General features: G+C 72.9%; 85 protein-coding genes and 2 pseudogenes (2 of these 87 running past the window's edge). 48 read left to right on the top strand and 39 right to left on the bottom strand.

Annotation, left to right across the window (positions count from 1 at the left end; genetic code table 11):
* The 3 genes from WMF33_RS47345 to WMF33_RS47335 form a co-directional block, all read right to left on the bottom strand.
* Positions 1–58: the 5' end (the start) of an HdeD family acid-resistance protein gene (locus WMF33_RS47345; protein ID WP_437334726.1), read on the bottom strand. The gene continues 488 nt to the left of window position 1, outside the view; only the first 58 of its 546 coding nucleotides appear in the window; it begins with the start codon at positions 56–58; its stop codon lies beyond the left edge, outside the window.
* Between the two features lie 272 nt (positions 59–330).
* A complete protein-coding gene (locus WMF33_RS47340) occupies positions 331–1,677 on the bottom strand; it encodes a DUF1552 domain-containing protein (RefSeq protein WP_437334725.1) in 1,347 nt (448 codons plus the stop codon).
* A gap of 46 nt (positions 1,678–1,723) precedes the next feature.
* Positions 1,724–3,415, bottom strand: coding sequence for a DUF1592 domain-containing protein (locus WMF33_RS47335; protein ID WP_437334724.1), 1,692 nt, complete (start codon positions 3,413–3,415; stop codon positions 1,724–1,726).
* 341 nt (positions 3,416–3,756) lie between these two features.
* Here WMF33_RS47335 and WMF33_RS47330 point away from each other — a divergent pair, with 341 nt between their 5' ends.
* Positions 3,757–4,524 carry a class I SAM-dependent methyltransferase gene (locus tag WMF33_RS47330; RefSeq protein WP_437334723.1) on the top strand — a complete coding sequence of 256 codons (768 nt, stop codon included), beginning with the start codon at positions 3,757–3,759 and terminating at the stop codon, positions 4,522–4,524.
* Positions 4,525–4,576: 52 nt separating this feature from the next.
* Here the strand turns inward: WMF33_RS47330 and WMF33_RS47325 are convergent, their stop codons facing one another.
* A complete protein-coding gene (locus tag WMF33_RS47325) occupies positions 4,577–5,275 on the bottom strand; it encodes a class I SAM-dependent methyltransferase (protein ID WP_437334722.1) in 699 nt (232 codons plus the stop codon).
* A 192-nt stretch (positions 5,276–5,467) separates the two neighbouring features.
* Positions 5,468–5,977: a hypothetical protein gene (locus WMF33_RS47320; RefSeq protein ID WP_437334721.1), complete on the bottom strand. Its 510-nt coding sequence runs from the start codon at positions 5,975–5,977 to the stop codon at positions 5,468–5,470.
* Positions 5,978–6,199: 222 nt separating this feature from the next.
* Here WMF33_RS47320 and WMF33_RS47315 point away from each other — a divergent pair, with 222 nt between their 5' ends.
* The 5 genes from WMF33_RS47315 to WMF33_RS47295 all read left to right on the top strand — a co-directional run bounded on the left by WMF33_RS47315 (position 6,200) and on the right by WMF33_RS47295 (position 11,294).
* Positions 6,200–6,889 (top strand): DNRLRE domain-containing protein, encoded by a 690-nt coding sequence (locus WMF33_RS47315; RefSeq protein WP_437334720.1) that lies wholly within the window; start codon positions 6,200–6,202, stop codon positions 6,887–6,889.
* Positions 6,886–8,247 (top strand): oligopeptide/dipeptide ABC transporter ATP-binding protein, encoded by a 1,362-nt coding sequence (locus tag WMF33_RS47310; protein ID WP_437334719.1) that lies wholly within the window; start codon positions 6,886–6,888, stop codon positions 8,245–8,247. The genes WMF33_RS47315 and WMF33_RS47310 overlap by 4 nt, the downstream gene beginning before the upstream one ends.
* Positions 8,244–9,374, top strand: coding sequence for an ABC transporter ATP-binding protein (locus tag WMF33_RS47305; RefSeq protein WP_437334718.1), 1,131 nt, complete (start codon positions 8,244–8,246; stop codon positions 9,372–9,374). Before WMF33_RS47310 ends, WMF33_RS47305 begins: the two co-directional genes overlap by 4 nt.
* 201 nt (positions 9,375–9,575) lie before the next feature.
* Positions 9,576–10,208, top strand: coding sequence for a hypothetical protein (locus WMF33_RS47300; protein ID WP_437334717.1), 633 nt, complete (start codon positions 9,576–9,578; stop codon positions 10,206–10,208).
* Between the two features lie 108 nt (positions 10,209–10,316).
* Positions 10,317–11,294, top strand: coding sequence for an NADPH:quinone oxidoreductase family protein (locus WMF33_RS47295; RefSeq protein ID WP_437334716.1), 978 nt, complete (start codon positions 10,317–10,319; stop codon positions 11,292–11,294).
* Positions 11,295–11,343: 49 nt separating this feature from the next.
* On the opposite strand, the gene WMF33_RS47290 is transcribed toward WMF33_RS47295, so the two are convergent.
* Positions 11,344–13,548 (bottom strand): glycoside hydrolase family 3 protein, encoded by a 2,205-nt coding sequence (locus tag WMF33_RS47290; RefSeq protein WP_437334715.1) that lies wholly within the window; start codon positions 13,546–13,548, stop codon positions 11,344–11,346.
* Between the two features lie 404 nt (positions 13,549–13,952).
* On the opposite strand from WMF33_RS47290, the gene WMF33_RS47285 reads away from it, so the two are divergent.
* Both WMF33_RS47285 and WMF33_RS47280 read left to right on the top strand, forming a co-directional pair.
* Positions 13,953–14,699: an OBAP family protein gene (locus WMF33_RS47285; RefSeq protein WP_437334714.1), complete on the top strand. Its 747-nt coding sequence runs from the start codon at positions 13,953–13,955 to the stop codon at positions 14,697–14,699.
* A 331-nt stretch (positions 14,700–15,030) separates the two neighbouring features.
* On the top strand, positions 15,031–16,524 hold the full coding sequence (locus WMF33_RS47280; RefSeq protein ID WP_437334713.1) for a hypothetical protein: 1,494 nt from the start codon (positions 15,031–15,033) through the stop codon (positions 16,522–16,524).
* 36 nt (positions 16,525–16,560) lie between these two features.
* On the opposite strand, the gene WMF33_RS47275 is transcribed toward WMF33_RS47280, so the two are convergent.
* On the bottom strand, positions 16,561–18,486 hold the full coding sequence (locus WMF33_RS47275) for a fructose-bisphosphatase class III (RefSeq protein ID WP_437334712.1): 1,926 nt from the start codon (positions 18,484–18,486) through the stop codon (positions 16,561–16,563).
* A 231-nt stretch (positions 18,487–18,717) separates the two neighbouring features.
* Between WMF33_RS47275 and WMF33_RS47270 the strand changes: the two genes are divergently transcribed.
* Complete coding sequence (locus WMF33_RS47270; protein ID WP_061629081.1) at positions 18,718–20,019, top strand: sensor histidine kinase; 1,302 nt, start codon at positions 18,718–18,720, stop codon at positions 20,017–20,019.
* On the top strand, positions 19,991–20,344 hold the full coding sequence (locus WMF33_RS47265; protein ID WP_437334711.1) for a response regulator: 354 nt from the start codon (positions 19,991–19,993) through the stop codon (positions 20,342–20,344). The genes WMF33_RS47270 and WMF33_RS47265 overlap by 29 nt, the downstream gene beginning before the upstream one ends.
* Positions 20,345–20,410: 66 nt before the next feature.
* On the opposite strand, the gene WMF33_RS47260 is transcribed toward WMF33_RS47265, so the two are convergent.
* Positions 20,411–22,876: an acylase gene (locus tag WMF33_RS47260; protein WP_437334710.1), complete on the bottom strand. Its 2,466-nt coding sequence runs from the start codon at positions 22,874–22,876 to the stop codon at positions 20,411–20,413.
* Positions 22,877–23,091: 215 nt separating this feature from the next.
* On the opposite strand from WMF33_RS47260, the gene WMF33_RS47255 reads away from it, so the two are divergent.
* Positions 23,092–23,793, top strand: coding sequence for a hypothetical protein (locus tag WMF33_RS47255; protein ID WP_437334709.1), 702 nt, complete (start codon positions 23,092–23,094; stop codon positions 23,791–23,793).
* A gap of 310 nt (positions 23,794–24,103) precedes the next feature.
* Positions 24,104–24,999: pseudogene (locus WMF33_RS47250) on the top strand (DEAD/DEAH box helicase family protein); the annotation flags it as partial.
* A gap of 203 nt (positions 25,000–25,202) precedes the next feature.
* Here WMF33_RS47250 and WMF33_RS47245 read toward each other — a convergent pair.
* On the bottom strand, positions 25,203–25,496 hold the full coding sequence (locus tag WMF33_RS47245; RefSeq protein WP_437334708.1) for a DUF6968 family protein: 294 nt from the start codon (positions 25,494–25,496) through the stop codon (positions 25,203–25,205).
* Between the two features lie 580 nt (positions 25,497–26,076).
* Here WMF33_RS47245 and WMF33_RS47240 point away from each other — a divergent pair.
* A complete protein-coding gene (locus WMF33_RS47240; RefSeq protein WP_437334707.1) occupies positions 26,077–26,442 on the top strand; it encodes a VOC family protein in 366 nt (121 codons plus the stop codon).
* A gap of 253 nt (positions 26,443–26,695) precedes the next feature.
* On the opposite strand, the gene WMF33_RS47235 is transcribed toward WMF33_RS47240, so the two are convergent.
* Complete coding sequence (locus tag WMF33_RS47235) at positions 26,696–27,487, bottom strand: hypothetical protein (RefSeq protein WP_437334706.1); 792 nt, start codon at positions 27,485–27,487, stop codon at positions 26,696–26,698.
* Positions 27,488–27,866: 379 nt separating this feature from the next.
* Between WMF33_RS47235 and WMF33_RS47230 the strand changes: the two genes are divergently transcribed.
* The 4 genes from WMF33_RS47230 to WMF33_RS47215 all read left to right on the top strand — a co-directional run bounded on the left by WMF33_RS47230 (position 27,867) and on the right by WMF33_RS47215 (position 31,270).
* Complete coding sequence (locus WMF33_RS47230; RefSeq protein WP_437339586.1) at positions 27,867–28,721, top strand: hypothetical protein; 855 nt, start codon at positions 27,867–27,869, stop codon at positions 28,719–28,721.
* 118 nt (positions 28,722–28,839) lie between these two features.
* Positions 28,840–29,103 carry a hypothetical protein gene (locus tag WMF33_RS47225; protein ID WP_437334705.1) on the top strand — a complete coding sequence of 88 codons (264 nt, stop codon included), beginning with the start codon at positions 28,840–28,842 and terminating at the stop codon, positions 29,101–29,103.
* Positions 29,104–29,240: 137 nt separating this feature from the next.
* Positions 29,241–30,020: a helix-hairpin-helix domain-containing protein gene (locus WMF33_RS47220; RefSeq protein WP_437334704.1), complete on the top strand. Its 780-nt coding sequence runs from the start codon at positions 29,241–29,243 to the stop codon at positions 30,018–30,020.
* Positions 30,021–30,061: 41 nt separating this feature from the next.
* Positions 30,062–31,270, top strand: a complete 1,209-nt coding sequence (locus WMF33_RS47215; protein WP_437334703.1) for a hypothetical protein — start codon at positions 30,062–30,064, stop codon at positions 31,268–31,270.
* 419 nt (positions 31,271–31,689) lie between these two features.
* Here WMF33_RS47215 and WMF33_RS47210 read toward each other — a convergent pair whose 3' ends face one another.
* Positions 31,690–34,299, bottom strand: a complete 2,610-nt coding sequence (locus tag WMF33_RS47210; RefSeq protein WP_437334702.1) for a protein kinase domain-containing protein — start codon at positions 34,297–34,299, stop codon at positions 31,690–31,692.
* A gap of 472 nt (positions 34,300–34,771) precedes the next feature.
* On the opposite strand from WMF33_RS47210, the gene ggt reads away from it, so the two are divergent.
* The 3 genes from ggt to WMF33_RS47195 all read left to right on the top strand — a co-directional run bounded on the left by ggt (position 34,772) and on the right by WMF33_RS47195 (position 42,800).
* The gene (gene ggt, locus WMF33_RS47205) at positions 34,772–36,607 is read left to right on the top strand and encodes a gamma-glutamyltransferase (RefSeq protein ID WP_437334701.1); all 1,836 of its coding nucleotides are present in this window, start codon (positions 34,772–34,774) and stop codon (positions 36,605–36,607) included.
* A 6-nt stretch (positions 36,608–36,613) separates the two neighbouring features.
* A complete protein-coding gene (locus WMF33_RS47200) occupies positions 36,614–37,114 on the top strand; it encodes an SRPBCC family protein (protein ID WP_437334700.1) in 501 nt (166 codons plus the stop codon).
* Between the two features lie 724 nt (positions 37,115–37,838).
* Positions 37,839–42,800, top strand: a complete 4,962-nt coding sequence (locus tag WMF33_RS47195) for an AAA family ATPase (RefSeq protein ID WP_437334699.1) — start codon at positions 37,839–37,841, stop codon at positions 42,798–42,800.
* A gap of 45 nt (positions 42,801–42,845) precedes the next feature.
* Here the strand turns inward: WMF33_RS47195 and WMF33_RS47190 are convergent, their stop codons facing one another.
* The 3 genes from WMF33_RS47190 to WMF33_RS47180 all read right to left on the bottom strand — a co-directional run bounded on the left by WMF33_RS47190 (position 42,846) and on the right by WMF33_RS47180 (position 47,676).
* Positions 42,846–43,835 carry a terpene synthase family protein gene (locus WMF33_RS47190; protein WP_437334698.1) on the bottom strand — a complete coding sequence of 330 codons (990 nt, stop codon included), beginning with the start codon at positions 43,833–43,835 and terminating at the stop codon, positions 42,846–42,848.
* 74 nt (positions 43,836–43,909) lie between these two features.
* Positions 43,910–45,073: a cytochrome P450 gene (locus WMF33_RS47185; RefSeq protein WP_437334697.1), complete on the bottom strand. Its 1,164-nt coding sequence runs from the start codon at positions 45,071–45,073 to the stop codon at positions 43,910–43,912.
* Positions 45,074–46,482: 1,409 nt separating this feature from the next.
* Positions 46,483–47,676 (bottom strand): serine hydrolase domain-containing protein, encoded by a 1,194-nt coding sequence (locus tag WMF33_RS47180; protein WP_437334696.1) that lies wholly within the window; start codon positions 47,674–47,676, stop codon positions 46,483–46,485.
* A 189-nt stretch (positions 47,677–47,865) separates the two neighbouring features.
* Between WMF33_RS47180 and WMF33_RS47175 the strand changes: the two genes are divergently transcribed.
* From WMF33_RS47175 to WMF33_RS47160, 4 genes are all read left to right on the top strand, one after another.
* On the top strand, positions 47,866–48,534 hold the full coding sequence (locus tag WMF33_RS47175) for a TetR/AcrR family transcriptional regulator (protein WP_061629046.1): 669 nt from the start codon (positions 47,866–47,868) through the stop codon (positions 48,532–48,534).
* Between the two features lie 54 nt (positions 48,535–48,588).
* Positions 48,589–49,353 carry an SDR family NAD(P)-dependent oxidoreductase gene (locus WMF33_RS47170; protein ID WP_437334695.1) on the top strand — a complete coding sequence of 255 codons (765 nt, stop codon included), beginning with the start codon at positions 48,589–48,591 and terminating at the stop codon, positions 49,351–49,353.
* Positions 49,354–49,387: 34 nt separating this feature from the next.
* A complete protein-coding gene (locus WMF33_RS47165; protein ID WP_437334694.1) occupies positions 49,388–50,089 on the top strand; it encodes a DJ-1/PfpI family protein in 702 nt (233 codons plus the stop codon).
* 265 nt (positions 50,090–50,354) lie between these two features.
* On the top strand, positions 50,355–51,875 hold the full coding sequence (locus WMF33_RS47160; RefSeq protein ID WP_437334693.1) for an ATP-binding cassette domain-containing protein: 1,521 nt from the start codon (positions 50,355–50,357) through the stop codon (positions 51,873–51,875).
* A 45-nt stretch (positions 51,876–51,920) separates the two neighbouring features.
* Here the strand turns inward: WMF33_RS47160 and WMF33_RS47155 are convergent, their stop codons facing one another.
* The 4 genes from WMF33_RS47155 to WMF33_RS47140 form a co-directional block, all read right to left on the bottom strand.
* Positions 51,921–54,182 carry a S46 family peptidase gene (locus WMF33_RS47155; RefSeq protein WP_437334692.1) on the bottom strand — a complete coding sequence of 754 codons (2,262 nt, stop codon included), beginning with the start codon at positions 54,180–54,182 and terminating at the stop codon, positions 51,921–51,923.
* Between the two features lie 273 nt (positions 54,183–54,455).
* Complete coding sequence (locus WMF33_RS47150; protein ID WP_437334691.1) at positions 54,456–55,991, bottom strand: Eco57I restriction-modification methylase domain-containing protein; 1,536 nt, start codon at positions 55,989–55,991, stop codon at positions 54,456–54,458.
* A 55-nt stretch (positions 55,992–56,046) separates the two neighbouring features.
* Positions 56,047–56,307, bottom strand: coding sequence for a hypothetical protein (locus WMF33_RS47145; protein ID WP_020741734.1), 261 nt, complete (start codon positions 56,305–56,307; stop codon positions 56,047–56,049).
* Positions 56,308–56,370: 63 nt separating this feature from the next.
* Entirely contained in the window at positions 56,371–58,362 is a 1,992-nt protein-coding gene (locus WMF33_RS47140; RefSeq protein WP_437334690.1) for an ABC-F family ATP-binding cassette domain-containing protein, read from the bottom strand.
* Positions 58,363–58,843: 481 nt separating this feature from the next.
* On the opposite strand from WMF33_RS47140, the gene WMF33_RS47135 reads away from it, so the two are divergent.
* Together WMF33_RS47135 and WMF33_RS47130 are read left to right on the top strand one after the other, a co-directional pair.
* On the top strand, positions 58,844–59,977 hold the full coding sequence (locus WMF33_RS47135) for a substrate-binding domain-containing protein (protein ID WP_437334689.1): 1,134 nt from the start codon (positions 58,844–58,846) through the stop codon (positions 59,975–59,977).
* Between the two features lie 309 nt (positions 59,978–60,286).
* Positions 60,287–61,228: a BON domain-containing protein gene (locus WMF33_RS47130; protein ID WP_437334688.1), complete on the top strand. Its 942-nt coding sequence runs from the start codon at positions 60,287–60,289 to the stop codon at positions 61,226–61,228.
* A 67-nt stretch (positions 61,229–61,295) separates the two neighbouring features.
* Here WMF33_RS47130 and WMF33_RS47125 read toward each other — a convergent pair whose 3' ends face one another.
* The 4 genes from WMF33_RS47125 to WMF33_RS47110 form a co-directional block, all read right to left on the bottom strand.
* Entirely contained in the window at positions 61,296–62,420 is a 1,125-nt protein-coding gene (locus WMF33_RS47125) for a carbohydrate-binding family 9-like protein (RefSeq protein WP_437334687.1), read from the bottom strand.
* 11 nt (positions 62,421–62,431) lie between these two features.
* On the bottom strand, positions 62,432–64,072 hold the full coding sequence (gene ffh, locus WMF33_RS47120; protein ID WP_437334686.1) for a signal recognition particle protein: 1,641 nt from the start codon (positions 64,070–64,072) through the stop codon (positions 62,432–62,434).
* 190 nt (positions 64,073–64,262) lie between these two features.
* A complete protein-coding gene (locus WMF33_RS47115; protein WP_437334685.1) occupies positions 64,263–64,760 on the bottom strand; it encodes a hypothetical protein in 498 nt (165 codons plus the stop codon).
* An 11-nt stretch (positions 64,761–64,771) separates the two neighbouring features.
* A complete protein-coding gene (locus tag WMF33_RS47110; RefSeq protein ID WP_020741727.1) occupies positions 64,772–65,317 on the bottom strand; it encodes a hypothetical protein in 546 nt (181 codons plus the stop codon).
* A gap of 272 nt (positions 65,318–65,589) precedes the next feature.
* Here WMF33_RS47110 and WMF33_RS47105 point away from each other — a divergent pair, with 272 nt between their 5' ends.
* Complete coding sequence (locus WMF33_RS47105) at positions 65,590–66,255, top strand: hypothetical protein (RefSeq protein ID WP_437334684.1); 666 nt, start codon at positions 65,590–65,592, stop codon at positions 66,253–66,255.
* Between the two features lie 112 nt (positions 66,256–66,367).
* Positions 66,368–67,459 (top strand): hypothetical protein, encoded by a 1,092-nt coding sequence (locus tag WMF33_RS47100; protein ID WP_437334683.1) that lies wholly within the window; start codon positions 66,368–66,370, stop codon positions 67,457–67,459.
* A 101-nt stretch (positions 67,460–67,560) separates the two neighbouring features.
* On the opposite strand, the gene WMF33_RS47095 is transcribed toward WMF33_RS47100, so the two are convergent.
* Together WMF33_RS47095 and WMF33_RS47090 are read right to left on the bottom strand one after the other, a co-directional pair.
* Complete coding sequence (locus WMF33_RS47095) at positions 67,561–67,944, bottom strand: type II toxin-antitoxin system VapC family toxin (protein ID WP_437334682.1); 384 nt, start codon at positions 67,942–67,944, stop codon at positions 67,561–67,563.
* Entirely contained in the window at positions 67,932–68,204 is a 273-nt protein-coding gene (locus tag WMF33_RS47090; RefSeq protein ID WP_437334681.1) for a hypothetical protein, read from the bottom strand. The genes WMF33_RS47095 and WMF33_RS47090 overlap by 13 nt, the downstream gene beginning before the upstream one ends.
* Positions 68,205–68,664: 460 nt before the next feature.
* Between WMF33_RS47090 and thiO the strand changes: the two genes are divergently transcribed.
* A complete protein-coding gene (gene thiO / locus WMF33_RS47085; RefSeq protein WP_437334680.1) occupies positions 68,665–69,774 on the top strand; it encodes a glycine oxidase ThiO in 1,110 nt (369 codons plus the stop codon).
* 156 nt (positions 69,775–69,930) lie between these two features.
* Complete coding sequence (locus WMF33_RS47080) at positions 69,931–70,416, top strand: hypothetical protein (protein WP_437334679.1); 486 nt, start codon at positions 69,931–69,933, stop codon at positions 70,414–70,416.
* 54 nt (positions 70,417–70,470) lie between these two features.
* Here WMF33_RS47080 and WMF33_RS47075 read toward each other — a convergent pair whose 3' ends face one another.
* On the bottom strand, positions 70,471–73,926 hold the full coding sequence (locus WMF33_RS47075; RefSeq protein ID WP_437334678.1) for a Kelch repeat-containing protein: 3,456 nt from the start codon (positions 73,924–73,926) through the stop codon (positions 70,471–70,473).
* Between the two features lie 188 nt (positions 73,927–74,114).
* On the opposite strand from WMF33_RS47075, the gene WMF33_RS47070 reads away from it, so the two are divergent.
* The 4 genes from WMF33_RS47070 (at position 74,115) to WMF33_RS47055 (ending at position 77,173) form a co-directional block, all read left to right on the top strand.
* A complete protein-coding gene (locus WMF33_RS47070) occupies positions 74,115–74,699 on the top strand; it encodes an RNA polymerase sigma factor (protein WP_061621315.1) in 585 nt (194 codons plus the stop codon).
* On the top strand, positions 74,639–75,382 hold the full coding sequence (locus WMF33_RS47065; protein ID WP_437334677.1) for a zf-HC2 domain-containing protein: 744 nt from the start codon (positions 74,639–74,641) through the stop codon (positions 75,380–75,382). Before WMF33_RS47070 ends, WMF33_RS47065 begins: the two co-directional genes overlap by 61 nt.
* 21 nt (positions 75,383–75,403) lie before the next feature.
* Positions 75,404–76,507 carry a cytochrome c biogenesis protein/redoxin gene (locus WMF33_RS47060; RefSeq protein ID WP_437334676.1) on the top strand — a complete coding sequence of 368 codons (1,104 nt, stop codon included), beginning with the start codon at positions 75,404–75,406 and terminating at the stop codon, positions 76,505–76,507.
* A gap of 183 nt (positions 76,508–76,690) precedes the next feature.
* On the top strand, positions 76,691–77,173 hold the full coding sequence (locus WMF33_RS47055) for a DoxX family protein (RefSeq protein ID WP_437334675.1): 483 nt from the start codon (positions 76,691–76,693) through the stop codon (positions 77,171–77,173).
* A 90-nt stretch (positions 77,174–77,263) separates the two neighbouring features.
* On the opposite strand, the gene WMF33_RS47050 is transcribed toward WMF33_RS47055, so the two are convergent.
* Positions 77,264–78,580, bottom strand: coding sequence for an IS4 family transposase (locus tag WMF33_RS47050; RefSeq protein WP_437332111.1), 1,317 nt, complete (start codon positions 78,578–78,580; stop codon positions 77,264–77,266).
* A 244-nt stretch (positions 78,581–78,824) separates the two neighbouring features.
* On the bottom strand, positions 78,825–79,253 hold the full coding sequence (gene mutT / locus WMF33_RS47045) for an 8-oxo-dGTP diphosphatase MutT (protein WP_437334674.1): 429 nt from the start codon (positions 79,251–79,253) through the stop codon (positions 78,825–78,827).
* A gap of 488 nt (positions 79,254–79,741) precedes the next feature.
* On the opposite strand from mutT, the gene purM reads away from it, so the two are divergent.
* A complete protein-coding gene (purM, locus tag WMF33_RS47040; protein WP_437334673.1) occupies positions 79,742–80,788 on the top strand; it encodes a phosphoribosylformylglycinamidine cyclo-ligase in 1,047 nt (348 codons plus the stop codon).
* 66 nt (positions 80,789–80,854) lie between these two features.
* Here the strand turns inward: purM and WMF33_RS47035 are convergent, their stop codons facing one another.
* Entirely contained in the window at positions 80,855–84,487 is a 3,633-nt protein-coding gene (locus WMF33_RS47035; protein ID WP_437334672.1) for a protein kinase domain-containing protein, read from the bottom strand.
* 89 nt (positions 84,488–84,576) lie between these two features.
* The gene (locus WMF33_RS47030; RefSeq protein ID WP_437334671.1) at positions 84,577–85,122 is read right to left on the bottom strand and encodes a Uma2 family endonuclease; all 546 of its coding nucleotides are present in this window, start codon (positions 85,120–85,122) and stop codon (positions 84,577–84,579) included.
* Positions 85,123–85,399: 277 nt separating this feature from the next.
* Here WMF33_RS47030 and purN point away from each other — a divergent pair, with 277 nt between their 5' ends.
* Both purN and WMF33_RS47020 read left to right on the top strand, forming a co-directional pair.
* The gene (purN, locus tag WMF33_RS47025; RefSeq protein WP_437334670.1) at positions 85,400–86,095 is read left to right on the top strand and encodes a phosphoribosylglycinamide formyltransferase; all 696 of its coding nucleotides are present in this window, start codon (positions 85,400–85,402) and stop codon (positions 86,093–86,095) included.
* The gene (locus WMF33_RS47020) at positions 86,092–87,720 is read left to right on the top strand and encodes an NAD(P)-binding protein (protein ID WP_061624474.1); all 1,629 of its coding nucleotides are present in this window, start codon (positions 86,092–86,094) and stop codon (positions 87,718–87,720) included. Before purN ends, WMF33_RS47020 begins: the two co-directional genes overlap by 4 nt.
* A 249-nt stretch (positions 87,721–87,969) precedes the next feature.
* Here WMF33_RS47020 and WMF33_RS47015 read toward each other — a convergent pair whose 3' ends face one another.
* The gene (locus WMF33_RS47015) at positions 87,970–88,764 is read right to left on the bottom strand and encodes an ABC transporter ATP-binding protein (protein WP_437334669.1); all 795 of its coding nucleotides are present in this window, start codon (positions 88,762–88,764) and stop codon (positions 87,970–87,972) included.
* 708 nt (positions 88,765–89,472) lie between these two features.
* Between WMF33_RS47015 and WMF33_RS47010 the strand changes: the two genes are divergently transcribed.
* Both WMF33_RS47010 and WMF33_RS47005 read left to right on the top strand, forming a co-directional pair.
* Entirely contained in the window at positions 89,473–90,921 is a 1,449-nt protein-coding gene (locus WMF33_RS47010; protein ID WP_437334668.1) for a hypothetical protein, read from the top strand.
* A 260-nt stretch (positions 90,922–91,181) separates the two neighbouring features.
* Positions 91,182–92,546: a hypothetical protein gene (locus tag WMF33_RS47005; protein ID WP_437334667.1), complete on the top strand. Its 1,365-nt coding sequence runs from the start codon at positions 91,182–91,184 to the stop codon at positions 92,544–92,546.
* 204 nt (positions 92,547–92,750) lie between these two features.
* On the opposite strand, the pseudogene WMF33_RS47000 reads toward WMF33_RS47005, so the two are convergent.
* The 3 genes and pseudogenes from WMF33_RS47000 to WMF33_RS46990 all read right to left on the bottom strand — a co-directional run.
* Positions 92,751–92,843 (bottom strand): annotated as a pseudogene (locus tag WMF33_RS47000) (hypothetical protein); the annotation flags it as partial.
* A 23-nt stretch (positions 92,844–92,866) separates the two neighbouring features.
* Positions 92,867–93,892, bottom strand: coding sequence for an aminoglycoside phosphotransferase family protein (locus WMF33_RS46995; protein WP_437334666.1), 1,026 nt, complete (start codon positions 93,890–93,892; stop codon positions 92,867–92,869).
* Between the two features lie 107 nt (positions 93,893–93,999).
* On the bottom strand, positions 94,000–94,338 hold the full coding sequence (locus tag WMF33_RS46990) for a hypothetical protein (protein ID WP_061627189.1): 339 nt from the start codon (positions 94,336–94,338) through the stop codon (positions 94,000–94,002).
* A 287-nt stretch (positions 94,339–94,625) separates the two neighbouring features.
* On the opposite strand from WMF33_RS46990, the gene WMF33_RS46985 reads away from it, so the two are divergent.
* Together WMF33_RS46985 and WMF33_RS46980 are read left to right on the top strand one after the other, a co-directional pair.
* Positions 94,626–96,431: a DUF2169 family type VI secretion system accessory protein gene (locus WMF33_RS46985; protein ID WP_437334665.1), complete on the top strand. Its 1,806-nt coding sequence runs from the start codon at positions 94,626–94,628 to the stop codon at positions 96,429–96,431.
* 99 nt (positions 96,432–96,530) lie between these two features.
* Entirely contained in the window at positions 96,531–97,985 is a 1,455-nt protein-coding gene (locus tag WMF33_RS46980) for a type VI secretion system Vgr family protein (protein ID WP_437334664.1), read from the top strand.
* Between the two features lie 115 nt (positions 97,986–98,100).
* Here the strand turns inward: WMF33_RS46980 and WMF33_RS46975 are convergent, their stop codons facing one another.
* From WMF33_RS46975 to WMF33_RS46955, 5 genes are all read right to left on the bottom strand, one after another.
* Positions 98,101–99,303 (bottom strand): PAS domain-containing protein, encoded by a 1,203-nt coding sequence (locus WMF33_RS46975; protein ID WP_437334663.1) that lies wholly within the window; start codon positions 99,301–99,303, stop codon positions 98,101–98,103.
* Positions 99,304–99,710: 407 nt separating this feature from the next.
* Positions 99,711–100,130 (bottom strand): PIN domain-containing protein, encoded by a 420-nt coding sequence (locus tag WMF33_RS46970; protein ID WP_437334662.1) that lies wholly within the window; start codon positions 100,128–100,130, stop codon positions 99,711–99,713.
* Entirely contained in the window at positions 100,127–101,077 is a 951-nt protein-coding gene (locus tag WMF33_RS46965) for a hypothetical protein (protein WP_437334661.1), read from the bottom strand. Before WMF33_RS46965 ends, WMF33_RS46970 begins: the two co-directional genes overlap by 4 nt.
* Positions 101,078–101,165: 88 nt before the next feature.
* Positions 101,166–101,570 carry a hypothetical protein gene (locus tag WMF33_RS46960; protein ID WP_437334660.1) on the bottom strand — a complete coding sequence of 135 codons (405 nt, stop codon included), beginning with the start codon at positions 101,568–101,570 and terminating at the stop codon, positions 101,166–101,168.
* Between the two features lie 14 nt (positions 101,571–101,584).
* Entirely contained in the window at positions 101,585–102,331 is a 747-nt protein-coding gene (locus tag WMF33_RS46955) for a hypothetical protein (RefSeq protein ID WP_437334659.1), read from the bottom strand.
* A 597-nt stretch (positions 102,332–102,928) separates the two neighbouring features.
* Here WMF33_RS46955 and WMF33_RS46950 point away from each other — a divergent pair.
* From WMF33_RS46950 to WMF33_RS46925, 6 genes are all read left to right on the top strand, one after another.
* The gene (locus WMF33_RS46950; RefSeq protein WP_437334658.1) at positions 102,929–104,674 is read left to right on the top strand and encodes an ATP-binding protein; all 1,746 of its coding nucleotides are present in this window, start codon (positions 102,929–102,931) and stop codon (positions 104,672–104,674) included.
* Complete coding sequence (locus WMF33_RS46945; RefSeq protein WP_437334657.1) at positions 104,671–110,139, top strand: hypothetical protein; 5,469 nt, start codon at positions 104,671–104,673, stop codon at positions 110,137–110,139. The genes WMF33_RS46950 and WMF33_RS46945 overlap by 4 nt, the downstream gene beginning before the upstream one ends.
* Positions 110,140–110,251: 112 nt before the next feature.
* On the top strand, positions 110,252–110,863 hold the full coding sequence (locus tag WMF33_RS46940; protein ID WP_437334656.1) for a DUF488 domain-containing protein: 612 nt from the start codon (positions 110,252–110,254) through the stop codon (positions 110,861–110,863).
* 61 nt (positions 110,864–110,924) lie between these two features.
* Positions 110,925–111,602 carry a 16S rRNA (guanine(527)-N(7))-methyltransferase RsmG gene (locus tag WMF33_RS46935; RefSeq protein ID WP_437334655.1) on the top strand — a complete coding sequence of 226 codons (678 nt, stop codon included), beginning with the start codon at positions 110,925–110,927 and terminating at the stop codon, positions 111,600–111,602.
* Positions 111,603–111,818: 216 nt separating this feature from the next.
* The gene (locus tag WMF33_RS46930; RefSeq protein WP_437334654.1) at positions 111,819–113,072 is read left to right on the top strand and encodes a hypothetical protein; all 1,254 of its coding nucleotides are present in this window, start codon (positions 111,819–111,821) and stop codon (positions 113,070–113,072) included.
* A gap of 553 nt (positions 113,073–113,625) precedes the next feature.
* Positions 113,626–114,093 carry a hypothetical protein gene (locus tag WMF33_RS46925; RefSeq protein WP_437334653.1) on the top strand — a complete coding sequence of 156 codons (468 nt, stop codon included), beginning with the start codon at positions 113,626–113,628 and terminating at the stop codon, positions 114,091–114,093.
* A gap of 51 nt (positions 114,094–114,144) precedes the next feature.
* On the opposite strand, the gene WMF33_RS46920 is transcribed toward WMF33_RS46925, so the two are convergent.
* Positions 114,145–115,074: a ketopantoate reductase family protein gene (locus WMF33_RS46920; RefSeq protein ID WP_437334652.1), complete on the bottom strand. Its 930-nt coding sequence runs from the start codon at positions 115,072–115,074 to the stop codon at positions 114,145–114,147.
* Between the two features lie 92 nt (positions 115,075–115,166).
* Between WMF33_RS46920 and WMF33_RS46915 the strand changes: the two genes are divergently transcribed.
* Positions 115,167–115,343, top strand: partial view of an ATP-binding protein gene (locus WMF33_RS46915; protein WP_437334651.1) — the 5' end (the start) only. 2,559 nt of this gene lie beyond the right edge of the window; 177 of the gene's 2,736 nt are visible here — the first part of the coding sequence; the start codon lies at positions 115,167–115,169; the stop codon falls past the right edge of the window.

The raw sequence follows: 115,343 nt of genomic DNA, 5'->3' as shown, positions 1-115,343 counted from the left end.
GGATCCCGACGACGCCCCTCACGGCGATCACCCACCAATACCGCCCCAGCAGCTCCATGCTTCCCCCCTCCTCTGGCGCCCACGGCGCTCGCTCTCAGCAGACGCGCGCCGCCTGGTCACGCCGCGCGCTGCCGCTCCCGCGCGGTGCGCTGTACCGCTCTTGCCCGCACGGATTCACGCTGCCCGGACCGAATGCACGTCCCCTGCCCGCCGGCAGCGGACGAGCTGCTCAACGGAGCGCTTCGGCGCCCAGGCGGTCGAGGCCGTCCGCGCGGCGGCCGACCTCGACGCGCCGAGCCAGCTCCGCCGTCGCCCGCGACGCCGGGAGGTTTACAGGCCGGCGATCGGCCCGCCCGCAGGGTCGCCGTACTTCGACAGCTCGACGCCGAAGTAGTTGATGATCGAGCAATGGAGCGCGCCGGTGGGCGCGTTGTTCGCGTGCACGGCGCGGCCCGTCTCGAAGCCGCCCACGTGCCCGGCGAGCATGATGGGCATGTTCTTCCGACCGTGGGAGTCGCCGTCGCCGTTCTCGGACGTGTAGAGCACGAGCGACTCGTCGAGCAGGTTGCCCGTCGCGGTGGTCGCGGCCTTCATGGCGTTGAGCAGGTACGCGAAGCGGCGCACCTTGAACCGCGAGGTCTGCACGACGCGGGCGTTGGCGATGCGCATCGCCTCCGCCTGCGGCAGGCTGTCGAGGTCGGTCGCGCGATCGCGGTCGCCGAGCTTGTGCGAGATGAAGTGGTCGCTCCAGGTCCCCACGCCGTCGGGCAGGTCGTAGCCGGAGAAGTCGAGACCCCAGCTGTTCGAGTACTGCAAGACGAGCACCCGCGTCAGATCGCAGGTGAGCGCGAGCAGCCCGAGATCGATCATCTGCTTGAACTTGCCGTGCAGGTCGAGGCCCCGCGCGGGCTTGCCGGGGACGGTGCAGCTCGACTGGGTCGTGGACTGGATCTGCCTCTCCAGCTCGAACACCGACTCGAGGTGCTGCTCCACGCGCGCCCGGTCCGCCGCGCCGAGGCGCTGGTTCAGCCGCCTCGCGTCCTCCCTCACCCAGTCGAGGACGCTGGCGCGGCGCCGCCGGATGTTGTCCATCTCCTCGTTCGGGCTGCCCAGGTTGCTGAAGAGCGTGTCGAACAGGGTGGCCGGCTCGCGGAACGCGTCCTCGACCTGACCGCCGTCCCGGAACGAGATGAAGCCCTGCGTGACCGCCGTGTCGCCCGTCGGAGACAGGTTGAGGCTGCGGTACGGGGTCTCGGCCGCGATGTGATCGGCCAGGTACTGGTCGAGCGTCGCCTTCTTCGGGACCGCCTGCCCGCCGCCGTCGGTGTGGGCGCAGAGCGCCATCGCCGGGCTGTGGATGTCGGAGCAGATCACCTGGTGATCGACGCCGGACACCATCGTGACATCGCGCCAGATCGCATCCCCCGCCGGCCACTCGCGCTCGGCGTCGAAGCCCTTCATGTCCACGAGGCACGGCGTCAGGCCCTCGGCCGAGAGCGGACCGGCCGTGCGCGGGTGCCACGCGCCGGGATCGGTGCCGTTGGGGACGAAGAAGGCCACGAAGCGCTTCGGGTCCGCCGGCGCGGCGCTGGCGCGCTGCGGCCGCATCGCGTCGAGGAACGGGAGGGCGACCGCGACGCCGGCGCCGCGGAGCAGAGCTCTTCTCGAGATCTTCACTGGCGACACTCCTCTTCCATCATCGGTCGGACGGTTTGCGAGCACATCACTCTGGCGCCCTCCGCAGCCGGAACGCCGGAGACCGCACGATGGCGGTCAGGAAGGAACGGAACCGGTTGCCGTCCTGCGCGAAGCTCTCCGCGGCGGCGTCGAGGGCGCAGCGATCCTCGACCGCGGGCTCGCGCCCCTGGGTGTACGTGAACAGCTTCTCCGCGACGCAGGCGGCGAGATCGGGGCTGCGCCGGAGCTCCGCCGCCAGGGCGGCGAGCGAGTCGAACGACTCGTTGGCTGCGCCCTGGAAGCGCGGCTCCAGCCCGAACTCGTCGATACCGATGCTCCCGTCGTACCGCCCCTCCTTGTCGTACTGGGCGAAGCCGACGCCGATAGGATCGATGAGCGCGTGGCAGCCGGCGCACCCCGCCTGGGTGTTGCGCTTCTCGAGGACCTCGAGGTAGCTCAGGCCGGACAGCTCGCTCTCCAGCTCCTCGAGCAGCCCGGCGGGGATGGTGATCTTCTGGCAGAGGAAGGCCGCCCGGAGCCACTGGCCGCGCACGGCGATGAGGTCGCCGTCGTTCTTGGCGCTGATCAGGCTGGCGTGCGTGAGCAGCCCGGTGTTCGCCCGGTGGTGCCCGGCCGGGAGCTCCACGCGCGTCACGCCGTCGCCCGTCGCCTCGAGGCCGTAGAACTTCGCGAGCGCCGGGGTGACGTACGTGTGGTTCGCGGTGAGCGCGTCGAAGAAGTCGACGCCTGGGGTGAAGGCGTGCTCGTCGAGGACGAGCTCGCTCTCGGTGATCATGTCCGCGAGCAGGGCGGGCGTCGCCGCGTCCGGGTTGGCCGGCGGGCGGAGCTGCTCGAAGGTGAGCCACTGCTTGAAGAAGGCGTTGAAGAAGAGCGGCGTCCGCTCGTCCTCGACCATCTCCTCGGCGACCGCGAGGAGCCCATCGGGCGTGTCGAGCTCGCCGGCCTCCGCGCGCGACAGCAGCGCTGCGCTCGGCGACCGGCCCCAGAGCGTGAACGACAGCCGCGAGGCGAGCTCCAGCGACGACAGGGGCGACGTCTCGGCGCCGTTCGCGCCGACCTCGATCCGGAACAGGAAGCTGGGCGAGGTGAGCAGCGCCTCGATGACGAAGCGAAACGCGTCCGCCCTGTCCTGCGCGACCTCGGTCGCTCGCCCGACCAGGTCGCTGACCTCCTCGGCCGACAGCGGCCTTCGATACGCCAGCTTGCCGAAGCGCTGCACGAAGCGCTCGAGGCAATCGGCGGCCTCCGGCTCGCAGCCGAGCACCGAAGCCCGGCGCGCCTCGTCCGCCATGAGCTCCTGCCCGAGCGACTCCGCCGTCGCCAGATAGGCGCGGAGATGCTGATCCGAGACGTTCTGGAGGGCGGCGATCGTCCGGAATCCGCCCTGGCCGGTATCTTCCGGTATGGTGTCCACGACGGGCGGCTCGGCGAGCTGGAACAGATCCTGGAGCGTCAGCTGGTACTCGAGCCGGGACAGGCGGCGCAGGACGCTCGGGCTCGTTCGAGCGACGCTGCAGTCTTGCGCCGTCGGCTGCCCGGTGATGGGATCGATGGGGTCGCTGATGTCGCCACCAGGGCTGCCGTCGCTGTTGCCGAGCTGCCCGGTACAGGCAACCCCCGTCAGGCAGAAGAGCGCCACGGCGGACATGCCCGCCGCGAGGGAACGCCGGAGGAACGGTACCGATCGATCGGTGTCGGGCGGCATTGTCTTGCTCATGGAGTGACCAGCCATTCCGGTGGAGCGCACCTGGCGCACGCCGAGACATTTCGGCGATGCGCGGCGTCGTGGTCTGAGGCGCACTTTTGAAGCAAGGCGGTACGTGCGCGCCCCGGCGTCTGCTCGGGGCAGGGATCATATTCCCATAGCATGCTCCTCTGATCGCCGCATGCCGCGGATCGCTGTCTGCCGCGCGCCTGACTCGGCGCTAGCCGAAGTTACAGGAGGCCAAATCTGGTATATTGCAGGCTCACTGCCGAGCGCCGGCGCGACGGCGGCCCGGCTGCGACAGGCGAGCTTGGCGACGGCGAGGCCGGGCGCGAGGCCCGAGGAGACACGGCATGACACGCACCGACTACGAACAGATCGCGGGGGTCTTCGATCGGCGTTATCAGGGGGGCAGGTACGCCGGGGCCGAGCAGGTGGTGCTCGACGTGCTCGGGCCTTCACGAGGGCGGCGCGCGCTCGAGGTGGGGTGCGGGACGGGGCACTGGCTGGAGCTCTTGCACAAGAACGGGTTCGAGGTGGCCGGGCTCGACGCGTCGCCCGGCATGCTCGAGCAAGCGCGCGCTCGCCTGCCGTCGGCGACGCTGGTCCACGGCTCGGCGGAGCAGCTCCCCTTTCCCGACGCCGGGTTCGATTGCGTGCTCTGCATCAACGCGCTGCACCACTTCGGTGAGCCGCGCGGGTTCATGGCCGAGGCGCACCGGGTGCTCGGCCCCGGAGGGATCCTCATCAACATCGGCCTCGATCCGCACCAGGGGATCGACCGCTGGTTCGTTTACGACTACTTCGACTCGACCCGGGAGCTCGACCTGAAGCGGTACGCATCGGTGGACACCGTGCGGCGCTGGCTCGACGAGAGCGGGTTCCGCGTCGACGGGACGAGGCTCGCCGCGCACATCGAGCGGCAGGTCCCCGCTTCGGAGGCCCTCGCGAAGGGCATCGATCCGCGCGACACGAGCCAGCTCGCCTTGCTGACGCCGGAGGCCTTCGCGGCGGGGGTCGACCGGATCCGGCAGGAAGAGGCGAGGGCGCGGCAGCGCGGCGGCGAGCTCGCGCTGGTCGTCGACCTGCGCATGTGGGCCACCGTCGCCCGGAAGCCCTGAGCCGAGCGGGCGCGCCCGCGCTGCCGTCGAGCCGGGCCCTCCCGGGCATCGATCATCGCGCGAGGACGAGCAGCGAATACCCGCCCAGCACGCGGGCGGTGAAGTCTTGATCCAGCGCGAACAAGAGCCGCCTCGGATACCTCAGTAGCTTCGCCTTGAAGGACTTGCTCGAGAGCTCCACGGATCCGGCGGTGTAGAAACAGTCGACGATCTCGTAGCCGGCCTCCTGCAAGCTCGCCAGCGCCGTCTGCTTCACGAAATAGTGGATGTGCCCCACGTTCCTGCGCACGTCGAGGATGGGCTTCATCCGCAGGACCGCCTGGACCGAGAGGTCCAGGGGCACGTGCAGGATCTTGTACTCTGCCTTGCCCTTCAGCTTCCGCAGGAAGGTGTAGTAGTCCTCCACGTGCTCGATGACGTCGATGATCATCAGGACGTCGCACTGGAAATCCTTCTCCAGGAGGTCTTCCTGATGAAACGTCAGCCGATCTTTCTCTCTCGCCTTCGCCAGCTGGAACGCCTGGGGAGAGATGTCGTAGCCGTGGAACTCCACCGACGCCGGCAGCTGCTGATGCAGCTGATTCAGGACCTCTCCGGCGCCGCACCCCACCTCGTACACGACCTTCGGCTGGATGTGGTTCTTCTCCAGGATCCGGATGATCTGCTTGGCTTTCCACGGGGAGTCCTCCGCGTGCCAAGTCTTGTTGTTCTCCAGGTACCCGCCCTCGGTGTAAAGTCCCGCGCTCGTCATGCGACCTCCCCTCTGGCACTCACGTCGTGCCGTATGATGCGCCGGCAGCGGGGGCATCCATCGTGGATGAGCTCCCGCACGGCGCGCGGATCCGCGCGCCGAATGGGCCGCCGGCCGGCCCGTCACCGCGTTGCTTCGCGGCGGAGGGCCGCCGTCTCGCCGCGCGCGAAGACCCGCTGAACGAACGGCCGCTCAGCAGCCCTCGCGGCGCCATCCCCGGTCCTGCCGGCGAGCTGCACGCGCCCCGGCCCCCTCGTTCCGCCATTCGGCGAGCGAGCTGCTCGCCGCCGGAGTCGCCCGCCTCGACCCCGGACCCGGGCGCGCGCCGCCCTTGATGCGGGCCTCGGTCACGACCTCGTCCCACTGCGCGTCGTAGCCCTCGAAGTGGACCCGGTAGGAGCCAGGGGCGACGACGCCGGTGATGATCGCCGGCTTGTACGCCCCCTTCCACTCGACCTCGACGCGATCGCCGACCTTCCTCGCGCTGGCGCCGCCCGAGGCGCGCTGCTCCTCGTCGCGGAGGCGCCGGGCGCTCCCCTCGTGCAAGCACTGCTCCCGGTGGCACGCGAGCCCGGAAGCGCAGTCGTCGTCGGCGCGGCACGGCGACCCGAGCGGCGCCTTCTTCCCGCAGGCAGCGAGCGCCACAGGCAAGGTGGCCAGGATCACGAGCGCTCTCAGGGCGGCGATGGCTCGAACGCGCACGACGCGGGATCCCAGCAGAGCGGCCGCTGCCCGACAACAGGAATCGCGAGGCCGGCGGCCTCGCATCGCCTCCGCTTCTTCACCGCCTCCCCTTCGTTCCCCTCCCCCTTCGTTCCCCTCCCCTTCGCCCTCCCCGCGGCGCCCCGGACACGCGATGTCCCCGCGCCCCCAGCGAACCGCGCCCTGCCAGCGGGGCCGCCCTCTGCTATGGTCGCCCCCGCCGTGCGTCTGCTCGCCGCCCTCGCGCCCGTGGCCTTGCTCGTCGCGGCGCCGCCGCTCCTGGGCTGCGGCGGCGCCCCCGCGACGGACGCGGGCGTGTGCGCGGGCGCGGGCGTCTGCGGGGCCCGCTACTGCGTCGCAGGGCGCTGCCGGCCGCCGAGCGACCTCCCCTCGCCCATCGACGCGCGCCGCGTGCTGCTCCCGCCGGCGGACCTCGCCGTCCTCGCGGAGGACGGCGGCGCCGCGGCCGCGCCCGGCGTGCCCGACGCGGTCGCGCTCGGCCACGCCGGGGCGGGCGACGTCGTCCTGCTGCTCCGGTTCACGCCGACCTTCGGCGTCGACGCCGACATCGCGAGCGCGTTCGTCCTGCTGGAGCCCGCCCCGCTGGCGCCGCCCGCCGAGCGCGCGCTCACCCTGGAGGTCGCGCGCATCCTCGAGCCGTGGCGCTCGGAGACGGCGACGTGGGGCCGGCAGCCGCGCCTGTCGATCCCGGAGGCCGCCGCCATCGTGCGGCGCCGCCCAGCGACGCCGCTGCGGATCGACGTCACCTCGCTCGTGCGCGACTGGGCCAAGCGGCGCAAGGACGACCACGGCATCGCCATCCTCGCGCCGGGCAGCGACGCCGTCGGGGCCGCGACGTCGATGGGCATCTCCCAGGGCGCCGGCCCTCTCCTCGAGGTGTACGTACGGTGAGCACCGGGCACGACGACGAGGACGACGACGCCGGCGCGCGGCACTCGCTCCCCCTGCCGCTCATCCGGCACGACCGCGGCGGGAGGCCCGCCACGCCCAGCGTCCCGCCCGCGTCCGGCGCGCCGCTCACGCCGAGCGCCCCGCCGCTCACGCCCGGCGCCCCGCCCCTCACGCCCGGCGCCCCGCCCCTCACGCCCAGCGCCCCGCCCCTCGCCCGCGGCCTGCTCGACGACGACGAGCCCGCCGTCACCCAGCGCTCGGCGACGAGCGTGCGCCCCTTCCCGCTGCTCCGCCCGGCGCCGCCACCGGTGGCCGAGGAGGCCCCGCCGCCCGCGCTGCTCCGGGTGAGCGACCTCCGCGTCTCGTTCACCGCCGACGGCCGCGTCACCCGCGCCCTCGACGGCGTGTCGTTCACCGTGCCGCGCGGGCGCACCGTCGCGCTCGTCGGCGAGTCGGGGTGCGGCAAGACGGTGACCGCGCTCAGCATCCTGCGGCTCCTGCCCGCGCCCTACGCGGCCATCGACGGCGGCTCGATCGAGCTCGACGGCCAGGACCTAATCGCGCTCGGCGAGCGCGAGATGCGCGCCGTGCGCGGCGGGAAGATCGGCATGATCTTCCAGGAGCCGATGACCTCGCTGAACCCCGTCTACACGGTCAGCGCGCAGATCGCCGAGGCCGTCCGGCTGCACCTGCCCATGTCCCGCGGCGACGCCCGGCTCTACGCGGTGAGCCTGCTGCGCAAGGTCGGCTTCCCCGAGCCCGAGGTGCGCGCGAACAGCTACCCGCACGAGCTGTCCGGCGGGATGCGCCAGCGCGTCATGATCGCGATGGCCCTCGCGCCAGGGCCCTCGCTGCTCATCGCCGACGAGCCGACCACCGCGCTCGACATGACCACGCAGGCGCAGATCCTGGACCTCCTCGAGCGCATCAAGGCCGAGACGTCGATGAGCCTCCTGCTCATCGCCCACGACCTCGCCGTGGTCGGCGAGCTCGCGGACGAGATCGTCGTCCTCTACGCGGGGGTCGTCGTGGAGCAGGGGCCCGCGCGCAACGTGCTCGCGGCGCCGTCGCACCCGTACACGCGCGCCCTCCTCCGGAGCATCCCGGCGCGCGGGTTCCGCCCGCCCCGCGTGCGCGGCCAGCGCTCGCTGCGCCTGCCGACCATCCCGGGCGGGCTGCCCGATCTGCGCGATCCGCCGCGCGGCTGCCGCTTCAGCGACCGCTGCGACGCCGTGTTCGATCGCTGCCGCGTCGAGCCGCCGGACATGTACGCGGTCCCGCCCGGCGCGGGGCGCCACGCGGCGCGCTGCTTTCTCCTCACGGGCCCGGGGCGCGCGGGCGGCGAGGGCGCCGCGTGACGCGCGACCGCGGCCTCCCGCCGCCCGGTCCGAGCGACGGCGCCGGCGCGGCGCGCCCCGAGAGCATGCCGCCCGAGAGCATGCCCCCCGGGAGCTCGCGCCCCGAGAGCATGCCCCCCGGGAGCCTGCGCTTCGACAGCGCGCGGGGCGAGCGGCCGCTCGTCCAGGCGGAGCGGCTCTCGAAGCTGTACCCGGTCCAGCGCGGCCCCTTCGCGAAGCCGGCGTTCGTGCAGGCCGTCGACGGGGTGAGCTTCCACATCGACCGCGGCGAGGCGCTCGGCCTCGTCGGCGAGTCGGGCTCCGGCAAGAGCACCCTCGGGCGCCTCGCCATCCGGCTCATCGAGCCCACGGTCGGCCGCGTCCTCTTCGACGGCGTGGATCTCACGACCCTCTCGGCCCGCGCGCTCCGGGCCATGCGCCGGCGGATGCAGATCGTCTTCCAGGACCCGTACGGCTCGCTCAACCCGCGCATGACGCTGCGCGAGATCGTCGGCGAGGGCATCGTGATCCACCGCCTCGCGCGGAGCCGCGACGAGGAGACCGCGATGGTCGAGGGCGTGCTCCAGCGGGTCGGGCTGCGGCCGGACATGATGGAGCGCTTCCCCCACGAGCTCTCCGGCGGGCAGCGGCAGCGGGTCGCGATCGCCAGGGCGCTCGCGGTGCGCCCGGACTTCATCGTCTGCGACGAGCCCGTGAGCGCGCTCGATCTCTCGGTCCAGGCCCAGATCGTCAACCTGCTGGAGGAGCTCCAGGACGAGCTCTCGCTCAGCCTCCTGTTCATCTCGCACGACCTCCGCGTGGTCGAGCACGTGAGCCACCGCGTCGCCGTGATGTACCTCGGCCGGATCGTCGAGATCGGCCCGGCGCAGCGCGTGACCGAGCGGCGGCACCACCCGTACACGCGCGCGCTCTTCGAGGCGACGCCCTCGATCGAGCGCGGGGGCAAGGCGCGGCGCCTGCTCCCGGGCGCGCCCGGGAGTGCGATCAACCCGCCCGAGGGCTGCGTGTTCCACCCGCGCTGCCGGAAGGCGGAAGAGGGCAAGTGCGATGTCGAGATCCCGCCGCTCGAGGAGCTCGTCCCCGGGAGCGGCCACCGCGTGGCGTGCTGGTACCCCGAGGCCGAGTGACGCCAGCGCGGCGGCGCGCTCCCGGCGCGCGGCGGCCCAGGGTGGCACAACCGCTGCCCGGGGCGGCCAGGGCCCTGCCCTGCTCCGGCCGATCTCGCGCGCCCTCGCCGGAGGTATCTTCTTTGCCGCGCTGATGCCCGTGCGCCACAGCCGACGAGCAAGGTGGCGCGAAGGATGAGAGGTGAGCGAATGGCGAATGACATGCTTCGAGCTCTGGCGGTGGCCGTGCTGTCCGGCGTGTGCCTGACGGGCTGCGGCGGCGGCGGCAACGGGGGCGGGGGCGGCGCGGGCGGCGCCGGCAGCGGCGGGACCGACGCCGGCGGCGGCGGGGCGCCGCCGGGGGCCGAGCCGTGCGCGGTGCGCGACGTGGAGGGCACGATCCCGGGCGTGAAGATATCGATCTCGTCGAGCCGGTGCATTTACCGGGTGGGAGAGCCGGCGGAGTTCACGTACGAGGTCACGACCGACTCCAGCGTTCCTCCGATCGCGATCGCGGCCTCCGACGGGTGCGGGCGCTGCGTCGAGCCGAGCGCGGATCCGCTCTCGTTCGTCGCGTACCGGATCAGCGGGGAGTCGGAGGCGGGCGATCCGCAGAGCTACTGCCTGTGCGACGTGGGGTGTTGCGCGCCGGACGAGGCGGCGACCGTGCAGGTCGACGCGACGACGGCGACCCAGACGTTCCGCTGGTCGGGGCGGCAGTGGAACGGGCCCTCCGACACGAACAACCCGGAAGACGACTTCTTCCCGCCGGGGACCTACGATGTCGAGGTGACGTTCGACGGCGAAGAGCAGGGCTCCGTGACGGCGAAGCTGCCGATCGAGATCGTCCGCTAGCCAGCGGCCGGAGCGCCCGGCGCGACGCTCCGCTGTCGGTCGGTGAGCAACGCCGGGGCAGGGAGCAGCGCCGGGGTCGCCCGGCGTTTCTGCTAAGGTCCGCGCACGATGCACGCCTGGCGCGGACACTCCTTCGGCTCCCCCGAGATCCTGGTCTGGGAAGAGGTGGACGACCCCCCGCTCGCCGAAGGGGAGGTCCGGATCGAGATCGCCGCGTCGGCGATCAACTTCCCCGACGTGCTCTTCACGGCAGGCGCCCATCAGGTCAAGCCGACTCCGCCGTTCATCCCCGGCTTCGAGGTCGCCGGCGTGGTGGTCGAGAGCCGCGCGCCGTCGCTGCCGCCGGGCACCCGCGTGGCCGCGACGCTGCCCGGCTCCGGGGGATACGCGACGCACGCGATCGCCGGCCCGCGCACGACCTACGCGCTCCCGAGCGGCATGCCGTTCGAGGACGCGGCGGCGCTGACCATCACGTACCAGACAGGCTACCTCGCGCTGCACCGGCGCGCCCGCGTGAGGCCCGGCGACACGGTCCTCGTGCACGCGGGCGCGGGCGGCGTCGGCAGCGCGGCGATCCAGCTCGCCAGGGCGGCCGGCGCGACCGTCATCGCGACCGCCGGCGGCGAGCAGAAGGCGGCGGTCTGCCGCGCGCTCGGCGCCGACGTCGCGATCGACTACCGGCGCGAGGACTTCGTCGCCATCGTCAAGGAGCGGACCGCGGGCCGAGGCGCCGATATCATCTTCGACCCCGTCGGCGGAGACGTCTTCGACCAGTCCACCAAATGCGTCGCCTTCGAGGGCCGCATCGTGGTGATCGGCTTCGCGTCGGGCCGCTTCCCCGCCGCGCGCGCGAACCACATGCTCGTGAAGAACTACGACGTCCTCGGCTTTTACTGGGGCACCTACAGCCGCGCAGAGCCTGCCGTGACGCGAGCCGCGCAGGACGCGCTCTACGCGATGGTTGGCCAGGGCGCGATCAAGCCGCTCATCTCGGCCGCGCTGCCGATGGCCGAGGCGAAGGCCGCCATGACGGCGGTCGCGTCCCGCGCGACCACCGGCAAGGTGGTGCTCCTCGCGAAGCCATGAGGGGCGCCGCCGTCGCTCCGGCGAGCGGCGGCGGCGCGGGGGGAGGGGGTCAGTTGCAGGCGTTCCCGGTCGACGTCTCTTCGAGCGTGCCGAGCGTGTCCTGGTCCGTCGTCTTCAGGCCGAAGCCGTAGGGGAACAGCGCCATCTGACCGTCGTTGCGGTTCACGCGCTGGCACTCGCTCCCGGGCCACGAGAACGAGAGCTTGCCCTGGAACTCCTCCACGCCGAAGAGCACGTCGGCCACGCCGCCGCCCTCCGAGCCGGGGAGCCACGCCGCCACGAAGGCGTTGGAGGCGTTCAGCTCCTTGTTCACGTACAGCGGGCGGCCCGACAGGAAGACCGTCACGATCGGCAGCTCCGGCTTGGCCTGGCGGATGGCCTTGAGCACCTGGAGGTCCTCGGGGTGGAAGCGCGCGTGCTCCAGCGTCTTCGCGTGTTCGATGTTGTCGTCAGCGTCCTTCCCGGGCTGGATATCCCCCTTCATCTCCGCGTAGGGCGTCTCGCCGATCACCACGATCGCCGCGTCGAAGTTGCCCGACGAGGCGGCGGCGCCGTCGGCGCTCAGCGTCGCCTGACCGCCGCCCGCCGACACGAGCTCCTGGATTCCCTTGTAGATGGACGTGGCGCCCGGGAAATCCGCGTTCGTGTTCTCCGTGCCCTGCCACGTCCGCGACCACCCGCCGGCCTGGTTCGAGATGTTGTCCGCGGACTTGCCCGCCACGAGCACGCTCGACGACGGCTCGAGGGGGAGCACCGAGCCCGCGTTCTTGAGGAGCACGAGCGACTTCCGGACCGCCTCGCGCGCGAGGTCCCGGTGCTCCCTGGCGCCGAGCACCGACTGCTCGCCCGCGAACATGCGCTCCGACGGGGCGCCCTTCGTCTTCTTCGGGCCGAGGAGCCCGGCCCGCATCTTGACGCGCAGGATCCTCGTCACGGCGTCGTTGACCCGATCCATCTTGATCGTGCCGGAGTTCACCTGCGAGAGGGTGTTCATGTAGAACGCCTTCCAGTCGGTCGGGACCATGATCATGTCCACGCCGGCGTTGATCGCGGCCGCGCACGAGCTGTTGGTGCAGCCGTCCACCTGCCCGTGGCCGTTCCAGTCGCCGACGACGAAGCCGTCGAAATGGAACTTGTCCTTGAGCACGCCGGTGAGCAGATCGCCCTTGCCGTGCATCTTGTCGCCGCGCACGCGGTTGTATGACGCCATGACCGTCTGCGCGCCCGCCGGGATGGCCGACAGGTAGCCCTGGGCGTGGATCTCGCACAGCTCGGTGTCGCTCGACAGGTTGTTCCCCTGATCATCGCCCTTGTCGGTGCCGCCGTCGCCGATGAAGTGCTTGGCCGTCGCGATGACGCGCGCAGCGCCGAAGAGGTCGGGGCTGTTCGCCGCGCCCTGGATGCCTTTCACGACGCGGCCCGCGTAGGCGTTCACGATCTCGGGATCCTCGGAGTAGCCCTCGTACGTGCGGCCCCACCGGTCGTCACGGACGGTCGCCAGCGTCGGGGCGAAGGTCCAGTCGAGGCCCGTGGCGACGACCTCCTTGGCCGTCGCGGCGCCGATGCGCTCGAGCAGGCCGGGCTCGTTCGCCGCGCCGAGGCCGATGTTGTGCGGGAAGAGCGTGGCGCCGCGGACATTGTTGTTCCCGTGCACGGCGTCGATGCCCCAGATGATCGGGATGCCCGTGCGGCCGCCCGACGTGTCCACCGAGGCCCGGTAGAAGTCGTCGGCGAGCGCGACCCAGTCCGCCGCCGTCGCGCCCTTGTTGCGGCCCGGCCAGGAGCCGCCGCCGTTCAGCACCGAGCCGATGTTGTACTGCTTGACCTCGTCCGGCGTGATCGAGCCGATCTCGGCCTGCACCATCTGGCCGACCTTCTGCTCGACGCTCAGCTTGCCGACGAGCTCGGCCACGGCCGCCTCGATCTCCGGATCCTTTGCGATCGCGCTCTCCACCTCGGGCCAGCCGGCGTCGCAGGGGAGGAGGTTCGCGCTGTCGCCCGCGCCGCTGCCGCCGCCGCCGGTGCTGTCGCCCGCGCCGGTGCCGTTGCCGCCGCCGCCGGTGCTGTCGCCCGCGCCGGTGCCGTTGCCGCCCGTGCCGCTGCCGCTGCCGCTGCCGCTGGCGCTCGTGCCGCTGCCGGCGCCCGCTCCGGTCGAGGAGCTGCTCGGATTGTCGGACGTGTCGTCACCGCAGGCGGCCGGCGCGATGACAACCGCCGCCGCCATGATCCATGTCGCATACCGTGTGAGGCGCATAGGTGCTCCCCTTTTTGTCAATGAGATGAAGGATGGGCTCCGAGGTGAACCGTGACAGTCAAGCAAAGCGTCGATTGGGATGAGCCCCGCGCGCCCTTGCGATGCGCCCGAGCGAGGGTGGCGCGCTGGATGACACGGTGCGTCCTGGAACGCTCACCGGTTAACCATGGCCGGAGTCGCGCGGCAATACGGAAACACGATGGCGCAGCGCGGTAATCCACCCGTGGCAGAACGCCACAACCTGCGCAAGAGGGCCACGGCCTGCCCCCGCGATCCGGGGGCGCGCGCGTTTTTTCGGAGGTGGCCGCAGATTTGCACGCTGCTTTGGCCGATTGGCCGATCGCGCACGCCGCATTTCCGGGGAGATCCTGACGATGGCGAGACGTCCTCATCTTGCGATTGCCATGTTCGTACTTGCCTCTGGGCCCTCCGCCGGCTGCGGCCAGGCGGACGCGCCGCCCTCGAATCGAGGCGCGCCGCCGGGACAGGAGAAGAAGATCGACACGAAGATCCTCGAGAAGGGCGCGGAGGCGCTCCAGGACCTGAGCCCCGTGCGAGCGATCGACCACTACCTGGACGGGTTCCACGTGATGAAGGAGAACCCGGACCATCACATGGAGGCCCATCATTATTGCAAAGGGATCAATGAAGAGTTCACGCAGTGTGTGATCTTCGACGGGAACACGAAGGACGCGAACATCATCGGGGTCGAGTACATCATCTCCGAGGCGATGTTCGAGGGCCTGCCCGAGGACGAGAAGCAGCGCTGGCACCCGCACAACTACGAGATCCTCTCAGGCCAGCTGACGCTGCCCGGCGTGCCGTCGGTGGCCGAGAAGGCGGCGCTCAAGAAGAAGATGAACAGCTACGGGAAGACGTGGCACATCTGGGACACCGGACACCTGGGACACCCCGCCGCGCACGACCTCCCGGTCGGCCAGCCGCTCCTCGCGTGGTCGTACAACCGCGATGGGGAGATGCCGGCCGCCCTCGTGGAGGCGCGCGACAAGCGCGCCGGGATCGACACCGCCGAGAAACGGAAGGAGCGCGCCGATCTCGCGGCGATCGCGAACCCACAGCGGGGCGTGGACGATCTCAAGTCCAGGTTCCCGAACGCGACGGGGGCTCCGGAGGGCGTGCGCGCGAAGTGACCCCGGCCGGGCGCGGCGCCCGTGCGCGCGGGGGCGGGCGGGCGAAGGCGTGCGGAACGATTCGTACGTCTAACTATCTATGTCATTCGACGTCGCGCGACCCCTCCCCGGGCCATGAGGGCGCCGCCGCGCGGCCCGGGGCCGCGGTGGCGGACCGGCGCTCGCGGGCAGGAACCGCCGCCGCCCACGCTGCGCGGTCCTCGGGAGATGACCCGCGAGGACGCAGCCGGGCGTCACGCCACCGATACGGCCGCTCGAGGCCAGCCGGGCCGAACGGCGTCCGTCATCGCAGGGCGAGCCGCCGGCCGAGCACGGGCGCCAGGTGATGCGGATGGAGCGCGGATGCAGCGAAAGCGTAATCCGCCGAGATGGCAATGCTGAAATCCTGCGTTCGCTGTCAGCGGCATTTACCCGCGACGCAACGCACGCCTATTCTCCGCGCATGGTTTTTATTCCACGTACTTCCATCCGTCTGTTCATGACCACGGGCATGCTGCTCGTCGCGCTCGCTGGGTGCGGTGACGACGATTCAGACACGACCACCGGCTCAAGTAGCACCAGCAGCAGCACCACCGGAACCGGAACTGGCACGGGGACCGGCGGGAAGGGCGGCGAAGGCGGTGAGGGCGGCGGCACCGGCGGCGAGGGCGGTGAGGGCGGCGCGACCGGCACCGGCGGTGAGGGCGGCGCGACCGGCACCGGCGGCGAGGGCGGCGCGACCGGCACCGGCGGTGAGGGCGGCGCGACCGGCACCGGCGGTGAGGGCGGCGCGACCGGCACCGGCGGCGAGGGCGGCGCGACCGGCACCGGCGGTGAGGGCGGCGCGACCGGCACCGGCGGTGATCCCACGACGGGTGTCGGTGGCGCGGGCGGCGATTCCACGACCACCACGAGCGCCGCCGTCGGCGGCTCGGGCGGCGATCCCACGACCACCACGAGCGCCGCCGTCGGCGGCTCGGGCGGCGATCCCACGACCACCACCACGAGCGCCGGCGTCGGCGGCTCGGGCGGCGAGTCCTCGACGGTCGCGGTCGGCGCGGGCGGCGCCGGTGGCGAGTCCACCACCGTCGGCGCTGGCGGCGCGGGCGGCGAGTCCACCACCGTCGCGGTCGGCGCGGGCGGCGCCGGCGGCGAGTCCACCACCGTCGGCGCTGGCGGCGCCGGTGGCGAGTCCACCACCGTCGCGGTCGGCGCGGGCGGTGCCGGCGGCGAGTCCACCACCGTCGGCGCTGGCGGCGAGGGCGGCGTGTCCACCGCCGTCTCGGTCGGCGCTGGCGGCGCGGGCGGCGAGTCCACCACCGTCGCGGTCGGCGCTGGCGGCGCCGGTGGCGATAGCGGTGCCTCCGCGGTCGGCGCTGGCGGCGCTGGTGGCGACGGCGGTGCATCGGCGGTCGGCGCGGGCGGCGCGGGTGGCGACACCGGCGCGGGCGGCGCGGGCGGCGACATCGGCGTCGGCGGCGCCGGCGGTGGCGAGGGCGGCGCGGGCGGCGAGGGCGGCGAGGGCTCCGGGCTCACGGGCTGGGCGGAGGACGTTCAGCCGATCCTCGAAGCGCGCTGCGGGGCCTGCCACACCACCCGCGAGCCTCCGCGCAACGGGTTCAGGGTCACCGACTTCAACACGGCGATCCTCGATGCCACCATCGACGTCTGCCTCGATCCGACGCTCACGAAGGGCGAGTGCGCCCTCCTGCTCATCGACAGCGGAATCATGCCGCCCGGCCGCGGCTGCACCGGTGACGAGAACGACGACAGCAACCCCCAGTGCCTGACCGAGGACCAGGAGAAGGTGATCGAGAAGTGGATCGCGGACGGCATGCTCCCGTGACCCGTCGAGGCGCGGCGATCACCGCCGCGCCTCACCTCACCTCGGCTGCTCCAGCAGCGCTCCGTCTCGATAGGCGGCGATGAGCCGCTCCAGGATCTCGATCTCCCGCACCAGCTCCTCCCCCTTCTCGGTGTCGCCCACCCGGCGCTCGGCCTCGTAGACCTCCACGTCCGAGACCACGGGGATGATGTCCTCCCCCGCCTCGACCGCCTGCTCGACCGACGTGAAATGGTGGTGCTGCGCGAGCCGCGCCCCGCTCGCCTCGAGCACGAGCGTGTACCCCTTGTCGCCGTAGGCCTCCGAGAACGCCCCGTCGATCGTCACCGCGCGGTGCGACGCCTTGATCGGCGACTCCCCCTGCTCGACCCGCACCGGCACGTGCCCGTTCACGATGAGCCCGCGCTCCTCGTCCAGCCCGAACTCGCGGCACACCCGGCCGCAGAAGCCGGCGTCGTGGATCAGGTGGAAATACGGGTTCTTCGTCTCCTTGTGCGTCCTCGCGTCGGCGACGAAATAGGACTCGAACGTCGTCATCCGGTCCTTGCCGAACATGGGCGAGAGCGGGCCGGTCCAGAGGTACCAGAGCATGTCGAGGTCCTCCGGCGCGCCCGTCCGGAAGGCCCGGCGCACCACGCGCTCGAGCGCGTCGAACAGCGCCCTGCCGCGGCGAGGCTCGCCGTCGACCTCGAACGGCAAGAACGCGCCCTCGCCGTCCACCGGGACGCAGCCGTGGAAGATGAGCGCCCGATCGCGCCGCAGCCACGTCGTCCCCTGCTGCACCATCCAGCGCATCTGGCGCGACAGCACCGGGCTCTTCGAGAACGACTCCTTGAGCAGCGCGACGCACGCCGCCTCCTCCGGCGTGAGCGCGTACGGATCGCCGAAATCCACCGTCGGGAAGCGCGCGTCGAGCAGCGGGTACACCTCGCCGTCGATCGCCACCGTGCCCGCGCGCGGGTCGACGCGGTGGAGCAAGCACCGGTGCCCGAGGGCGTATTCCGGGCGCCGCCGGCAGAGCTGCCCCTCCAGCTTGAACTGCAGGACCGCCATCGCCTTCTGCATCCGCGCCATGAGCAGCGCGTCGCGCAGCCCCTCGCCCCGCACCGCGAAGCGCTCCGCCGGGTCGTCCGCGTAGGCGGTGCGCGCGAGGCGATCGACCGGCGCGACCGGGATGCCGAAGCCCTCCTCGAGCTGCGAGAGGCGCCCGTACCGGAGCGAGAGGCGCACCACGGTGGCGATGAGCGCCTCCTGGCCGAGGCTGGCGCCCATCCAGCTCACGTCGTGGTTGCCCCACACCACGCGCGCCCGCGGCTGCCGCATCAGGTACTCGATCACCTTGTCCAGCCGGGGGCCGCGGTCGCCCAGATCGCCCGCGACCACGAGCTCGAAGACGGTCAGGTTCCGGATGACGCGCGCGGTGGCGCGCAAGATCTCGATCTCGCGGCAATGCTGCACGAACGGGTCGATGAGCGCGTCGAGGTAGGAGCCCTCGCCCAGGGCGGCGCGCGCCGAGACGAGCTCGCGGAGCAGGCCGCGCATGTCGTCCGGGAACGCCTGCTCGACCTGGCGCAGCGTGTAGCGCAGCGACAGCTCGCGGATGATCTCGACCTCGCGCGCGAGCGTCCAGAGCAAGAAGGCCCGCCGCTCCGCCTCGCCGCGGGCGGCGACCTTCGCGTAGCTCTCGCGAGGATAGTAGATGATCGAGAGCAGCGCGCGCTCCTCGTCCGCCGTGAGCCGGTCGCCGAAGACCCGCTCGACCAGCGGCCGCAGGCTCCCCGAGGCGTTGTTGATGATGTGCTTCAGCTTCCTGTGCTCGCCGTGGACGTCGCTGATTACGTGCACCGTCCCCTTCGGGAGCGACAGGATCGCCCGCAGGTGGCCGATCTCGGAGAGCGCGGCCTCGGTCGTCGGATACCGGCCCGCGAGGGCGCGGAGGAGGGGCAGCTCCCGCGTGTCGAGCATGGCGCCGCAGCATAAAGCAAAGACGCCGGCCGCCACACCAGACGAGCGCGTCGATTGCGGCGTCGGCGCGCCGCGCGGGGCGGGCCGACGCGCGGGAGCGGGCCGCGCGCTCGCCGTCGTCCGTCGTCCGTCGTAAGGCAAAATCGGCGCCTGCGCAGCAGCGTTTCCCCTTGCGACAGCGCGACGCCCGACTACGCAATGGAACCGGGGCGCATGCAAGCGTTGAGACCCATGGATCCCTGCCTGGCGGTGGGGCTCGACGAGGGCGATCCTGCCCGGGCCGACGGTCCGGCGCGGGGCGCCGGGCCCCTGCTTCGCGGGCAGAACCGGATTCTCCGGATGGTCGCGGCCGGAGAGCCGCTCTCCCTGGTGCTCGACGCGCTGATCCGGTTCATGGAAGCCCAGTCGGGCAAAGCGCTCTGCTCGGTCCTCCTCGTCGACGCGTCGAAGACGCACCTCCGCTGGGCGTCGGCGCCCAGCCTGCCTGAGGCATACAACCAGGACGTGGACGGCTTGCGCATCGGCGCCGTCAGCGGCTCGTGCGGCACCGCCGTCCACCGCAAGCAGCCCGTCATCGTGTCGGACATCGAGCACGATCCGCTCTGGGCGCGGGCGCGCGAGCTCGCGCTCTCCCACGACCTCAGGGCATGCACCTCCGCGCCCATCCTCGACGGCCAAGGCGAGCCGCTCGGCACGTTCGCCTTCTATTACCGCGAGCCGCGCGCGCCGAGCTCACGCGATCTCGCCCTGCTCGAGATCTCCTGCGATCTGGCGGGCATCGCGATCGAGCGCAGCCAGAGCACCGCGCGCATCGAGGAGGTGCTCCGCGCTCGGGACAACTTCCTCACCGTGGCCTCGCACGAGCTGAAGACGCCCATCGCCACCCTCCTCCTGCAGATCACCTCGCTGGAGCGGCTCCAGCGGGCGGCGGGGTCGATGCCCCTCCGGGAGATCGCGCCCAAGCTGGGCAACCTGGAGCGGCAAGGGAAGAAGCTCCTCAAGCTTGTCGAGCAGCTGCTCGACGCCACGCAGCTCCTGTCCGGCCGGCTCGAGGTCGAGCGCGCGCCGGTCGACCTCACCCAGACCGTGCGCGACGTCGTGGGCCGGCTCCTGGAGGGGGTCGCGGAGGTCGCGCCGGAGGTCGAGATCCACGCGGAAGGCCCGGTCGTCTGCGAGGGGGACGGCTTCCGGATCGAGCAGGTGATCGTGAACCTCCTGTCGAACGCGTGGAAGTTCGGCCGCGGGGCGCCCGTCGAGATCTCCGTCGAGCGGAGCGACAGCGCCGCTCGGCTGGTCGTCCGGGACCACGGCATCGGCATCGCCCCGGCGGACCACGCGCGCATCTTCCAGCAATTCGAGCGCGCCGTCTCGGTGCGCAACTACGGCGGCCTCGGGCTCGGCCTGTGGGTGACACGCCAGCTCGTGGAGAGGATGCAGGGCCGCATCTCCGTGCAGAGCGAGCTCGACGCCGGCTCCACCTTCACCGTCGAACTCCCCCTCCCCCATGAGCAAGTCAGTCCTGATCATCGATGACGACGTGGATCTGGCGACCACCCTGGCCGAGGCGCTCTGCGACCTCGGGTACGAGGCCACGCCCTTCTTCAGCGGGCGGGAGGCGCTCGAGCGCCTCCACGACGGCGCGCGGCCGGGCGTGATCCTGCTCGATCTGATGATGCCGAAGATGAACGGATGGAGGGTGTGCGACGAGCTCAGCGCCGTCCCCGGGCTGGAGGACATCCCCGTCGTCATCATGACCGCGGCGTCGAACATCAAGCAGCCGATGCCGCCGCACGCGCGCGAGGTGATCAGCAAGCCGTTCGAGCTCGACGCGCTGCTCCGGACGATCGACGCCGCGTGAGGCCGGCGCGCCGCGCCTCGGCGTCGCCCGCGCGAGCGGAGCGGCCCGCGCGAGCGGCGCCGCGGGTCAGCGCCGCCCGGAGACCTCCTTCACGGCGAGCTCCGGATCGGCGGCGATCTCCTCCTCTGCGAACAGCGCGGGCCGCCACTCCTTGCGCGAGAACAGCTCGGTCTGATCCGCGAAATGGGGCGACGCGGGGTCGGTCGACTGCGAGTAGCTGAGCAGCGCCTCGGCGCGGGGGCCGCCGCTCGTGTGCTCGACGGCCATGACGAAGCTCGTGCCGAAGTTGATCGGATAGCCCGAGGTGGTGAGGCCGGTCGTCGCGGAGACGATCTCGCCCGTGTTGAGCCTGGGCAGGCGGGTGCTGTTGAGGCTCGCCGTGGAGAAGAGCACGACGTTGGCCACCCCTTCCCGGTTGATGCCGCCGTGGATGGGGATGGCGCCGTCCTTCATGGTGAACTGGGCCTCGCCGAGCGGCGTCGTCGGGTCGAGCCCCGCCTGCGCGAGCGCGAGCGTGGCCTCGGCCAGCGCGACGAGGATCGGATCCGCGCCCTCGGCCGGGGGCTCGACGAGATCGCGCGGGGTCTCGAGCGGATCCTCGGGGTCGAACGGCTGAGCGTAGAGCTTGCCCGCGTCCGTCATGTCCGGGGCCGAGAACCGCCCGAGCAGCTCGCGCCAGACGACGGCGCCCACGCTCTCGAGGTCCACCCGGCCGTCCCACGCCGCGAGCGCGGCGCACGCGCCCTCGATGTCGACCGGCTCGCCCTCGACGTCGACCGGCGCCGCGCCGTCGCAGCGCTCGACCACCTGGGCGCGGAGGCGCTCGGCCGTCATCCCGCGGTTGCTGAGGATGGCGTCCTTGAGCTCGTCGCGCGAGAAGAGGCCGTCCTCGCCGGAGGCGCCGTCCTCGCCCTGCTCGGTGAGCAGGACGAGGTTCATGCGCGTGCGCGCCGAGATCGGGGTGCCCGGCGCGCCAAACAGCCTCGGATACCCGGTGATCGGCGCGGCGGGGTTCGCGAGCCACGCCGTGTCGTTGGCGTTCATGACGAAGTCGGTCCGCGAGAGAGAGGGGATGTCGCCCCACGGCACGAGCGCGCCGGCGCCCTGCGTCTCCACCCACTCGTCGCGCTCCTCGCTCCCGTCGAGCAGCACGATGCCGGAGCTCGCGAGCACGCCGGTCAGCCCGTCCCGCCCGAGCGCCCTCTCGTAGGCGCTGACCGCCTCGGCGCTCAGGTGGGGCACGCGCGAGCCGTCCATGATCAGGGCCTGCCCCTCCGCGTCCACGGCGGTCGTGAACACGAACGGGATCCCGCGCAGCTCCTCGTGCGCCCGCCGGAGCTCGTCGAGGCTCCTCGCGCGGTCCATCGCGAGCCACTGGTCGAGGGCGAGCCCGTTGTCCTCGTTGGCGTCGCGCAGGGCGAAGGCCTGCTTGGTGGACCAGCCGAGGACCGACGCCCCGAGCATCGGGCCGTGGTGGCTCCGGTACATCACCCGCGACACCTGCGCGATCGAGCCGTCGTCCTCGAGGACATCGATGGTGTGCTCGCGGCGCTCCATCGCCCGGGTCTCGCCCTCGTAGACGTAGGCGGTCGGGTCGTCCGGATCGAGGGAGAGCCGGTAGACCGTGAAGTGGTTGGCCGGAGAGACCGTGTGCGTCCACGCGATATGCTCGTTGAATCCGATGTTGATGATCGGCATTCCGGTCAAGGCAGCTCCGTAGACGTCGAGCTGCCCGGGGATGGTGAGGTGGGCCTCGTGGAACCGGAGCTCTCCCTCCCAGGGGAAGTGCGGGTTGGCGACGAGCATCCCCCGGCCGCCCTCGGCGCGATCGCGGCCGATCGCCCAGGCGTTGCTGCCGAGGTGGAGCCGGGTGAAGTCGGGGAGCTCGAGATCGCGCGAGCGGGCCCGGTCGCCGGGGGCCTTCGCGCCCTCGCCGGACGACCCCGCGTCCTCGCCGGAGGCCTCCGGCGGCGCGGCGCGGCTGAGGTAATCGAGCAGCTGCAGGCTCCCGGAGAACATGTTGATGTGGAGGTAATACGCGGCGAGATCGACGGCGCTGACCGGCTTGACCCACCCCGCGCCGGCGCAGGGCTCGGGCAGGCCCTGAGCGCCGGTGTCGGCGAGGTACTTGTTGTAGCCCGCGACATACCCGTCGAGCAGCGCCCTGCCGTCGGGGGACAGCCGCCCGAGCATGGCCTCGGCGCGGTCGACGACGCCGAGCGCGAGGTAGGTGAAATCGCTGTCGACGTTCGCGTCGTCCTCGCCGGGGCCGAACGTCTTCGCGCGCTCACTCCGCACCTTCACGACCTGATCGGCGAGCGTACAGACGAAGTCGCGCGCCCCGGCGTAGGCGAGACCGAATCCGACGCTGCCGATGTCCTCGGCGAGGATGTGCGGGACGCCGTGGCTCGTCCAGCGGATGGTGGCCTGATAGTCCCCCTGGCCGACCGGCCCCGGCCCCACGTCGGGATCGTCGCCGCACGCGGCCAGGAGACCGAGGCAGCTGACCCCAGCGATGATTCTTTCGTACATGGATTCTCCCTAGTTTCGCGATCTGCGCCGGGAGAGATAGCCCACGGGCAGGCGGGGCGACGTGAAGAATTTCTCCTGTCCCTTCCTTTCGGCCTCCTGTTCGGCGCCGCGCGCTCGGTCAGGCGCAGGCGCAGGCGAGGGCAGGGAGCGAGGGGCCGGGGCGACGCGCGTTGCGCAGGGCGCGGCGGGCACGGTTGATGAAGGCCATCGCGGCTGTGCAAGGCTCGCTCTCCAGTGGACCGGACGCGCCCGCGGCGCCGCGCGCGGGCGAGCCGGCGCGCTCCGGTCGAGCCGTCGCCGCGGCGCTCCTCGCCGCGCTCCTGCTCGCGCTCGCGCCGGGGTGCGTCCGCGAGGCGGCGAAGCAAGCGACCCGCGGCACGCTCGAGGCGCTCGATCGCGGCGCGGAGGGCCGGTCCGCGCCCGCCGGCGGATCGGCCGAGGGGACGCCGGCCGAGGGCGCGCGCGAGCGGCCGCTCGTGGGGGCGCTCGTCCACGACGCGGTCCGGGCCGGCGCGGCGGAGATGGGGCTGCAGGCGGAGCGCCTGTCGCCGGTCATCGCACAGACCAGCGAGGCGGTGAGCAGCGCCGTGGTCCAGGGCGCCCTCCAGCACGATCGGGCGCTCGTCACCCTCGTCGAGCAGGGCTCGGGCGCGGCGGCGAGGGCGGTGGCGCGCGAGGGGACGGCGGAGCTCGTGGAGCAGCTCGCCGGCTGCCCCGCCGGCGATCCGGGCTGCTCGAGCGCCGCGATCGAGCGCGCGAGCCGCGCCGCCGCCGCGGGCTTCGCGGACGGCCTGGGCAGGGCGATGCAGCCCTGGATCATCGTCCTCGCCTTCGGCGGGGGCTTCCTGCTCGCCGCGCTGATCGCCATCGCCGTCGCGGCCGTCACGCGGCGGCACGAGCGCGCCGCCGCGCCCTGAGCTCACGCGGCTGCGGGACGAGCTGGCCAAGAGCAAGGTCGACATCGAGGCCGTGCGCGCCGCGGCCGAGGAGGAGGCCAGGAAGCGGCTCACGGCGGAGCAGCGCGCCCGGAAAGAGGCCGAGGACCGGGCGCTCTGGGAGGCGCTCGCCACGGAGGTCGAGCAGAAGCGGGCGAAGGACGTCGCGGCGGTCGAGCGCCAGAAGGCGCAGCTCGCGGCCGAGCTCGCCGCCCTGCAGGCCCAGGCCGCGGCCGCGCCGCCCGAGGTCCTCCAGGCGACGGTCGACCGCGCCGCGGAGGCGGCGCAGGCGGTTCACCTCGACGAGGCCGCCACGCGGCGGCTCATCGACGCGCAGCTCCGGGACGCGGGGTGGGAGGTCGACTCGGAGCGGCTCAGCCACGAGCGCGGGGCCAGGCCGCAGAAGGGGAAGAACCTGGCGATCGCCGAGTGGCCGACCGCGAACGGCCCGGCGGACTACGTGCTCTTCCTCGGGCTCGAGGCGGCGGCCGTGGTCGAGGCGAAGCGCAAGCGCAAGGACGTGGCCGGCGCCATCGAGCAGGCCAAGCGCTACAGCCGCGGCTTCGGCGCGGCGGACGGCGCGGCGCCGGCCGGCGGCCCCTGGGGCAAGGACCGGTACAAGGTCCCGTTCCTCTTCGCCACGAGACGTTCGCGCAGATCTTCGACCTCAAGGAGCTCAAGGATCAGAAGCCCGATCCCGACACGAAGCTCCACATCGCGACCGTGCAGGGCATGGTCAAGCGCATCCTCTACCCGTCGGAGGCCGGCGAGACGCCGCCGGTGGATCAGTACGACTGCCTCGTGGTCGACGAGTGCCACCGCGGCTACGGGCTCGACCGGGAGATGAGCGACGCGGAGCTCGGCTTCCGCGATCTCGACGACTACATCTCGAAGTACCGGCGCATCCTCGACCACTTCGACGCGGTGAAGATCGGGCTCACCGCGACGCCGGCCCTGCACACGACGGAGATCTTCGGCGAGCCGACGTTCCGCTACTCGTACCGCGAGGCGGTGATCGACGGCTGCCTCGTCGACCACGAGCTGCCGGTCCGCATCGTCACCGAGCTCGCCGAGCGCGAGATCCGCTGGGCGAAGGGCGAGCAGGTGAGCGTCTTCGACCCGGGCACGCAGCAGCTCGACCTGATCCACCTCGAGGACGAGGTGAAGATCGACATCGATGGCTTCAACCTCCAACGGCGCCAACCGACGCCGTAAGGCTGCAACGCCAGAGCTCAGGGAGGCTGTTGCCAAAGCGACAAACTTTGCCCCAAGTCCACGGAACCTGGCCCCGAGATCTGCTCGGAGATAACAACGGGACGATATCACGACCGCGGCTAATCCTCGCTTCCTGGCGGATGCGAGCGGGCCGGCCACACGTCGCAGCTTGATCGCTAGTCTCCGAACCCCGTCCCGTCAGCCCCCTCCCATATCAGTCTCCCTCGATCCCGCCACTTATTGAGCAGATCTGGAATCGCAGCCAACGCCGTCTGGAGCGCCTGCATCGAGTCGTCCCCACTGGCGTGCGTCCGCAGTGGCTCCTCCGTCCCGTGCTGAATCTCCACATCCACCCGCCAGACCTTCCCGGGCTCTGTATAGGGGCGGCCGAGCCAGATGAACAGGAAGAAGCGCTCGTCCGAACCATGCGGGATGAAGGTCAGCTTCCGTTCCGCCCAGACGTTTTCCATGACTGGATGCTAACGTTGTTCAGCATGGCGTCAAGCGTGCGAGGCCAGTCGTACGCACCGGCGCTCGGCTCACCAGCAGAACGGCCCCTGCATACGTGCTTGCATGTGGCATTGCACGAGATCGATGCGACCCAGCACCGTTCGCGGAGAGCTCTGTCTGGAATCAAGCGGCAGAACGCCTCGACTCTCTCGGTTCCGGCGTCGCACGCATCCTCGCATCTTCCGCGGGTTGCCGGCTGCGCAAAGACTGGCACAGAAACGAGGTTCAGCATCGCAGCGGCAGCGATGGCCCGAGGGATCATCACGCACCTCCCACCTCCGGTGATTGCCATCTCTGGGCCGAGCGCTCGCGCGCAGCTTCTGCTCTTGAAGGGTCGACGAGCAACGGCTTCCAGCGGCAGTCGCGAGGCGGATCGGCCACGCCTCTCCGTTCTCACCGGACCGCGGTGGCGGGTGGGGTGGCCGAGAGACGTCGCAGCGCGCCTCGATCGCAACATTCTCCAAGAACGCCCCGCGCTCCGTCGTTAGGGTCCCCCACGTGGAGGCGCCCCATGATGGGCCCTCCTCCACCGGAGGTACCATGTACGATCACATCGGCGTGAAGGTGAAGGACATCGACGCGAGCGTGCGCTTCTACACCGCCGCGCTCGCGCCGCTCGGCCACGTGCTCTGCTCCCGCGACGAAGCTTCCGCGAGCTTCGGCCCCGAGGGCGCGCCGGCCCTCTATCTGCAAGCGGACGACAGCCCCCGGGGCCCCGGCGCGCACATCGCCCTGCGCGCCGCGGATCGTGCCGCGGTCGATCGGTTTTACCGAGAGGGCCTCTCGGCCGGCGGCCGAGACAACGGCAAGCCCGGCGTGCGCGCGGATTACAGCCCGACCTACTACGCCGCTTTCCTGCACGACCCCGACGGCAACAACCTGGAAGCGGTTTGCCTGAAGCCGTAGTCGTTCTGCGCGCGCGCGGGGTGGCCCAAATGCCCGCGGCGCCGCTCAGGGGAACGGCTCGTCGGAGCGGTCGTGCAGCTCGCGCGCGGCGCGGGGTCGCCGCGGTTCCTTGGGAAACCGCACGTCCGGCGGAGGCGACGGCGGTCCCCGGGACGCACCTCGAGGAGCAAGGACTCGCGAGGTAGAGCCTTGCGCTACGAGGGTTGCTGACGCACGCAGGGGCGGCGCAGCCGCCGCGCCCCGGTCGCAGAGCTCATCGAGCGGTCCCCGGAGGTCCCTCCTGCGCTTTTGCTCCGATCAAGACGCGCAGATTGTCCGCGTAGCGCGGATCGTCGCCCCCGCAGCGGGGCAAGCTCCCCATCATGTCGTCCACGCTTTCGCCCACGACCGCACGATACGTCCCACTCGCGTCGATGTCCCCCTCGTGACCGTCGAGGATCGACGCTCCCTGGACGTCGTCGACCCAGAAGCCCATCCGCGCTCTGCGGCGGGTCAAGCATTCGTCCTCGACCTCCACGGGGCATCCTTCCTCCGTGCCGATCACCGTCCAGATCGGCGAAAAATAGCCGTCGCCGGGCTCTGGCGTCTCGTATCCACCTCGGACGCCTCCCGCGAGCAGCGCGCCCGTGACCTCGGAGCCGGCGCGCACCACGAACCATTGATTCTCGCCGAACTCCGGGTCGGTCCGCGCCGCCCGCAGGAACACGGGACCGCTCGCGGGAATGGCGTCGGCAATGCGGGAATCGGCGATGGTCAGCGTCAGGCTGTGCTCGCCGTCTCCGTCCGTGCAGAGAAGGTCGCGCGACGTCGGGGTGGCCGCCTCCACCTGGCAGGGCGCGGTGACGTTGTACAGAAAGTAACCGTTCGTGTCGCCCGGCCAGCCCTCGATCGTGAGCTCGAAATCCGCCGAGAGCCCGGCCTGCCGGGGCTCGCACGCGGACGTCGGCTCCGGGCTCGTCGGGTCGTCGCTGTCGTCCGGGATGCCGGGTTGCGACGTCTCGACGGGACCACACGCGATCGCCGTGCAGAGGGGGACGAGCGACATGAATGCGAGAGCAGAAGAGGTGCGCCTCATGCGGCGGCATGCTCGCAACCCGTGTGCCACTGCGGACACGACAAGATCACGGCCTCTGGCGCCGATCACCCCCCGCGGCATGGCCCAAGCTGTGATGGGGTGAGACGGAATGTGCCATTTCCTCGCGGGCCGACGACGGCATGGCTTGCCTCGGCCGAGCCGAGGATGCCCCGCGAGCTACGCCGGAGCGCGGCGGGCAGCGCACAAAGGCAAATCGGTCGCTCCTCGTGCCCGTAAATATCACATAGGAGCCAGCTGCTTCTCCCCGGCGCCGCCCCCGCGGGATGGCACGCGCTCGTGAAGCGCTCTCTCTGCTGGCCCGGCCGAGAGGACCCCCGTCATGCCATCGATGATCCATGAGGCGCTGCTGCACCTCTTCCGCAACCGGCCGACGCTGGCGGCCGAGGTGCTGCGCGACTCCCTCGGCGCGCCGGTGCCGCGGTTCACCGAGGCGCGCATCGAGCCGGCCGACCTGACCGAGATCGTCCCTGTGGAGCACCGCGCCGATCTCGTCGTGCTCCTGCTCGACGGCCGCCCCGTGCTCGCGATCGTCGTCGAAGCGCAGCTCGGTCGGGATCCTGACAAGGAATACGCCTGGCCCTCCTATCTCGTGGCGGTCCGCGCGCGCTACCGGTGCCGGGCCTGCTTGCTCGTCGCGACCACCGACGAGGCGATCGCCGCCTGGAGCGCCCAGCCGATCGACCTCGGCCCGCCCGACTGGGTGCTCAGGCCTTACGTGCTCGGCCCCAGCGCCGTCCCGGTCGTGACCGAGCCGGCCGACGCCCGAGCGAGGCCCGAGGTCGCGGTGCTGTCGGTCATGGCGCACGGGCAGAGCGCGGCCGGCCTGGCGATCGCGATGGCTGCCCTGGCGGCCGCCGCCGGGCTGGATCAGGAGCGGCAGGCCCTCTACCTCGATGTGGTGCTATCCTCTCTGAACGAAGCAGCGAGGCGAAGCCTGGAGGCGAAAATGAAGAGCGGTTACGAGTTCCAGAGCGATTTCGCGCGCAATTACGTGGCCAAGGGGCAGCGGGAAGAGGCCGCGAACGCCGTGCTGACGGTGCTCGAAGCGCGCGGCCTGGACATCCCCCCGGAGGTCCGCGAGCGCGTCCTCGCGAGCACCGACATGACCGAGCTCGATCGCTGGCTCCGCCGCGCCGTTCTCATCACCGACGCAAAAGTGCTCTTCGATTCCACCAGCTCCTGACGTCAAGAACGCCCCCTGCCGCCCCTCACGGGCCGCGCTCCGCGCTTGCGCAAGCCCGGCACCCCCGATCGCCGCCGGGGGTTCCACATCGAGAGCGTCTCCCGTAAATAGACCCCGCTTGCGGACGCTGCGGCCCAGCCAGGTCATCGCCGGGGCCGTCGCCGCCGGGCTCTCGCTCCTCGCGGCGCCGTCGGCCGCCGGCGAGGTGCTGCCGGGCGGGGCGCGGCTGTCCTACGCGCGCGATCCCGGCGCCGCGGCGTGCCCCGACGAGGAGGGCTTCCGCAACGCCGTGGCCACGCGGCTCGGCGGCGTCGACCCGTTCTCGCCGGACGGCGCGTGGCGGGTGACCGCCGTCGCCCTCGCGGGTGACGCTCCGCTCTAGCGCTGACGCAACCCCGCAGCGCAGACCAATCTCCTCCCACAGCGCGCCGGCCGCTCGAGCTCCGCGCCGGATTGACAGCCATGCCAGCTTTCGGCGGGCTTCCGTCGGCCCTACAAACGGCCGGGGGAGGCTCGACCATGACCAAGAAGTCATCGCGCGAACCGCGCATCGATCTGAACACGGCAACGGAAGAAGAGCTCACCGCGATCGAGGGTGTCGACGGCGAGCGGGCTCGCCTCATCATCGAGCACCGGAGCGAGCGCGGCCCCTTCCGCAGCTGGGAGGATCTGCACCAGGTGCCCGGCATCGACGGCGTGATGCTCGGCAAGCTCCAGCGCAGCGGCTCGCTGGGCGGCGCGACCGAGGCCTCGGGGAAGGGCGCCGGCGCCGGAGGGGCGGCCGAGGCGGAGCCGGGCTCGGCGACGAAGCGGCGCTCGTCGGGCGGCGGCGAGATCGGCGATGCGGCGGCCCTGGAGCAGATCATGGGGCTCATCCTGCTCGACAGGGCGGCTGCCGAGGCGTACCGCGTGGCGATCGGCGTGTGCAAGACGCCGGAGATCAAGAAGCAGCTCGAGGGGTTCCGGGCGGATCACGAGCGGCACGAGCGCGAGCTCCTGGACGCGCTCGGCGCCTCGCCGCCGGACCAGCCCGATGAGCGCGGCCAGTGCATTCGCCGCTACACCGAGCTGTCGGCGCGCGAGGAGCGGACGGCGCTCGTCGCCATGCGCGGCAACGAGGAGCTCACGAACGACGCCTATGCCTCGGCGCTGGCGAGCGATCTGCCGGACGAGGTCCGGCGGATGGTGGAGGCGAACTGGCAGGACGAGCGGCGCCACATCCGCTGGATCAACGAGGAGATCCGGACGCGCGGCTGGGAGCTCCCGGAGGTGCCGTCGACGCTGGCCGAGGCCGCCTGAGCGGAGTAAGCTCGCGGGAGCTCGGCTGAGCTTGCGCGGGAATGGCCTCTCGAACCAAGGGAACGCGCGGCGGTGCTCCTCCTCCGGGTGGCGTCGTCGACGAGGAGGAGGAGGTCGACGCCCTTTACAAGAAGCCGCTCGCCGACTTCACGCGCGCCCGGGACGAGCTCGCGAAGCGGCTGCGGCAAGCCGGGGACAAGGGCGCGTCGGATCGCGTGAAGGCGCTGCGGCGGCCGACCGCGGCGGCCTGGACCTTGAACCAGCTCGCGCGCCGCTATCCGCAGCGGATGGAGGGCCTGCTCGACGCGGGCGAGCGGCTGCGCGAGGCCCAGCGGGGGGCGCTCGGGCCGGGCGGCGCGCAGGGGCTGAAGGACGCGAGCCAGGAGCACCGCGCGATCGTGAACGAGCTCCTGCGGGCGGCGCCGGCGCTCTTCGCGGAGGGGGGCTATCGGGAGAAGGGCAATCCGATGGACCGCTTGCGGGATTCGCTGCTGGCGACCCCCACCGCGAGCCCGTCGGATCTGGAGCTGCTCGCGCGAGGGCGGCTGTCGGGAGAGCTCGAGCCGGGGGATCTCTCGGACATGCTCGGGCTGCTGCGAGGGCGGCCCTCCGAGAGGCCCGCCGAAGCCGGGGCGGGCCGCGGGAGCAAGGGGGCGAAGGCAGAGGCGCCGGCGCGACGCCGGGGGCGCGCGGAGAAGGAGGCGCCGGAGCGGCAGAAGAGGGCGGGAGAGGAGCGCGAGAAGCAGCGCGCCGCGAGAGAGCGTGAGAGCGCCGCAGAAGAGCGCGCCCGCGAGAAGCAGCGCGCCGCGAAGGCGCGAGAGCGCGAGGAGCAGCGCGCCGCGAAGGCGCGCGAGCAAAAGGCGAAGCTCGCCGCCGAGGAGCGCGAGAAAAAGGCGCGGAGCGCGGCCGACGAGCGAGAGCAAAAGGCGAAGCTCGCCGCCGAGAGGCGAGAGCGGAAGGAGCGGCTCGCGGCAGAGCAGCGCCAGCAGAAGGCGCAGCTCGCGGCGGCAGAGAGAGAACGGGATCAGGCGAGCCGCGAGGCGTCGCGGGCCGCCAAGGACGCAGATCGCCTCACGAAAGAGGCGGCCAGGATGAGCCGCGCCGCGGAGAAGGCCGAGGAGGCCGCGCGGGCCGCGAGGAAGCGCGCCGACGAAGCGGAGCGAAGAGCGGCGGAGGCGCAGCAGAAGGCGGCCGAGGGCGCGAGCCGCCTCGAAGCGGCCGAGGACAGGCTCGATCGGCTCGGGCGCTGACACACCATCAGGACTCTGATGAGGACACGCTGCCCTGAGATCCGGATTCGGCACCAACGGACCGAGAAGGCCATCCGCACGAACAGCGCATATTCTGAAGAGCAGCAGAATTTAACGCAAAGGCGCAAAGGCGCAAAGGCGCAAAACGACGGAGAGGGGGATGAACGAGAATGAGATAGCCAAGATCGTCGTCGATGCGGCGATCGAGGTGCATCGCGGCCTTGGAGGTCCGGGGCTTGCCTTTTTGCGCCTTTGCGCCTTTGCGTTAAATTCCCGCTCGCCGCTGCGACCGACGGGCTCCGCCGCCGTTCAACGACCAAGGTGCTGGTGTAGACGACCCAACCAGCGGATGCACCCGACGCCTTGGTGCCTTGACGGTTCGGCCCCTCCTCGTCCCAGCACCGCTCCCGGGCGCCGCGCTACCGCTTCTTTCGCGGCTTCGGCGGGGCGGTCGGCTTGATATCGATGGCCGTGGCCCCCTGACACGGCACCTGCGCCGTCACGCCCGCGCTGAGCCACTCGGGGAACTTCGTCTTGCCGGGCTTCCCGACGCGCACGAAGAAACGACCGCAGCGGATGACGAGCGGCTCGTTGACGTCCCCCGCGTACTTGCCGGTCACGTAGACGCCCCCCGGATCGGGGAACCCCACCGTGAGCACGCCCTGCCCCTTGGGCAGGGTGGCGGGGTTGACCCCCCGCCCTTGGCCGGCGGCCTCCTTCGCCGCAGCCTCCTTCGCCGCGGCCTCCTTCGCCGCCGCCTCCTTCGCCGCCGCCTCCTTCGCGGCAGCCTCCTTCGCGGCAGCCTCCTTCGCGGCAGCCTCCTTCGCGGCAGCCTCCTTCGCGGCAGCCTCCTTCGCGGCGGCCTCCTTCGCCTCCTTCTCCTTCGCGGCGGCCTCCTTCGCGGCCGCCTCCTTCGCCGCCGCGGCCTCCTTCGCCGCCGCCTGCTTCGCCGCCGCGGCCTCCCTCGCCGCCTCCTTCGCCGCCGCGGCCTCTTGCGCCGCCAGCTCCTTCGCGGAAGGCGCCTTCGCGCCCGGCGCCCGCTTCGCCGAGGTCGCAGCGCTCGGCGGCGGCGCCGGCGCCGCCGTGGCCGTGACGACGGGCTCGGCGGCCGTCGCCGCCTGCTCGACCGGCGCCGCGGCGTCCGGCACGGGCCGCTCCCGGCGCGCGACGTAGATCCACATCGCCGCCACCACCGTCGCCGTGATCGCCGAGACCGCGATCGTCCCGACCGGCGACAGCGAGCGCGGCGCCTGCCAGCCCAGCGTGGGCGAACGCTGGCGCCGCGGCCCGCCCGGCGGCGGCGACGACTCCGCCGAAGGGCCGCGCAGGCCCGCCGCGCTCGGGTACGGCACCCCCCCGCCCGCCGTGCGGTCCACGGGCACCGTCACCCCGGGCGGCGTCAGGCCCGTCGTGCCCATGGGCACCGTCACCCCCGACGGCGTCACCGGCGAGTTGGACGGCGGCTTCGGCGGCGGCGCGAAGAACGCCGGCGTGAGATCCGCCGGGAGCGCCGGCGGCGGACCGAAGCGGATCGCCTCCGGGATCGCCGAGATCGACGTCCCGAAGCGGACCGACGGCGCGCCCGTGCCCGGGATCGTCGCGTCGTCCTCCTCGAACACCGGCTCCAGCTCGGGCAGCGTCGCCGGCCCGCCCCCCGCCAGCACCTCCTCGGCCGCCGCCGCGTCGCGCTCCGCCGCGCGCTTCGACGCCTCGTACAGCCGGCCGAACGTCTCGCGATCCGGCAGCGCCGGCTTCCGCCCGTCGGCGCCCTTCACCCCGACCGCGGCCGGCAGCGCCGCCGCGACCGGCGTCGGCGGCGCTTGAGTTGCCGGCGCCGCCGGCACCGGGATCGTGATCGGCTCGGGCCCAGGCGCGCGCGCCGGCAGCTTGCCGTCCGGGCGCGCCGCCGCCGCCAGCGCCTCGGACGGCGCCGGCGCGGGCGGCGTCGTCCCCGCCCGCGCGCCGCCGGGCCGGAGCCGCGCGGCGCCGCCCTCCCTCGCGGCCTGATCCTTCGCGAAGAGATCCTTCGCGAGCCGCTTCGCCGCGTCCGCCGCGGGCCGCGCCGTCTGCCCGCCCTTGCCCTTGACCGGGATCGTCGGCCGCCGGTCCTCCTCGGGATCCGCGTCCTCGATCTCGATCGTCGCGTGCGCCGACTGCACGCGCGTCACGAGCTCCGCCTTCCCCTTCTCCGGGCGGGCGACCTTCGCGAGCGTCTGCTCGATCTCCTGGGTGGTGGTCTTCCGATCGTCCGGCGACAGCGCCAGGGCCGTGTCGAGCAGCGCCACGACCGGGCGCGGGATCTCGGGGCGGATCGACGCGATCCCAGGCGGCTTGGTGCCGTCGGCGGGCGGCCGCCGCCCCGAGAGCAGCGACCAGAGCAGGAGCCCCAGGCCGTAGATATCGGCCTTGACCGTGACCCGCTCGGCGCGCACCTGCTCGGGCGCCATGTAGCCCGGCGCCCCCTTCACCACGCCCGCGATGGTGTCCGGCGTGCGCCCGAGGATCTTGCCGATGCCGAAGCCGGTCAGGCGCACCTGCCCGTCCCACCCGATCACGATGTTCTCCGGGTGGAGGTTCCGGTGAATCACCGGCGCGGGGCTGCCGTGCTCGTCGGTCAGCCCGTGCGCGTGCGCGAGCGCGCCGGCGATGCAGTGGACCAGGTAGTAGACCGCCGCGTCGGCGAGCTTCTGCTGCCGCGCCGCGAGGTGCTGGAGCAGCCGATTGAGGTTCACGCCCTCGACGTGCTCGAGCACGAGCACGAGCCGGCCCGCGTGCTCGAAGAAGTCGAACATCCGCACGATGGCCGGGTGGTTCATCGACGCGCAGATCGACGCCTCGCGGGCGAGCTCGTCGGCGAAGCGCGGATCGCCCTCGGCCGTATTCGGGACGAGCTTCAGCACGCAGACGCGGCGAAACCCGAGCGGGCCGTCCAGCCGCCCGAGATAGACGCTGGTGGGCCCAGAACCGGCCAGGCGCCGGAGGATCTTGTAGGCCCCAATCGTCTCGGGAGCGGGCTCCGTCGGAAACATCCGGGGCCGATCATACCCAAGCGCGGCGAAGCCCCCAAGCCAACGACCAACACGGATCGATTCACGGCGCCTAGAGGCGTCTCCGGGCGCCTCGGTAAGACGCCCTGCTCCACGCGCCCTGTACGGCGCGTCGCTCTCCCGCTCGCGGGAGAGCGGTACAGCTGATCAGCAGAAACCCGAACAGCTGTGACGGATTACGGCGCACGCTCCGCCGCGCGCGCCGGCGCGGCGCGGAGACCCGCGGGACGCGCGCACCCCGGGCGCCGCGCGTCCCCGCGCGCGGCGCGGATGGAGACGCCGCGCGATCCACCCGCGCCGCGCCCGCACGCGAGGTGTGGAGAACCCGCGCCCGCGCGCGGGCGGCGCGCGGCGTGTGGAGAACCGGCGCCCGCGCGGGCGGCGCGCGGTCGCGCTCGCGCGGCTGCGCCTCCGGCCTTCGAGCGGCGCTGGGCCTGGGTTATAAGCCGCCGCGATGAAGCTCCGCGCCTCTCACCGGCTGCTCGCCGTCGTCCTCCTCGCCCTCGCCGGCTGCGAGGCCGCCGTCCCGCCGGCGCCGCCTGCGCCGCCCCCGCCCCCGTCGCCCAGCGCCGCCGCCTCGGCGCCCGCGCCGGCCGCGCCGGCCCCCCCGCCCGCGCCGGTGTCGCGGTTCCCCGCCGGGTGGCCTTACCCCGAGGGCGCGCCGCCGGTGCGGGGGCCCTCGATGGTCTCCAGCGACGCCGCGCTCGCCACGAAGGTGGGCGCCGACGTCCTCTCCTCGGGCGGCAACGCCGTCGACGCGGCGGTCGCGACGGCGTTCGCGCTCGCCGTGGTGCACCCGACGGCGGGCAACCTCGGCGGCGGCGGGTTCCTCGTCGCGCGCGTCGGCGACAAGGAGCACGCGCTCGACTTCCGCGAGACCGCGCCGGCCAGGGCGACCCACGACATGTACAAGGGCAAGGACGGCAAGCCCACCGAGAGCTCCCGCGTCGGCCACCTCGCGGCCGGCGTGCCCGGCAGCGTCGCCGGGCTCTGGGAGGCGTACGACAAGCTCGGCTCCAAGAAGAAGACCTGGGCCGAGCTCATCGCGCCGGCGATCCGGCTCGCGAAGGAGGGCTTCCCGGTCGACGAGAACTTCGCGACCACGGTCAAGTCGGCCTCGAGCAAGCTCGCGCGCTTCCCGGCCTCGGCCGCGCTGTTCCTGCCGGGCGGCGCGCCCATCCAGGTCGGCGCGACCTGGAAGTCGCCCGAGCTCGCGGCGACGCTCGAGCGCATCGCCGAGAAGGGGCCCGCGGGCTTCTACGAGGGCAAGACCGCCGAGCTCGTCGTCGCCGAGATGCGGCGCGGCAAGGGCATCATGTCGGCCGCGGACCTCAAGGGCTACAAGGCGAAGTGGCGCGACCCGATCGTGTTCGAGTACCGCGGGCGCCGCGTCGCCTCCATGCCGCTCCCCTCGTCGGGCGGCCTCGCCCTGGCGATGATCGCGCACCAGCTCGATGGGCTCGACGTCGCCAAGCTCGGCTGGCACTCGCCGTCGCACGTGCACGTGGTCGCCGAGGCGATGCGCCGCGTCTTCCTCGCGCGCAACGAGATCCTCGGGGATCCCGACTTCGTGAAGAACCCGGTGGAGGAGCTGCTCTCGGTCGCGTGGGCCGAGAAGCAGCGCGCCACGATCGCGCCGGACCGCGCGACCCCGACCGACGAGCTGACCCGCGGCGCGGGCGTCAAGGACTCGGGCGGCCGCGGCCCGCACACGACGCACTTCTCGGTGGTCGACGCGCAGGGCAACGCCGTCGCGCTGACCACGACGCTGAACGGCTGGTACGGCTCGGGGGTGACGGTGACCGGCGCGGGCTTCGTGCTGAACAACGAGATGGACGACTTCGCCACCGTGCCCGGCACCGCGAACCAGTTCGGCCTCGTGCAGGGGGAGGCCAACGCCGTCGCGCCCGGCAAGCGCATGCTCTCGTCGATGTCGCCGACGATCGTGACGGGGAAGGACGGGCGCGTGGAGCTCGTGCTCGGCGCCGCCGGCGGCCCCACGATCCTCACGGCGGTCTTCCAGATCCTCTCGAACGTGGTCGATTTCGGCTTCGACGTGACCACCGCGGTCAACGCGCCGCGCTTCCACCAGCAGGACTACCCCGACAAGCTGTTCATCGAGAAGGGCGGCTTCCCCGACGAGCTGCGGAGCGCGCTCGGCGCGATGGGCCACGCCTTCGACGAGCGCGGGCACATCGCCGACGCGCCCGCGATCGGCCGCGAGGGCGCGGCGTTCGCGGGCGCGCGGGAGCCGCGGCGGCCGGGCTCCGAGGCGGCGGCGGGGAAGTAGCCGGCGATGTCGGCCGACGTCGTCCCGCCGATCCGGCGCTCGCTGATCGTGCCGCTCTCGCAGGCGGACGCCTTCGACCTGTTCGTCCGGCGGATCGCCGACTGGTGGCCGCTCGCCACGCACTCGGTGGGGCGCGGCGCGGCGGCGTCGTGCCACATCGAGCCGTCGGTCGGCGGCCGCGTCTTCGAGCGGGCTCGGGACGGCACCGAGGCGCTCTGGGGGACGGTCGTCGCCTGGGACGCGCCGTGGCGGCTCGCGTTCACGTGGCACCCGGGCCGCGCGCCCGCCGCGTCGCAGGAGGTCGAGGTGCAGTTCGTCGAGCTCGTGGCGGCGCAGACGCGGGTCGAGGTCGTGCACCGCGGCTGGGACCGGGCCGGCGAGCGCGCGGCGCCGATGCGCGCCCGCCACGACGAGGGCTGGCAGGTCATCCTGGCGCGCTTCGAGGCGCTCTCCCGCGGCGAGATCGCGCTGCCGGAGCCACGCGGGCCCGGCGGGTGCAACGCCTGACCGGGCCCTCGGTCGTCCTGCTCTCCCCACATGAGCTCACGCGACACCCACCTTTCCCACCACGAGCTCAGCCCCCTTCCCTGCCCCTGGCCCGCGCCCGCGACGTCGCCGCCGTGACCGCGCGTGGATCACGCCGCGCCTCGCCCGATTGCGAACGAGCCGATTGCGCTCCAACGCAATGACCTGTCGACATGCGGACTCGCCGCGAATATCAGGAGCTCCCCTAAGGGGTTCCGTCCATCCTGGTGTTCCATGGCGTTTCCTGCGCGCGGGGCCAAAGCATCGTGGCTCTCGCGGGGCGAAGCCGTCATCACGTGATGTACACGCCGTCGAGCGCGCCTGCGCCGCGGGGGCCGTGAGCGCTCGCACGGCGACGAGAGGCCGGCGTCGCATTCGCTCCGGCGCTCCAACGGGCTCGCGCGCCGAAGCCGTGACGCGCGGCGTCTCGACCGCGGAGCCCCGCGTGAGAGCGCACGATCCGTGCGGTGGAGAAGCGGCGGTTCGACCTTGACACAAGCCGCTCGTTTCGATTGCTTACGGTGATGCGCCCCGCCGAGCACGTCCGTTTTTCCGACGGTTCGCACGGTTCGCGCGGTTCGCGCGCGCTTCCAGCGACGCAGCCGATCTCCGCGCCCCTGAGGACTGCCGTCTTCCCGGGGCCTCCTCGACACAGACCGAACACCGCGCCGGATCGATAGCCTTATCATTCCAGGGGGTAGCAGTCATGGTGGAACTACTGAATCACGAGCTGCTCGACACGCTGCACGACGGAGCTCGCAGCAGCGTCTACCTCGGCCGGAAGAAGAGCACGGGCAAGATGTGCGTCATCAAGGTGGCGCGCAAGGGCGTCAATGGCACCCGCAACGTCGCGATCCTGAAGCGCCAGTACGAGATCACGCGGAACCTCGACCTCGATGGCGTCGTCAAGGTCTACGACCTCGAGGTCCGCCTCGATTACGCCGCGCTCATCATGGAGTACTTCGCGGGCCGCTCGCTTCGCGCGATCATCGACGAGGGCATCGGCGAGAGGGGCAATGGCCGGGGCATCGGGCTCGTGCAGTCGGTCCGGATAGCGCTGCAGCTCGCGGACACGCTCGGCGCCATCCACGAGCGGAACATCATCCACAAGGACATCAAGCCCAGCAACATCATCGTCGACAGCGACGTGAGCACGTCGAAGCTCACGGATTTCTCCATCGCCTCGCTCCTCCCGGGGGAGCGCGCGGCGGTGTACGACCCCTGGTCGGCCGGCGAAGGCACGCTCCAGTACATCTCGCCCGAGCAGACGGGCCGGATGAACCGCTCGATCGACTTCCGCTCGGACTATTACTCGCTCGGCGTCACGCTCTACGAGCTCACGACGCGGCGGCTCCCCTTCGAGACGACGGATCCGCTGGAGCTCGTGCACCATCACATCGCGAAGACGCCCGTCGCGCCGCACCTCCTCCGGCCGGAGATCCCGGAGGCGCTCTCCAGGGTCATCATGAAGCTCTTGTCGAAGACGGCGGAGGAGCGGTATCAGAGCATCTTCGGCCTCAAGGCGGATCTCAAGGCCTGCCTCGACATGCTGGAGCACGGCGCGCCAGCGCTGGACTTCGTGCCGGGGAGGAAGGACAAGCCCACGAGGCTCCAGATATCGCAGCGGCTGTACGGCCGGCAGGAGGAGGTGGGCGCGCTCCTCTCGGCGTTCAGGAGCATCAGCGGCGCGGGGGGCCCGTCGGAGCTCGTCCTCGTCGCCGGCTACTCCGGCGTCGGCAAGTCGGCGGTGGTGAGCGAGATCCACAAGCCGATCGCGAAGCAGGGGGGTTATTTCGCCGCCGGCAAGTTCGACCAGTTCACGCGCAACGTCCCGTACGCCGCCGTCATCGCCGCGCTGCGGGAGATCGTCCGGCAGATCCTCACCGAGAGCAAGGAGGAGCTCGCCGACTGGAAGGCGCGGATCCTCGCGGCGGTGGCCCCGAACGGCCGCGTCATCGCCGAGGTGATCCCGGAGATCGAGCTCATCCTCGGCGAGCAGCCGCCCGTCCCGGCCCTCGGCGCGATGGAGACGCGGAACCGGTTCAACCTCACGTTCCGGAGCTTCATCGGCGCGATCGCGCTGAAGACGCGGGCGCTCGTGCTGTTCCTCGACGATCTCCAGTGGGCCGACACGGGCTCGCTCAACCTCATCAGCGTCCTCCTGGAGGACGCCGACATCCGCCACCTGCTCCTGCTCGGGTCGTACCGGGACAACGACGTGGACGACGCGCACCCGCTCCGGGTGACGCTGAGCGCGCTGCTGCGCAGCGGGGCGCGCGTGCGCACGATCACGCTGAAGCCGCTCGCGCCCGAGCACGTGAATCAGCTCGTGTCCGACACGCTCGACGCGCCTCCCGAGGAGTGCCGTCCGCTCTCGGACATCATCTTCGCGAAGACGCACGGCAACCCCTTCTTCACCATCCAGTGCCTCGAGAGCGTCTGTCGCGACGGTCACCTGCGCTTCAGCTCGGAGACGGGCGCCTGGACGTGGAACATCGCCGACATCGAGCGGATGGACGTCGCGGCCAACGTCGTCGATCTCATGGTCCGGCGGATCCAGGGGCTCCGCGCGTCGACGCAGCGGGTCCTGAAGCTCGCCGCGTGCATCGGCAACCAGTTCGATCTGAGGATCCTCGCCCTCCTCCACCACAAGGACGTGCGCGCCACCGACGAGGATCTCTGGGACGCGCTGGACGCGGGGCTCGTCGTGCCCGTCGACGGCGACTACAAGATCGCGCGCTTCCTCGACGAGGACGAGGAGGGCCCGGTCACGTTCAAGTTCCTGCACGACCGCGTGCAGCAGGCGGCCTACAAGCTGCTCACGCAGATCGAGCAGGAGAGGACGCACCTGGAGCTCGGCCGGCTCCTCATCAGCGAGACCCCGATCGAGTCGATCGAGGAGCGGATCTACGACATCGTGATGCACCTCAACGTGGGGGCGGAGCTGATCGTGGACCGGCGAGAGCGCTACGAGGCGGCGCTGCTCAACCTGAGGGCCGGACAGAAGGCGAGGCGCTCCACCGCGTACGGCCCCGGGGTGCAGTGCCTCCGCGCGGCGGCGGACTTCCTGCCGGAGGACGCGTGGGAGGCGAACCACGATCTGGCGCTCGCCGTCTACACGGATCTGGTCGAGCTGGAGTACCTGGCGATGGACTTCGAGCGCGCGGAGGCGTGCGCGAAGGTCGCCGTGGACCGCGCCAGGGACGTGCTGGAGAAGATCCGGATCTACGAGCTGCGCATCCAGTTCTGTCTATTGCAGAACCGGATGAACGAGGCCATCGAGCTGGCGCTGAGCGTGCTCGCCCTGCTCGAGGTCCCGCTGCGCAGCGCGCCGCCGCCGGACGTCGACACGGCCGGCCTGGCGAAGCTCCCCTCGATGACGAACGAGCGCATGCGGGCGGCGATCCGCATCATGTGCACGGCGACCCCCGCCGTGTACCTCGCGCAGCCGGCCCTGGTCCCGCAGTTCGCGTTCACGATGGTGGACATCTGCATACGGCACGGCAACTCGCCGCTCGCCGCGTTCGCTTATCTGATCTACGGCGTCGTCCAGTGCTTCATGAACGAGACCGACCGGGCCTTCGCCCTCGGCGGTCTGGCCATCGATCTCACCCGTCGGTTCGGCGCGGTCGACCTGGAATCCAAGATCCACGCCACCGTGCACGTGCTCATCTACCACTGGAAACGGCACCTCCGGGAGACGATCGATCCGCTGCAGCACGCCGTGCAGGTCGGCCTGGACACGGGCGACATCGAGTACGCGCTGCACGGCTCGATTCACCACTCGCTGCACTCGTTCCTCGTGGGCGACGAGCTCGCCGAGGCCGAGCGGCGGCTGAAGCACTCCGTCGATCTCTCCCTGAAGCTGAACAACCAGTACTCGCTTTATTACGCCAGCATCTGGCGACAGCTCGTGAAGGGCCTGCAGGATCCGTCCGCGGAGAAGCTGCGGCTCGTCGGGGAGAGCTTCGACGAGACCACGATGATGCCGCGCCTCGGGCAGAGCAGGACCTCGATCTTCTCGTTTCACGTGGCGAAGGCGATGCAGCTGTACACCTTCGGCCACGCGGCGCAGGCGTACGACTGCCTCCGCGCCGCCGAGGAGTACCAGGACGCGGTCGGCGGCATGGCCATCGTCGTCGAGCACAACTTCTACTACTCGCTCTCGATCCTCGCCGCGCTGGGCCGCGCGGCGGAGGGCGAGCAGGGCGCCGCGCTCGCCAGGGTCGAGGAGAACCAGCGGCGGCTCGAGGCCTGGGCGAGCGCCGCCCCGGCGAACAACCGCCACAGGCACGACCTCGTGAGCGCGGAGCTCGCGCGCGTGAAGCAGGAGGTGGTGGAGGCCATGGCCCTGTACGACCGCGCGATCGAGGGCGCCCGGAAGCATGGATACATCCAGCACGAGGCGCTCTCGTGCGAGCTGGCGTCGGCGTTCTACCGATCCATCGGCCGGCACGAGATCGCTCACCACTACATGACGCTGGCTTACCGAGGGTACGCGCTCTGGGGGGCGAACGCGAAGTGCCATAGCCTCGTGTCCGCGTTTCCGCACCTCATGCTCGAGGGCACGCCCGAGCCGCCCTCCTCGGTGGCGGTGACCAGCCACGACGGCGCGACCCTGGACCTGCTCAGCGTCGTCAGGGCGTCGCAGGCCGTCGCCAGCGAGATCGTCCTGGAGAAGCTGCTGGAGAGCCTCATGACGATCGTGCTCGAGAACGTCGGCGCGCAGTCCGGCGCGCTGGCCCTCGCGCGCGGCGAGGGCCTCTTCGTCGAGGTGGAGGGGACCACCCAGCCGAAGCAAGCGCACGTGCTGAGGAGCGTCCCCGTCGACTCGTTCGGCAGAGCCCCGCGCTCGCTCATCAGCTACGTGCAGCGCACGCAGACGAGCGTCCTCCTGGACAACGCGGCCGAGGAGACCCGGTTCTCGACCGATCCTTACATCCAGGAGAAGCGCCCGAAGTCGCTGCTCTGCTCTCCCGTCATGCGTCAAGGTCGGCTGATCGGCGTGCTCTACCTCGAGAACAACCTCTCGACCGGCGTCTTCACGAAGGATCGCCTCGAGCTCCTGGGCATCCTCTCGTCGCAGATCGCGATCTCCATCGAGAACGCGAAGATGTACGAGGGGCTCGAGAGGGAGGTCTCCGCGCGCACCGAGGAGCTCCGGAGGTCCAACGAGCAGCTCCGCGCCGTCAACGACAGGCTGCAGGTGGAGCTCGCCGAGCGCGTCCGCCTGCAGGAGGAGCGCGTCCAGATGCAGGAGGAGATCATCCGGAGCCAGCGAGATCGGCTGCTCGAGCTGTCGACCCCGTTCATCCCGATCACCGACGACATCATGGTGATGCCGATCATCGGGACCATCGACGACAAGCGGGCTGCGCAGATGATCGAGACCGCGATGCAGGGCGTCGCGGCCAGCGCTGCGAAGGTCGTGATCGTCGACGTCACCGGCGTCAAGAGCGTGGACACGAGCGTGGCGAGCAGGCTGATGAGCCTGGCCCACGCCGTGGGCCTGCTCGGGAGCCGGGCCATCCTGACGGGGCTCCGTCCCGCCGTGGCGCAGAGCCTCGTCGCGCTGGGCGTGGATCTCGGCTCGATAGAGACGCGGGCCAACCTCAAGGCGGGCATCGCGTACGCCATGAGGCGCACGGCCGCGAGGTTGCACGCGTAAATGCACGCATAACTGCACGCGTAGCCGCACGCATACCGCGAGCGCTCAGCCGGCGTGCGCGGCGACCCCGGGCACCTCGGCGTAGCGGAGCGCGGCGATCGCCCAGCGCTGATGGCCCGCGATCATCGCGTCGGTCGCGTCCAGGTACTGGCGGATCCCGTCCGTCGGCCACAGCGAGAGCACCCTGTCCTTCACGTCCTGGTAGTCCGAGACCCGCTGGTCGTGCATGCGCCTGAGGCGCGCGGTGGCCTCCTCCAGCGTGACGCCGTCGCTGTCTCGCAGCACGACGATCAGGTTGTGCACCTCGCCCGACCGCAGCTCCTTCTCGAGCGAGAAGTAGTCGTTCGTCCAGCACAGGATATCGTTGCAGATCTCGCGGACGCTCCGGAGCAGCGGGTGCTGGACGACCTCGAGGGGCAGCGGCTGATCGAGCTGCAGCTCCATCAGATCACAGTAGGGGTAGACCGCCCCGCTGTAGCGCCTCATCATGACGTACTCCTCGAGGCGTGGGACCCTCCCGCGCATGCGGTTGTTCGCCTCCCACAGGTTGGCCTCGTAGTAGTACTGGAAATGCGAGAGCCATCGGTTCAGGAAGAAGTGGGGGTTACCTTCCCTGATCCTGTCGCGGATATCGAGCAACCCGCGCGTCAGCGGGTCGTCCATGTCCGGCTGCACATAGCCGAAGAGCTCGCCCAGGTATTTCTCGTTCAGCCTCGCGACGCCTTGAGGGTCCGCGCTGAGCGAGCCCTCGTCGTAAGCGTCGTCCAGCAGGAACAGCACGGCCGTGAAATCGGACGCGACCTGCAAGACCTGCACGTTCGCGGAGGGGAACACCCACCCCGCCAGGTGAGCGACGCTCGCCGCCTTGATGCGCCAGAGCGCCCGCTCGTCGGGCGCCAGCCGCAGCCGGCGCACCCACTGCAGCGTGCGGCGCTCGGCGGCGTCGACCATGGGGTGACACGACGCAGAGAACGGATACTCGAAGTGGTCCGCTTCGTTCTTGCTGACCACGACGCTTGTTCGACCGGACGACATCCTACACTCCAACGCAAACCGTGAATCTTCTTCTGCTTTCATGGGTGGTGAGCCGCGCGCGAGCGGCGATGTCGTCAGGCGGGGATCACCTCGACGGGGAGCGCGAGCGGACAACGGGTGTTGAGGGAGACGTTCCAGTCGAGGCGCTCGGCGCGGAGCTCGACGCGCCGGTAGCGGCGCAGGAGCTCATCGAGCACGACCCGGGCCTGCGCCCGGGCCAGCATGGCCCCGATACAGGCATGAGCGCCGTGGCCGAACGCCAGGCTCGCCGGCGCGCGGCGCGCCGGATCGAAGAGATCGGGGTCCTGGAACTTCGCCTCGTCGCGCAGCGCCGAGCCCACGAGCAGCGCCACCACGGCGTGCGCGGGGACCCGGACGCCCGAGAGCTCCGTCTCGGCGAGGGTGAGCCGCATCGTCGCGTGCACGGGAGGCTCGAACCGCAGCACCTCCTCGATGAAGTGCGCGCTGAGCCCGGGCTCCGCCCGCAAGCGATCCATCCAGACCGGGCGACGGGCGAGGATCAACGCCGTGTGGGTCATCAGCGTGACGGCCGTCTCCAGCCCTGCGACGAAGAGCAGGAAGAGAAAGCCCATCAGGTCCTCGTCGGTCAGCGCGCAGTCGTTCACCCGCGACCGGAGCAGGCCGCTCACCAGATCGCTCCCCGGCTGGCGACGGCGGCTCTCCAGCAGCTCTCTCATGCACGTCTCCATCTCGTCGATGGTCCTGCGCACCTCGAAGAGCCGCCGCTCGTCGTCCGGCGCGATCGCCGCGACGCCGAGGATGTCCGTCGTCCAGCGCTGGAAGCTCCCCTGTCGCGCCGGGTCCAGGCCGAGCAGCTGGACGAGGACGTTCGCCTGCGCCGGATGTGCGAAATCAGACACGAAGTCGACCACGCGGCGCCGCGACATCTCGTCGGCGAGCCGCGCCGCCGTCGAGCGCATGTCGGCTTCCAGCGAGCCGACCGTGGCGGCGGTGAACGCGCGGCCGATGAGGTTGCGCAGCTGGCTGTGCCGCGGCGGGTCTGCGAGGATCAGCGAGTCGGACAGGGGGTTGTGGCGCTGCAGGTGAGGCGGCTCGGAGGCGACGCGCAGCCCCGCCGACGAGAACACCTGCGTATCTTTCAGCGCCGCGACGACGTCGTCGTACCGCGTGACGACCCACATCCCGTTCGGCTCGACCTGGCACACCGGCGACCCTCGCCGCAGCGCCGCATAGAAGGGGTATGGGTTCTCTCGCACATCGGGGGCAAACAAGTTCAGTCGAGTCATTGGGCTCTCCTGTGACGTGGGGAGGACACGGCCGCAACGCCATGACGGCGCACGTCCACCAACGTGCAGTGGGGTGGTGCCTCAGATGTTGTTCTGGGCGGCGCTATGGCGTTGGTCGGCGCTGCTCCGAGAACAGCTTGCCTAGCGCTGGAGAGAGCACCCGTCGGACGACTCGGGACGCAACCCCGCAATACTCTGGTGCGTGGCCACCTGGGCGCATCGCTCGCCTGCAAGGCGCTTCGCGGCCGCCGCGCGGCGCGAGCCATGGGCTCGGCTCCCGCGCGGCGTGGCCGCGTTCCTCGGTCGTCGTCGCGCTCGCGATGATGCGAGCGCGCGACTCACGATCGCCTGGACTGCAGCGAGGGCATCTCCCGGTGCATCATGAGACCAGAGCCAACGAGAGAACCGTTAAGCTCTCTTCATTGCTGCGGACGTCCGATGAGTCGTCGGTGCTCCTCCATCTGATGACAGCGTGGTATATACGATGCGGACAAATGCGCAACTGTATTCTTTGTAGGAGAATTCCTCACGACGACGTTGGCGCGTTGGCTCGCGCGTTCGCGCGTTCGGGCGTGGGTTCAGTCACGCGTTCGAAGCGTCGGGCATACCGAGTCTGCAGGCGCGGTGGCCGACGGCGACAGCAAGGCAGCGTAAATAAAAATACATTTCTGCGCGCCCGACGCGCGCTTGTCCTCATGGAGGCGGCGCCGGCGAGACCTACTGCACCTGGACGACACTGCAGTGGCCATCCGGTGGACAAGCATTGCGATCCCTGGCCAGCGGCGACCGGATGATCCGCATGAGCTCTCGGGAGCGACTGTGCAGCAATGAAAGCCTCGCTCACCGCGCATTTCATCTCTGAATGCATGACGCGCGGCCCGGGCACACCGCCTCGGCGCGCGCTCCATGGAGCGCGCCTCATCGACGACAGAGCCCGAGGCGTGCGTTGGATCGAACGCCCGTGGCCCCTTCCAGAGATGCTGGCGGCGAAGTAATTCACTTTCGATGTGACGCGGATTGCAGCGAGACAGCACTGCACGACGTCGAGCTCGCCCGCTATGCAAGATGAACGCCTCGCTCCGTCCCGGAGCGCGATCACCGTTCCCGGAGGTGGTCGCGGCGGCCGTGACGCGGCGCGATCGATCCCACGCGCGGCTGGCCGCACCCGCCGCAGCCGTCGCGCGCCGCCGCGTCGGCCGGGGCGGCGGGCCGTCGACGTGCCGCGACGTCGCGCGCCGCCGCCGAAGGACGAGAGCCCCCCGGCGGCGGTGAGATTTCAACAGGATCGCGGGAGAGCGGGAGGAGGGCGGGAACAGGAGATCATGGATCTCCGTCACTCCATGGTAACGCGCACGCCGGCAATGCGGCACCACCGGCCCTCAGGCGGAGGTCTTCAGGCACGCGTAGAGCGCCGACGCGAGCGTCTCGGCCCGCGCGTCGGTCGTGAGCGCGAGGACCATGCGGTTCGGGAGGAAGGCGAAGCCGACCCGGGAGACGGGATCCGCGAAGCCGATCGCGCCGCCGAACCCGGGGTGGCCGAACGCCTCGTCGTGCGGGCCCATGCCCACGCTCGCCGAGGGCCGCATGTAGCCGAGGCCGACCCGGAGCGGGTTGCCCCAGATGAAGTCGTTGCCGTCGTACTGCACCTCGATATGGCGAGCCGTGGAGTCGGCCGAGACCACCCGGACGCCGTCGAGCTCTCCGCCCGAGGCGAGCATGGCGTACAGCCGGGCGACGCCGCGGGCGGTCCCCACCCCATTGCGGGACGCGAGCTCCGCCCGCCAGAACGTCGGGTGGTTCATCCCATCCCGGATCATGTCCCCGAAGCGCCGGTGGGGGCTCATGAACATCGCCTTGCCGGGCGGCGTGTCGGCGTTGAGGAACTTGTAGAACTGGTCGGTATCCGTGATCGGATCGGGGCTCATCCACGCGACCCGGTGGTGCTCGGCCTCGGGCAGCCCGATCCAGTACTCGGCCCCGAGCGGCCCCGCGATCTCGTCGCGCAGGTAGGTCCCCAGGCTCTTGCCCGTGACGCGGCGGACGATCTCGCCGACGAGCCAGCCGTAGGTGGCCGTGTGGTAACCACACTGCGTCCCCGGCTCCCAGACCGGCGGCGCCGCCTCGATGAGCCGGAGGATCGCCTCGCTGTCGAGCAGCGTCTCGGGGCGGTCGAGGCGCACGCGCAGCTCGGGGTCGGGGAACCAGGGCAGCCCGGCGCTGTGGCCGAGGACCATGCGCACCGTGATCGCGCCCTTGCCTTCCGCCGCGAACTCCGGCCAGTACGCGGCGACCGGCGCGTCGACGTCGAGCTTGCCCTGGTCCGCGAGCCGCTGCGCCACGAGGGCGGCGACGCCGATGCCCACGGCGGCCCCGCACGCGAGGGTGTCCGCGGTCCACGGGACGCCGGGGCGGGCCTCGCCTCCCCAGAGGTGGGCGACCTCGACGCCGTCCACGTAGGCGCAGAACGACGCGCCGGCTTCGCCCTGTCGCGTGAGGTTCTCGACGAACGCGTCGCGAACGCGCTCGAAGCCAGGGGCCACGCTTCCTTGGATCATCGGCTGGGTGCTGGTCACGGATCGGTCCTTGGTAGAAAGGGGGTGCGCGGGGCGGGTGCCGCCCTCACGCCTCCATCATCGCCCAACTCGCCCGCCATCGCCCATCTGGCGGCGCGGCGGGCGACCGCGCCGCGTCCGCGATCCCGCCCACAGCCCGGCGCGCCTCCTTGACCATGCGACCGATCGGTCATATGACTGATCGGTCGCATGCCGAAGAGCACGTTCTTTGGGCTGCCCGAGGAGCGGCGGGACCGCCTCGTGCGCGAGGCGATCGCCGAGTTCGCGGATCGGACCTACGCCGAGGCGTCGCTGTCGCAGATCGCGCGCCGCGCCCGCATCCCGAAGGGCAGCTTCTATCAGTACTTCGAGGACAAGCTCGATCTGTACCGGTGGCTGCTCACCGAGGAGGCGCCGCGGCGCAAGCGCGAGTTCGTCGGCGCCGCGGCCCTGGAGGGCGACCTCTGGGCGCGGCTCGAGGCCCAGATCGAGCGCGGCATGGCGTTCCTCGTCGAGCACCCGCGCCTCGCCCGCCTGTCGGCCGCGGCCGCGGACCCGACGGCGGACGCCGAGGTCCGCGGCCTGCACCGGGCCATCTGCGAGGCCGGCGTCGCCGAGCTCCGGGCCCTGCTCGAGCAGGGCGTCGCGAGCGGCGCCCTCCGCGCGACCGACACGAGCCTCGAGGTCGCGACGCGCCTCGTCTCCGCCGTCGTCGGCCCCGGGCTGACCGAGGTCGTGCTCCAGGAGCTCGGGGCCGAGCTCCACGAGGTGCTGGCCTCGGACGCGCTGCGCAAGCAGCTCGGTCCGAAGCGCCGCCGCCGCCTCGCGCAGCAGGCGGTGCGGTTCATCCGGAGCGGCCTCGGCGCGGACGCCGCGTAGTTCCACGCGGCCTCGGCGCGGACGCCGCGCGGTTTCACAAGGAAGGGAGCTGTCATGATCACGTACGACTTCTCCGGGCGGGTCGCCCTCGTCACCGGGGGCACCTCCGGCATCGGCCTCGCGACGGCGCGGGCGTTCGCGCGCGGCGGGGCGCGGGTCGCGGTGGCCGCGCGCGGCGAGGACGCCGGGCGGCGGGCCTGCGCGGCGATCGAGCGGGAGGGCGCGCCGCCGCTGTTCGTCCCGACCGACGTGCGGGACGAGGCCTCGGTGCGGCGCGCCGTGGAGCAGACGGTGCAGCGCTTCGGCCGGCTCGACGTCGCGGCGAACTGCGCGGGCGTGGGCGGCGACATGGCGCGCCTCGAGGACGCCGACCAGGCGGTGTGGGACGACGTCATGGCGGTGAACGCCCGCGGGGTCTGGCTGGCCATGCGGCACGAGATCCCGGCCATGCTCGGGTCGGGCGGGGGCGCCATCGTCAACATGAGCTCGATCTACGGCGTCGCCGGGAAGGCCGCGCACCACGCGTACGTCGCGTCCAAGCACGCGGTCGTCGGGATGACGCGGTCGGTGGCGCTCGAGGTCGCGCCGCGGGGGATCCGCGTGAACGCGCTCTGCGCCGGCGTCACCCGCACGCCCGCGATGGAGCAGGCCGAGGCGTTCGCGCCCGAGCTGGTGCGGGCGCTCGTCGCGCAGCACCCGCTGGGGCGCATGGCGACCGAGGACGAGATCGCGGGCGCCGCGCTGTGGCTTTGCTCGGAGGGCGCGGGCTACGTGACCGGCGCCGCGCTCCCGGTCGACGGCGGCTTCCTGGCCGCGTAAGGATCTCGGCTCGCCAACCCACCACGGAGGGCCCATGCAAACTAGGCAGATCGCGTTCCTCGTGTATCCGGACATGACGCTGCTCGACCTCGTCGGGCCGCTCCAGGTCATCAAGAACCTCGAGCGCTTCGGCGCGTTCGACGTCGTCACCGTCGGAGAGCGGCTCGAGCCCGTGCCCACCGACGTGGGCCTCGGCGCGCAGCCGGAGCGGACGTTCGAGCAGGTTCCGGCGCCGTTCGGGCTCGTGGTCCCGGGCGGCCTCGCCGGCCCGATCAAGGCCATCGCGAACGACGGGCTCATGGCGTACGTCCGCGCCGCGGGGAGGAGCGCCGAGGTGCTCGGCTCGGTGTGCACCGGGTCGATCATCCTCGCGGCGGCGGGGCTGCTCGAGGGGCGCAGCGCGACCACGCACTGGACCTTCCTCGAGCACCTCGGCCGCCTCGGGGCGGTCCCGGTGCGCAAGCGGTGGGTCGAGGACGGCAACGTCATCACGGCCGCGGGCGTGTCGGCGGGCATCGACATGGCGCTCGCCCTCGTCGCGCGGCTCGCGGGCAACGAGGTGGCGCGCACGATCCAGAGCCTCATCGAGTACGACCCCGAGCCGCCCCTCGGCCCCATCGACTGGCGCTGGGTCGAGGAGGCGAAGCTCGGGCCCGCGCTGCTCGAGAGCGTGACCCCGAGCCTGCGGGAGCTCCTGGCCGGAAAGCCCGAGCTCGCGGCAAAGCTGTTTCCCTGAGGCCCAGTCCGCCGGGGGAACGTGCCTGACGCGCGCCCTTGCGGCGCCGCGACACCGCGCCGCCTGCGGGGCGGAGGTTGCGTGAGCCAGGTCCGTCTGTTACAGAGTGCGGCTGACGCAAGAGGAGAGTGCTCCGGTGAAGATCAGCTCCTGAATCGGTCTCCGTCGCGGGTCGCGAGCGCGCCAGGTCGCATGAGCCCTGGCGCGCGGCGCAGCCCGCCCGTCCCGTGACCGGGCCGCGTGGCCCTCGGATTCAGGAGCTTGTATGTCGTCGTTGCGCGCGCACCGCCTCTCCTTTGCTTATTCCGACGCGTCCCCGATCCTCACCGACGTCGATCTCTGCCTCACGCCCGGCTGGTACGGGATCGTCGGGCCGAACGGCGCCGGCAAGACCACGCTGCTCCGGCTCTTCTCCGGCGACCTCGAGCCCGACGCCGGGGGCCTGCGCGTCGAGCCGCGGGGCGCGACGATCGCGGTCTGCCCGCAGGCCGTGGAGCACGCGGACGCGGCGATCCGCGCGCTCGCCGAGGCCGAGGACGGCCTCGCGCGCCGGCTGCGCGGCGAGCTCCTCCTCGACCCGGCGGAGCTCGAGCGCTGGGCCACGCTGTCGCCGGGCGAGCGCAAGCGGTGGCAGATCGGCGCGGCGCTCGCCGCCGAGCCGGACGTGCTCCTGCTCGACGAGCCGACGAACCACATCGACGCGGACGCGCGGGCGCTGCTCGCCGGCGCGCTCGGCGGATTCCAGGGGATCGGCGCGTGCGTCTCGCACGATCGCGAGCTCCTCGACGCGCTGACGGTCGGCACGATCCGGGTCGACAGGGCCGCGGCGCGGCTCTACCCCGGCGGGTACAGCGCGGCCAAGGAGCTCTGGGAGTCGGAGGCGCGCGGCCGCGAGGAGGCGCACCAGCGGCTGCGCGCCGAGGAGCGGCAGCTCCGCCGCCGGCTCGGCGAGGAGCGGCGGACGCAGGCCGCGGCCGACGCGGAGCGGAGCACGAAGAACCGGGTCAAGGGCCCGCGCGATCACGACGCCCGCGGCATGCTCGCGGGCATCCGGGTGGCCGCGGCCGAGGCGCGGCTGTCGCGCACCGTGGGCGTGACGCGGCGCAAGCTCGAGAAGGTGTCGGCCGAGGCGGGGGAGTTCGAGTTCGAGAAGGCCGTGGGCCGCAGCGTGTTCGTCGATTACGAGCGGTCGCCCGCGCCGTGGCTGTTCGTGCTCGACGCGCCCGAGATCCGCGCCGGCGGCGAGGGGCGGGCGCTGCTCCGGGACGTGCGGCTCAGCGTCGGCCGCGAGGACCGCATCCGGGTCGCGGGCCCGAACGGCAGCGGCAAGACCACGCTGGTGAAGGCGCTGCTCGAGGGCGCGCGGGTGCCGTCCGAGAAGGTGCTCTATGTGCCGCAGGAGCTCGGCGAGGCGGAGGAGCAGGCGCTGCTCGCGCGGGCGCGGCGCCTGCCCCCGGAGGAGCGCGGGCGGGTGATGTCGCTGGTGGCGGCGCTCGGGGTGGAGCCGGGCCGGCTGCTCGCGTCGGCGCGGCCGTCGCCGGGCGAGGCGCGCAAGCTGATGATCGCGCTCGGGCTCGGGCAGCACGCGTGGGCGCTGGTGCTGGACGAGCCGACCAACCACCTCGATCTGCCCTCGATCGAGCGGCTGGAGCGCGCGCTCGCCGACTACCCGGGCGCGCTGCTCCTCGTCACCCACGACCGGGCGTTCGGCAGGAGCTGCACGTCGATCCTGTGGACGGTGGCCGAGGGCGAGGTGCGGGTCTCGTCCGACGACGCCGGCGCGTGACGATGCGGTCGCATCGGATCGCGCGCCGGCGCCGCCCGGGCTGAGTTACGGGAGGACGGGCGAGCCGCCCATCTCCTTGAGCACGGCGTCGGCGCCGGACACGGCGTCCATCACCCATTGCATGTAGCGGTGATCGACGTGGATGGTCCGGGTGATCGACGGCATGAAGAGCCAGTCGGAGGCCATCGCCTCGTAGTTGCCGTCGAAGGCGAGGCCGACGAGCTCGCCGCGCGCGTTCAGCGTGGCGGAGCCGGAGTTGCCGTTGGTGATGTCGAGATCGCTGAGGAAGCAGACCGGGATCTCGCCGAGATCGTCGTCCACGTACGGGCCGAAGCGCCGCTCGCGGGCGGCCTCGAGCAGGGGCTCCGGGGTGTCGAACGGCGGCTTGCCGGTGGTCTTCTTCACGACCTCGCTGAGGACGGTGAACGGCCGATAGACCGGCTTGTCGAGCTCCGGGCGGTAGCCCCGCACCGTGCCGTAGGTGATGCGGAGGGTGCCGTTCGCGTCGGGCGCGAGCATGCCGCCCCGGTACGCGCGGAGCGCCTCGACGAAGCGCGGCTTCACGAGGGCCATCGCCCCGGCGTAGGCCTTGTCGCGGGCCTCGATGGCCTTGTCGACGGGCGCGAGCGCGAGGGCCAGGCGGATCATCGGATCCCCGCTCGCCTTGAGCTCCTCGGTCGTCGCCGTCTTGAGCAGCTTGACCCGGGTCGCCGCGTCCTCGAGCGCCGTCTTCTCATAGAGGGCGTCGACCGCCGCGCCGAGGGCGGCCTCGGTCGGCGGCACCCCGCCCGCGAGGCTCCCGACGAGCGCCGGCCTGTCCTTCGGATCGAGCCGCAGCGCGCGCTTCAGGGCCAGCTTGAAGGTGCTCCGGTCGATCGCGCGGTCGTAGGACTTCTGCAGCGACACCTGCGCCTGCTCGAGCCGCTCCCAGTTGCGCTGCTGGTACTCGGCCTCGCGCTCGGCGTCCGGCTTGGACCGCTCCTCCGCCATGCGCACGAGGGTCACCGCCGCGTCGAGGAGCCTCGCGGACGAGAGGATCTCCCCCACGGCCGCGTCGTGGTCGCGCGTCGTCCGCTGGTCGTCGTGCAGCGCGGCGATCTTCTCGATCACGCCGCCGTAGGCCGCCTTGCGCTCCGGGTCGGCGTCGATCCAGGCCTTGAGCTCGCCCTCCAGCTTGGCCTTCTCCTTGGCCAGGCCGCCCTGGACCAGCCCCTCGAGGAGGCCGCGCGTCTTGAGCAGGTAATTGCTGTAGCCCTGGATGGTGGAATGCGCCTTGATGCGCACCGCCGGGTCGTTCTTGCCGAGACCCTCCAGGAGGGCGATCGACTCCTCGTAGAACGAGACCCGCTTCGGGTACTGCCACGACACGGCGGACTCCACCTCCGCCGCGGTCCGGAGCCGGTTCGTCGTGCCGGGGTAGCCGGCGACCATCACCAGGTCGCCCTGGTGGAGCGGCGCGGAGGCGAGCTTCAGGTGGTGCGCCGGGCGGTAAGGCACGTTGTCGTCCGCGTGGCTCGCGGGGCGGTTGTCCTTGCCGACATAGGCCCTGAAGAAGGTGAAATCTCCGGTGTGGCGCGGCCAGCGCCAGTTGTCGACGTCGCCGCCGAAGTTGCCGATGGCCTCGTGCGGGGCGTAGACGAGGCGGACGTCCTTGATCTCCAGCTGCTCGATCAAGGAGACCTGGCCGCCGCCGAAATACTCGGCGATGGAGCACCGGATCTCCGGGCGCCCCTCCTCGCACGCGGCCACGAGCCGCTTCTTGCGCCGCTCGATCTCCTCATACCGCTCGAGATCGCCCGAGATCGCCTCGAGGCCGCGCCGCACCTCGCCGGTGACGTCGCGGAAGGCGCGGGTCACGAAGACGCGCGCGGTGGGGCCGGCCCACCGCTCCTCGGCGCGGGTCCTCGCGAGGTAGCCGTTCGTCAGGAGATCCTGCTCCGGGGTGGAGTTGTACTGGAGCGCCCGCGTGGCGCAGTGATGGTTGGTCGCGATGAGCCCGTCGGGCGAGACGAACGACGCCGAGCAGCCGCCGAGGCTCACCACCGCGCCGAGCGGGGACGCCGTGGGATCGGTGAGCGACGCCGGATCGATCTCGAGGCCGAGCGCCTCGAGCTGATCCTTGTGTTGCGCCATCTGCTCGGGCATCCACATTCCGCCGGGGTTCTCGAACGGCGCCCCCTGGCCGGGCCCCGAGGCCGGCGGCTTCGTATCGCCCGCTTGCGGCCGCTCCGATCCGCAGCCCGGCGCGAGCGCGGAGAGGGCGAAGAGCGCGAGGAGCGCGTGACCACGCAGAGAGGAATGAAACATGCGGTGTTGTTACCATCGCCGGTCGATAAAGCAACCACACCGCATCTTTCGCACAGCAGAAGATGCGGTGAAGCGAGCCACGCGCGCGCACGAGACTCGCCATTTTCCTCGGAGAGAGCATTCCCCTCGTGGCGATGGACACCGGCTCTCGTCGATGTCCCCGAAGGCGAGGTTCGCCGGCTTCGGCGCGCCCGCCGAAACGCCATGTTCTCTGCGTCCGGCGCCGGACTGGCATTCACGGCATGCCGGCGGGCCGCCGCCGGGGAGGGCGCCTCACGGGCCCGCGCCGAGCGCCTCCTCGACGGCGCGATCGATCTCGCGCTGGCCGAGGGCGCGATCGCCGGTGCGGGCGCCGAGCCGCTCGAGCGACGCCGCGGCGGGGTACGTGAGCCGCCGGAGGTCGGCGGCGTTGACCTGCGTGTGGCCGCTCCACTGCCGGAAATACGTGTCGACGAGCGTGGAGCTCAGGAACGCGCGCAGGCCGCGGGCGAGGAGCGGCGGCAGCCCGGCGCCGCCCCGGTGATAGACGTTGAGGTGGTTCTCGAAGCCCACGCGCGCGCAGGGCACCCCCTCCGGATCGAACACGGCCGCCGTGATGCGCCGGCGCTCCTCCTTCGAGGAGCAGCGCTTGACCACGACATAGGTCCCGCTCGGCATCCAGAGGTGGGCTGTCGCGGCGCAATCGACCAGGGCGTTCGGCTTCTTTCCGGGCCTCGGCCAGCGGACCACGCCGGCGTCGAGGTGCGCGGGGTAGATGAGCGGCGCGGTGTCCGCCGCGGGGTCCGTGCGGAGGAGCGCCCGAGCGCGGAAGTCGACGACCTTGCCCGTGGAGATCGAGAGGCCGAGATCGGCGAGGCGCGCGGGCAGCCGCGCGAACGCGTCCGCCACGTCCTTCCCGGCCTGATCCGGGACGACGTGGATGAAGCGCTCCGGGTCGCCCGGCCGCACCACCTCGGCGAGGGGGACCACCCGCGCCGCGATCGGCCCGTCGTCCGGGCCGTTGCTCGACGAGACGAGCACGGCGCCCGGCGGCGCGCCCTTCACGCCGCAGACGACGACGTTCTCCTGCAGGATGTCGTCCTCCGCGAACGCCGCCGTCCGCGACTCGAAGACGTGCACCCGGAAGAGCGACATCTCGCGCAGGAACAGCTCGCGGAAGGCGCGAAAATAAGGGCCGTTGCAGAAGCTCCTCGGCGTGATGGCGACGAGCTCGCCGCCGGGATCGAGGACGCGCACCGCGAGCGCCAGGAACGCGGCGTAGAGGTTGCTCGCCTCGATCCCGGCGCGGCGCAGCGCGCGCCGGGCCGCCGAGCGGGCGCCGAGCTTCTTGTAGGGCGGGTTCAGGATCGCGTGGGTGAAGCCCGCGCGCGGCCCGGGCAGGGAGAGCTCCTCGACGGCCGCGGCGATGAAGTCGGCGCGGACGGCGCGCCCGTGGAACGCGATGCCCGCCGCGCGGCAGGCGTCGCGGCACGCGCGCATGCCTTGGGAAAGATGCTTTACCAGCGCGGCGTCGAGCTCGTAGCCGACGGCGACGATGTCCGTCGGCGGGTCGGGCCGGGAGCACGCCTCGGCGACGAGCGCCGCGGTGAGGGAGCCGACGCCCGCGCCGGCGTCGAGGACGCGGACCGACCCGCCGAGGCGCTGGAAGAGCGACGCCATGAACGAGGCGAGGCGGGGGGGCGTCAGGAACTGGCCGAGCTCGGAGCGCCGGGCGGGGTCGAGGCGCAGGGACGCCTGCGCTCGGTGGCGATCGACCGTCTGGAGCAGGGACGCCGGCGGCGAGCGCCGGAGCTCTCGGGCTGCGCTCATCGGCTGGCCGCCATGGGTGCCGGGGGGCCGGTCGCGCGGGTCGCGCCGGGGCGGCTCAGTCGACCTGGTGGGCCCGGAACGAGACGACCGCCCCGCTGGTCTCCAGGCAGCGGTGGATCCAGGGGGCGTCGCTCGCGCGCACGGCGATGAGCCGGACGTCGCCGGCGCCGTCCAGCGCCTTGAGGCCCTGGAAGCCGACCGCCTCCGCTTCCTGGAGGGTCATGATCTGCGCGCCGGTCTCGCGCAGCACCTCGGCGCTGAGCAGGTCGGCGCTGCCTGTCCCCGGGGCGAGGACCACCTCGAACACGGTCATCATGGGGCCATGGTCGCCGGGCGGCGGAGCGCCGACAAGGGCCGTCGCATGGGCCCGCGCGGCCGGTCACCCCTTGCCGGCGGCCTCGCGCTTCGTCTCGAGCTCCTCCCACCGGCTGACGAGGCGCGCGGCCTCCTGCTTTTCGCGATCGAGCTCGGCGAGCAGCCCCGCGACGTCCGCGCCGCGGCTCGCGTAGAGCGTCGGATCGGCGAGCTTGGCCTCGAGCTCGGCGACCTTCTGCTCGGCCGCGTCGATCCGCCCGACGATGCCCTCGAGCTCGGTCCGCTCGGCGAACGTGAGCTTCGGCTTGTCGCCGGCCCGCGCCGCGGGCTTCGCCGCCGCCTGCGCGGGCCGGGGCTCCGCGGCCTGCGCCTTCGCGGCCCGCGCCGCCGCCTCCGCTTCCGCCTCGGCCGCGGCGTGGGCGCGCTGCTCGCGGTAGGCGTCGTAGTTGCCCGCGTACCGCACCACCCGGCCGCCGCCCTCGAACGCGAGGATCGAGGTCGCCACCCGGTTCAGGAACCAGCGGTCGTGGGTCACGACCAGCGCCGAGCCGTCGAGCTCGATGAGCATCTCCTCGAGCGCGGCCAGGGTCATCACGTCGAGGTCGTTCGTGGGCTCGTCGAGGATGATCACGTTGACGCTCTGGGTGAGCATCTTCGCCAGGGCGACCCGCGCCCGCTCGCCGCCGGACAGCGAGCCCACCGGCTGCCGCGCCTTGTTCGGATCGAAGAGGAACCGCTCCAGGTAGCTGCGCACGTCCATGGATCGGCCGCCGACCTCGACGCGCGTGTGCGAGCCCGCGATGTTCTCGAAGATCGATTTGTCGAGGTCGAGCCCGCTGCGGTGCTGGTCGAAGTAGGCGACGCTCGTGTTCTTCCCGAGCACGACCTCGCCTTCCATGGTGGGCCCGCGCGGGTCGGCGGGCGCCGCGCCGTCGGCTCCGGCCTCGAGCTGGCCGAGGATCGCCCGGAGCATCGTTGTCTTGCCCGTCCCGTTGCGGCCGACGATGCCGACGCGCTCGCCCTTGGTCAGGGAGAAGTCGAGGCCGCGCACGAGCCATTTGCCGTCGACCGCGAGGCCGAGCTTCTTCAGCTCGAGGATGGTCTTGCCGGTGCGCACCGACTCGACCGAGAGCTGCGCGGTGCGCTCGGCCTTCGGCGGCGGGGCGGCCTTGGTCGTCTCGGCGCGCTGGATGCGCGCCTTCTGCTTGCCGGTGCGCGCCTTCGGCTGGCGCCGCAGCCACTCGAGCTCGGTGCGCAGGAAGTTCTGCCGGTTCGACTCGGTGCGCGCCTCGAGCGCGAGGCGCTCGGCCTTCTGCTCGAGGTACTCCTCGTAGCCGCCGTCGTAGCTGTAGACCTTGCCCTTGTCGATCTCGAGCGTCCGCTCGACGACCCGGTCGAGCAGGTAGCGATCGTGGGTGATGAGGAGCAGGGCGCCGGGGTGCTCCTCGACGAGGTAGCGCTCGAGCCACTCGACGGTCTCGACGTCGAGGTGGTTGCTGGGCTCGTCGAGCACGGCGAGGGCGGGTCGCGAGACGAGCAGGCGGGCGAGGGCGACGCGCCGGCGGTCGCCGCCGCTGAGCACGCTCATGGGCGCGTCGGGCCGGGTGACGCCGACGTGGCCGATGATGGCGTCGACCCGGTGCATCATGTCCCACCCGCCGAGCCGCTCGACGTCGGCCGCGGCCTCGGTCTGCTCGGCGAGCAGCGCCTCGGCGTCGCCGGAGCCGGCGGCCAGCGCGCGGCTCACCTCGTCGTGGCGGGCCTTGGCGGCGTGCCACGCGGAGAGCCCGGCGAGCACGACGTCGCGCGCGGTGTCGGACGGCTCGAAGACCGGGTCCTGGGAGAGGACGCCGATCTCGGCGCCGCGGCGGCGGGAGATGGTGCCGCCGTCCGGCTGCTCGACGCCCGCGAGGATGCGGGCGAGCGTGCTCTTGCCGGAGCCGTTCAGCCCGACGAGGCCGACGCGCTCGCCCGTGCGGATGGTGACGGAGACGCCGTCGAGGATGGTCTGCGGGCCGAAGGCTTTGTGGAGATCGTGAGCGGTGAGGACGGGCACAGGGCGCGGAGCTTAGCGCAGCGGCCGCCGCATGGGCCCGCTTTGCTGCGAGGGCGCTGTCACCGCCCCGCGGGCCGCGAGCGCGGGCGGCGCGGCACCTCGCCGGCGCGCCGCTGCGCAGGCTGCTCGCCTCGCTCGGCCGCGCGCTCGCCGGCTGGGGGCCCGGGGCGCGCGCCGCTGCGACTCAGCCGCTCATGGCGGTGTCCACGAGCGGCGCCGTGACGCTGGCAGAGGGGCCGCCAACCACGTACACGTACCGCGGTCTCCCAGGATGGATCCTGGCCACACGGGTTTCCACAGCAGCTTTACGTGATCCCCAATCCAGATCTGAAGTTTCTTCCCTGGGCGCCACTTGACAGGCCGCTCCTCGCTGTGATGCCGTGTCTCTGAGGTCGTTGCAGGTCTGATCTGCGCGCGAGGGCAGCGCGCGCGACCGTACGAGCCACGTACGAACGAGCGACGACGCATCAGGAGGGGACTCATGACGATGACTGGGCGAGATTGGGCAGCCGCCATCGGGCTCGCGCTGATGACGGCGGCCTGCGGCGCGAGCGATACGGACGCGGCGCAGACAGCCGCACCCATCAAGCGAATACCGCTCCCTCCGAACGAGTTCATCCCGGAGAGGATCGAGGCGACGATCGACGAGCTCGTCGCCGAGATCAACAAGAGCTCGATCCAGCCGATGCAGATCGCGGTGTTGCTGAAGTCCCTCCACGACTTCTTTGCGCCGATCGCCACGGGCGCGAACCGCGCCATGGGGGAGCTCGGGGTCTCCGGGAGGGCCACGGGGAACGTGCTCGGGTCCACCGATGCTTCGACAGATCAAGAGCAATTGACGAAGTTCCAGACGGAGCAGATACAACGTGCGCTGGCGGAGGGCGCCGAGGGGATAGCCATCACGCCGTTCGGCGAAGGCAACGCGACCGCGCTCGACAAGGCCACCGCGAAGGGGATCCCCGTGGTGACGCTCGACACCGATCTGGCGGGCTCGAACCGCTCGATCTACGTCGGGATACGCAGCTATTCTGCCGGGGAAGCGGCGGGGAACACCCTGCTCCGGATGCTGCCCAAGGGGCCGGGCACGGTGCTCATCCACGGCTGGGCCGACCCGATCTGGCTCGACGGTGTCCATCGAACCGACGGCGCCAGGGACGTGTTCGAGAAAGCCGGTTACGACGTTATCGTACATCAATCGATCTATGATGACGAAGCCAAGGACGTCGAGGCGATGAGGGGCCAGATCGAGGACGCGGACCCGCCCGTCGTGGGCCTGATCGGGATGTTCAGCGACTCGTATCGATGCGTGCTGGCCGCGGACGCCGCGCGCGCGACGGGCCTCCCCATCGTCGCCTTCGACTTCGCGCCGCAGACCGCCGAGTACATGCGCCAGGGTCGCATCAGGGCCACGCACGTCCAGCGGCAGTACTACGAGGGGTACCTCGGTCCCTACATCGTCTACGGCATCAAGAGCATCGGCCTCGACGCGGTCAAGAAGATCCTCGCGCCGCAGCTCGTCGAAGGCAGCCTGTTCGACCTCGGCGTCGGCGTGGTCCTGTCGAAGCAGGTCGGCGCCTACAACGACTTCCTCGGCGAGATCGGCGCAGAGCAGTAGCGACGTCGCCATTCGAGGAGGACCCCGCGCGGCACCGAGCGCGTGCTCGGGCGCGGATCCCGGGGTCCAGCCGGCGGCGCCGGGCATCTCCATCCCTCAAAGCAGCCTCTTCTGTGCTGATCCGGTGACTTGCCGTCCTCGGGATCACCCCGGCGCGAGACGAAGGGTTCTCCCCGGTAGCAATGGGCGCCGACGCGACCCATGTTCGTGCTCCACGCTACCAGGGTGGCGAGATCTGCCGCGCAGCGCAGTCGCGCGTCGGAGGCGTGTTTGACGCCCACGGCTCGCAAGGAGGAAAGGAGGCACAGGATGCGAGATCGATTCGATAGGGACACGGACTACGGACGGAATGAGCGCCGCTGGGAGCAGCGCTACGGGGACGACCGGAGCTATTCCACCGAGCGCGGCTGGGCTCGCGACGAGCGCCGCCGCGCGCTCCCGATCTACGATCGCGGGGACGCCCCGCGCGACCACCGCGACTGGGGTCGTGAGCACGGTCGCACGTACAGGCCCACGACGCAGCGCGACGACCTGGGCCGCTCTCTCGATGACGGTCGCTTCGCCGGCGAAGGCCGTGGCCTCGACGACCAGGACCGCGGCTTTCCGCATGACGATCGCGGCGGCGACTACGTCGGCGGCCGCGATGCGAGCTGGAGCTTCGGCGGCAATCCCCTTCCCCCCGCGGCCAGCGCGTACAGCTTCAACCTCGGCGGCGCGTATCACCTCGGCATGACCCGCGTCGTGAGCCCCGATGCCCACGTCGATGAGGCGTGGCGCGACGGCCCGTACCACGGGGAGAGCCACGATCTCGCGCGCACGGCACGCGAGTCCGGCCACTCGGCGCTGGAGGGCGTCAGCCACGCGCTCCACAAGGTCGGAGATCGCGTGCGCAGCGCGCTCGGCCGTGGACCGAAGGGCTACAAGCGCTCGGACGCGCGCATCCAGGAGGACATCTGCGAGATGCTCTCGGACCGCGGCGACATCGACGTGAGCGATGTCACGGTCCGGGTGGAGAACAACGAGGTGACGCTCGAGGGCACGGTGCCCGAGCGCCACCACAAGCGCATCATCGAGCACGTCGCCGAGGGCGTGCGGGGCGTCGAGGACGTGCACAACCGGATCCGGGTCCAGCGGGCGACCGAGCCGACGACCCGCTCGACCGCCACGGCGGGCACGATGGGCGACGCCGCGCTGGCGGGCACGCCGCAGGGCGCGTCTCGCCCGACGGCGAGCCACGCCGCCCGGATCTGAGCCCGCGCCCCGGGCGTGCGCCGCGGCCGGTGGCGCGAAGCGCTGAGCGCCTGCCGGGCACCGCAGCTCAGCGGTCCGGCGGATCGGCCCGGTAGCCCGGCTTCGGACCGGCCGGCGCGGAGGGCGCCGCGACGCCTGGCCTCTCGCCCGCGGCGCCCTCCGCGCCGGGCGGCGCCGCCGAGGGCGCCGGGCCCGCGTCGCGCGCGGGCGCCGTCACGGGCGCGGCGCCCGCGTCGCGCGCGGGCGCCCCCGCGCCGCTCGCCTCGCCCCCGGCCCCGGCGAACCGGACCCGCCCGAACCGCCGCGCCCGGTGGAAGTTCCCCTCGCCCAGGATCGGCGACCACGCGGCGCCGCCGTTGTTCTGCATGGCATAGAAGTTCATCCGCCACGCGTCCCCCGGCGACGGCGGCGCCGCCTTCGCCTTCGCGAACGCGCTCCACGGGATCTTCGCCTCGACCACGTACCCCTGGTCCTGGTCCGAGCCGTCGTCGATCGTCCCTCTCAGCGTCACCGCGCTCGTCAGCCCCGCGCTCCACTCCTGATGACCAAAAGGCCCGCTCGGGCCGCCCCTCGGAGCGTTGTAGTCGTCGAACTGAGCGTCGAAGACGAGGTTCTGGGGGCTGATCTGGATCTCGTAATAGTCCTTGTTGTCCCCGTCACCGTCCGGGTCGATCATCACCTCGACCGTGTCCCGCTCCCACAGGTGCGGATCCCGCGCGTCCTGCGGGAATCCCCCGGTGATCGTCGCGTCGCTGACGTCGAACCCGACGTAGAGGAACGCATCGTCCCAGAGCAGCCGCGCCTCGCCTTGCGTGGGCAGCGACGGATCCTCGCGGCCGGTGCCCACGTTGACGAACGGGCCGGTCCTCGCCGCCGCCTGCCACGCCGGCTCGTCCAGCCGGCCGTCGATGGCGACCGCCGCGCCGGGCGAGAGCTTGCGCACCTCGAGCTCCTTCACGGCCGCGGACGCCCTCCGCTGGCCCTGGCCGGCGCCCGCGCCGCTGCTCGCCGGCGCCCGGCCTGCCGACCCGGCGGCCGCCGCGTCCTGCTCGCCCCCGCCGCCGCGGGAGCACGAGGCGCACGAGGCGGCGAGCACCGCGGCCACCAGGCCGAGGGCCCGCCGGCGCGCGCCCGCGTCGTGCGCCTCGCGCGCCTCGTCGACCGCGCGCCGCTGGCTGCGGGGGCGGCGCATCGCGGCCGCCGCTACTTCCGCCCCTTCTTGCGGGCGTCGCGCTCGCGCTTGCGCTGCGCCTTCTTGGCGTTGCGCTCGCTGGCGCTGAGCGTCTTCATCTTCGTCAGGGTCGGGCCCCCGGCGCCGGCGCCCGGGAAGCCGCCCATGCCCGGCATCCCCATGCCCGGGAAGCCCATGCCCGGGAAGCCCATGCCCGGGAGGCCCATGCCCGGCATCCCCATCCCGGGCATGCCGCCGCCGGCCATCATCTGCTTCTGCATCTCGCGCATGTTCTTGGCCATGGCCATCTGCTTCATGCCCGGGATCTTGCCCATGAGGCCCATGTTCTGGCCCAGGCCGCTCATCATCTGGCGCATGAACAGGAACTTCTGGACGAGCTCGCTCACGGCCTCGGGCTTCGAGCCCGAGCCCTTGGCGATGCGCTCCACCCGCTTCGGCTCGCGGACGAGCGCGTAGGGGTCGCCCTTCTCGAAGGGCGTCATCGACTGGATGATCGCCTGGATGCGGACGAGCTCCCGGTCGTCCAGGTTGACGTCCTGCGGCAGGCCGCCCGGGAACATGCCGCCGAGGGGCAGCTTGTCGACGAGGTCCTTCAGCGACCCCATCTTCTGGATCATCCGCACCTGGTCGAGGAAGTCGTCGAGCGTGAAGTCGCCCTGGAGCATCCGCGCGGCGTCCTTCTCGGCCTTCTTCTGGTCGACGACCTCCTCGAAGTCCTGCATCAGGCCGACGACGTCGCCCATGCCGAGGATGCGGCTCGCCATGCCGTCCGCGCGGAACGGCTCGAACTTGTCCGCCGTCTCGCCGATGCCGCTGAAGAGGACCGGCGCGCCCGTGACCTCCTTGATGCTGACCGCCGCGCCGCCGCGGGCGTCGCCGTCGAGCTTCGTCAGGACGACGCCGCTGATCGACAGCCGCTCGTTGAAGCCGCGCGCCGTCTTCACCGCGTCCTGGCCGATCATCGCGTCGACCACGAGGAAGATGTTCTCCGGCGACGTCGCCTCCTTGATCTGGGCGAGCTCCTGCATGAGCGGCTCGTCGATCGCGAGGCGGCCGGCGGTGTCGTAGATGATGACGTCGCGGCCGAGCCGCTTCGCCTCTCCCCGGGCCGCGGAACAGATCGCGACCGGCGACTCGCCGGGGAGGTTGAACACGGGGATCTTGAGCTGCTCGCCGAGCACCTTGAGCTGCTCGACGGCGGCGGGGCGCTGCATGTCGGCGGCGACGAGCAGCGGCTTGCGCCCCTGCTTCTCGAGGTAGCGCGAGAGCTTCGCGCAGCTCGTCGTCTTTCCGGAGCCCTGGAGGCCGACCATCATGATGCCCGTGGGCCCGCCGTCGGCCCAGGCGATCTCGTCGCCCTCGTGGGTCATCATCGCCTCGAGCTCGTCGTGGCAGATCTTGATGAAGTGGTCGCTCGCCGAGACCTGGTGGACCTCGCCGGCGTGCTTCACGCGCGTCTCCAGGGTGCGGCCGAGCGCGGCCTGCTTGACCCGGGCGAGGAACGCCTTGACCACCCCGATCTCGACGTCCGCCTCGAGCAGGCTCAGCCTCACCTCGCGGAGCGCGGCGTCGATGTTGCTCTCGGTGAGCTCCGTGAGCCCGGCGAGGCGGTTTCTGGCCTGACGAAAGCCCCGTGTCAGCGTGTCGAACATGGCAGGGCGGTCTTAGCACAGGGGACCGCGAGCGCGGATCCCTTGCCCGGTCCGGAAGCGATCTCTCTCGGCGGCGCGGCCCCCCCCACGCACCGCGCGGGCCCCCCACGACGCACCGCGCGCCGCGGCGCGGGCCGTCACATCCCGCGCCGGGCGCGGCGGAGGCCCGCGAGCGCCTCGGCGCGGGCCGTCACATCCCGCGCCGGGCGCGGCGGAGCCCCGCGAGCGCCTCGGCGCACCTCGGCATGACCTCGGCGCTCTCCTTGACCTTGGCGTCGGCCGCGGCGAGGTCGGTCAGATCGGACAGCGCCGCGGGCCCCTCGGGCGCCTCGAGCAGGGCGCGCACGCGCGCCTCGGCGGCCGTCGCCTCGAGCAGCAGGCGGTAGGCCCGCGCGCACGTGTCCCTGGCGCTCGCGGCCGGAGGGGTCGACGCGGGCTGCCGCTCGAGCTCGGCGAGCAGCGCCTCGCGCCCCGCGCGCGGCTCGCTGGGGGCGTTGCGTAGGGTGTCGATGGCGTGCAGGAGCGCGTCCGCCTCCTGCTCCTCGGCCGACCGGCCGCACCCGGCGGCGGCCGCCAGGGCGGCGACCGCGGCGAGCGCCGCCGCGACCCGCCGCGCTGCCGCCGCCGCCCGCTGCGCTGCCGTCCCTGCTGCGCCTGCGCTCCTGGTCGCGCCGGGCCTCGCCGTCACGCCGGGCGCCCTCAGTCGGCCGGCTTCGGGGGGGGCGGGCCCATCTGGATGCGCTCGCCGAGGTAGGAGCCGATCAGCGTGAACAGCACGCCGATGAGCGCCATGATCACGTACATGAAGAGCGGCATCGTCCGGACGGTCTGGCTCTGCAGGAGGTAGAAGACGGTCGGGATCGCGACGAGGAACGAGGCGACGACCGGCTCGAGGAAGGTCTTGCCGGGCGAGATCATGCCGAGGAGGACGCCGCCGATGAACCAGACGGGGATGGCGACGATCATCCCGTTGGACCCCTCGAAGTCGAGCTGCTGCACGATCATGGGGAGGCCGCCGACGAGGGCCGCGGTGAGCACGCTCTGGAGGACGAGGGCGATGAGGCACCAGAGGATCGAGAAGCCCTCCTGCTGGTAGCGGCGGTGGCGGTCGAGGTCGGCGTCGCGGAGCGGCTGCAGCGAGCCCATCCGGGCGCCGCACGCGACGCAGCGCCCGCTCGCCGTCACCGAGGCGTTGTTCGCGCCGCACGACGGGCAGACGATGGAGCTGTCGTTCTTCGAGGCCATCGCGGCTAGGCTAGGCAAGCCGCCGCGGGCGGGCAAGCGCGCGTCGACCGGAACCGCGCCGGGCGCGGGTTGTCTCGGACGGGGTGCTGCGAGGCCCGCGCCCTCATCCCATCCCGCGTCGCGCGAGATGGGGACGGGCCGCGCGCGACGCGGGATGGAATGCGGGATGGATGAGGAGGGAGCGCGCGGCGCGGCTCCCTGCACCGCGGCCGGCGCTCCGGCTGTATACTCGGCGAAGCGTGCCCACCGACCCGACCTCGACCCTTGAATCCATGACGCACGGCCCGCGCGGTCCGGGCGGCGCTGGTCTCGACGTGACGGGGCCGGATCCGGAGCTGCTCGCGCTGCCGTCGCCGCCGCGGCAGGAGCGCACGGTCACGGTGGTGCTGATGGCGGTGACCGCGGTGGCCGCGCTGTGGATGGCGGTCGCCCTGTTCGGGGAGGCGCGCTACGCGCTGTCGCCCGGCCGTCCCGTGGACGTGGGGGAGCTCGCGCCGCTGCGCCCCACGGCGGAGCTCGCGAACCGGTACGTGCGGGCGGTGGGCCTGCTCGGGACGCGCGGGGCGATCCGGTACGGCCGCGCCGCGGAGGGCGACTCGTTCCGGCTGGCGCCGGTGGCTGGCAACCCGGGGCTGTGGGTGGAGATCCGGGTGCCGGAGGGGTTCGAGGGTCCGCGGTTCGTGCCGCCGAGCTCGTTCGCCGGGCGGCTCGTGCCGTTCAAGGCCGCGGGCATCCGGCACGCGCGGCTGGCCGCCGAGGTCGAGGAGCAGACGGGGACGGCCGTCACGGACGACGCCTGGCTGCTGATCGACGGCAGCTCGCCGCGCGCGTCGCGCTGGGCGGTCGCGCTGTTCGCGCTGTTCCTCGGGTTCGCGGGGTGGAATCTGTTCGGGATCGCGCGGGTGCTCCATCGCGTGCGGGACGCGAAGGGCGCGTGAGGGACGCGAAAGGCGCGTGAGGAACGCGATGGACGCGTGAGGGTGGCGAGGGACGCGAGCGGCGGTTCTTGACGCGCTCGCCGCGGGGGAGCAGGACGCTGCCCGTCGAGCGATGCCCAAGGTCACCTTCGTCAACGAGCACAGGACGGTCGAGACCGAGCCGGGTCGGCTCCTCAGCGAGATCGCGGCCGAGCTCGGGATCGCGGTCTGCCGCGAGACGTTCCGGGGCACGGGCATCGGCGACTACACGTGCTGGGTGAAGGGGGAGCCCGGCGCGACGTCGCCGCCGACCTTCCTGGAGCGGCTGCTCGGCGCGAAGGGCCAGCGGCGGATGGCGAACCGGACGCGCGTGCTCGGCGACGTGCAGGTCTGGACGCAGGCCGGCCCGGGCAACCGGCTGCGCGCGCCGCGGCCGATCGCGCCACCGCCGAGCCCGGCGACCGACCCGGAGGCGCCGCGCAAGCCGATCGACGCGAGCGGCAGCGCGGCGTTCCCGTACGGCGATCCGCGCGCGGTCGGCCACGGCAAGCGGGAGCCGATCGCGGCGGGCGCGCTCGAGGCGAAGGCGGCGAAGGAGAAGAAGGCGAAGGCGGCGGGGGCGCCGGCCAAGGCCGCGGAGGCGGCGGGGGCGCCGGCCAAGGCCGCGGAGGCGACGCCGGCGAAGGCGGCAGAGGCGCCAGAGAAGGCCGCGGAGGCGACGGCGGGCGCCGAGGCGGCGACCGCGGCGCCGGAGCCAGCGGCGAAGGCGCCGAAGGCTGCTGCAGCGAAGGCGCCCAGGACCGCGGCAGCGGCGACGAGCGCGGAGGGGGCCGCGACGGCGGCCGAGACGGCGCCGGCGGCCGAGGGGGGCGCAACGGCGGGGGCCCTCCCCGCCCCGGCTCCGGAAACCGCCTCGACGGCCGGGGCCCCCCCCACCCCGGCTCCGGAAACCGCCTCAGCGGCTCAAGAAACCGCCACCGAGGCTCCGAAAACCGCCTCAGCGGCTCAAGAAACCGCCACCGAGGCTCCGAAAACCGCCTCAGCGGCTCAAGAAACCGCCACCGAGGCTCCGAAAACCGCCTCAACGGCTCAAGAAACCGCCACCGAGGCTCCGAAAACCGCCTCAGCGGCCACGGAAATCGCGACAGAACCCTCCGACGCCGAGGCGAGTGCGAGTGGCCCCACAGCGACAATCAAGGAGCGCGAAGGAGGGGCGTCGGAGTAACGTCACCGCGCGCGCTCTCCCTCCATGACGCGCGGGCGAACTCGGAGACGTCTCTTCGTGCGAGCCGATGGCCTTGCACCAGGGCTTGACGGGTCGTGTCCTCAAGGCTGGGAGGAGGGCTCGTCAAAAGGGGTAACGAGGGTCAAATCGTGCACGATGGCCGTGGCCGCGAGGAGGCCATCGACGCTCGGCAACTTGTCGGGCACGCACAGGCGACCCCAGGTCTCTGCTATCTCCTGAGTCACTGGCAATATCCGCCCACTGAAGGCAACGAGGACGCGAGCCAGCCACGTTTCCAGGATCTGTGCTTGTGCCGGGTCCTTGCGGCGCAAGCTTTCGATGCCGCGTCGAATCTCCCCGACCACAAGCACGGAGAGAAACATGGCGCTCTGTTCCACGCGCCTCGACCAGGCGATGAAACAGGGGTGCGCCGCCCCCGCCTTGCGCAGCTCGGAGGCGACGTTCGTATCGATCAGGTATCCCACTCGGGCAACTCCCGCCCGTGCTCAACGGGTCGCTCGAAGTCGGCATCGTCACCCACGTTGGGCCCCTGCATGAGCAGTTCGTACAGCGTGCCTTCCTTCTCGGGCACGGACGGCCCGGCAATGTCGTTCACCGCTTCCGGCGCGACGTCCCCTCGAGCGACCCAGAAAACTGCCGCTGCCTGCCGCATCTCGTCCGCGACCTGCTGCGGGGTCTTGGGCGTACGAAACGCGTCTTCCGGGATTTCCATGACGATCCGCATACGACCCTCCTGCTGCTTCAGTACCCTAGCCCCTTCTCACGCGCCGGCACATCGTCCACCCGCCCTTCCGCCCTTCCCGAACCCTGCCGGGGGTCCGCAGGGCTTCCCCTCACCCCTGCCGGCGCCCGGCAGCGACTCTCTCCAGCAGCTCAGCTGGGCGGAGCAGTGGCAGCGAGCCCAGGTCTGGGAGCGGATGAAGGCCGGAGACCACGACGAGGCCGCGCGTCAGGAGATCGACTCCATCTTCGATGAGGCGCTCCGCGACGCCCCTCGTCGCCGCGCCCGCTAGGCCAGGACGCCCACGCGCGGCAGCAGCGGCCGCTGGCCGAGGCCGGTTCCCCTCCACGGAAGCCGCGGAAGAGGTGATCGCGCAACGCATCGGGTCGCTCCTTCCGGCGCCAGCCGCCCGCAGCGCTCCCGCACGCCTCCCCGCGGCGCCCGGCGTGCTATGCACGCGCCGATGAGCGACGTGGTGGTGATCGGCGGCGGCGTGGCCGGGTGCGCGTCGGCGCTCGCCCTCGCGCGGCGCGGGCTGTCCGTCCGCGTCCTCGAGCGCAACCCGGGCGAGGGCGCCTCCTGGGCGGCGGCGGGCATCATCGGCCCCCAGCTCGAGGCCGCGGGCGACGGCCCCCTCGCGCGGCTCTGCCTCGCGAGCCGGAGCCTCTACCCGGAGCTCGCCGCCTCCCTCGCCGAGGCGACGGGCATCGACGTGGGCTACCGGCAATGCGGCGCGCTGCGCGTGGCGTTCACGCCGTCCGGGCGCGACGAGATCGCGCGCGAGGTCGCCTGGCAGCGCGAAGCCGGCCTCGCCGTGGAGATCTGCGACGGCGACGCGGCGCGGGCGCGCGCGCCGGCGCTCTGCCAGGAGGTCGCCGGCGGCGTGTGGTTCGCCGACGAGGCGCGGATCGATCCGCCGTCGCTCATGCGCGCGCTGCGGATCGCGGCCGAGCGCGCCGGCGTGCAGTTCCGCACCGGGGCGACCGTCCGGCGCGTCCTCGTCGACCGCGAGCAGGCGCGCGGGGCGCAGCTCGAGGACGGGACCAAGGTGGAGGCGCGCTGGACGGTGCTCGCCGCGGGGAGCTGGTCGTCGCTGCTCGAGGCCTCGGGGCTCGCGCCCGCCGCGGTGCGCCCGGCGCGCGGGCAGATCGTCGAGCTCACGCCGGCGTCGCCGGTGCTGACGCAGGTGATCTACGGGCCCGGGTGCTACCTGTCGCCGCGCGACGACGGGCGCGTGCTGGTCGGCGCGACCATGGAGTTCGCCGGCTACGTCCCCGCCGTGACCTCGCGCGCGGTGCGCGATCTGCTGACCGCGGCGCTGCAGCTCGCGCCCGCGCTCGGCGACGCGCCGATCGGCCGGACCTGGGCCGGGCTCCGGCCGCACACGAAGGACGATCTGCCGATCCTCGGCGAGGGGGAGCTCCAGCGCCTCGTCTTCGCGACAGGGCATTTCCGCAACGGCGTCCTCCTCGCCCCGGTGACCGCGAAGATCGTGGCGGCGCTGGTCGCGGGAGAGCAGCCGCCGCTGGATCTGTCGCCCTTCTCGCCCGGGCGGCCCGGCATCGCCGGCTGAGCGCGGCGGCTGCCGCCGACGGCTGAGCGCGGCGGCCCCCGGCCCATCGCCGCCGCCTCGCGGGCGCCCGCGCGGCTGCGCGCCGCGCCCCCGGCGGCCAGGATGGGGCAGGTTCGCGTGCGCTCGCCGCGCGGAGCGCCTACGCTGAGCGCCGCGATGCCGCCCACCTGCGAGCTCATCCCGATCCGGTTCTACTTCCACTGCGGCTGGGCCATCCAGGTGGATCCCTCGTTCGAGTCCGAGCTCCTGTACGGCGGGGAGACGCTGCGGATGTTCGATCCGGGCGAGCGCCGCGAGGTCTCGCTCTCGTCGATGATCTATCGGCGGCACGACGGCGCGCCCTTCACGGCCAAGGAGGTGCTGGACACCTTCCCGCCGCACGAGATGTCCGGGCTGCGCTACGAGCACGAGGAGGGGCAGGTCGCGGGCGCCGCGCTGTGGATGCACGGCGAGAGCGATGACGAGCCGGAGCCGTGCTGGGTGCTGATGGCCATCATGGTGTGCCCCGAGGCCGGCCGGCTCGCGCGCTGCACCATCGTCTGCAAGGAGGAGTCGGACCGGGACTGGGCCGTCGACACCTGGCGGAGCATCACGCGGACCCCGCCGCCCGTGCAGCTCGGCCGCGGCGCGGCCACCAGCTAGCCGCGAGGGCTTCGTCGCCCGAGGGAGAGCTGGCGGCCGGGGCGCGGCGACGAGCTAGCTTCGAGGGCTTCGTCGCCCGAGGTCGCGCTGACGGCCGCGAACCGTCGTGCGCCGGCGCAGCCGCGTGCTGGCGAGCGCGCCGAGCGCGAGCAGCCAGGCCGGTCCCTCCTGATGGCCTGGCGTCGTGCGGCAGCCGCCGCCTCCCCCTGCGCCCGGCGGCGGGAGATCTCCGCCACCGCTGCTCTGCGTGCCGGTCGCGCCGGCGCTGGAGCTCGCGGTCGCGTCGCTCCCGGCGCCGGTCGCGCTGGTCGTGGCGGATGTGGCAGAGCCCTCGCCGCCGGCATCGCCGCCGTGACCCCCTGCAGCAGCGCCGCCCGTACCGCCCGCGCCGCCGGCGCCGCCAGCGCTTGCGTTGCCGCCGCCGCTCGCGTCTCCGCCATGGCCGCCCGTGGCTGCGCCGCCAGCGCCGCCGCCACCGCTCGCATCGCCGCCGCCGCCCGTTCCGGCGCCACCGCTGCCGCCGCTCGCGCCGCCGCCGCCGCTCGCATCCCCACCGCCGCCGCTCGCGCCGCCGCCACCGCCGCCGCTCGCGTCAGCGCCACCGCCGCCGCCGCTCGCGCCGCCGCCGCCGCCGCCGCTCGCGCCGACGCCACCGCCGCCGCTCGCGCCGACGCCACCGCTGCCGCTCGCGCCAGCGCCGCCGCTCGCGCCCGCGCCGCCTTCTCCGCTCCCGCCGCCCCCGTCTCCGCCGCTTCCGTCGCCCCCCGGCACGCAGGCGCCCGTCTGACACGTCCCGCGCGACGCGGGCTGCGCCGGTACATACAGCCACGCATTGGCGATCGGCTGATACCCGTAGCCGAGCCTCGCATTGCCGGCGTGGCCGCCCGCGATCAGGACACGGCCGTCGCGGAGCCGCGCCGTCGCGTGACGGCCGAGCATCACGTCCAGCGCCGGCGCGAGCGCCCACGTGCCGCTCGCAGGGTCATAGATCTCGGCGGCCAGCGCACCGTCGTTGGAGGCGATCGATTCGCCCGTCACCATCACCCTGCCGTCGGCGAGGAGCGCCGCGCCAGGGGACATCCGTGCCGTGGCCATCTCGCCCGCCGAGGTCCACGTGCCGCTCGCAGGATCGAAGATCTCCGCCTCCGTGACGCTCTCGTCGGCCACGCCCCCGACGACGAGCACCCGGCCGTCCACGAGCTGCGTCATCGTGTGCTCCGCGCGCCCCCAGCCCATCGAGCCGACCGACGTCCATGTGTTGGTCGCCGGATCGTACACCTCCGCGCTCGAGTGGCGCGCGCGGTTATGGGAGCCGCCCGCCACGAGGACGCGGCCGTCCTGCAGCAAGGCCGCCGTGTGATCCCGTCGTAAAGCGATCATCGGCGCTGCCGCGGTCCACGTGTCCGCGACCGGATCGTAGATCTCCACCCCGTTCCCGCCAGCGTAGAGGGCGTGTCCATCGCCGCCCACGGCCAGAACCCGGCCGTCCGCCAGCAGCGTGGCCGTGTGCCTGGACCGCGCCGCGAGGGGGGGCGCGGCCGGCGTCCACGCGCCCGTCGCCGGGTCGAACCGCCTCACCGTCGAGCCAGAGCCCGTCACCCCCATCACCAGGACCGTTCCATCCGGAAGCAACGTGGATGTCGCTGGGGCGTCGACGCCGCCGATCTCCTGGTCGGGCTGCCACGCGCCCGTGCTCGGATCGTAGAGGGTCCAGAACCCCACGTATCCCGGCGAGGCGGTGCGGTCCCGCCGGCCGATCGCGAGGACCGTCCCGTCCGGGAGCACCGTGGTGATCGGGTCGTCGTCCCCGAGACCCGCGTTTGTCCGCCCCGTCTCGTGCCATCCGTCTTCCGTGCCCTCGACGTCGCAAGGCGTGCCGTCAGGCTTTGCCGGCCCAGGCGCCGCGCAGCCCGTGTCGGGGTCGCACGCCGGCGCCTCGTGGCAAACGTCGGCGGGCAAGCACACCGCGATGCTCGAGCCCACGCAGGCGCCCGCCTCGCAGACGCTCGCCGTCGAGCACACGTCGCCGTCGCTGCACGGCGTCCCGTCCGGCGCCGCCTCGCCGCCGACGCACGCGCCCGCCTCGCAGACGCCCCCGGCCATGCACGCGTCCGCGTCGTCGCACGCGACGCCCGTGACCGGCGTGCAGACACCGTCCTGCGACGCTCCGGCGGCGGCCGCGCAGGCGTCGCACGGGCCGGCGCAGGCCGCGTCGCAGCAGACCGCATCCGCACAGAAGCCGCTGTTGCAGTCGCTGTCCGTCTCGCAGTCCGCGCCGAGCTGCGAGCGCTCGCGGAAGAGCAGGGCGGACGCCGTCGCCCCGCCAACATCGACATATCCGCCGGCGATCAGCACGCTGCCGTCCCGGAGCGGCGTGGCGGAATGATGGGCGCGCGCCATGGTGACCGGCGGCTCCAGCTCGAGGGGCGACCAGGCGAGGGTCGCCTCGTCGAAGATCGACCTCGTCGCGTGGAAGGGGATAATGATGCCCTCCGAGTTCCGCGCCCAGCAGGGCTCCACGCCTCCGGTCAACAGCACCCTGCCGCTCGGGAGCAGCGATGTGCGCATCCCCATGATGCTCGCGCTGCCCGTCGGCCGACACGGCGTCGTGGCCGGAGCATACGGCCCGGACGTCGGCTCCCAGCGCCGGTGTTCCGGGAGATAGACCTGCGCGAAGGCGTGAACCTCCGGGTCCGGACCGTTCGTGGTCCCTCCCACGACCAGCACACCGCCGCCTGGGAGCGTCACCGCTCCAGGGTAGGTGTACTCGATCGTCGACAGCACCGCCCCGGTCTCCCAGGTCCAGAGTCGGCTCTCCGGATCATAGACGCTGCAGCCGCTTCCGACCGCCATCACGCGGCCGTCGTGGAGCAGCGTCGCGCCCACGGGGTAGACCCTGCTCGCGCCGTCGCAGAACGGCAATTCCGTCCAGTTGCGCGTCTCCGGGTCGAAGACGGCCGTGTGGAACATGTCGAGTATCGCGCGCGAGTTCCAGGCCAGGCCGACCAGCACCGGCTTGCCGTTCAAAAGCATCATCGACGGGTCGGGGTGGGGCAACGGCAAATTCCCCGCAGCCGTCCAGGTATTGCTCGCCGGATCGTAGGTCTCCGCCGACGACAGCTCTGTCCCCTCGGTCTGCTCGCTCGCCTGCCTGCCGCCTGCCACGAGCACATGGCCGTTCGGCAGGAGGATGGCCGCGTGTCCGGCGCGGCCTCGGCCAAGCGGCGCCGCGGGCGACCAGGTCTTGGTCGCCGGGTCGTAGATCTCGACCTGCCGGAGGCTCCAAGCCTCGCTGTTCGTGTAATAGAAGGCGTCCAGCTCCGGGTACCCGCCCACGACGAGCACGCGGCCGTCCTGGAGCACCGTGGCCGTGTGCTCGCCGCGCGGCGTGATCATCGGCGGCAAGCTCTCCCACGACGGCGCGCTGGCCGCCCAGACGACGCCCGCGCGCAGCAGGATGAGCCCGAAGGCGGCGGTCCAGAGCCTCGACAGCGTCGACATCGATCGCATGATCCATTCTCCTCCCGCGGCCTTTGTTGCCCGCGCTACGGACGGCATTCACCGAGATGTGAGGATCGCTACAGCACGAAGGCGCGAGCACGGCCCGCGGGGTCGGGAACTTTTCGCGCCCCTCGCCGTGTCCTGGGAGTGTCAGGGAAACGAGGCCGGCGAAAGCCCTCCCGCTCCCCCTCCAGCCCATGCCCACGTTTCCCCACGCCTCGTTCCTCGATCGGCTCCTCGCCGAGCTCCCGTGCCTCCTGCGCGCGGCGCGCCGCCTGACGCGCTCGGAGCAGGACGCCGAGGATCTGGCGCAGGCGACGGTGGTGCGCGCGATCGAGCGGCACGCGGACCTGCGCGACGAGGGCCGCATGCGGGCGTGGCTGCTCCGCATCGAGCGATCGGTGCTGCTCAACGCGACGCGCGGCGCCCGGCAGCGCCTCGAGGTCATCGAGGGCGGCCGCGGCGCCGAGTCGGTGCCGGAGCCGCAGGGGGATCTGGAGGCGGAGCTCCTCGGACGCGGCTTCGCGGACGAGGTCGAGCGCGCGCTCGCGCGCGTGCCGCCGGAGTGGCGCGAGGCGCTGCTCCTGCGGGAGGTCGAGGACCTTTCCTACGAGGAGATCGCGGATCTCCAGGGGTGCCCCGTGGGCACGGTGCGATCACGGCTCTCGAGGGCGCGGCTCGCGCTCGTCGAGGGCCTCTCCGAACGGCACGAGGAGACGTCATGGCAGGGTGCAACCGCGAGTGGTTCGAGAACATTTCGGCGTGGCACGACGACGAGGTGACGCCCGAGGACGCCGCGCGCATCGAGGCGCACGTCGCCGGCTGCGGGCCCTGCCGGCGCGCCGCGGAGGTCCTCGGCGGCGTGCGGCGCGCGCTCGTCGCGAAGGCGGACGGGGAGGTCCCGAAGCGCCTGCGCGATCGGGCGGAGGCCGCCGCGAGGAGCGCGCGCGCGCCGCGCCGCCGCCCCTTCGCGATCACGGGAGCCCTCGCCGCCGCCGCGGCGGCCGCCGCGCTGCTCGTCGGCAGCCCGAGCCGAGGCGTGGGCGCGGCGATGGCCGACGAGCTCGTGAGCCACCACGTGCGCGGCTTCGCGCGCGAGCGCCCGTGCGACTTCGAGTCCTCCGATCCGGGCGCCGTCGCCGGGTGGCTCGAGGGAAAGCTCGGTTACGCGGTGACCGTCCCGGCGGTGTCCGGCGCCCGGCTGCTCGGGGCGCGCCTCTGCCAGATCGGAGAGACGCGCACGGCGGCGCTCATGTACGAGAGCGGGGACAAGCCGCTCACGGTGTTCGTGCCGCCCCCCGGGTCCGACGCCGCGACGGCGGCGCGCGCGCTCGCGGGGCGCGGCGTGGGGTGCACCCGGGGGCCGCTCGGCAACGCGATCTGCGCGAGGAGCGTGGAGCAGCCGGTGCTCGCTGTCGCTGAAGTGGACGTGGCGGCGCTCGCGCCGGCGCTTGGCAGGCCCTGATCCAGTGCACCACGAGGACCCATGACGCTCGGTTCATTGCTGACGCTCTTCGGCGCGGGGCTGCTGACGTTCGCGTCGCCCTGCGTCCTCCCGATGCTCCCGGTCTACCTGTCGGCCCTCGGCGGCGCCGGGGCGCTCGGCGGTCCCGACCGCGCGGCGGCGAGCCGCAGCGTGCGCCTCGCCGGCGTCGGCTTCGCGATCGGCCTCGCGCTCGTGCTCGTCGCGCTCGGCGCCGGCGCGTCGGCGATCGCCGCGGCCCTCGCGCCCCACCGGCGCGCGCTCGCCCTCGCGTCCGGCGCGATCCTGGCGCTCTTCGGCGCGAAGCTCCTCGGCGTGCTGCGCCTCCCGTGGCTGGAGCGCGAGGCGCGCCCGCTCCTCGCCCGCCTGCCGGCCGCGGGCGGCTTCTGGGGGGGCATGCTCTTCGGGATCGCCTTCGCGGCAGGGTGGACGCCGTGCGTCGGCCCGGTGCTCGGCGCCGCGCTGACCTACGCGGCCAGCGCGGGGGCCAGCCCGCTCGCCGGCGCGGTCCAGCTCGGCGCCTACGCCGCGGGACTCGCCGCGCCGCTCGTCGTCGCGGCCTTCGTCGGGCCCGCGGCCGTCGCGCTCGCGCGCCGCCTGATGCCGGCCACGCCGGCCCTCCAGCGCGTGACGGGGGCGCTGCTCGTGGTCCTCGGGATCGCGTTCGCGACCGGCCGTCTGGGCGCCCTCTCGCCGGCGCCCGCGGCGGCCGTGGCCGCAGGCGCGCCCTGCGACAGCGGCCCCGCGTCGGCGTGCGCGGCCCCGGAGGGCGCCGTCGAGCCCGGCGACGCCGCGCTTCCCCAGGGGATGCCTCGGCTGGTCGAGTTTGAGAGCGCGCACTGCGCGGTGTGCGAGCGCATGGCGCCGCTCGTGAAGGAGCTCGAAGCGCGGTGCGCCAAGGAGGCCGGCACGGTCCTGCGCGTCCGGGTCGACGACCCTCGCGGGCAGGCCCTCGCGGCCCACTACGGCGTGCGCTTCGTGCCGACGTTCCTCACCGTCGACGCCGCCGGTCAGGAGGTGGAGCGCGCCGTCGGCGAGCTCCCCCGACAGCGGCTCGCGAGCCTGCTCGGCGACGTCCGCGGCGAGGCTTGCCCCCCTGCCATGTGAGCTCCCCACGGCGAGCCCCCACGGCGGGGCTCGCTCCCTCATCCGCCCCGCCAGCCAACCGCGGGGCTCGCTCCCTCATCCGCCCCGCCAGCCAACCGCGGGGCTCGCTCCCTCATCCGCCCCGCCAGCCAACCGAGCTTCGCGGGGCATCGTGTACCCGCTCGGGCAGGAGACATCGTTAGTATGGCTAACAAACCATCGATCCCCGAAGCGCGAGCCGGCCAATGGACCCCCCTGCTCCTGCGCCTGGTCATGGGCTATGGGTTCATCGTGCATGGCTGGGTGAAGCTCGGCCGAGGGCCCGCCAGATTCGAGGCGTTGCTCACCCAGCTCGGCGTCCCCTTCTCGAAACTCATGTCCTGGGCGGTGCCGTTCGTGGAGCTCCTTGGCGGCGTCGCCGTCCTCGCGGGCGCGTTCACCGCGATCGTCGCCGTTCCCCTCATCGCCACGATGCTGACGGCGATGTTCTCCGTTCACCTCAAGCATGGGTTCAGCGCCGTCAACACCATCGGATTGACGGCGGATGGGCCGGTGTTCGGCCCGCCCGGGTACGAGCTCAACCTGCTGTATATCGCGGGGCTGGTCGCCCTAGCGCTCGGCGGCGCAGGCGCGTTCTCCGTCGACGCGCTGAGGGGCCACCGACGACGGCTGCGAGCACGCGCCTGACGTGAAGCGACGAGCGCGGCGGCTCGCGCCGATCCGCGCTCGGGCGACGCGGGGCTAGGCCCAATGCCGGTCAGTTAAGCTCCATCCCCTTCAGATCGGCCGCTTCCGCGGGTAGTTGCTCATCTTGACCTTCACCGCGCGAGGGTACGTTCGTTCAGCGCGGCGTGGGGGTAGGATGAAGCGCTTCAGATCCCGGCGGAGGTTGTGCAGATGACCGGGGATGGCTCCGGGACGGGAGTCGCTCGACCAGAGCCACTCATCACGGATGAGACGTAGCGCCATGATGAAGCTGATGCGCGTCGGAGGGACGCGCGCCTCGGCAGCCACGCGCTCCATCTCCAGCCTGACGAGATTGTAGGCCAACAGCAGGCCCCAAATCTCCTGACGCACCATCATCGGCGTCTTGCTGCGGATGCTCTCACGTCGATCGAGCATTTCCGTCTTCAGCTCGTCGTAGGCGAGTTCCAGCTCCCAGCGCTCGTGGTAGAGCGCCGCCAGTTCCTTCGCCGCGTAGGCCACTGGATCGAGCAACGAGGTCAGCAGCGTCTTGGGCTCATGTCCGGGTCGCCGATAGCGGACGGCGCGCACGTGCCATGTGTTTGGCAGAGATGGGTCCTTGCGGCGGGCCTCGGAGCTGACGGCCATCTCTACCAGCGCATCGTCAGGGCCGTACTGCTTGATCACGCGCCACTTGGTGGTGGAGCGGGCGCGGGTCATCCAATGTCGTTCGCTGCCCGATCTCGTCAGCCCGATGAGAAAGGAGGCACCGAAAAATCCGCGATCCACGATCGTCAGCGAGCGATCGTGGATGTGGTCAACCAAAGGCCGTGCGTACTTCAGTTCATGAGTTGCGTAAGGACCAAAGTTGGCAGCTGCCAGCTCGTGAGAGCTCAGCACCATCAGACACACCAAGCGCACCTGCGGGTAGCCGCTGTCACCGCGTGAGCTCGAAGCGCCGCCAAACTCGGCACGGTTGTCCGGCGTGTCGGCCACGCGCAGCGTCGTGCCATCGATGCCGTATACGGCCAGGCCGCGGTAGCGATTCGCGTCGGCACTCTGGGTCGACCAGGCCAGGGCACTGCGCTCGAACAGCCACTGCATCGGCTCGTCGCCCAGCCGAGCGCGCGCCTGGGGAATGGCGCTGCGGGCGATCGCCCCGTTCGCACCGGGCAGAGCAAGATCCAGCTTGGTGACGACCTCCTCGATCGGCCGATCGCGCATCAGCGCCATGCCCAGCACAAGCCAGATGACCTGCTCGGCAGGCAGGCGTCGACGCCGCAGCGTAGCAGTACCGGTCGCGGCGAGCGCCTGCTCGATCCACTCGGCCGGCAAGTGCTTGCAGATGTTGTTGACGTCAGCCGGGCCGACGTAGTCGGCGGCAGCGAGCAGCGCATCGCGGAAAGCCATACTTAGCTTATTCCGGTGAGCGCACCGCTTTTGCCGCTGCGCCTCTCGCCCGCCCAAGAAGCTCGTCAAGTGCGCGAGATAGCGTCGACCTCGATCGGCTCCTGCTGGCGGTCGGCCGCGGTGCCATGAACACGCTCGTGTCCCCGGATGGGGGTGACGGGAAGCCGCACCGCTCGTCGCGGGCCCACAGCACCCGCAACCTTATGAATTTATGCGGTTTTCCCCTAACTGACCGGCATTGGGGCTAGGCCACCGCGAGGCGCGCGCGCACCTTGGCGAGCACCGCGACGTCGGCCGGCGGGAAGAGCTCGTCCCGGAGCTCGGCCGCCTCGGCCCAGCGCACGGCGGCGACGTCGAGCGCGGCCGGAGCGGGAGACCCTTCGGCGAAGGAAGCCTCGTAGAAGAGCAGCAGCACCGGCTTCGCCGGATAGCGGTGATAGGTCACCTCCACGATGTCGCCGACGCGGGCCTCCACGCCGATCTCCTCGCGCAGCTCGCGGACGAGGGCGTCCCGCGGATCCTCGCCGGCCTCGACCTTGCCGCCCGGAAACTCCCACGCGCCCGCGAGGTGGGCGCCCACCTTGCGCTGCGTGAGCAGCACGCGGCCGCGCTCGATGACCACGGCGGCGGCGACGAGGACGAGGGCAGGCGGCGGATCGGGCGCGGCGGACATGGGCGCCTAGGATGTCGACCGCGGCGCAGAAGACAAGGCCGGAGAGCCGCTCACGACAGCACCGCAGCGAAGAATCGACATCGGCCGGAGATGGTCGGATCCAGCGAGAAAGTCGCACCGGCAAGCGGAAGGACGCGCGAAGAGAATGCGCGCCGCGGTGTGGGCAACCGGGCGGCGGCCCTCGACGCGAGCCTCGACGCGAGGAGCGGGCGCGCTCGGGGAACCGTGCGGCGCTGCGCTTGCGGCGGCGGCGCAGCGGGGTGCGCCTCAGCCGCATGCCGCCGCGCTCGCCGGCCGTGGCGAGCGGCGCGGTCGCCTGGCCGGGAGCGAGGCGCCGGCCTCGCCGCGAGCGAGGCGCCGGCCTCGCCGCGAGCGAGGCGCCGGCCTCGCCGGGAGCAGGCGCGGTGCCCTCGCGGGGAGCGAGGCGGCGGTCTCGCCGGGAGCGAGCCCGCTTCCCTTTGCCGCCGAGGTATGGGATGGCGCCTCGCATGAGCGTCACATACCGGGAAGCGGGGGTCGATATCGATGCAGGGGACGCGCTCGTCGAGCGCATCAAGCGGCTCGCCAAGCCGACGCGCACCCCCGAGGTGCTCGCCGACGTCGGCGGCTTCGCCGGCCTGTGCGCGCTGCCGGGCGGGCTGTCCGAGCCCGTGCTCGTCAGCGGCACCGACGGCGTCGGCACCAAGCTCAAGGTCGCCTTCGCCACCGGCGTTCACCACACCGTCGGCATCGACCTCGTCGCCATGTGCGTCAACGACGTCCTCACCGTCGGCGCACGGCCTCTCTTCTTCCTCGACTACTTCGCCACCGGCAAGCTCGACGTCGACGTCGGCGAGGCCGTCGTCCGCGGCATCGCCGACGGCTGCAAGCAGGCAGGCTGCGCCCTCATCGGCGGCGAGACCGCCGAGCTGCCCGGCATGTACGCCGACGGCGAATACGACCTCGCCGGCTTCGCCGTCGGCGTCGTCGAGCGCTCCCGCATCCTCGATGGAAAGCGCATCGCCCCCGGCGACGCCGTGCTCGCCGTCGCGTCCAGCGGCCTGCACTCCAACGGCTACTCGCTCGCCCGCCGGGTGCTCGAGAAGGAGATGGGGCTGCGCATGGGCGACCGCGTCGACGAGCTCGGCGCCACCGTCGGCGAGGCGCTGCTCACCCCCACCCGCATCTACGCCCGCGCCATCACCGCGCTCCTCGCCGCCTGCGGCGATGCGGTCCGGGGGCTGTCGCACATCACCGGCGGCGGCCTGCCAGGCAACCTCCCGCGCGTGCTGCCCGACGGGCTCGGCGCTCAGCTCGACCTCGGCTCCTACCAGCGGCCCGCCATCTTCCACCTGCTCCAGCGCGGCGGGCCCGTCGACGAGGCCGAGATGCGGCGCACCTTCAACCTCGGCGTCGGCCTGGTCGCGGTCGTCGACAGGTCCGCGGCCGACAAGGCCATCGACGCGCTCGCCGACAGCGGCGAGCGGGCGTGGGTCCTCGGCGAGATCGTCCCCGTCGGCGACGTGCCCTTCGAGGAGCGCGTCCGCTTCGGCTGACGGCGCCGGCGCGGCGCACGCAAGGGCCCGGCGCGACGGCGAAGGCAGCCGGGCGCCGGCGCGAGCTCACCCGCCTTCGAGCCGCGCCCTCAGCTTCTTGATCGCCTCGTCGATGGTGCGGTTCTTCGTGTAACAGGGCCTCACCGCCGTCTCGAGCACGACCAGGGTGCGCTGGTCGCCCTCGGAGACGGCGCGGTCGAGGAACGGCATCTTCTCGCCGCAGGTGGCGTCGCGCAGCTCGAAGGAGATCCGGACGGCCGGCGTCCCGCGGGCCGCGACCTCCGGATCGCGGAGCAGCTTCGCCGCGCGGGTGGCCGGGGTGGAGCGGCCCCGGGTCTCGACGATCTCGTAGAGCACGTCGAGACCGGCGGTCCCGAACCGGCGCGCGAGCGCGTCGAAGACCTGGTCGGCGAGCTCCTCGCCCGTCTTCGAGATGGCGATGGCGAGGTTGCGCGCCGCGATCGCGACCGGGCGCTCGCGGAGCGCGGTCGGATCGCGCTCGGCGAGCAGGTTGAGCGCCTCGGCGGCCTTCACCCACCGGCGCGCCCGGGCCGCGTCGGTGAGCGCCTTCCGGGTCGCCTCGTCGGGCGGTGGCTCGGCGGGCGCCTCGGGCGCTGCGGGCGATGCCTGCGCAGCGTCCTCGGGCGCCGCGGTGGTGGGCCCGGAGGCCTCCGGGGCGGCCGCCGCGTCGGCCGGGGCGGGCTCGCTCGTGGCGAGCGCGCTTGCGGCCGGCGCCGCCTGGCCGAGCTGGGGCTCCGGCTCGGGCGGGGCGCGCCCGCTGCTGGCGAGCGCAGCGATGACGCCGACGGCGACGAGGGCGCCGCCGAGGTACGGGGCGAGCCGGCCCAGGCCGCGGCCAGCGCCTTCGTCGCGCCGTCGCGACGCGCGGGCCTCTTGGGCTGCGCGCTTCCGCCTGGCTTTTTCCTCGCGCTTTTTGGCGGCGCGCTCGGCCTCCTCGGCGAGCTTTCGCTTGGCCTCTTCCTCGCGCTCCCGGGCGACGCGCTCCGCCTCGGCGGCCTCCAGCTCCCGCAGCAGCGTGGGGGCGAAGGCGGGCCGCGAGCCGCTCATTCGTTCGGAGGTCGGCTCCGACGCGGGCGCGTCGTCCTCCGGAGGCGGCTCGTCCGGCGGCCGCGATGCGGACGCTGTGACGGGAGGCGGCTCGGTCACCGGCGGCCGCGATTTCGCGGGCGAGACGGGCGTCTTCGCGGGCGCGGGGTCCTCTGCGGAGGGAGCGGGCGGCTTCGAGGTCGCCGACTCCGCCGCGGGCGACGACGGCGCCGGCTCCGCTGCCGGCGATGACGGCGGCGTCGATGCCGCCGGCCCGGCCGCGGGTGACGACGGCGGCTTCGACGGCGCCGGCTCTGCTCCAGGCGATGACGGCGCCGGCTCCCCTGCGGGCGATGACGGCGGCTTCGACGGCGCCGACTCCGCTGCCGGCGACGACGGCGGCTTCGACGGCGCCGGCTCCACCGCGGGCGACGACGGCGGCTTCGACGGCGCCGGCTCTGCTCCAGGCGATGACGGCGGCTTCGACGACGCCCGCTCCACCGCGGGCGACGACGGCGGCTTCGACGACGCCCGCTCCACCGCGGGCGACGACGGCGGCTTCGACGACGCCCGCTCCACCGCGGGCGACGACGGCGGCTTCGAGGGCGCCGGCCCCGCCGCGGGCGATGACGGCGGCTTCGACGACGCCCGCTCCCCTGCCGACGGCGGCTTCGACGACGCCCGCTCCCCTGCCGACGCCGACGGCGGCTTCGATGACGCCGGCCCTGCTGCGGACGCCGACGGCGGCTTCGACGACGCCCGCTCCCCCGCGTGCGCTGGCAGCTCCGCCGTGCCCGGCTGCGACGGCTTCTCCTGCGGGGGCGCCGACCGGCCACGCTCCGACGGCGCGGGCAACGTCGCCCTCATCGGTGGCTGCGTGGTGGCCGAGCCCTCCCGCTCCTCGGGCACTGGCTCTTCCAGCGACCGTACCGGCTCCGCTGGCCCCGGAGACGGTGCCTCCTCCGGCGGAGGCGTCGAGACCAGCGGCGCCGGCTCCTGCGACGCGGTCTGCTCCCCCGATCGCGGCGAGGGCGCGCCCGCGCGGGAAGCAGCGTCGCGCGCGGCTTCTTCGCGCGAGAAGGCGACCTGCGCCATGAATGCCGCGCCGCCCACCGCGGTCGGGCGCGAGTCGCTCGACAGCGGCGCCGCCTCGACCTCGGCAGCAGCGTCGCGCGCGGCTTCTTCGCGCGAGAAGGCGACCTGCGCCATGAACGCCGCGCCGCCCACCGCGGTCGGGCGCGAGTCGCGCGTCAGCTCGGCGACGAGGGTCGGCGTATTGCGCACCGGCGTCGGCCGCGAGTAGCTCGCGGCGTCCTCCTCGTCCTCGCCCTCCGCCCCCGCCGTCGCCTCATCGCCCCCGCGCGCCGGCTCCGACGCGCTCGCGCCGCCGCCCGCCGGCTCGCCGGCTGCCCGCTGCGCGGCCGGCTCCAGCTCGTCCGCCACGTCCGTCAGCGAGACCAGGCACGAATCCCCGAGGAGGATCGCCGAAGAGCCGCCGGAGCCCGCCTCCGGCTCGCGCGGCGGCGCGGCGCTGGGCAGCGGCGGCGGCCGGTTGCTCGGCTCGCGCGGCGGCGCGGCGCTGGGCAGCGGCGGCCGGTTGCTCGGCACCCGCGCCGCCTCGCCGATCGCGGGCACCGACGTCATCTCGGCCCTCGACCCCATCTCCGCCCTGGGCTCGTCCATCACGATCCCCGACGCCGCGCACGCCGCGTCGAGCGCCGCGATCAGCTCCGCCGCGCTCTCGAAGCGGGCGCGCGGCTGCTTCTCGAGGAGGCGCCGCACGACCGCCTCGATGGCCGGCGGGACCGCGACGCCGGGCGCGTGCTCGGCGATCGCCGGGACGGGCGCGCTGCGCTGCTGGTTGAAGAGCTCGACCGGATCCTTGGCCAGGAACGGGTGCTTGCCGGCCAGCATCTCGTAGAAGATCAGGCCGAGGGCATAGAGATCCGCGCGCTCGTCGACGAAATCCATCCCCAGCGCCGACTCGGGGGCGAGGTAGGCGATCGTCCCGAAGATCACCCCGGCCGTCGTGAGCCGGACCGGGCGCGACTCCCCCTCCATGCGCGTCGACTCCGGCGACGCGACGGAGCGGCGCAGCTGATCGACGCTCACCTTCGCGAGGCCGAAGTCGATGAGCTTCACCAGGTCGCCCTGCGGCTCGACGACCATCACGTTGCGCGGCTTCACGTCGCGGTGGACGATGCTCATCGCGTGGGTCGCCCCGAGGGCGGCCGCGATCTGCCGGGCGATCAGGGCGGCGCGCGCCGCGGGCATCGGCCCCCGCCGGATGATCTCGTGGAGCGTCGTGCCGCGGACGTACTCCAGGACCAGGAAGAACGAGCCGTCCTCCGCCTCGCCGAAATCGGTCGCGGTCGCGACGTTCCGGTGCTGGATGTGGGCGCCGGCGATCGCCTCGCGCTCGAAGCGCTGCACCAGCTCGGGGAGCCGCTCGGTGTCCGGGTGCAGGATCTTGATCGCGACGCGCTTGTGCATGTGCACGTGCTCGCCGCGGTAGACCGCGCCCATGCCGCCCATCGCGATGACCTCGTCGATGCGGTAGCGCTTCGAGATGACCCGCCCGAGGTAGGACACCGCCCGCTGCTTCGCGGCCTCTTCGGGGGTCAGGGTCGTCTCGGGCGGGCGTTCCGACATCGTGGCGGCGCCACCCTAACCCGAGCGGCGCGGCATTGGTAGGTGGCCGACCCGCGGGGACCGACCCCCGGCGGGGCCGCGTTCGCCGCTCATCCCCCGCGGTTCAGCCGCGCCCAGTAGGCGTCGACGGCGTCCGCTTGATCGGGGATCCGCGCGCATTCCGCGAGCTCGTCCAGATCGAGCTCGGGGAGCAACCCGCTCCGCTCGATCGGCTCGTACCCACCCTCCCCCAGCCGGTGGACGGAGATGCGTCCCTCCTTCCAGATCCACACCTCGGGCACCCCGAGCCCCCGGTAGACGTCGAGCTTGTCGATGCCGCCGCTCGTGATGAACACCTCGATCGCGATGTCGGGCCGCTTCGTGTTCACCTTGCCGACGCAGTAACACTCGTCGGGCTCCAGGCCGCGCTGCCTCTTCTTGCGGCGGTACGTGGTCGAGCCGTAGCCGTAGAGGCGAGCCCGGCGCGCGAGCGCCCACAGCTCGACGAGGCGCCCGATGCGCGTCTTGACATCCTCGTGGTCCGCCGACGGGCTCATGAGCTCGAGCACGCCTTCGCAGTAGGTCATCCGCAGGCCCGGGTGATCGTCGAGCAGCTTGCGCAGCGCGACGTACTCGTCCCAGGAGACGTTGGACATCACGAAGCGTTGCTCGCCCTGGCCGGACGGGGACGCCAAGGGCTCGGACAGGGGTGCCAACGGCTCGGACAGCGGAGCGACGGCGACCATGGGCTGAGGATAGGCGACCGCGGCGAGGCCGCAAGCGACGCTCCGCGGCGAGCCGAGGCGCTCTTGCGCCGCTCGCGCGAAGGGCAGCGCGCCATGACCCCGGGGCCGGGCCCCCGCGCCGGCGCCGGACGGCCGCTGCCGCCCCGGATCTCTCCCGCGCCCGCCCCCGCCGTAGTATCTGCCCCCCATGCCCCCCCTCGATCTCGGCGTCCTCATCTCCGGCCGCGGCTCGAACCTCCAGGCGATCCTCGACGCCATCGCCGCCGGCCGCCTCGACGCCCGCGTGCGGCTCGTCCTCTCGAACCGGCCCGGCGCCGCCGGCCTCGCGCGCGCCGAGCGCGCCGGCATCCCGACGCGCGTCATCTCGCACCAGGGGTTCGCCGATCGCGACAGCTTCGACGCCGCCGTCGTCGCCGCCCTCCGCGAGGCGGGCGCGGCCTGGGTCGTCCTCGCCGGCTTCATGCGCCTGCTCACGCCGACCTTCCTCGACGCCTTCCCGCACCGGGTCGTCAACATCCACCCTTCGCTCCTGCCCTCCTTCCCCGGCGTGGACGCCCAGCAGCAGGCGCTCGATCACGGCGTGCGCATCACCGGCTGCACCGTCCACCTCGTGGACACCGGCACCGACACGGGGCCCATCCTCGCGCAGGCCGCCGTCCCCGTCCTCGACGGGGACGACCGCGACGCCCTCGCCGCGCGCATCCTCGTCGAGGAGCACGCCCTGCTCGTCCGCGCCCTCTCGTGGATCGCCGAGGGGCGCCTCCGGGTCGCGCCGCCCGCCGCGCCCGGCGGGCGCGCGCGCGCGACGATCGCCGGCGTCGACACCGCGCTCGGGCTCGCCCAGGGCGGCCGCGCGCCCGAACAGGTCGGGGAAGGGGCGTGATCCACAAGCACTACGACGTCATCGTCCTCGGCCGCTCCATCGGCGCGCTCACCGCCGCGGCGCTCCTCGCGCGGCGCGACTTCACCGTCATGGTCGTCGGGCACGGCGAGCGCCCGCCCACCTACCGCCTCGACCAGCACGTGCTCCGCCGGCGCGCCTTCACCATGCTCGCCGAGCCCTCGCCCGCGTGGCGCCGCTTCCTCGTCGAGCTCGCCCAGTCGCAGACCTGGAAGCGCCGCATCGTCCCGGCCATGCCCATGCTGCAGGTCGTCGCGCCGCGCCGGCGCCTCGACGTGCCGCCCGACATGGTCCTCTTCGGCCGCGAGATCGACCGCGAGTTCCCCGAGCTCCGGCGCGTCGTCGACGAGCTCTACGCCGAGCTCGCCCACGTCAACGGCGCCGCCGACGACGCGTTCTCGCACGACGCCGTCTGGCCGCCGGGCACGTTCTGGGAGCGGCGCGAGACCGCGCGCTACGCCGCCATGCTCCCGTACGCGCGCGCCGAGCCCGACGCCGACCTGCTCGTCGAGTTCCCGCGCGGCCACCTGTTCCGCTCGATCGTCACGCAGTCCGTCCTCTTCGCCACGGATCTCTCGGCGCTCCCGCCCCCCTTCGCGGTGGCGCGCCTGCACGGGGCGTGGACGCGCGGGCTGATGATGCTCCCGCGCGGCGAGGAGGAGCTCGAGGAGTTCCTCGTCGAGCGCATCCTCGCCCACGGCGGCCGCTGCCTCCTCGACGAGCGCGCCGCCTCGGTCCACGTCCGCCGCGGCACCGCCGCGGGGGTCGTCGTCGACGGCGACGACCACCCGAACGGCAGCAGCTTCGTCATCACCGACATGGACGGCGAGACGCTCGCGAGCCTCTCGGGCGGCGAGGGCATCCACAAGCGCGCGCTGCGCGAGTGGCCTCGCATCACCTCCTCGGTCGGCCGCTTCGTCGTCTCGCTCATCGTGCGCCGCGAGGGCTTGCCCGAGCCGCTCGGCCCCGAGTCGCTCCTGCTCCCCTTCCCGTCCGTGCCTGCCGGCCGCTCGCTCGCCCCGCCGCCGCCGCGCGCGCCGGGCGACGCCTCCGGCGGGCGGCCGAGCTCGCCGCGCGCCACGCGGCCGTCCGGGCCGGGGCGCCCGGTGATCCACCTCCAGCGCTGCGACCTCCCGCCGCCGTCGACCGACACGCTGCTCGTGGCGGAGATCCTGCTGCCCGACCGGAGCCCGCTGTCGCTGCTCGAGGCGCGCCAGGCGGTGCTCGACGCGCTCACGGCCGAGCTCCCCTTCCTCGAGCGTCACCTCGTGCTCGTCGACTCGGTGCACGACGGGCTGCCCGTGTGGCTCTACGACGGCCAGCGCCGCCGCCTGATCGAGCGCGCCGCCCTGAAGGGCGCGGCCCCGGGCGCGGAGCCGATGGTGCGGCAGCTCGAGGTCGACCCGCCCGGCTATCTCGGGCTGGCGGGCGAGCCGATCCGCGGTCCGATCGAGCGCACGCTGCTCGTCGGCCGGAGCGTGCTGCCCGGCCTCGGCCAGGAGGGCCAGCTGCTCGCCGCGTGGGGCGCGGCGCGCCTCGTGACCCGCACCGACCGGCGCAAGGAGCGGATGCGGAGGGACATGTGGAGCAAGGTGGAGATCGGGTAGCGCGGGGGGGGCTTCGACGAAATGCCCGGCCCCCAGAGAGGGTGTTCTCGGGGCGGGGTGGGGGCCCCGCCGAACTCGCCTGAACCATGAGCCATCCGGCAAGCCGGATGACTCATGGTTCAGGCTCAGACATCGGCCCATCCCCCACCCCGCCCCGAGAACACCCTCTCTGGGGGCCTACCGCTTTCTATGAATCTGATCGGGGATCGGTAATTTCCGGCGGCGGGTGAGTCGCGAGAGCGCCGTGTGTCACGGGGAGCGGGGGAAGACCTGGTAGAAGCCGTCTCGCTCGACCACGGAGAGCGGCACGTCGAACAGGCGCGACAGGTTCTCGTCGGTCAGCACCTCGCGCTTCGGGCCGTCGGCGAAGATGCGGCCTTTCCTCAGCAGGACGACCCGCTCGATCTCGGGCGGGATCTCCTGCACGTGGTGCGTCACCAGGATCAGCGTCTTCCCGCTCCGCACGAGGCGCCTGAGCAGGTCGACGAGCTCGAACGCGGCCTTCAGGTCGAGGCTGGTCGTCGGCTCGTCGAGCACGAGCGCCTCCGGGTCGTGCACGAGCGCGCGCCCGAGCAGGCAGCGCCGCTGCTCGCCGGCGGACATCTCCGCGATCGGCTTGTCCCCGAGGTGCGCCACGCCGAGCTCGCGGAGCACCGCCTCGGCGCGCCCGCGCTGCGCGCCGGTCGGCGGCTGGTGCTCGTGCAGCCCGGCGCTCGCGAAGAAGCCGGAGAGCACCACGTCGGCCCCTCGCACCTCCCGCGGATAGGACATCTGCAGCTCGTACGACACGAGCCCCAACCTGCGCCGGAGGGCGAACACCTCCCACCTTTCGCGACCGAGGATCCGCACGCCCGAGCCCTCGCGGTGGACCGGATAGATCTCCTTCGAGAGCAGCCGGAGCAGCGTCGACTTCCCCGCCCCGTTGGGCCCGAGGATCGCGGTGCTCTCCCCCTGCTCGATGCGCAGCGACAGCCCCTCGAAGACGCGCGTATCGCCGCGGTACACCTCGGCGTCCTCGATCTCGATGAGCGCGGGCGCGCTCATCGGTCCACTCCACGGTTCGCGTTCATGCGGCGCAGACTACCGGAGTGCCTAGCTGGATAAAAGATGTACATCCTATCCAGCGAACCTCGCAATTCAAGCGCTTTTGACGAGCGGCACACCAATCTTACATGTCGGTACATGTCAGACATGCGCGATGTGATGCGGCGAGACCGAGGGTCGTCAGCTTGAATATTACTGCCAGGCTGCGTCCTCAAGGCCTCTTTCGTGGAATCTTCTGCTACCGGGCGCGAGATGGCGCCTCTCCCGGTGAGACAGCGAACGTTCGTGGGTGCGAGCCGCGCCGAGCACCCGAATCGTGATCCCCTGATGTGGCCCTTTGCCACGGTCGCATTCTCCTATGTTTGCGCGAATTTTCCCCTGTTTTCCCGCGCTTTCCCTGCGCCTTTCCCGCGCTTTCCCCGCGTCTTTCCCGCGCTTTTCCCAATGGAATCAGGGTTTTCGCGGTGGATCGTCCGTGCCCCGGATCGGCGATCCACTCGCGCGCTCACTCACCATCTCTCGCGGACAGGCACCGTCGAAAATCTGCGCATGAATTGGCGTTTGCCGATCTCGAGAGATGGATGGCCCGGTCGTTGCAGTCCCCCTGGCACCTTCAACGAGTGCCCCGCGCCAAGCCGATGCTGGCGCTCGGGAGTGAGAAAAATCCGACGCGGCGCCGAGCCGCTCGGCCACTTGGAGATTGACGCAATGACGAAGATCAAGGGTTCGCTTTTCGGTGCTGGGGCGGTCTCGTGCATGCTCGCCGCGCTCGGCGGGTGCATCGTCGCCGCGGACGACGGCTCCAGCGTCTCGGAAGAGAACGAGATTTTCGCCGATGAGGTCGCAGCGGCCGCGGCGGCGTCGCAGATGCGCTTCGGCGTTGCCCCCCAGTGGAGCCAGAACTGGGCGCCGGGCTCGTCCGGGCCGGCCAACGTCGACGTGGTCGCCGTGGGCGACTGGCTGCAGTCGAACGGCTTCACTTCCACACATAAGAGCAAGCTTCAGCAGATCGTCAACCAGGGGAAGACCCCCTACTTCTTCGGCTACATCGCCACGGACATGACGAAGAAGGGGCTCGGGTCCGATCGCGACTGCGACGGCGACTCCGGCGCGCCGCTGTGCCAGCGGGGCGCGGCGTACGTGCGCAGCAACATCGGCAAGATGGTGGAGGCCTACAAGCAGGCGGCGCAGTCGATCAACGCGTCCTTCGGCGGGCGGTCGGTCGAGGCCCTCATCCACATCGAGCCGGACTGGTACCAGTTCTCGCAGACGGCGCAGCAGAACGCGCTCACCGAGACGGAGTCCGACAACTTCATGAACCAGATCCTCGGCGCCATCCGCTCCGGGTGCCCGTCGTGCAAGGTGGTCATCGACTTCAGCCCGTGGTTCAGCCCGGGGGCCACCAAGTGGGCCTCGTCGGTCGGCGACTTCTACGACGGCTGGGACCGCAGCGTGGTCAAGTACGTCGGCCTCACGGGCAAGCAGTTCCCGTTCACCGAGGGCAAGATCGACAACTTCACCTACCGCGAGATCACGGCCGCGCTCGCCCTGCCGCTCGTCATCGTCGACGCGTACACGTTCGGCGGCGGCCCGATCAACGTCGACACCACCTGGCTGAACGCGAACAACGTCGCCAAGGCGGTCGACATGGGCGTCGCCATCGTCATGCTCTCGCAGACCGGCGACGTCGCCGCCTACGACCGCTTCATCGCCAGCGTGAAGGGCGGCAGCTCCAGCAGCAGCAGCTCCAGCAGCAGCTCGACGACCACGAGCAGCAGCTCGACGACCACGAGCAGCAGCAGCAGCGGCGGGGGCAGCGGCGGCTCCGGCGGCAGCGGTGGCGCCGGCGGCAGCGGCGGCTCCGGCGGCTCCGGCGGCGGCACCGGGACCGGCGTGCGCGTGGAGGGCGGCAATGTCGACGTCAGCATCACCACGTCGACGTCCTGGTCCAGCGGGTACTGCAAGGACGTCAAGCTGACGAACAAGGACACCCGCGAGGTCACGTGGACGCTCTATGTGCCCAGGGAGGGCACCATCTACAACAGCTGGAACGTCAAGGCCGACGCGACGAGCACCAACTTCGTGTTCTCTGGAACGTGGAACGCCAAGCTCTCGGCCGGCTCGAGCACCACCTTCGGCTATTGCGCGAACCGCTGACGGCCGGACCGAGGGCGCCGCGCGGCCGCGGAGGCGAGGAGCGCCTCACGGCCGCGCGGCGCGCCAGCCCGCCGAACGGCTGATCGACACGGGGCCAGAGGCCCTCCGGACTCCCCTCTTCTCCCGCTCTCCCGCGCCTTTTGGTATCCTGGGCGCACCGTGCCACCCGACCCGCAGCGCTGCCTCCTCGCCGGCCGCGGCCCGAGCCGCGCCACCCGCGCCGCCGCGCCGCGCGCGCGTTGTCCGGACCGGAGCGCCGCATGCCGCTGAAGCTCCGGGTCACCTGGCGCAACGCGGGCAGCCCGCTCTTGCCGGACGCGCTCTCCGAGGTGCAGGCGACGGCCGACGGCGCGCCGCTGCCGCTCGCCCGCGCGGGCCCGGGGCTGCGCGAGTTCGACGTCCCCGCGGGCGCGGCGCGCGTCGCGCTCACGGCGCGCTTCTCCGCGGCCTTCGGCGCCTTCGAGGACGTCCCGGCCCTCCAGGAAGAGGTCCTGTCGGTCGAGCAGGCCTTCGACGTCGCCGGCGGCGGGACGGCGCTCGGCCCCGCCCCGGACCCGGCGCTCGGGCAGGCGCACCCGCTCGTCGACGTGACGTCGACGCCGGGCCTCGCGCTCGCGCAGATCAGGACCGATTTCGTCGACATCACCCCCTTCTGGATGGCCTATGCGCGGTACTCGGACGAGTACCAGCGCGAGCACCGGCCCGGCACGGAGCTCGTGGCCCTCGGCGCCACCGCGGGAGAGCCGAAGATCTGGTTCGCGAGCATCCCGGAGGCCTGCAAGGCGCCGCCGGACGCCGGGGTCTCGGCCCTCGTGTTCTACCGGCCGGAAGGGTACGCGTATACCCGGGTCGATCAGCGCCACGAGATGTTCGGTCTGAATCGGTACCTGCTCAGCCCCGACCCGGATCCGAGCGCGTCGTACTGGGCGCGCGACGTGTTCGAGCGCGATCCGCGCGACCAGTCCCGCTGGGTGTATCTCCGCTGCGGCTTCGAGGAGGCGCTCGCCGCGAGCGGCAGGGCGGTGGTCCTGCTGCACCCGTGGCCGAGCGGCACGAGCTTCGGCGCCGCGACGAGCGCGGGCCTGCCCGGCCTGGCCGAGGCGGCGCTCCGCTTCCTCGCGGGCGCGCGCAGGATCGGGCTCGGGCCGGGCGGGGCGCGGCTCGGGAAGCTGGGGCTCGCGGGCTTCAGCGCGGGCGGGCTGCCGCTGTGGCAGGCGCTGGCCGCCAACCTGCGACGGGTGAGCGAGGTGTTCGCCTTCGACGCCCGCGGCATCGCCAAGAGCGAGGCCACGATCCTCCGCTGGTACAGCGGCGACGCCTCGCGCCGGCTGCGGATGACCGGCGGGCACCAGCTCGACGCGAACGCGGCGATCCAGCGGAGGCTCGCGGGCAGCTCGGACGGGGCCCGCGTCTCGTGCCTGCCGCCCGACAAGAGCGGCTATCTCCCCGGGGTCAACCCGCGCTGGGATCACGTGTGCTCCTCGCTCGACGACGGCGAGAAGGACGCCTATCTGAACGCCGACTGGGTATGGCACCAGTTCGCGATGTTCGGCGGCGTCCCGGAGGCCGGTGGGACGAGCGGCGTCACGTTCCTCCAGCGCTTCCTCGAGGCGTCGGATCTCTGAGCCGGACGGTTGCGGAGGGCTGGGGGCTGGGGCGGTTTTGGGCTGGGATTGCCGCATCGTCCTCCGTCTCTCGTCTTCGTCTTTCGTCCCCGTCTTTCGTCCCCGTCTTTCGTCCCCGTCTTTCGTCCCCGTCTTTCGTCTTCGCTCTTCCGTGCGCGTGCGCGTGCGCGCTCATTCCGGTGAATCGCGCACGCGCACGCGCACGAAGACGGAAGACGGGAGACGGAAGACGGAAGACGGAAGACGGAAGACGGAAGACGGAAGACGGAAGACGGAAGACGGAAGACGGAAGACGGGTTTTGCGCCTTTTGCATTCTCCCTCACGCCCGCGCGACGATCCTCGAGAGCGCCCGCATGTCCGCGTCATCGCCGAGCCGCGAGAGCGCGGCGCGCGCCGTCGCCAGCGCGGGCTCGACGTAGCGCAGGTAGCTCGGATCCGCGCCGATGCGGTCGAGGAAGACGAAGCGCCCGGCGTCCTTGAGCTTGCGCTGGACCGTCACCACCTCGAACTCCCGGCCGAGCGCCTCGCGCGCCGCCCGATCGAGCGCGGCGGCGGCCGCATACTCGTCGAGCCGGGCCTCGACGAACGGTCGATCGAGGTCCTGGAAGCTGTCGTTGAGGAGCGTCACCAGGTCGTAGACGCGCGGGCCGAGGAGGGCGTCCTGGAAGTCGAGCCACGCGAGCTCGAGGCCACCGCCCGGCGCGTCCACGACCATGAGGTTGCGGCTCTGGAGGTCGCGGTGGACGAAGCCGCGCGGCCACGCGGCGATGCGCCGGGCGAGCCGATCCGCCAGCGCGTCGAACTCGGCCCGCGCGGCGTCGTCGAGCCGGAGCCCGCGCGCGTCGAGCGCCCACGCGCGGAAATGGTCGAGCTCCCAGCGCAGCAGCGTCGCGTCGAGCGCGCAGGCGTCCACGATCGAGCCGCGCGGGAGCGCCGCGAGCGCCCGCTGCGCCCGCGCCAGATCGCGCACGGCGAGCGCGTAGATCTCGGCGCGACGCGCGGGCTCGCGCTCGACGAAGGCCGCGAGCGTGCGGTCCCCGAGGTCCTCCAGGAGGAGCAGGCCGTGCTCGCAGTCCTCCGCGAGCAGCGCCGGGACCCGGACGCCCCGCTCGCGCAGCAGCGCGTGCACCTCCAGGAACGGCCACCGCGGGGGAGCCGCGCCGGCCGCGGCGCCATCGCCGTCCGCGCTCGGCGCGAACATCGCGACCGCCGTGCCGGCCGGCGTGACGACGCGCAGGTAGCGCCGGCACGACACGCCGCCGCGCAGGGGCGAAAGCGACGACGGACCATGGCCCGTGACCCGCTGGACGAGCCGGTGCAGGGCGTCGGGGTCGAGCTCGCGCACGCCCCTTCGTACGCCGTCAGCCCATGCGGGCGCCAGCCTTCCTGGCGCGATCGCCTCCCGGCGCGGACGCCCGGTTCCCGGCGCGGCGGTGTGGCCGCCAGCGCGCCTCAGCAGGCGCCGGCGCAGCCGTCGGCGCTCTGGAACCAGAGGCCGCCAGAATCCTCGCACTCGCTGCGGTCGTACCTGCCCGAGCAGCAGCGCTCCTTGCTCTCGCACACCTTCGCGACGCTGTCGCCGCTCCGGAAGCAGCATTTCCGGCTCTCGGGCGGCTCGGGCGCGGCGGCCGGATCCTGGGGCGCGGCCGGGTCCCCGGGCGCGGTCGCCTTCTCGATGACCACCGGGACTGCGGGCGCGACGAGCGTGGCCACCGTGTCGCAGCCGAACGAGCCAATCATGACGAGGACGGCGAGCGCCGCCAGCGCGCGAGCGGTTCCAGCCAGCTTCATGATCGCAGTGGGTCGCATGGGCGCAGGGCGGCCGCAAGTTTCTGCGCGCCGCCGCCCCGCGCAGCGGCCGATACGGCGCTCGCCCCCAGCCATTCGTTATGGCGACAACGACCCTCTCGGGCGCCGCCACCGACCCTCGCGGCGCGCCATCGACCCTCTCGGGCGCAGCCGCCGACCCGCGCGGCGCCCTACAGCAGGGCCGCCGCGCGCGCACCGCCGGCAGATCGGCCCGGCGCGGCGCGCGTTCGGCCGGGGGCGCGACGGCGGCTGTGCTATACACCCGTGGAATGGCGAACAGTGCGACGGCGCCGGAGAGGGTCACGCCGCTGAACGGAGCCGCGGCGACCTCGGTGGCCTGGCGTCACCGGGGCGAGCTCCGCATCACCGTGATCGTCAAGGCCACCTTCGCCTTCGCGGCGGACGCGGAGATGCCGAGGGTCGAGCCGCAGAAGATCCTCCACGGGGAGGTGCACCACGGCAACAACCCGGGCCGGAGCGTCAGGCTCACGAGCGATCTGGCGCCGCGCCTCGACCAGGCCGACGTGCTCTTCACCGGCCACGCCCACGCGCCGCCGCCGGGCGCGCCCGTGCACTCCCTGCCTGTGCGACTCACGATCTCCGACGAGGGCGAGGTCCTCCTCGACAAGGAGCTCCTCGTCCAGGACAGGGCCGGGTTCCAGCGGATGCCGATCGTGTACGAGCGGGCGCTCCGCGGCGAGAGCGATCACGAGAACTTCCTCGGCGTTCAGGCGACCGGCGACCCGTCCGATCCCGAGGCGAACATCCTCGATCCGCTCCATCCGGCGCGCGCCGCCGGCTTCGGCCCGATCGCGCGCGCCTGGCCGGCGCGCAGGCGGCTGCTCGGCGCCACCCCGCGCAAGGCGCTCGACGCCCCCATCGCCGACATCCCCGACGCCTTCGCGTGGGCGTATTACCAGGCCGCGCCCCCCGATCAGCGGACGCGCCCCCTGCGCGGCGGCGAATGGATCGAGCTCACGGGGCTGCACCCCACGCTGCCGCGCCTCCGGATGCGGCTGCCCGAGGCGCGCGGCCGCGCGCGCATCCACGGCCTCTCGGCCTTCGGCGTGAGCGAGGGCCAGCCGCTCGATCTGCACGCGGACACGCTGCGCATCGACGGCGACGAGCAGCGGTGCACCCTCGTCTTCCGGGGCAGCTTCGCCGTCCCCGACGAGGCCGCGCTCGCGGCGGCCGCCATCGTGGCGGGGGTCGAGCTCCCCGGGGAGCCGCTAGAGTGGCCCGAGCGGCCCGCCGAGGCGGGCGCCGCGGGCCCCGGCCTCGCCCGGGCGGCCGACGCGGCCGGCCGCGCGCTCGGCCCGGACGACGGCGTCCTCGGCGCCACCCAGGCCGATCCGGCCGCCGGGTCGCGCACGATGAGCCTCGCGGAGGACGGCGTCGCGGCCTTCGTCCGGGCGGCGACGCCGTTCCGCGACGGACCTCCCCCCGGCGACACCGCCGGGCACGCCGCGGGCGCGGGGGCGCCGGCGCCCCGGTTCGACACCGGGACCCTCTCGCTCTCCTCGGCGGAGGACGCCCCGGCGGGGTCTCCCCTCACGACGCTGGCCTTGCTGTCCGAGGCCGACGACGCGGCGGACGCGCCGGCGCTCCCGTTCCAGCCGGCGCCCCCGGGCGCCGGGCTGCCTCCGTCGATGCTCGCCCGGGAGCCGGTCGCGGCCGACGAGCGCATGGGCTCGGGCACGCTCGCGCTCTCGTTCGAGGACGACTGGGAGCCGCGCGCCGACGCGCCCGGCGGCGCCGTCCCCGCGGCGCCGTCGCTCGATCCGGAGCCCGCGGCCGCGGCGGAGCCCTCGCTCGCGCGGATCCCGGAGCCGTCGTCCCCGGAGCTCCTGCCCGCCGCGGAGCCGCCGCCTCCGGCGCCCGCGCTGCCGGAGCCGTCGCCTCCGCCGCAGCCGGTGATCAGCGCCTCGCCCGCGCGGTCGTTCGAGCCGGACGAGCCGCCGGCGGCCCCGCCGCCCCGGCGGCCGCCGCCCCCGCCGCCGGAGCGCCCGTCGCTGCCGACCCCGTCCCCCGCATTGAGGAGGAGCCTTTACGAACGGTTCGAGCGCAAACGATAGCCCGCAAGGCCCGCCTCGACGGGCGCGCCGGGCGCCCTGGCGGGCGGCGCACCGAGGCGGGAGATCCTCTCCCACAGCACGATGGATGGAGCTGCGACGATGACCACCCAGCACGAATCCGTAGACATTCGCATCGAGCTCGCCGGCTTGTCGTCCGACGTCCTCCAGCTCAACAGCCTCTCGGGGCGCGAGGCGATCTCGCAGCTGTTCGCGTTCGACGTCGAGGTCGCGTGCCCGAACGAGGCGGCGGTCGACGGCCAGGCATTCGCGGGCGAGAGCGTCGCGCTCATCTTCGAGCGGGACGGCGTCGAGCTGCGGCGCATCCACGGGATGGTCGCCGAGGTGCACGATCGCCTCGCGACGCTGCTCGACCACCGGGCGTACCGGCTGCGCATCGTCCCGCGCGCGCACCGGCTCACGCTGGTCGAGACCACCGAGATCTCGATGAACAAGGCGGTGCCGGAGATCATCAAGCAGAAGCTGGAGCTCGTGGGCCTGAGCGGGAGCGACGTGGACTTCCGGCTGATGGGCAGCTATCCGCAGCGGGAGTTCTCGGTGCAGTACCAGGAGACCGATTTCGCCTTCATCTGCCGCCTGGCCGAGCACGTCGGGATCAGCTTCTTCTTCGAGCACCAGGACGGTCAGGACACGATGGTCTTCACCGACGACGCCAGCGGGTTCAAGCCCGCGGCCGGGGCCGCCGCGTCCGTCCAGTTCCGCGAGCGGGGGGAGACCCGTGACGTCTTCGAGATCGCGGCGACATCGCGGCTCGTGCCGAGCGTGTTCGTGGCCCGCGACTACAACTACCGGCAACCGATGCTCGATCTGACGTCGGAGCACGTCCTGCCCGCCGGGTATGCGGGGGGCGTGATCGAGTTCGGCGGGCACTACAAGACGCCGGCGGAGGGGAAGGTGCTGGCGCAGATCCGGGCCGAGGAGCGGCAGGCGACGCAGCTCGTCTACACGGGCAGGAGCGCCGTGTGCGGGATCGGCGCGGGCGCGCGGTCGACGCTGGAGGGGCACCCGAACCTCGAGGGGCTCGAGCTGCTCTTCGTCGAGGTGGAGCACCAGGCGACGCAGCCCGCCGGCGGCTGGGGCGGGGGCGAGGCGCCCCAGCGCTACGTGAACACCTTCCGGGCGATCCCGAGCAAGAACACGTATCGACCGCCGCGCGTCACGCCGGTCCCTCGGATCAGCGGCGTGGTCACGGGGATCGTCGACGCGGGGCCGGGCGGCGGGGGCAACGACGCGCAGATCGACGATCAGGGCAGGTACATGGTCCGGTTCCTGTTCGACACGGGGGCGGCCGGGGGCCTGACGTCGAGGCCGGTGCGCATGCTCCAGAACCACGCCGGCGCGAACTACGGCACGCATTTCCCGCTCAAGCCGGGGACCGAGGTGCTCATCGCCTTCGTGAACGGCGATCCCGATCGTCCGGTGATCGTCGGCGCCGCGCCCAACCCGCTGACGCCCTCTCCGGTGAACAGCGCCAACCGGTCGACCCACCGGATCAAGACGCAGGGGGGCATCGTCTTCGATCTCGTGGACGAGTGAGCCGCGCGCGGCGCCCCGGGCGAGGCGCGCCCCTGCGCGGGCCCGGGGCGGCGCGCCGCGCGTGGGGGCGGCGCGGCTGGGCGCGGGGCGGCGCGGCCGCGCGCCGGGAGGGCGTTCAGGGGGACGGCGTCTTGCCGGGCGCCGGGTGGCTCGGCGCGAGCGAGGCGGCCTGGGCGCGGGTCATGGTCCGGATGGCGTAGTTGAGGGCGGCGCGCAGGTTGCGTTGCGTGTTGAGCTGGGAGAGGTCGAGGCCGAGGGCGACCATGGTCTGGGCGACGGTCGGCTTGATGCCGGCGACGATGCCGTCGGCGCCGAGGAGCCGGATCGCGGTGACGAGCTCGACGAGGTGGGAGGCGACCTTGGTGTCGACGACCTCGACGCCGGTGAGGTCGAGGATGGCGAAGCTCGCACGCTTCTCGACGATCTGCTGGAGCAGGCTGTCCATGACCTCGGCGGTGCGCATGCTGTCGACGGTGCCGACCATGGGCAGCGTGAGCACGCCGTCCCAGACCTCGATGATGGGCGTGGAGAGATCGCGAATCACCTTCTGCTGCGCCGCGATCCGGTCGAGCTGAATGCGCAGCTCGTTCTCGACGTTCTTGGAGTCCGACACGTCGAGCGAGATCCCGAGCACGCCGTCGACGCGCTCGCCGGGCGCGCTGCGGAGCGGGATGAGCCAGGTGTCCCAGTAGGTGCCGTGCGCCTCGCTTCGGCCGTGGCGCACCTGGCCGTCGTACCATTGCCGCATCTCAGCGGCGGCGTCCGGGGAGGCGGCATAGAGGTCGAACAGGCTGCGCCCGAGGTGCTGCCCCGGTGTCAACCCGGTCTTCGTGACGGCCTTGCCCTGGTGATAGACGTACGTCCCGTCGCCGTCGGTCGCCCATATCGCGATGGGTTCCACGTGCTCGGCGATGCCGTCGAGGATGCGCGCCTTGAGCCGCAGCGTGCTCAGCTCCTCCTCGGTCGCCGCGGGCGCGGCCGCGGGGCGGAGCGAGCCGAGGACGGCGCCGCGATCGGACGACGACCGGCTGGCGGTGCACGAGAGCGGCCGGTAGGCGCCGCCGCCGTCGCGCAGGCGCACGTCGAACGAGACGGGCTCGCCGCGCTGGAGGAGCGCCGACCACGCCGCCGCGAGCGCCGCGCGATCGTCCGGGTGCGCGAGATCCGCGAGGAGCGCGCCGCCCTCGACCCCGGGGCCCAGCGCGTCGCGCAGCCCGCCGCTGCCGTGGAGCAGCGCCCCGTCGGCCGAGGCGATGAAGAGCAGATCGGGAGAACGGGCGAAGAGCTCGCCGAGTAACGCGCTGGGGGCAGATTCCATCAGGCTCACATCTCCTCGAGGGCAAGAAGCTAAATTATACCGTGGACGAAGCGCGCGGGGGAAGGGTTTCCCGGGTCGGCGCGATGCGATTGCGATGAGAATGCGCGCGGCATCAGCGTGCCGCCTTACGCGGCGAGAAAGCGGGCCGGCTCAGCGGCGCGTTACGGGGAGAGCGGCGGAGAGCGGCGGAGAGCGAGTTGCGTGGGCAGGAGCGGCGCAGGGGTGGTGAGGGGCGCGGGGGATTTGGCGGTCACAGGAACGTGAGAGCTCATCGAGGATTGGTTTGATCGGCAGATCGGACGTAGTCGCCGTAGGACAGGCCGTCGTCGCGCAGGACGTTGCAGCAGGACCAGAGCTTCTGGACGATTTGAGCGGAGGGGTTCGACACGTTCAGGGGACCTTGTCTTTCACTCGAAGCAGACGCGCTGGATGAACTCGCCGTGAAGTGGGTCGAAGTCCTTGTCCGTCGTGATCAGGGTAGCGGATGCTGCCCGAGCGCATGCCGCGATCCAGATATCGTTATCGGACAGCTTCTTTCCCTTTCGCACCAGGTATGTATGCATCGCGGCGTAGGCTTCGAACACGGCCTCATCGTGGATATCGATCGGCACGAGCTGCCCGAGGAGAGCTCGGAGACGTTCTGTCTTGTCTTCGCCCCAGCCGCGGTACTGCGCAAACGCGAGCGCCTCGCCGACCGTGACGACGGAGATCAGCGGGCGCTCCGCGCGCTTGCCGAGGCGCATCGCTGCATCGATCGCCCTGCCGGTCTCGTTCCCTCGTACGAGATGGAGGACGACCACAGTATCGAGCAGAACGAGCCCAGTCATGAGAGCTCTTTGATGGCCTGGTCGAACTCCTCGTCCGTCTCGTCGCCCGGCCACTTCCCGAAGATCGCGTTGACGCCGGACGTCGCGGTCTGCGGTCTGTAGAGCGCTCGCGGCTCCCTGCGACGACCGAAGATGGGCTTCGGGACCTTCGACCAGAAGCCGGAGATCCCCTCCCCATCTTCGATCCGCTCGGCGTCGAGCCGAAGGATACGACCCGAAGGGCGGTACACTGCCCGGCCGTGGACCAGGACGCGACGGCTGAGGAGCTCGCGGGCGGCCTCGACGCTCCCCCCAGCGAGCACGCCCCGGATCTCCTCTCCGCTGTCGAGCTTGATCGCGAAGGACTGGGTGCTCATCCGGACCATGTCGAGCAGGCCAGCGATGCGCACGGCCTGGGCTCTTGGCGTGGATGCGCTGAGCTTCCTCGCCGTCTCGACCGTAGCTCGGTCGAGCACGGCCTCGCCGGGAGCGCCGGTCCGGTGCTCCTCGACCCGAAGCGCGTCGAAGCCGCCCTCGAGCAACCGGCCGAAATGAGCGACGCGCTGGAGCAGGGGGCGATCGAAGCGCTCGCTGTCCGGGTTACCGGCGCCGACGTCCTGGAGGACGCCGGCGAGCACGTCGAACCCTGTCCAACCGGGAGGAGGCCGCGACGGCCATATCTCCGCCTGATGGTAGAGCTCCTCGGCGGCCTCGCCGAGCTCCGGGGCCTCGAAGTGCAAGGTCGTGTCGTCGTTGCCCTCGACGCCCACGAGCCGGATGTCGCAGGCGGCGTTGAACCATGCACGAGGCCGTCCGGCCGCGACGCTCCGCCCCTCGAACGCCATCAGGACGGAGCGTCGCACCGCGACGTCGACCTGCTGGAGGGCGACGCCCAGCGGAGCGGGGGGCACGCGATGGCCGAAGCCCTTCGGGCTGGAGAGGCGGACGGCGTGGTGGACGATGGGCACGGCGGGCTCCTTCGGGTCGTGGCGTGGCTCGGCCGAAACCGGCAGGAGGAGGATAGCGCGAGCTGGCGCCGCCGTGCAGGGTGGGGCGTCAGGTGTCGGGCTCCTGAGCGAAGTACTCCGCCACCTTCTCGAGAAAGTTGGGCTGGAGGGACGATGCGAGCTGGAGCTTACGGATTCCCTCGACGGTTTCGCACAGTTTGTTGAACGGCAGGAAGCCACACACCTCGGGAAGCGCCTTCTCGCGCAGCGCGAAGGTCGGGCGCTGGATCTCCTGCTCGACCTTGTCGCGGCGCTCCTCGGGCGCGACCAGGTAGAGCTTGATGTCGAGGTTCGGCTGGAGGGATAGGAGATCCGACATCCGGAGCAGGCCGGAGTAGATCGACGTGGTGCACTCGACCTCGAACACGCGCCGCACCCCGGTGAGATATCCAACGATCGTATCGAGGACCCATGCCCGCGCGCGAGGGCGGGAGGCCAGCTCAGTGGTGTACACGGCCTCCCCGGTGCTCAGGCAATCTCCGGCGGCGCGGGCGCCTCGGGCACGGCCTTCTTCGTCTTCTTCACCCTGGCCGCGGCGGCGCGGGGGACATGGAGCTCGTCCAGATAGCCGAACACCTGGGCATCGAGGTCGGGCGGCAGCTTCGGGTTGTGCTCTACCTCGTCGGCGATGCCTGCGCGCAGGCGGGAGAGGAGGCCTATCGTTGCGGCGCGGAGCGCGCCCGCGCCCTTGCGCGAGGTCTCCTTCATGTCGGCGCGATCGCTGAGCATGGAGTGGAGCCGCTCGCCGGCGTCGAGGAAGCCGCTGATCCAGTCATGGAGGGTCTCTCCGCCGGCGGCGGGGAAGCGCTCGAGATCGGCCTTGTGCTGCTTCAGGATCTTCTTGCGCTCGATGGCCGCCCTGGCCTCATCCGCATAGCTCGCCTTGAGCTCGGACAGGGCGGGGATGAACGCGCGGCGGATCCGTGTCGCAGCAGCGACCGTCTCCGCCGAAGCCTGCGGGTGCCGGAGGTAAGCCTCGGTCATGTACCAGACCGCCTTGCCGAAGCCATCGTGCTCCACGTCGGTCTCCTCGAGCTCCGCCGCTAGGGCCTTCCCTCCGATCACGACGGGAGGAAGCGCGGAGATCTCCTCCAGCTTCTTCGCGAGCATCGGCTCGTAGGTCTTGCCGGAGCTCGTGCGCAAGAGCGCCGGTTTGCGCTTGTCGAACAGGTCGGTGAGTCCGAGCTTCAGATCTGACAGCGTGAGGTTTTGCATCCGAACGAGGGTAGAAAGGCAAGCAGAAACGTCAAGCCGCCCCGGCCGTCGGAACAGTGCCGCTCGAAGGAGCGTGACGGCGAGGTGGCGCGCGGCGAACGGCGGCGCCAGGGTCCAAGACGTCAGTCATCCCGCGCGTCCCGCGCGTCCCGCGCGCGCCGGAGCCCCACCGGCGAGACGCGGTGGTGGCGACGACCCTCCCCGCAACCCCGGCCGCGAGGCGCATGGGTCGCAGCGAACATCCCGGCATCCCCGCGGCGAGGCGGCCACGCAGCGAGGAGCGTGCCTTCTGCCCCGGCGGCGAGGCGCGGGCGTTGCGCCGACCATCCCTGCTGCCCCGGCGGCGAAGCGGGGGCGTTGCGCCGACCATCCCTCGTGCCCCGGCAGCGAGGCGCGGCGCTGCGCCGACCATCCCTGCTGCCCCGGCGACGAGGCGAACAAGCCGGGGCCACGACGGCGATCTGCAGGGCGCCGGGAAGGGACATCATGAGTCTTCCAGAACACGCCCGAGGACCACCTCCGCCCTGGGATACCCCATGAGCCTTCCAGGACACGCCCGAGGACCACCTCCGCCCTGTGATACCCTCGCAACGCGCCATGGCCCCCTACCGATCGTCCCGCGAGGACCGCGCCGCGCCGAAGGCGCCGCCCCCAGGCCCCGTGGCCGACATGGTGCAGCAGTTCGCCGACCCGTACGCCTTCCTCCGCGAGCTCGTGCAGAACGGCATGGACGCCGGCGCGCGCAAGATCTCCGTGCGCGTCGAGACGCTGCCCGGCGCCTGCGCCACCTCGGTCGCCGACGACGGCAGCGGCATGAGCCGCGAGGACATCGAGGGACCGCTCCTCACCCTCTTCAGCTCGTCCAAGGAAGGCGACCCCAGCAAGATCGGCAAATACGGCGTCGGCTTCGTCTCCGTGTTCGCCATCCAGCCAGAGCAGGTCGACGTCGAGACGTGGCGCGACGGCCAGGCCTGGCTCCTCCACCTGCGCAGCGACACGAGCTACGAGCTCGAGGACGCCGGCCCCCGACAGGGCAGCGGCACCCGCGTGACCCTGATCCAGCGGCTCAGCCGGGAGGCGTTCGTGGAGCACGCGCGGCGCGCGCGGGCGGCGCTCCGCCGCTGGTGCCGCCACGCCGAGTGCGAGATCGCCCTCAGCATCGCCGACCACGAAGGGAACGCGCGCGCATCCGTCGAGCGCATCGACGCCCCGCTCTCCGTCGCGGCCCCCGTGTCCGTGACCGCCGTCGAGGAGGACGCCACCTTCGTGGTCGGCCCGTCCGCCGGCGCCCAGCACCTCCCACCCCCCACCGGCGGCGAGCCCGCCGCCGAGCAGGGCCAGAGCTTCGCCGGCTTCTACAACCGCGGCCTCACCCTGTTCGAGACCACGGACGAGCTCTTCGGCGGGCTGTCGGGCGTTCGGTTCAAGGTGATGAGCCCCCACCTCCAGCACACCCTGAGCCGCGACAACGTGCGCCGCGACGACGCCTTCTGGGAGGCGCTCGCCCGCGTGCGCGAGCTCGTCAAAGGGCCGCTCCGCCGCAAGCTCGCCGCACGCCTCCCCAAGGCCGCGGCGAGGGCCGCCGCCAGCGAGCGCGCCGCCGCCACGTACGCGGCCATGCTCGAGGCGGCGCTGTCGCCGCCGACCGCGCTCGATCCCGACGAGATCCCGTTCCCGCTCGCGAGCCCCGTCGCCGGCGACCGGGCGCGCGCCGGCCTGCGGGCGCTCGCGCCAGGGCGCGAGCCGCTGCTCGTCGCCGATCGGGCCGACGCGCTGACCGAGGCCATGGCGCAGGGCGGCCTGCCCGTCGTGCTGTGCAACCACCCCGCCACCGTCGCGCTGCTCAAGCGGTGCTTCCCGGCGGCGCGCATCGAGCACGCGCGCGCGGCCTACCTGCTCGTGCACGAGGCGCCCGAGAGCGCCCGCGCGGCCGACGCGCCGCTGCTCCAGGTGGTCGAAGGCGCCCTCGCCCGCGCCCGGCACCGGGTCGCCCGCGTGAGCCTCTGCCAGATCCAGGGCGCCCTCCGCGAGCGCGGCGCGATCCTCCTGCCCGCCCGCGAGCGCGGCGGGCCCGAGCGGAGCTGCCACGCCGCGCGCGACGTGGTGCGGCGCGCGGCCCGCTTCCGGCCAGGGCACGCCCTCTACCTCAACGTCGACAGCGACACCGTGGCGCTCGCGCGCAGGCGCGCCGCCGTCGATCCCGTGACCGCCGGCAACCTGCTCGCCCGCGCGCTGCTCGTCGAGGCCAAGGGGCCGCTCGACCCCGACGACAGCGACCGGCTCCTCGACCTCGCGGCGAGCCCGCCGCCGCTCGCGCGCGCGCCGAAGGGGCTCCCGCGGTGAGCCGGATCGTCGCCCGCGGCGCCATCCGCGTCGATGCCCGCCGCGCCGTCCAGAAGCTCCGGGAACACCTGCTCGTCGACCTGGACCTCTACCTGCTCGAGCTCGTCCGCGCCGCCGCGGCCGGCGGCGCGACGCGGATCGACCTCGAGTACGACGCCGACGACGTCGCCGTGACCTTCGACGGAGCGCCGCCCGACGCGCCCGTCCTCACGCGCCTGCTCGACCACGTGCTCAACGCCGCGCCCGACGCGCCGTCCCGGAGGCTCCGGCTGCTCGCGCTCGGCGTGAACGCGGCGCTCGGGCTGCGCCCCGCGCGCGTCGACCTGATCACGACCGGCCGCGGGCCGTCCGGCGAGGCCTCCGGGGCGACCTGCACGCGCGTGCGCTTCACGCCCGCCCTGCTCGAGGCGCCAGCCGACGCCCTCGCGCCGGCCGCCGCCCCCGCCTGCGACGAGGTGCCGCGGCCGCCCGGTATGCCCGCCGCCGGGCTGCGCGTCGAGGTGCGGCGGCGGCTCGGATGGTCGGTGCTGCGCCGGGCGCTCACCGGCGACACCCCGCCGGAGCTCGCCCACCTGGCCGCGGCCACCGCCGACTTCCCGATCCCGATCACCCTCGCCGGCGAGCCGCTCCGCCGCTCCCTCCCGGGCGGCCAGCCCGCGGCGCTCGTGCGCGTGCCGTTCCACGTGCACGGCGCGCGCCGCGCCGCGATCGAGATCGTCGCGCCCCGCGACCTCGCGGCCGCGCCGGCCGCCGCCACGCCCCTGCCCGCGGCGCCCTCGTCGCCGCTCTCCAACGCCCTGTCTCCCGTCCCGCCGCTGTCCCCGCCCCCGTCCCTGCCCCTCTCCGGCCTGCCCGCCGTCGACTACCTCGAGCACGGCGTGCTGCTCGTCCGCGAGCGCTTCCACTTCGAGCCGCGGTTCCCCTCGGCGCCCTACCAGGGCGTCGAGCTCCCGGTCCGCCTCGTCGTCGACGCGGACGAGCTGCCCACCAACGCCTCGCGCTCGGCGCTGCGCGAGGACGCGCCCCTCCGCGCGCGCCTCCGCGAGGCGGCGAGCGGCGCGCTGCTCGACGCGCTCGCGGCGCTCACCGCCGTCGCCCGCGGCGAGGGCACGATCCCCGAGGGCGCGCTCGTCCTCGACGAGGACCGCGGCCGGATCGAGGACGCGCTCGCGGCCTTCGCGTGCGTCGCGACCGGGGCGGCGCGCGCGGGCGGGAGGCTGCCCCCGGAGGCGCAGGCCGCGCGCGAGCTCCCGCTGCTCCGCGACGGGCACGGGCGGCCGATGTCGCTCGCGGCGCTCGACGCGCACGACGCGACGACCCTGTTCATCCATCGCGGCGACGCGAGGCTCCCGGAGGAGCTCTCCCCCTGGGCCAGCGACGTGATCTGGAGCCGCGGGGGGCTCGTCGAGCGCGCGCTCGCCGGGCTCCCGCTCGCCGACACGGAGGCGATGATCGAGCAGGCGAAGCTCGGCGCCGGGCGCCGCAGGGCGTTCCTCCTGCACGCGACCGGCGAGCCCGTGGTGCCGCCCTCGCCCGAGCACGCCTTCCGCGCCGCCTTCCACGTGGACGAGGGGCCGCTCGACGGCCTGCGCGGCGAGCTCGCCGTCTTCGCCGACGGCGGCGAGGCCCACCGCGGCGCCGAGGTCCGGGTGTTCGTGGACGGGCGGCACCTCGAGACCGTGGCGCTCGATCCCGCCGCCGTCCCCCTGCCCGTGGAGATCGCGCTCGCGTGGGAGGGGCGCGTGCGGCCGCGGTTCGGGTACGACGGCGTGGAGCGCGACGCGCGCTTCATCCGCGCGATCCGCCACGCGCTCGGCGTCGCGCTCGCCGCGGCCGACGCCGAGGCGCGGCGGCTCTTCGGGCCGAGGGCCGCGCACCAGGGCGCGCCGCCGCCCGAGCGCGAGCTCGCTCGCCTGAGGGGCCCGCTGCGCGCCGCGATCGGGACGCTGTTCTGCGCCCCGCCGCGCCTCGGCGCGCCCGGCGGCAGGCAGGCGCGGCGCGGCGCGCCGGGGCGGCGCGGCGGCGATGACCTCGCGCCGTCGCGCTTCGGCGGCCTCCTGGAGGCGCGGCTCTGGCCGCTGCACGGGTCGAGCCGGCTCATGAGCCTCAAGGGCCTGGCCGCGTTCGCGCGGGCGGCGGGCGGCCTCTGCACCGCGCCGCCCGAGGCGCGGGGGCGCGCGGCCGACCGGCGGCCCGTGCTCGCCGCCTCGCAGCGCGAGCTCGACTGGCTCGCCACCGCGATCCCGGGGTGCGAGCTCGTCCCCTACACGCCGGGGCTCTTCGGCGAGGACGAGCTCGAGGCGCGCGGCCCGGCGCGGCGGCGCGCGCTCGCGGCGTCGCTGGAGAAGCTCGCGCCGAAGGGCGCCGCGGACGCGCCGGTCCTCGAGGTCGCCGGCGCCGGCTTCCTCGCCCTCGCCACGCCCGGCGACGCGATGGTCGAGGTGTGGCACCACGCGTCGCAGCCGCTCGCCACCCTGAAGGCCGCGCCGCTCCTCGGCCCCGCCCACGTCGCGATCGACGACGACGCGGCGGTGCCGAACCGGGCGTGGAACGGCGTCGTGTCGCCCCGCAACGACGCCGCGGTCCACGAGGTCGAGCGCGCGCTCTGCGAGGCGATCGTCGCCGCGCTCGAGGGCGACGCGGCGGCGCGCGCGCGGCTCGGGCTGCGGGACGATCCGCTCCGCCACGGCGGCAGGCCGGACGCGCGCCTCGCCGCCTACCTCCTCGACTGCGCGCGGGCGCTCGCGGAGCGGGCCCGGAGCACGCCGGCCGAGGCGGGCCCCGGCGGGCTCGCGGCGCGCATCCGGCGCCTGCCGCTGCTCGCGATGCTCGACCCGCGCGGCCACGAGGTCGCGTGCTCGCTCGAGGCCGTCGACCGGACGCACCCGCCGCCGGCGCCGATCCCGGTGCTCGACGAGGCGCCCGGCTTCGAGACGCTCGCCTGGCACCCCCTCGTCGTCCGCGACCCGCGGGAGCGCGCGGCGCTCCTGCGGTGGGCCGGCGGCCGCGTCCTCCCGGCGGCCGCCGGGGTGCCGGCGCGGCGGCTCCGCGCCGCCATCGAGCAGAACCTCCGCAAGCGCGCCGAGAGGGCGCGAGAGACGCAAGAGACGCAAGAGACGCAAGAGGAGCGCCGGGCGGGCGCCGGCGCCGCGCCGGCGCCGCCCGCGCCGCTCGCGCAGCCGGGCGCGCCGTCGCACCCGCTCCTCCGGGTGAGCCCCGCGGCGCTCGGCGTGCGCGATCTCGAGGGCGAGATCGAGATCGTCGAGGGGCCGGCGTCGGACGCCCGCCTCGTCGGCCCGGGCGGCGAGGAGCGGCGCGTCGAGGTGGACCTGCCGATCCCGCTGCGCATCGTGGCGCGCGTCTCCGCCGCGGACCCGCCGAGGGACGAGGTGCACGCGCTGCTGACGCGCCTCGCGAAGGGCGCGGGCCGCTACCTGATCTCGCTCGCGCCCCACTTCGACGAGCTGCCGCCGTTCGTCCGGAGCCACACGCGCCGCGCGGTCCTGCGGACGCTCGCCCAGGGCAAGCGCGTGGTCGCGGGCGCCGCGAGCGCGCCGCTGTTCCCCGACATCGAGGGGACCCTCTGGTCGCTCGACGAGCTCCGGCTCAACCCGCGCGCCACGTGGCTGTGCACCTCGACGCCGCCGCCCTACCCGAAGCAGCGCTACGAGCGGCCGGTGCTCGCGCTGAGCACGCCCGAGCGGCTGCAGCTCGCGACGGCGGTGGTCGTCAAGGACATCACCGACGTCGTGGCGCGCGATCGCGCGACCGAGGAGCGCCTCGCGGCGCCGCCGCTCGCCGTCGTCGGCCTCGACGACGCCGCGCGCGCGGCGTGCTTCGCCGTCTTCCCCTTCGCCCCGCAGGAGGGCGCGCCGCCGGCGCACGGCGAGATCGGCCTGCTCGCCCCGGAGCACGCCGGCGCGGCCGGGATCGCGGTGCACGTCGGGCGGCGCCCGCTCTGCGCGATCGACGCCGGCGACGGGTGGCCGCTGTGCGCGGCCGTCAACGACGACGCGCTCGAGCCGAACCGCGCCTTCGACGGGCTCAAGGCGAGCGCGGACGCGGCGAGGCTCCGGCAGGCGGTGCGCGACGCCGCCGGCCGGTGGCTGCGCGGCCGGCTCGCGCCGCCCGGGGACGCGCTCGCGACGCGGTGGATCGACGCCGCCACGGGCGGGCCGCGGCCGCTGTTCGTGACCGGCGCGCTCTGGCTGCCGGCGCGGTGGCCCCGCGCGCCGCGGGTGCTCGTCGGCGCGCCCTCCGCGGCGACCGTCGAGGGCCGCGGCGCCGGCGAGGGCAGCGACCCCGGCGAGGGCGGCGGCCCTGGCGAGGGCGGCGGCCCTGGCGAGGGCGGCGGCCCTGGCGAGGGCGGCGGCCCCGGCGAGGGCCGCGACGCCGGCGAGGGCTTCACGCCGCGCGCGCTGCTCTCCGGGGCGGGCGCCGGCGGCGTGAGCGGGCTCGCGCCGGTCGAGGGGATGCTCCTCGTGTGGCCGCTCCACGCGGCGCCGTGGGAAACGGTCGCGGAGCTCGCGATGGCGGCGGCGGCCTCGATGGCGGCCGAGCTCTCGGACGAGGCGGCCGCCGCGCCGTACCTGTGGAACCTGCACCTGCTCGGCCGCCTCTCCGGCGGCAGGCTCGCCGCGCGGACCGCCGGTGGGGAGACCGTCGGCCCGGCGGAGGTCCGCGCGGAGCTCGCGGCGCGCGGCTGCCTGTGGATCACCGATCGCCGCGGGAGCGCGGACGGCGATTTCCCGGAGGAGACGCCGGCGTTCGTGCTGCTCGACGACGGCTCGCCGCTCGTCGAGGTGCTGCGCCACCGGGCCGCCCCGGGCGCGCTGCGCGAGCTCGGCGCGCCCGCGGCGCCGCCGGCGTCGACCGGCGCCGGCGCGGGCGCGGCCGAGGTCGGGGTCGCCGCCGGGGCCGTCGCCTTCGCGGCGAACGCCGAAGCGCCGCCGAGCTCCCGCGGCGCGCGCGCCGCCGCGGGCATGACCCTGGAGCGATCCCCCGCGGGCGCATCCAGCGCCGAGGCCGCCGCGGGCGCGCCCGACTCGAGCCGCGCGCGCGCGTGGGTCGGCGCGCTGTGGCGCAGCGTCCGCGGCCTCATCGGCGGCGAGGCGGCGGCGCTGCCCGGCGCCTCGCCCGAGCGGCGCGGCGCCCCGGCCGAGAGCCCGCTCGCGGCGGCGCTCGGCGAGGCCATCGCCCGGATGGGCCTCGCGGGGTCCCCGGTCCGCGCCGTCGTCGAGAGCCGCTCGGGGCGGCCGGTCCGTTACGACGCGAGCCGGTGCCACATCGTCGTCAACACCGAGCACGAGGCGCTCGCGTGGCTGCGCGGGCGCGGCGCGCCGGACCCCGCGGCCGTCGCGCTGCTGGCGGCGGCCGCCGTCGGCGAGGTGAACCGCGCGCTCAAATCGGTCACCGACGCGGAGGAGCGCCGGGCGCTCGAGCACCTGCTGCGCTGGATGGGGTAGCGCGCGCCGGCGGCGCGCCGCCGGGGCATGAGGGCCGCGCCGGCGCGGCAGAGCCCGCCCCGCGCCTCCGCCGCGCGTTGCCTGCCCGCCGCCGGGACGCAAAGCTCTCCGCGTGGACACCGTCTTCACCATCGGCCACGGCACCCGCAGCGTGGAGGAGCTCGTCGAGCTGCTCGGCGAGGGGCCGGCCGACACGCTCGTCGACGTCCGGAGGTTCCCGGGATCCAGCCGCTCGCCGCACCTCGGCCGCCCCGCGCTGGCCGAGGCGCTGCCGCCGCTCGGGGTGACCTACGTCTTCCGCGGCGACGCGCTGGGCGGCCGGCGGACCGGGCGGGACGGCTCGCCCCATATCGCCTGGGAGAACCCGAGCTTCCGGGCCTACGCCGACCACATGGAGACGGCCGAGTTCCAGCGCGCGCTCGCCGAGGTGGAGGCGGAAGCCCGGGCCGGACGGCACATGGCCGTCATGTGCGCCGAGACGCTCTGGTGGCGCTGCCACCGCCGCCTCATCGCCGACGCCCTCGTGGCGCGCGGCCTCGCGGTCGTCCACCTGCTCGGCCCCGGCGCGCGGGCCCCGCACACGCTGAACCCCGCGGCGCGGATCGACCGCTCCGGCCGCCTCATCTACGACGTCGGCGCCCAGCGCGCGCTGCCGCTCGGCGGCGCCGGCGCCGCGCGCGCCCCCGCGCCGGCCCGGCCCGCGCGCCCGCGCCGCGCGCGGTGATCCGCGGGCCGCGCCGCGCCGCCGGGTGCATCCGCCCCGGGTCTTGTGCTCCACTGCGCCCATGACGGAGAGCGCCGCGGCGCGAATGACCGAGAAGATCGCGGCGGTGCTCGCCGGCCGCGAGCCGAGCCTGCCTTCCCGCGCCGGCGAGGCGCTCGCGCGCTGGCTCGAGCTCGTCCAGGGGTGGAACGCGAAGGTCGATCTAACGGCCGCGCGGAGCCCCGATGAGCTCGCCGACCTGATGCTCGCGGACGCGCGGCTCCTCTCGGAGCACGTCCCCGAGGGGCGGCGCGTGGTCGACGTCGGCACCGGGGCCGGCGCGCCCGGGCTGCCGCTCGCGCTGCTGCGGCCGGATCTGGACGTGACCCTGGTCGAGCCCCTGCAAAAGCGCGTCGCCTTCCTGCGGACGGCGATAGGCACGCTGGTTCAGGAGGGCGAGCTCAAGAAAGCACCGCGGGTCGAGCGCGCGCGCGGCGAGGACCTCGTGCGGGCAGGGAGGTCGTTCGAGGTGGCGATGTCCCGCGCGACGCTCGCGCCGGACGCGTGGCTGCCCCTCGGCGCGGCGCTCACGGCGCGCGAGCCGGCGGAGCGGCGCGAGATCTGGGTCCTGCTCGCCCGCGACGAGCCGCCGGCGCACGCCGGCTGGGCGCCCGCGACCGATCTCCGGTATCGCTGGCCGCTCACCGGGGCCGATCGACGCGCAGTGCGGTATCTGCCAGAAGCCACCAAGAATGCCTGATCGCCAGGTAGGGCGCCCCCTGAGAAAGCCGCGAATCGCGCCGATTGCGTTGCTGCCGGCGGCTGCACCCCCGGAGCGTCGTCCGCTTTTGCGGAGGCTCCATTTCGCGAGCTTCTCGGTTCCCAGGTATGGCGGAGCCTCACCGATTCCGTTACTGTCCGGAAACCACATGCAGGCGCCCGACCTGGGCACCGCCTCTTGGCTCCGGAGACAGGCATGAAAATCCAACGCATTTCGGCGGTTTTGCTCACCGCGGTCGCCACCTCGGCAGGATTCATCGGTTGTGGCTCTGACGATCCGGACGATGGCGCTGGCGGGACCGGGGCCTCGGGCTCGGCCTCGTCCACGTCCGCGTCGACCACGGGCCCCGTCGCCGTGAGCACCGGCAGCAGCGGCCCGGATCTCGCGAAGTTCCTCGGCGCCGCGTGCGAAGCGGACGCCGACTGCGGGCCGGACGGGATCTGCTTTCTGGAGGGGTCCAACGACTTCTTCGGCGGCGGCCCTGCGGGCGGGTACTGCACGAAGGAGTGCGGCGGAGACGACGATTGCGAGGGGGAAGGCAGCGCGTGCATCGGCGACCTCTGCCTGCTCGGCTGCATTCCGGGGGATCCCCCGTTCACGGAGGGCGACGCGAGCGTCGATCCGGACAAGTGCCAGGGGCGCGAGGAGCTGCGCTGTGAGGCATTCCAGGGGGCGACGGTCTGCTTGCCGGGCTGCGGCGCGGACCTCCAGTGCAGCGACCGCGTGTGCGACCCCCGGTCGAGCGTCTGCGTCGACGAGCCGAACGAGGGGCTGCCCAACGGCACCCAGTGCGAGCTCGACGAGGACGGCAACGATCCCTGCGCCGGGTGGTGCGTCGGCGTCACCGACGAAGTCGCCATGTGCGCCGAGCTCTGCGGGCTCAATGGCGATCCCGCCCTCGACTGCGGAGGTCTGCAGAAGGGCCTCTGCGCTTACCCGCTCGAGCGGGACGCCGGTCCGGGCGACATCGGGCTCTGCGTCAATGCGTGCAAGGCCCACAGCGACTGCCTCCTGCCGCTCTTCTCCTGCGAGAACCTGGGCACGGAGACGAACGTCGTGGGCTTCTGCTTCTTCGGGCCGGCCGAGTGCGAGGACGTCGGGGAAGAGTGCGATGATGGGACCGTCTGCAGCGAGACGCCGCACGGCCTCTTCTGCCTCGATCCGGCCTTCCCGCTGGACGACGCCGGCACGGGCGGCGGCGGCGGCGGCGGTGGTGGCGCCGGCGGCGACGGCGGCGGTGGTGCTGGCGCCGGCACGGGCGGCGAGGGCGGCACCGGCGCGACGAGCGGCACCGGCGGCGAGGGCGGCACCGGCGGCGCGGGCGGCACCGGCGCGACCGGCGGCACCGGCGGCGCGGGCGGCACTGGCGCGACCGGCGGCACCGGCGGCGCAGGCGGCACCGGCGCTGCTGGCGGCGCGGGCGGTGCTGGCGGCGCTGGCGGCGCCTGATCGGCAAGTCCCCCGGACCCGGGCCTCTCCTCCCCAGGGAGCGCCGCGGACATCGCGGATGAGGCCCTCCGGTCCACACGCTTTCTCCAGCTCCTCGAACTCCCCTCCTCTCGTCGCGTCACCCTCTCTGCTCCATCAAGGTTGAGCGCCGGGCTCGAACAGGAGGGAAGACGGGAAGAAACGACCGCGACGCTCTCCCCTCCTCTCCTTCCACGTCCATTTCTCCGCGCGGATGGGCGCGCTCGCGAGCCCGTCCGTTCGGGGGTGTAGCGATGTTGGAGCGCTCGAGCCGTTCGGCCTGTGACGGACCCGCGAGCGTCGAGCCCGCGGCCGAGGAGGGAGGACGCGAGCGCGCGACGCGGTTTCTCGCGTAGATCGCGCCTCTCGGCGCGAGCACCACGAGGCGCCCCGTCCCACGCGGGGCAGATCGCCACACGAGACGACCGGCGTGGCGCGTCGGCCGCGCGTCGACGCTCGCCGCGCGTCGACGCGCGCCGACGCGCGCCGCACCGGCACCCCGTTTGCTCATGCGCCATGCGGCCAGGAGGACCGCATGAACAAGCTCGCTCTTCTCACCTCGGCCGCCGCCGTGGCGGTGGCTACCATGGGATTCACCGAAGCCGCGCACGCTCAGGAAAGGACGCGCGACACGGTCACCATCACCGATTCCGTGCCGAACCGCGGGCTCATCTGGAGCGGCGTCGCCGTGCTCGGCACCACCTACGGCATCTCGACCGTCGTGGCGACGTTCAGCGACAAGCCCGCGGACCGCGCGCTCTGGGTGCCCATCGCGGGGCCCTGGATCGATCTCGGGACCCGCGGCAAATGCGGCGGCGACAGGTCGTGCAACGCCGAGGCGACCAACAAGGTGCTGCTCGTGGCCGACGGGCTCGGTCAGGCCATCGGCGCGCTGCAGATCCTGAGCGGCTTCATCTTCCCGGCGAAGCGCACGGTGACCGAGGTCGGGAGCGTGCAGATCATTCCGATGGGCAAGGGGCTCGCCGCCAGGACGGTGTTCTGAGCCGACATGGGACGTCGTGAGCCCGCCCCGGCCCCGCCGCGGGCCCGGGGCCTACCCGGCGGCAGGCGGCGCGCTCGCCCGGAGCGACAGGCCGCGGACGAGCGTCGCGAGCGTGCGCAGCACCGGGGTGTCGATCCCCGCCCGGCGCCCGCGATCGACCACGGCGCCCTGGAGGATGTCGACCTCGGTCGCGCGGCCGGCGCGCACGTCCTGCAGCATCGACGGCTCGGTGAGCGGGAAGTCCGCGCGCGTGAGCGCGATCATCGCGTCCGCCGTCGCCTCGGAGATGTCCGCCCCCTCCGCCCGCGCGACCGCGATCACCTCGAGCATCGCCGCCCGGAGCAGGTCCTCCATGCGCTCCACGACCGCCCCGGCGCGCTGGCCGGTCAGCGCGCAGATCGCGTTGAAGGGGGCGTTCCAGACCATCTTCTCCCAGAGCATCGCCCGGTAGTCCGAGCCCCGGCGGACGGGGATGCCGGCGCGCTCGAGCAGCGCGGCGGTCGCCTCGACCCGCGCCTCCTGCCCCGGCCGGTACGGCGCGAGGCCGGCGCGCGTCGCCGCGAGCGTCTCGATCTCCCCAGGGCCGCTGAGGCCCGCGGACATGTACGCGATGGAGGCCAGCACCCGCGAGGCGCCGACCTCGCGCGCGACCGCATCCTCCGACTCCAGCCCGTTCAGCAGGGGCAGAGCGAGGCCGTCCGCCGCGAGCAGCCCGGGGAGCTTGGCGCTGACGTCGCCGAGCGACGGCCACTTCACGGCGACGAGCGCGAGATCGAACGGCCCGCGCACCCCGTCGAGCGGCGCCACGCGCAGCGGCGGCGTGCGCACCTCGCCGGTCGGCGTACGGAGGATGAGCCCGCGCGACCGCATCGCCTCGGCGTGCGCGCCCCGCGCGACGAAGGTGACGTCTTGCCCGGCGAGGGCGAGCCTCGCCCCGAAATAACCGCCCACCGCGCCCGCGCCGACAACGAGGATCCGCATCGGCGGCGACCATAGCACGCTCGGACCGAGGACCGAGCGCGGAGAACCGACATGTGGCGATCAGCGCGGATTGCGGATATGCATGAGCCCAGATGCAAAGGCCGGACGTCCCCACCACGGCTCAAGCCGGCGGCAGCATGACCGAAGGCGGCGAGCCGAGCGCGGCGCTGGAAGGCGAGCAGATCCAGCTCTTGCTCGACGCCCTGCCGGCGCTCATCTCCTATATCGATGACGAGGAGCGCTATCGCATCGTCAACCGGGCCTACGAG

Origin of the sequence: Sorangium sp. So ce394, from assembly GCF_051474665.1 — a bacterium.
Classification (GTDB): Bacteria; Myxococcota_A; Polyangia; order Polyangiales; family Polyangiaceae; genus Sorangium; species Sorangium cellulosum_D.
This window is presented reverse-complemented; position numbering and strand designations above follow the sequence as displayed.

Bases quoted from the DNA above. Each gene is read 5' to 3' on its own strand.
- WMF33_RS47300 (WP_437334717.1), top strand. From the start codon at position 9,576: ATGCTTCGAGCTCTGGCGGTGGCCGTGCTGTCCGGCGTGTGCCTGACG.
- WMF33_RS47330 (WP_437334723.1), top strand. From the start codon at position 3,757: ATGACACGCACCGACTACGAACAGATCGCGGGGGTCTTCGATCGGCGT.
- WMF33_RS47100 (WP_437334683.1), top strand. From the start codon at position 66,368: ATGCCCAAGGTCACCTTCGTCAACGAGCACAGGACGGTCGAGACCGAG.
- WMF33_RS47050 (WP_437332111.1), bottom strand. From the start codon at position 78,580: ATGGCTTTCCGCGATGCGCTGCTCGCTGCCGCCGACTACGTCGGCCCG.
- WMF33_RS47270 (WP_061629081.1), top strand. From the start codon at position 18,718: ATGGATCCCTGCCTGGCGGTGGGGCTCGACGAGGGCGATCCTGCCCGG.
- WMF33_RS47160 (WP_437334693.1), top strand. From the start codon at position 50,355: ATGTCGTCGTTGCGCGCGCACCGCCTCTCCTTTGCTTATTCCGACGCG.
- WMF33_RS47130 (WP_437334688.1), top strand. From the start codon at position 60,287: ATGCGAGATCGATTCGATAGGGACACGGACTACGGACGGAATGAGCGC.
- WMF33_RS47170 (WP_437334695.1), top strand. From the start codon at position 48,589: ATGATCACGTACGACTTCTCCGGGCGGGTCGCCCTCGTCACCGGGGGC.
- WMF33_RS46990 (WP_061627189.1), bottom strand. From the start codon at position 94,338: ATGAAGCTGGCTGGAACCGCTCGCGCGCTGGCGGCGCTCGCCGTCCTC.
- WMF33_RS46980 (WP_437334664.1), top strand. From the start codon at position 96,531: ATGACCACCCAGCACGAATCCGTAGACATTCGCATCGAGCTCGCCGGC.
- WMF33_RS47285 (WP_437334714.1), top strand. From the start codon at position 13,953: ATGTTCGTACTTGCCTCTGGGCCCTCCGCCGGCTGCGGCCAGGCGGAC.
- WMF33_RS47235 (WP_437334706.1), bottom strand. From the start codon at position 27,487: ATGTCGCTCGTCCCCCTCTGCACGGCGATCGCGTGTGGTCCCGTCGAG.
- WMF33_RS47260 (WP_437334710.1), bottom strand. From the start codon at position 22,876: ATGTACGAAAGAATCATCGCTGGGGTCAGCTGCCTCGGTCTCCTGGCC.
- WMF33_RS47070 (WP_061621315.1), top strand. From the start codon at position 74,115: ATGCCCACGTTTCCCCACGCCTCGTTCCTCGATCGGCTCCTCGCCGAG.
- WMF33_RS47090 (WP_437334681.1), bottom strand. From the start codon at position 68,204: ATGCGGATCGTCATGGAAATCCCGGAAGACGCGTTTCGTACGCCCAAG.
- ggt (WP_437334701.1), top strand. From the start codon at position 34,772: ATGAAGCTCCGCGCCTCTCACCGGCTGCTCGCCGTCGTCCTCCTCGCC.
- WMF33_RS46950 (WP_437334658.1), top strand. From the start codon at position 102,929: ATGGCCCCCTACCGATCGTCCCGCGAGGACCGCGCCGCGCCGAAGGCG.
- WMF33_RS47195 (WP_437334699.1), top strand. From the start codon at position 37,839: ATGGTGGAACTACTGAATCACGAGCTGCTCGACACGCTGCACGACGGA.
- WMF33_RS47175 (WP_061629046.1), top strand. From the start codon at position 47,866: ATGCCGAAGAGCACGTTCTTTGGGCTGCCCGAGGAGCGGCGGGACCGC.
- WMF33_RS47145 (WP_020741734.1), bottom strand. From the start codon at position 56,307: ATGATGACCGTGTTCGAGGTGGTCCTCGCCCCGGGGACAGGCAGCGCC.
- WMF33_RS46920 (WP_437334652.1), bottom strand. From the start codon at position 115,074: ATGCGGATCCTCGTTGTCGGCGCGGGCGCGGTGGGCGGTTATTTCGGG.
- WMF33_RS46975 (WP_437334663.1), bottom strand. From the start codon at position 99,303: ATGGAATCTGCCCCCAGCGCGTTACTCGGCGAGCTCTTCGCCCGTTCT.
- WMF33_RS47105 (WP_437334684.1), top strand. From the start codon at position 65,590: ATGACGCACGGCCCGCGCGGTCCGGGCGGCGCTGGTCTCGACGTGACG.
- WMF33_RS47230 (WP_437339586.1), top strand. From the start codon at position 27,867: ATGATCCATGAGGCGCTGCTGCACCTCTTCCGCAACCGGCCGACGCTG.
- WMF33_RS47135 (WP_437334689.1), top strand. From the start codon at position 58,844: ATGACGATGACTGGGCGAGATTGGGCAGCCGCCATCGGGCTCGCGCTG.
- WMF33_RS47080 (WP_437334679.1), top strand. From the start codon at position 69,931: ATGCCGCCCACCTGCGAGCTCATCCCGATCCGGTTCTACTTCCACTGC.
- WMF33_RS47280 (WP_437334713.1), top strand. From the start codon at position 15,031: ATGGAGCGCGGATGCAGCGAAAGCGTAATCCGCCGAGATGGCAATGCT.
- WMF33_RS46955 (WP_437334659.1), bottom strand. From the start codon at position 102,331: ATGCAAAACCTCACGCTGTCAGATCTGAAGCTCGGACTCACCGACCTG.
- WMF33_RS47150 (WP_437334691.1), bottom strand. From the start codon at position 55,991: ATGAGCGCAGCCCGAGAGCTCCGGCGCTCGCCGCCGGCGTCCCTGCTC.
- WMF33_RS47110 (WP_020741727.1), bottom strand. From the start codon at position 65,317: ATGGCCTCGAAGAACGACAGCTCCATCGTCTGCCCGTCGTGCGGCGCG.
- WMF33_RS46930 (WP_437334654.1), top strand. From the start codon at position 111,819: ATGAAAATCCAACGCATTTCGGCGGTTTTGCTCACCGCGGTCGCCACC.
- WMF33_RS47010 (WP_437334668.1), top strand. From the start codon at position 89,473: ATGACGAAGATCAAGGGTTCGCTTTTCGGTGCTGGGGCGGTCTCGTGC.
- WMF33_RS47215 (WP_437334703.1), top strand. From the start codon at position 30,062: ATGGCCTCTCGAACCAAGGGAACGCGCGGCGGTGCTCCTCCTCCGGGT.
- WMF33_RS47245 (WP_437334708.1), bottom strand. From the start codon at position 25,496: ATGGAAAACGTCTGGGCGGAACGGAAGCTGACCTTCATCCCGCATGGT.
- WMF33_RS46985 (WP_437334665.1), top strand. From the start codon at position 94,626: ATGGCGAACAGTGCGACGGCGCCGGAGAGGGTCACGCCGCTGAACGGA.
- WMF33_RS47240 (WP_437334707.1), top strand. From the start codon at position 26,077: ATGTACGATCACATCGGCGTGAAGGTGAAGGACATCGACGCGAGCGTG.
- WMF33_RS47265 (WP_437334711.1), top strand. From the start codon at position 19,991: ATGAGCAAGTCAGTCCTGATCATCGATGACGACGTGGATCTGGCGACC.
- WMF33_RS47155 (WP_437334692.1), bottom strand. From the start codon at position 54,182: ATGTTTCATTCCTCTCTGCGTGGTCACGCGCTCCTCGCGCTCTTCGCC.
- WMF33_RS47210 (WP_437334702.1), bottom strand. From the start codon at position 34,299: ATGTTTCCGACGGAGCCCGCTCCCGAGACGATTGGGGCCTACAAGATC.
- WMF33_RS47190 (WP_437334698.1), bottom strand. From the start codon at position 43,835: ATGTCGTCCGGTCGAACAAGCGTCGTGGTCAGCAAGAACGAAGCGGAC.
- WMF33_RS47325 (WP_437334722.1), bottom strand. From the start codon at position 5,275: ATGACGAGCGCGGGACTTTACACCGAGGGCGGGTACCTGGAGAACAAC.
- WMF33_RS47290 (WP_437334715.1), bottom strand. From the start codon at position 13,548: ATGCGCCTCACACGGTATGCGACATGGATCATGGCGGCGGCGGTTGTC.
- WMF33_RS47075 (WP_437334678.1), bottom strand. From the start codon at position 73,926: ATGCGATCGATGTCGACGCTGTCGAGGCTCTGGACCGCCGCCTTCGGG.
- WMF33_RS47055 (WP_437334675.1), top strand. From the start codon at position 76,691: ATGGCTAACAAACCATCGATCCCCGAAGCGCGAGCCGGCCAATGGACC.
- WMF33_RS47220 (WP_437334704.1), top strand. From the start codon at position 29,241: ATGACCAAGAAGTCATCGCGCGAACCGCGCATCGATCTGAACACGGCA.
- WMF33_RS46925 (WP_437334653.1), top strand. From the start codon at position 113,626: ATGAACAAGCTCGCTCTTCTCACCTCGGCCGCCGCCGTGGCGGTGGCT.
- WMF33_RS47030 (WP_437334671.1), bottom strand. From the start codon at position 85,122: ATGTCCAACGTCTCCTGGGACGAGTACGTCGCGCTGCGCAAGCTGCTC.
- WMF33_RS46935 (WP_437334655.1), top strand. From the start codon at position 110,925: ATGACGGAGAGCGCCGCGGCGCGAATGACCGAGAAGATCGCGGCGGTG.
- WMF33_RS47335 (WP_437334724.1), bottom strand. From the start codon at position 3,415: ATGAGCAAGACAATGCCGCCCGACACCGATCGATCGGTACCGTTCCTC.
- mutT (WP_437334674.1), bottom strand. From the start codon at position 79,253: ATGTCCGCCGCGCCCGATCCGCCGCCTGCCCTCGTCCTCGTCGCCGCC.
- WMF33_RS47200 (WP_437334700.1), top strand. From the start codon at position 36,614: ATGTCGGCCGACGTCGTCCCGCCGATCCGGCGCTCGCTGATCGTGCCG.
- WMF33_RS47015 (WP_437334669.1), bottom strand. From the start codon at position 88,764: ATGAGCGCGCCCGCGCTCATCGAGATCGAGGACGCCGAGGTGTACCGC.
- WMF33_RS47005 (WP_437334667.1), top strand. From the start codon at position 91,182: ATGCCGCTGAAGCTCCGGGTCACCTGGCGCAACGCGGGCAGCCCGCTC.
- thiO (WP_437334680.1), top strand. From the start codon at position 68,665: ATGAGCGACGTGGTGGTGATCGGCGGCGGCGTGGCCGGGTGCGCGTCG.
- WMF33_RS47165 (WP_437334694.1), top strand. From the start codon at position 49,388: ATGCAAACTAGGCAGATCGCGTTCCTCGTGTATCCGGACATGACGCTG.
- WMF33_RS47295 (WP_437334716.1), top strand. From the start codon at position 10,317: ATGCACGCCTGGCGCGGACACTCCTTCGGCTCCCCCGAGATCCTGGTC.
- WMF33_RS47035 (WP_437334672.1), bottom strand. From the start codon at position 84,487: ATGTCGGAACGCCCGCCCGAGACGACCCTGACCCCCGAAGAGGCCGCG.
- ffh (WP_437334686.1), bottom strand. From the start codon at position 64,072: ATGTTCGACACGCTGACACGGGGCTTTCGTCAGGCCAGAAACCGCCTC.
- WMF33_RS47060 (WP_437334676.1), top strand. From the start codon at position 75,404: ATGACGCTCGGTTCATTGCTGACGCTCTTCGGCGCGGGGCTGCTGACG.
- WMF33_RS46970 (WP_437334662.1), bottom strand. From the start codon at position 100,130: ATGACTGGGCTCGTTCTGCTCGATACTGTGGTCGTCCTCCATCTCGTA.
- purM (WP_437334673.1), top strand. From the start codon at position 79,742: ATGAGCGTCACATACCGGGAAGCGGGGGTCGATATCGATGCAGGGGAC.
- WMF33_RS47065 (WP_437334677.1), top strand. From the start codon at position 74,639: ATGGCAGGGTGCAACCGCGAGTGGTTCGAGAACATTTCGGCGTGGCAC.
- WMF33_RS47275 (WP_437334712.1), bottom strand. From the start codon at position 18,486: ATGCTCGACACGCGGGAGCTGCCCCTCCTCCGCGCCCTCGCGGGCCGG.
- purN (WP_437334670.1), top strand. From the start codon at position 85,400: ATGCCCCCCCTCGATCTCGGCGTCCTCATCTCCGGCCGCGGCTCGAAC.
- WMF33_RS47125 (WP_437334687.1), bottom strand. From the start codon at position 62,420: ATGCGCCGCCCCCGCAGCCAGCGGCGCGCGGTCGACGAGGCGCGCGAG.